99 protein-coding genes and 1 tRNA gene (2 of these 100 cut by a window edge) are annotated in these 115,343 nt (G+C 56.2%); 39 read left to right on the top strand and 61 right to left on the bottom strand.

Annotation, left to right across the window (positions count from 1 at the left end):
* The 10 genes from GFN93_RS10395 to GFN93_RS17475 form a co-directional block, all read right to left on the bottom strand.
* On the bottom strand, positions 1-668 hold the 5' portion of the coding sequence (locus GFN93_RS10395) for a BaiN/RdsA family NAD(P)/FAD-dependent oxidoreductase (protein ID WP_153501028.1). It extends 523 nt beyond the left edge of the window; only the first 668 of its 1,191 coding nucleotides appear in the window; its start codon is at positions 666-668; its stop codon lies off the left edge, out of view.
* Between the two features lie 425 nt (positions 669-1,093).
* Positions 1,094-2,062, bottom strand: a complete 969-nt coding sequence (gene cysK, locus GFN93_RS10390; protein WP_153501027.1) for a cysteine synthase A — start codon at positions 2,060-2,062, stop codon at positions 1,094-1,096.
* 30 nt (positions 2,063-2,092) lie between these two features.
* Positions 2,093-3,127, bottom strand: a complete 1,035-nt coding sequence (locus GFN93_RS10385) for a CNNM domain-containing protein (protein ID WP_153501026.1) — start codon at positions 3,125-3,127, stop codon at positions 2,093-2,095.
* Positions 3,128-3,181: 54 nt separating this feature from the next.
* Positions 3,182-3,922 carry an S-methyl-5'-thioinosine phosphorylase gene (locus GFN93_RS10380; protein WP_153501025.1) on the bottom strand — a complete coding sequence of 247 codons (741 nt, stop codon included), beginning with the start codon at positions 3,920-3,922 and terminating at the stop codon, positions 3,182-3,184.
* A 1-nt stretch (position 3,923) separates the two neighbouring features.
* A complete protein-coding gene (locus GFN93_RS10375; RefSeq protein WP_153501024.1) occupies positions 3,924-4,496 on the bottom strand; it encodes a hypoxanthine-guanine phosphoribosyltransferase in 573 nt (190 codons plus the stop codon).
* A complete protein-coding gene (locus GFN93_RS10370; RefSeq protein WP_153501023.1) occupies positions 4,483-5,640 on the bottom strand; it encodes a mechanosensitive ion channel family protein in 1,158 nt (385 codons plus the stop codon). Before GFN93_RS10370 ends, GFN93_RS10375 begins: the two co-directional genes overlap by 14 nt.
* Positions 5,637-6,656 carry a beta-N-acetylhexosaminidase gene (gene nagZ / locus GFN93_RS10365; RefSeq protein ID WP_153501022.1) on the bottom strand — a complete coding sequence of 340 codons (1,020 nt, stop codon included), beginning with the start codon at positions 6,654-6,656 and terminating at the stop codon, positions 5,637-5,639. Before nagZ ends, GFN93_RS10370 begins: the two co-directional genes overlap by 4 nt.
* A gap of 20 nt (positions 6,657-6,676) precedes the next feature.
* Positions 6,677-7,147 carry a L,D-transpeptidase gene (locus GFN93_RS10360; protein ID WP_153501021.1) on the bottom strand — a complete coding sequence of 157 codons (471 nt, stop codon included), beginning with the start codon at positions 7,145-7,147 and terminating at the stop codon, positions 6,677-6,679.
* A gap of 107 nt (positions 7,148-7,254) precedes the next feature.
* Positions 7,255-7,328: transfer RNA gene (locus GFN93_RS10355), tRNA-Gly, on the bottom strand.
* Positions 7,308-7,442, bottom strand: a complete 135-nt coding sequence (locus GFN93_RS17475) for a hypothetical protein (RefSeq protein ID WP_268885544.1) — start codon at positions 7,440-7,442, stop codon at positions 7,308-7,310. Before GFN93_RS17475 ends, GFN93_RS10355 begins: the two co-directional genes overlap by 21 nt.
* A gap of 13 nt (positions 7,443-7,455) precedes the next feature.
* Here GFN93_RS17475 and GFN93_RS10350 point away from each other — a divergent pair, with 13 nt between their 5' ends.
* Positions 7,456-8,436, top strand: coding sequence for an NAD-dependent epimerase/dehydratase family protein (locus GFN93_RS10350; RefSeq protein ID WP_153501020.1), 981 nt, complete (start codon positions 7,456-7,458; stop codon positions 8,434-8,436).
* A gap of 70 nt (positions 8,437-8,506) precedes the next feature.
* On the opposite strand, the gene GFN93_RS10345 is transcribed toward GFN93_RS10350, so the two are convergent.
* Positions 8,507-9,481, bottom strand: coding sequence for a class I SAM-dependent methyltransferase (locus GFN93_RS10345; RefSeq protein WP_153501019.1), 975 nt, complete (start codon positions 9,479-9,481; stop codon positions 8,507-8,509).
* Positions 9,482-9,687: 206 nt separating this feature from the next.
* On the opposite strand from GFN93_RS10345, the gene GFN93_RS10340 reads away from it, so the two are divergent.
* Complete coding sequence (locus GFN93_RS10340) at positions 9,688-11,607, top strand: transglycosylase SLT domain-containing protein (RefSeq protein ID WP_153501018.1); 1,920 nt, start codon at positions 9,688-9,690, stop codon at positions 11,605-11,607.
* Between the two features lie 94 nt (positions 11,608-11,701).
* On the opposite strand, the gene GFN93_RS10335 is transcribed toward GFN93_RS10340, so the two are convergent.
* Complete coding sequence (locus GFN93_RS10335) at positions 11,702-12,448, bottom strand: spermine/spermidine synthase domain-containing protein (RefSeq protein WP_153501017.1); 747 nt, start codon at positions 12,446-12,448, stop codon at positions 11,702-11,704.
* Positions 12,449-12,703: 255 nt separating this feature from the next.
* Positions 12,704-15,634 carry a DUF748 domain-containing protein gene (locus GFN93_RS10330; RefSeq protein WP_328594511.1) on the bottom strand — a complete coding sequence of 977 codons (2,931 nt, stop codon included), beginning with the start codon at positions 15,632-15,634 and terminating at the stop codon, positions 12,704-12,706.
* Positions 15,635-15,776: 142 nt separating this feature from the next.
* On the opposite strand from GFN93_RS10330, the gene GFN93_RS10325 reads away from it, so the two are divergent.
* Together GFN93_RS10325 and GFN93_RS10320 are read left to right on the top strand one after the other, a co-directional pair.
* Positions 15,777-16,244, top strand: coding sequence for a hotdog fold domain-containing protein (locus GFN93_RS10325; RefSeq protein ID WP_153501015.1), 468 nt, complete (start codon positions 15,777-15,779; stop codon positions 16,242-16,244).
* A 343-nt stretch (positions 16,245-16,587) separates the two neighbouring features.
* Positions 16,588-17,745: a rhomboid family intramembrane serine protease gene (locus GFN93_RS10320; protein ID WP_194285789.1), complete on the top strand. Its 1,158-nt coding sequence runs from the start codon at positions 16,588-16,590 to the stop codon at positions 17,743-17,745.
* A gap of 5 nt (positions 17,746-17,750) precedes the next feature.
* On the opposite strand, the gene GFN93_RS10315 is transcribed toward GFN93_RS10320, so the two are convergent.
* The 8 genes from GFN93_RS10315 to GFN93_RS10280 all read right to left on the bottom strand — a co-directional run bounded on the left by GFN93_RS10315 (position 17,751) and on the right by GFN93_RS10280 (position 29,715).
* Positions 17,751-18,947, bottom strand: coding sequence for a tetratricopeptide repeat protein (locus GFN93_RS10315; RefSeq protein ID WP_153501013.1), 1,197 nt, complete (start codon positions 18,945-18,947; stop codon positions 17,751-17,753).
* Between the two features lie 231 nt (positions 18,948-19,178).
* On the bottom strand, positions 19,179-19,769 hold the full coding sequence (locus GFN93_RS10310) for an alpha/beta family hydrolase (protein WP_328594731.1): 591 nt from the start codon (positions 19,767-19,769) through the stop codon (positions 19,179-19,181).
* Positions 19,770-19,828: 59 nt separating this feature from the next.
* Entirely contained in the window at positions 19,829-20,446 is a 618-nt protein-coding gene (locus GFN93_RS10305; protein WP_153501012.1) for a TetR family transcriptional regulator, read from the bottom strand.
* Positions 20,443-21,219 carry an SDR family NAD(P)-dependent oxidoreductase gene (locus GFN93_RS10300; RefSeq protein ID WP_235901786.1) on the bottom strand — a complete coding sequence of 259 codons (777 nt, stop codon included), beginning with the start codon at positions 21,217-21,219 and terminating at the stop codon, positions 20,443-20,445. Before GFN93_RS10300 ends, GFN93_RS10305 begins: the two co-directional genes overlap by 4 nt.
* A gap of 190 nt (positions 21,220-21,409) precedes the next feature.
* Positions 21,410-22,450, bottom strand: a complete 1,041-nt coding sequence (locus tag GFN93_RS10295; protein ID WP_153501011.1) for a PA0069 family radical SAM protein — start codon at positions 22,448-22,450, stop codon at positions 21,410-21,412.
* Positions 22,451-22,599: 149 nt separating this feature from the next.
* A complete protein-coding gene (locus GFN93_RS10290) occupies positions 22,600-27,399 on the bottom strand; it encodes an NAD-glutamate dehydrogenase (RefSeq protein WP_153501010.1) in 4,800 nt (1,599 codons plus the stop codon).
* Between the two features lie 291 nt (positions 27,400-27,690).
* On the bottom strand, positions 27,691-28,005 hold the full coding sequence (locus GFN93_RS10285; protein ID WP_153501009.1) for a DUF2288 domain-containing protein: 315 nt from the start codon (positions 28,003-28,005) through the stop codon (positions 27,691-27,693).
* A 300-nt stretch (positions 28,006-28,305) separates the two neighbouring features.
* Positions 28,306-29,715 (bottom strand): alkaline phosphatase D family protein, encoded by a 1,410-nt coding sequence (locus tag GFN93_RS10280; protein WP_153501008.1) that lies wholly within the window; start codon positions 29,713-29,715, stop codon positions 28,306-28,308.
* Between the two features lie 108 nt (positions 29,716-29,823).
* Here GFN93_RS10280 and GFN93_RS10275 point away from each other — a divergent pair, with 108 nt between their 5' ends.
* Positions 29,824-32,622, top strand: a complete 2,799-nt coding sequence (locus GFN93_RS10275) for a hybrid sensor histidine kinase/response regulator (RefSeq protein ID WP_328594510.1) — start codon at positions 29,824-29,826, stop codon at positions 32,620-32,622.
* On the opposite strand, the gene GFN93_RS10270 is transcribed toward GFN93_RS10275, so the two are convergent.
* Positions 32,589-34,673: an ATP-binding protein gene (locus tag GFN93_RS10270; RefSeq protein WP_153501007.1), complete on the bottom strand. Its 2,085-nt coding sequence runs from the start codon at positions 34,671-34,673 to the stop codon at positions 32,589-32,591. The two genes, GFN93_RS10275 and GFN93_RS10270, sit on opposite strands and share 34 nt — an antisense overlap.
* Positions 34,674-34,893: 220 nt before the next feature.
* Here GFN93_RS10270 and metG point away from each other — a divergent pair, with 220 nt between their 5' ends.
* Complete coding sequence (gene metG, locus GFN93_RS10265) at positions 34,894-36,936, top strand: methionine--tRNA ligase (protein WP_153501006.1); 2,043 nt, start codon at positions 34,894-34,896, stop codon at positions 36,934-36,936.
* Positions 36,937-37,075: 139 nt separating this feature from the next.
* Here the strand turns inward: metG and GFN93_RS10260 are convergent, their stop codons facing one another.
* Together GFN93_RS10260 and GFN93_RS10255 are read right to left on the bottom strand one after the other, a co-directional pair.
* Entirely contained in the window at positions 37,076-37,954 is an 879-nt protein-coding gene (locus GFN93_RS10260) for a polysaccharide lyase family 7 protein (RefSeq protein ID WP_153501005.1), read from the bottom strand.
* Between the two features lie 494 nt (positions 37,955-38,448).
* Entirely contained in the window at positions 38,449-39,147 is a 699-nt protein-coding gene (locus tag GFN93_RS10255; RefSeq protein ID WP_153501004.1) for a Crp/Fnr family transcriptional regulator, read from the bottom strand.
* A gap of 86 nt (positions 39,148-39,233) precedes the next feature.
* Here GFN93_RS10255 and GFN93_RS10250 point away from each other — a divergent pair, with 86 nt between their 5' ends.
* From GFN93_RS10250 to GFN93_RS10240, 3 genes are all read left to right on the top strand, one after another.
* On the top strand, positions 39,234-40,019 hold the full coding sequence (locus tag GFN93_RS10250; protein ID WP_153501003.1) for a class II aldolase/adducin family protein: 786 nt from the start codon (positions 39,234-39,236) through the stop codon (positions 40,017-40,019).
* A gap of 32 nt (positions 40,020-40,051) precedes the next feature.
* Positions 40,052-40,657: an HD domain-containing protein gene (locus GFN93_RS10245; protein ID WP_153501002.1), complete on the top strand. Its 606-nt coding sequence runs from the start codon at positions 40,052-40,054 to the stop codon at positions 40,655-40,657.
* 450 nt (positions 40,658-41,107) lie between these two features.
* Entirely contained in the window at positions 41,108-42,466 is a 1,359-nt protein-coding gene (locus GFN93_RS10240; protein WP_153501001.1) for an oxygenase MpaB family protein, read from the top strand.
* 379 nt (positions 42,467-42,845) lie between these two features.
* On the opposite strand, the gene GFN93_RS10235 is transcribed toward GFN93_RS10240, so the two are convergent.
* Positions 42,846-43,598: an enhanced serine sensitivity protein SseB C-terminal domain-containing protein gene (locus tag GFN93_RS10235; protein WP_153501000.1), complete on the bottom strand. Its 753-nt coding sequence runs from the start codon at positions 43,596-43,598 to the stop codon at positions 42,846-42,848.
* Positions 43,599-43,847: 249 nt separating this feature from the next.
* Between GFN93_RS10235 and GFN93_RS10230 the strand changes: the two genes are divergently transcribed.
* On the top strand, positions 43,848-44,606 hold the full coding sequence (locus tag GFN93_RS10230; protein WP_153500999.1) for a glucose 1-dehydrogenase: 759 nt from the start codon (positions 43,848-43,850) through the stop codon (positions 44,604-44,606).
* A 152-nt stretch (positions 44,607-44,758) separates the two neighbouring features.
* Here the strand turns inward: GFN93_RS10230 and GFN93_RS10225 are convergent, their stop codons facing one another.
* From GFN93_RS10225 to GFN93_RS10205, 6 genes are all read right to left on the bottom strand, one after another.
* Positions 44,759-45,130 carry a hypothetical protein gene (locus tag GFN93_RS10225; protein ID WP_153500998.1) on the bottom strand — a complete coding sequence of 124 codons (372 nt, stop codon included), beginning with the start codon at positions 45,128-45,130 and terminating at the stop codon, positions 44,759-44,761.
* A gap of 246 nt (positions 45,131-45,376) precedes the next feature.
* Positions 45,377-47,035 carry a metallophosphoesterase gene (locus tag GFN93_RS10220; RefSeq protein WP_153500997.1) on the bottom strand — a complete coding sequence of 553 codons (1,659 nt, stop codon included), beginning with the start codon at positions 47,033-47,035 and terminating at the stop codon, positions 45,377-45,379.
* A 775-nt stretch (positions 47,036-47,810) separates the two neighbouring features.
* The gene (locus GFN93_RS17470) at positions 47,811-47,942 is read right to left on the bottom strand and encodes a hypothetical protein (RefSeq protein WP_268885543.1); all 132 of its coding nucleotides are present in this window, start codon (positions 47,940-47,942) and stop codon (positions 47,811-47,813) included.
* Positions 47,943-47,954: 12 nt separating this feature from the next.
* Complete coding sequence (locus GFN93_RS10215; RefSeq protein WP_153500996.1) at positions 47,955-49,832, bottom strand: hypothetical protein; 1,878 nt, start codon at positions 49,830-49,832, stop codon at positions 47,955-47,957.
* A gap of 139 nt (positions 49,833-49,971) precedes the next feature.
* Entirely contained in the window at positions 49,972-50,637 is a 666-nt protein-coding gene (locus GFN93_RS10210) for an esterase/lipase family protein (RefSeq protein ID WP_235901784.1), read from the bottom strand.
* A 26-nt stretch (positions 50,638-50,663) separates the two neighbouring features.
* Positions 50,664-51,788, bottom strand: a complete 1,125-nt coding sequence (locus GFN93_RS10205; RefSeq protein WP_328594507.1) for an aminotransferase class V-fold PLP-dependent enzyme — start codon at positions 51,786-51,788, stop codon at positions 50,664-50,666.
* Positions 51,789-52,129: 341 nt separating this feature from the next.
* On the opposite strand from GFN93_RS10205, the gene rsxA reads away from it, so the two are divergent.
* From rsxA to GFN93_RS10175, 6 genes are all read left to right on the top strand, one after another.
* A complete protein-coding gene (gene rsxA, locus GFN93_RS10200) occupies positions 52,130-52,714 on the top strand; it encodes an electron transport complex subunit RsxA (protein WP_153500994.1) in 585 nt (194 codons plus the stop codon).
* A gap of 139 nt (positions 52,715-52,853) precedes the next feature.
* On the top strand, positions 52,854-53,438 hold the full coding sequence (gene rsxB, locus GFN93_RS10195; RefSeq protein ID WP_153500993.1) for an electron transport complex subunit RsxB: 585 nt from the start codon (positions 52,854-52,856) through the stop codon (positions 53,436-53,438).
* Positions 53,439-53,520: 82 nt separating this feature from the next.
* On the top strand, positions 53,521-56,475 hold the full coding sequence (gene rsxC / locus GFN93_RS10190) for an electron transport complex subunit RsxC (protein WP_153500992.1): 2,955 nt from the start codon (positions 53,521-53,523) through the stop codon (positions 56,473-56,475).
* A 97-nt stretch (positions 56,476-56,572) separates the two neighbouring features.
* The gene (rsxD, locus tag GFN93_RS10185; protein ID WP_153500991.1) at positions 56,573-57,595 is read left to right on the top strand and encodes an electron transport complex subunit RsxD; all 1,023 of its coding nucleotides are present in this window, start codon (positions 56,573-56,575) and stop codon (positions 57,593-57,595) included.
* A gap of 2 nt (positions 57,596-57,597) precedes the next feature.
* A complete protein-coding gene (rsxG, locus tag GFN93_RS10180; protein WP_153500990.1) occupies positions 57,598-58,245 on the top strand; it encodes an electron transport complex subunit RsxG in 648 nt (215 codons plus the stop codon).
* Positions 58,238-58,951, top strand: a complete 714-nt coding sequence (locus tag GFN93_RS10175; protein ID WP_153500989.1) for an electron transport complex subunit E — start codon at positions 58,238-58,240, stop codon at positions 58,949-58,951. The genes rsxG and GFN93_RS10175 overlap by 8 nt, the downstream gene beginning before the upstream one ends.
* A gap of 129 nt (positions 58,952-59,080) precedes the next feature.
* Here GFN93_RS10175 and GFN93_RS10170 read toward each other — a convergent pair whose 3' ends face one another.
* Entirely contained in the window at positions 59,081-59,512 is a 432-nt protein-coding gene (locus GFN93_RS10170; RefSeq protein ID WP_153500988.1) for a hypothetical protein, read from the bottom strand.
* 127 nt (positions 59,513-59,639) lie between these two features.
* On the opposite strand from GFN93_RS10170, the gene GFN93_RS10165 reads away from it, so the two are divergent.
* From GFN93_RS10165 to GFN93_RS10150, 4 genes are all read left to right on the top strand, one after another.
* On the top strand, positions 59,640-60,200 hold the full coding sequence (locus GFN93_RS10165) for a hemerythrin domain-containing protein (RefSeq protein WP_194285788.1): 561 nt from the start codon (positions 59,640-59,642) through the stop codon (positions 60,198-60,200).
* A 127-nt stretch (positions 60,201-60,327) separates the two neighbouring features.
* Positions 60,328-60,864, top strand: coding sequence for a glycine zipper 2TM domain-containing protein (locus GFN93_RS10160; RefSeq protein ID WP_153500986.1), 537 nt, complete (start codon positions 60,328-60,330; stop codon positions 60,862-60,864).
* A gap of 201 nt (positions 60,865-61,065) precedes the next feature.
* Positions 61,066-61,704 (top strand): endonuclease III, encoded by a 639-nt coding sequence (gene nth / locus GFN93_RS10155; protein ID WP_153500985.1) that lies wholly within the window; start codon positions 61,066-61,068, stop codon positions 61,702-61,704.
* Between the two features lie 32 nt (positions 61,705-61,736).
* Positions 61,737-62,162, top strand: coding sequence for a DUF3617 domain-containing protein (locus GFN93_RS10150; RefSeq protein ID WP_153500984.1), 426 nt, complete (start codon positions 61,737-61,739; stop codon positions 62,160-62,162).
* 102 nt (positions 62,163-62,264) lie between these two features.
* Here the strand turns inward: GFN93_RS10150 and GFN93_RS10145 are convergent, their stop codons facing one another.
* The 3 genes from GFN93_RS10145 to GFN93_RS10135 all read right to left on the bottom strand — a co-directional run bounded on the left by GFN93_RS10145 (position 62,265) and on the right by GFN93_RS10135 (position 64,252).
* Entirely contained in the window at positions 62,265-63,008 is a 744-nt protein-coding gene (locus GFN93_RS10145) for a dienelactone hydrolase family protein (RefSeq protein WP_153500983.1), read from the bottom strand.
* A 141-nt stretch (positions 63,009-63,149) separates the two neighbouring features.
* On the bottom strand, positions 63,150-63,557 hold the full coding sequence (locus GFN93_RS10140) for a DUF1330 domain-containing protein (protein ID WP_153500982.1): 408 nt from the start codon (positions 63,555-63,557) through the stop codon (positions 63,150-63,152).
* A gap of 98 nt (positions 63,558-63,655) precedes the next feature.
* On the bottom strand, positions 63,656-64,252 hold the full coding sequence (locus tag GFN93_RS10135; protein ID WP_328594730.1) for a YigZ family protein: 597 nt from the start codon (positions 64,250-64,252) through the stop codon (positions 63,656-63,658).
* 73 nt (positions 64,253-64,325) lie between these two features.
* Between GFN93_RS10135 and GFN93_RS10130 the strand changes: the two genes are divergently transcribed.
* The gene (locus GFN93_RS10130; RefSeq protein WP_153500981.1) at positions 64,326-64,580 is read left to right on the top strand and encodes a hypothetical protein; all 255 of its coding nucleotides are present in this window, start codon (positions 64,326-64,328) and stop codon (positions 64,578-64,580) included.
* Here GFN93_RS10130 and GFN93_RS10125 read toward each other — a convergent pair.
* From GFN93_RS10125 to GFN93_RS10105, 5 genes are all read right to left on the bottom strand, one after another.
* Positions 64,574-65,701, bottom strand: coding sequence for an HlyD family secretion protein (locus GFN93_RS10125; RefSeq protein ID WP_153500980.1), 1,128 nt, complete (start codon positions 65,699-65,701; stop codon positions 64,574-64,576). The genes GFN93_RS10130 and GFN93_RS10125 overlap by 7 nt on opposite strands.
* Positions 65,701-66,048 carry a DUF3302 domain-containing protein gene (locus GFN93_RS10120; RefSeq protein WP_153500979.1) on the bottom strand — a complete coding sequence of 116 codons (348 nt, stop codon included), beginning with the start codon at positions 66,046-66,048 and terminating at the stop codon, positions 65,701-65,703. Before GFN93_RS10120 ends, GFN93_RS10125 begins: the two co-directional genes overlap by 1 nt.
* Before the next feature lie 87 nt (positions 66,049-66,135).
* The gene (locus tag GFN93_RS10115) at positions 66,136-66,963 is read right to left on the bottom strand and encodes a YbaY family lipoprotein (RefSeq protein ID WP_153500978.1); all 828 of its coding nucleotides are present in this window, start codon (positions 66,961-66,963) and stop codon (positions 66,136-66,138) included.
* A gap of 75 nt (positions 66,964-67,038) precedes the next feature.
* On the bottom strand, positions 67,039-68,205 hold the full coding sequence (locus GFN93_RS10110) for an acyl-CoA dehydrogenase (protein ID WP_153500977.1): 1,167 nt from the start codon (positions 68,203-68,205) through the stop codon (positions 67,039-67,041).
* Positions 68,206-68,401: 196 nt separating this feature from the next.
* Complete coding sequence (locus GFN93_RS10105) at positions 68,402-69,421, bottom strand: MBL fold metallo-hydrolase (RefSeq protein ID WP_153500976.1); 1,020 nt, start codon at positions 69,419-69,421, stop codon at positions 68,402-68,404.
* A 110-nt stretch (positions 69,422-69,531) separates the two neighbouring features.
* Between GFN93_RS10105 and GFN93_RS10100 the strand changes: the two genes are divergently transcribed.
* Positions 69,532-70,503, top strand: a complete 972-nt coding sequence (locus tag GFN93_RS10100; protein ID WP_235901782.1) for an NAD(P)H-quinone oxidoreductase — start codon at positions 69,532-69,534, stop codon at positions 70,501-70,503.
* A gap of 124 nt (positions 70,504-70,627) precedes the next feature.
* Here GFN93_RS10100 and GFN93_RS10095 read toward each other — a convergent pair whose 3' ends face one another.
* From GFN93_RS10095 to GFN93_RS10080, 4 genes are all read right to left on the bottom strand, one after another.
* The gene (locus GFN93_RS10095; protein ID WP_153500975.1) at positions 70,628-71,491 is read right to left on the bottom strand and encodes an OmpW/AlkL family protein; all 864 of its coding nucleotides are present in this window, start codon (positions 71,489-71,491) and stop codon (positions 70,628-70,630) included.
* A complete protein-coding gene (locus tag GFN93_RS10090) occupies positions 71,491-74,790 on the bottom strand; it encodes an Ig-like domain-containing protein (RefSeq protein WP_153500974.1) in 3,300 nt (1,099 codons plus the stop codon). The genes GFN93_RS10095 and GFN93_RS10090 overlap by 1 nt, the downstream gene beginning before the upstream one ends.
* 355 nt (positions 74,791-75,145) lie before the next feature.
* The gene (locus GFN93_RS10085; RefSeq protein WP_153500973.1) at positions 75,146-76,072 is read right to left on the bottom strand and encodes a ketopantoate reductase family protein; all 927 of its coding nucleotides are present in this window, start codon (positions 76,070-76,072) and stop codon (positions 75,146-75,148) included.
* A 95-nt stretch (positions 76,073-76,167) separates the two neighbouring features.
* Complete coding sequence (locus GFN93_RS10080) at positions 76,168-76,815, bottom strand: TetR family transcriptional regulator (RefSeq protein ID WP_153500972.1); 648 nt, start codon at positions 76,813-76,815, stop codon at positions 76,168-76,170.
* Positions 76,816-77,255: 440 nt separating this feature from the next.
* Here GFN93_RS10080 and GFN93_RS10075 point away from each other — a divergent pair, with 440 nt between their 5' ends.
* The 10 genes from GFN93_RS10075 to GFN93_RS10030 all read left to right on the top strand — a co-directional run bounded on the left by GFN93_RS10075 (position 77,256) and on the right by GFN93_RS10030 (position 90,029).
* Positions 77,256-78,434 carry an efflux RND transporter periplasmic adaptor subunit gene (locus tag GFN93_RS10075; RefSeq protein ID WP_153500971.1) on the top strand — a complete coding sequence of 393 codons (1,179 nt, stop codon included), beginning with the start codon at positions 77,256-77,258 and terminating at the stop codon, positions 78,432-78,434.
* Between the two features lie 27 nt (positions 78,435-78,461).
* Positions 78,462-81,578: an efflux RND transporter permease subunit gene (locus GFN93_RS10070; protein WP_153500970.1), complete on the top strand. Its 3,117-nt coding sequence runs from the start codon at positions 78,462-78,464 to the stop codon at positions 81,576-81,578.
* A gap of 426 nt (positions 81,579-82,004) precedes the next feature.
* The gene (locus tag GFN93_RS10065; RefSeq protein ID WP_153500969.1) at positions 82,005-82,430 is read left to right on the top strand and encodes a response regulator; all 426 of its coding nucleotides are present in this window, start codon (positions 82,005-82,007) and stop codon (positions 82,428-82,430) included.
* Between the two features lie 36 nt (positions 82,431-82,466).
* Positions 82,467-84,704, top strand: a complete 2,238-nt coding sequence (locus GFN93_RS10060; protein WP_153500968.1) for a chemotaxis protein CheA — start codon at positions 82,467-82,469, stop codon at positions 84,702-84,704.
* Positions 84,694-85,185, top strand: a complete 492-nt coding sequence (locus GFN93_RS10055; protein WP_153500967.1) for a chemotaxis protein CheW — start codon at positions 84,694-84,696, stop codon at positions 85,183-85,185. Before GFN93_RS10060 ends, GFN93_RS10055 begins: the two co-directional genes overlap by 11 nt.
* 23 nt (positions 85,186-85,208) lie before the next feature.
* The gene (locus GFN93_RS10050) at positions 85,209-87,224 is read left to right on the top strand and encodes a methyl-accepting chemotaxis protein (protein WP_194285787.1); all 2,016 of its coding nucleotides are present in this window, start codon (positions 85,209-85,211) and stop codon (positions 87,222-87,224) included.
* 12 nt (positions 87,225-87,236) lie between these two features.
* On the top strand, positions 87,237-87,620 hold the full coding sequence (locus tag GFN93_RS10045) for a response regulator (RefSeq protein WP_153500966.1): 384 nt from the start codon (positions 87,237-87,239) through the stop codon (positions 87,618-87,620).
* On the top strand, positions 87,617-88,738 hold the full coding sequence (locus GFN93_RS10040; protein ID WP_153500965.1) for a protein-glutamate methylesterase/protein-glutamine glutaminase: 1,122 nt from the start codon (positions 87,617-87,619) through the stop codon (positions 88,736-88,738). The genes GFN93_RS10045 and GFN93_RS10040 overlap by 4 nt, the downstream gene beginning before the upstream one ends.
* Entirely contained in the window at positions 88,735-89,559 is an 825-nt protein-coding gene (locus tag GFN93_RS10035) for a CheR family methyltransferase (protein WP_153500964.1), read from the top strand. Before GFN93_RS10040 ends, GFN93_RS10035 begins: the two co-directional genes overlap by 4 nt.
* A gap of 29 nt (positions 89,560-89,588) precedes the next feature.
* Positions 89,589-90,029, top strand: coding sequence for a chemotaxis protein CheX (locus tag GFN93_RS10030; protein ID WP_153500963.1), 441 nt, complete (start codon positions 89,589-89,591; stop codon positions 90,027-90,029).
* Between the two features lie 408 nt (positions 90,030-90,437).
* On the opposite strand, the gene GFN93_RS10025 is transcribed toward GFN93_RS10030, so the two are convergent.
* From GFN93_RS10025 to GFN93_RS10000, 6 genes are all read right to left on the bottom strand, one after another.
* The gene (locus GFN93_RS10025) at positions 90,438-91,148 is read right to left on the bottom strand and encodes a phosphoadenylyl-sulfate reductase (protein ID WP_153500962.1); all 711 of its coding nucleotides are present in this window, start codon (positions 91,146-91,148) and stop codon (positions 90,438-90,440) included.
* A 432-nt stretch (positions 91,149-91,580) separates the two neighbouring features.
* Positions 91,581-92,264: a uracil-DNA glycosylase gene (gene ung, locus GFN93_RS10020; RefSeq protein ID WP_153500961.1), complete on the bottom strand. Its 684-nt coding sequence runs from the start codon at positions 92,262-92,264 to the stop codon at positions 91,581-91,583.
* Positions 92,257-92,925 carry a TetR/AcrR family transcriptional regulator gene (locus tag GFN93_RS10015; protein WP_153500960.1) on the bottom strand — a complete coding sequence of 223 codons (669 nt, stop codon included), beginning with the start codon at positions 92,923-92,925 and terminating at the stop codon, positions 92,257-92,259. The genes ung and GFN93_RS10015 overlap by 8 nt, the downstream gene beginning before the upstream one ends.
* An 88-nt stretch (positions 92,926-93,013) precedes the next feature.
* The gene (lysS, locus tag GFN93_RS10010; RefSeq protein WP_153500959.1) at positions 93,014-94,516 is read right to left on the bottom strand and encodes a lysine--tRNA ligase; all 1,503 of its coding nucleotides are present in this window, start codon (positions 94,514-94,516) and stop codon (positions 93,014-93,016) included.
* A 94-nt stretch (positions 94,517-94,610) separates the two neighbouring features.
* A protein-coding gene (prfB, locus tag GFN93_RS10005) for a peptide chain release factor 2 (RefSeq protein WP_194285786.1) occupies positions 94,611-95,727 on the bottom strand; the annotation gives its coding sequence in 2 pieces (ribosomal slippage) (positions 94,611-95,654 and positions 95,656-95,727; 1,116 coding nt in all).
* Positions 95,728-95,836: 109 nt separating this feature from the next.
* Positions 95,837-96,121: a DUF7352 domain-containing protein gene (locus GFN93_RS10000; protein ID WP_153500957.1), complete on the bottom strand. Its 285-nt coding sequence runs from the start codon at positions 96,119-96,121 to the stop codon at positions 95,837-95,839.
* Between the two features lie 460 nt (positions 96,122-96,581).
* Between GFN93_RS10000 and GFN93_RS09995 the strand changes: the two genes are divergently transcribed.
* Positions 96,582-97,037 carry an REP-associated tyrosine transposase gene (locus tag GFN93_RS09995; RefSeq protein WP_235901780.1) on the top strand — a complete coding sequence of 152 codons (456 nt, stop codon included), beginning with the start codon at positions 96,582-96,584 and terminating at the stop codon, positions 97,035-97,037.
* Positions 97,038-97,443: 406 nt separating this feature from the next.
* Positions 97,444-97,776: a hypothetical protein gene (locus GFN93_RS09990; RefSeq protein WP_153500956.1), complete on the top strand. Its 333-nt coding sequence runs from the start codon at positions 97,444-97,446 to the stop codon at positions 97,774-97,776.
* 294 nt (positions 97,777-98,070) lie between these two features.
* Here the strand turns inward: GFN93_RS09990 and recJ are convergent, their stop codons facing one another.
* Positions 98,071-99,795, bottom strand: a complete 1,725-nt coding sequence (recJ, locus tag GFN93_RS09985; protein ID WP_153500955.1) for a single-stranded-DNA-specific exonuclease RecJ — start codon at positions 99,793-99,795, stop codon at positions 98,071-98,073.
* Positions 99,796-100,885: 1,090 nt separating this feature from the next.
* Here recJ and fadB point away from each other — a divergent pair.
* Together fadB and fadA are read left to right on the top strand one after the other, a co-directional pair.
* Positions 100,886-103,033, top strand: a complete 2,148-nt coding sequence (gene fadB / locus GFN93_RS09980) for a fatty acid oxidation complex subunit alpha FadB (RefSeq protein WP_153500954.1) — start codon at positions 100,886-100,888, stop codon at positions 103,031-103,033.
* Between the two features lie 26 nt (positions 103,034-103,059).
* Positions 103,060-104,235 carry an acetyl-CoA C-acyltransferase FadA gene (gene fadA / locus GFN93_RS09975; protein WP_153500953.1) on the top strand — a complete coding sequence of 392 codons (1,176 nt, stop codon included), beginning with the start codon at positions 103,060-103,062 and terminating at the stop codon, positions 104,233-104,235.
* A 290-nt stretch (positions 104,236-104,525) separates the two neighbouring features.
* Here fadA and GFN93_RS09970 read toward each other — a convergent pair whose 3' ends face one another.
* The gene (locus tag GFN93_RS09970) at positions 104,526-104,954 is read right to left on the bottom strand and encodes an AgmX/PglI C-terminal domain-containing protein (RefSeq protein ID WP_194285785.1); all 429 of its coding nucleotides are present in this window, start codon (positions 104,952-104,954) and stop codon (positions 104,526-104,528) included.
* A 143-nt stretch (positions 104,955-105,097) separates the two neighbouring features.
* On the opposite strand from GFN93_RS09970, the gene GFN93_RS17225 reads away from it, so the two are divergent.
* The gene (locus tag GFN93_RS17225) at positions 105,098-105,418 is read left to right on the top strand and encodes a hypothetical protein (RefSeq protein ID WP_194285784.1); all 321 of its coding nucleotides are present in this window, start codon (positions 105,098-105,100) and stop codon (positions 105,416-105,418) included.
* 102 nt (positions 105,419-105,520) lie between these two features.
* Here GFN93_RS17225 and GFN93_RS09965 read toward each other — a convergent pair whose 3' ends face one another.
* The 9 genes from GFN93_RS09965 to GFN93_RS09925 all read right to left on the bottom strand — a co-directional run bounded on the left by GFN93_RS09965 (position 105,521) and on the right by GFN93_RS09925 (position 113,608).
* Complete coding sequence (locus GFN93_RS09965; protein WP_153500951.1) at positions 105,521-106,774, bottom strand: His-Xaa-Ser system-associated MauG-like protein; 1,254 nt, start codon at positions 106,772-106,774, stop codon at positions 105,521-105,523.
* Entirely contained in the window at positions 106,771-107,133 is a 363-nt protein-coding gene (locus tag GFN93_RS09960; RefSeq protein WP_153500950.1) for a TIGR03982 family His-Xaa-Ser system protein, read from the bottom strand. The genes GFN93_RS09965 and GFN93_RS09960 overlap by 4 nt, the downstream gene beginning before the upstream one ends.
* On the bottom strand, positions 107,130-107,711 hold the full coding sequence (locus tag GFN93_RS17575; protein ID WP_208993734.1) for a peptidoglycan-binding protein: 582 nt from the start codon (positions 107,709-107,711) through the stop codon (positions 107,130-107,132). Before GFN93_RS17575 ends, GFN93_RS09960 begins: the two co-directional genes overlap by 4 nt.
* Entirely contained in the window at positions 107,708-108,874 is a 1,167-nt protein-coding gene (gene hxsC, locus GFN93_RS09950) for a His-Xaa-Ser system radical SAM maturase HxsC (protein ID WP_208993733.1), read from the bottom strand. The genes GFN93_RS17575 and hxsC overlap by 4 nt, the downstream gene beginning before the upstream one ends.
* Positions 108,816-110,213 carry a His-Xaa-Ser system radical SAM maturase HxsB gene (gene hxsB, locus GFN93_RS09945; protein ID WP_153500949.1) on the bottom strand — a complete coding sequence of 466 codons (1,398 nt, stop codon included), beginning with the start codon at positions 110,211-110,213 and terminating at the stop codon, positions 108,816-108,818. Before hxsB ends, hxsC begins: the two co-directional genes overlap by 59 nt.
* Complete coding sequence (gene hxsD, locus GFN93_RS09940) at positions 110,210-110,485, bottom strand: His-Xaa-Ser system protein HxsD (protein ID WP_153500948.1); 276 nt, start codon at positions 110,483-110,485, stop codon at positions 110,210-110,212. The genes hxsB and hxsD overlap by 4 nt, the downstream gene beginning before the upstream one ends.
* 44 nt (positions 110,486-110,529) lie before the next feature.
* A complete protein-coding gene (locus GFN93_RS09935) occupies positions 110,530-111,531 on the bottom strand; it encodes an IS110 family RNA-guided transposase (RefSeq protein ID WP_153500947.1) in 1,002 nt (333 codons plus the stop codon).
* Between the two features lie 331 nt (positions 111,532-111,862).
* The gene (locus GFN93_RS09930) at positions 111,863-112,885 is read right to left on the bottom strand and encodes a lipase secretion chaperone (RefSeq protein WP_153500946.1); all 1,023 of its coding nucleotides are present in this window, start codon (positions 112,883-112,885) and stop codon (positions 111,863-111,865) included.
* A 48-nt stretch (positions 112,886-112,933) separates the two neighbouring features.
* Positions 112,934-113,608 carry a TetR/AcrR family transcriptional regulator gene (locus tag GFN93_RS09925; protein WP_153500945.1) on the bottom strand — a complete coding sequence of 225 codons (675 nt, stop codon included), beginning with the start codon at positions 113,606-113,608 and terminating at the stop codon, positions 112,934-112,936.
* Between the two features lie 272 nt (positions 113,609-113,880).
* Between GFN93_RS09925 and GFN93_RS09920 the strand changes: the two genes are divergently transcribed.
* A complete protein-coding gene (locus GFN93_RS09920) occupies positions 113,881-114,849 on the top strand; it encodes an esterase/lipase family protein (RefSeq protein ID WP_153500944.1) in 969 nt (322 codons plus the stop codon).
* Positions 114,850-115,187: 338 nt separating this feature from the next.
* Positions 115,188-115,343: the 5' end (the start) of a TolB family protein gene (locus GFN93_RS09915; protein ID WP_153500943.1), read on the top strand. Its footprint extends 1,110 nt past the window's final position; 156 of the gene's 1,266 nt are visible here — the first part of the coding sequence; its start codon is at positions 115,188-115,190; the stop codon falls past the right edge of the window.

The raw sequence follows: 115,343 nt of genomic DNA, 5'->3' as shown, positions 1-115,343 counted from the left end.
TGGGCCGTGCTGGCCACCACGTCGGTGCTGATACCGGAAAGCTCAGCCAGCCAGGCCTTGTCATCCGGCTGTAGCGTAAACGGCACCAGACCGGCACGGGTGGGCAGCACCGTCAGGCCAAACTGTTCGGCCAGCTGATAGCCAAAGCCGGTCGCGCCCATCGTGGGGATGGAAAGCCCCCCGCAGGCCACCACCAGTTTCTGGCAGGTTATCGTCCCCGCACTGGTGGCCAGACTGAAACCGTTGTCGGTTTTGCTGACCCGTTTGATCGCGGTATTCAGGACGATTTCAGCACCTGCCCATTCGCACTCGGTAAGCAAGACGCCGAGGATTTCCTTGGAGGACTCCGCGCAGAACAGCTGCCCGGGTGCTTTCTCCACATGCTCGATGCCATGGCGCTCTACCAGCTCGACGAAATGCCAGGGGCTGTAGCGCTTTAGGGCAGATTTGCAGAAATGCGGGTTGGCGGAAACGAAGTGTTCCGGAGTGGTATTCAGGTTGGTGAAATTACAACGCCCTCCACCGGACATGAGGATCTTCTTGCCCGCCTTGTTGGCATGATCCAGCACCAACACCCGATGGCCCTGATACGCTGCGGTGGCGGCACACATCAACCCGGCAGCACCAGCGCCGATCACAACAATGTCTGTTTCTGTGCTGGCTGCCATGGCCCCTCCTGATAGGGGTGCAAGGATACCACTGCGGCAGGAGCAAGTGACAAGTTGCAAGTTTCAAGGGCGCGGGATGGGCAGAGGTGCACTGGATTACAGTGCCCACGATTAGAGGCGGTATTCGTTCAGCAAGCTGAATCTCCCACAAATACCTCACGCTACCCCGCTGCAGAAGAGCCAACTTGTTGGCCGAATCAGGCCTCAGAAGCGAGAGGCGGGTTTCAAGTTGCGAAAACCTGCTCTCTGGCTTCGGCAGGCTTTGGTTTGCGTCACTCGCATCTCATCACTCGAAACTCTGGAATTCGGCCAACAAGTTGGCTCTCCTACAAGAAAACCACGCCAACCCAACGCAAGGAGGGCCTTACCAACCGGCAAGGCCCTCCCCGCGTGTTGCATGATGCGTGAAGCGTGTAGCGTCTCTCTTACTGGCTCAACTCCTGCTCACTGAACATGTCAGCAAACAGCGGCGAACTGAGGTAACGCTCGCCAGAATCCGGCAACACCACCACGATGGTCTTGCCAGCGAATTCCGGCTGTTGGCTGATGCGGTCTGCCACACACATGGCGGCTCCACAGGAAATACCCGCCAGGATGCCCTCTTCCTGCATCAGCTTGTGGGCCCAGGCCATGGCGTCTTCATTGCTGACCTGCTCGGCACGGTCCACCATGGCAAGATCAAGGTTCTTTGGCACAAAGCCAGCACCAATACCCTGAATCTTGTGCGGACCATGAGTGGGCTCATCGCCGCTGAGGCCCGCGGTGATCATGGTGGAAGAATCCGGCTCCACCGCCACGGTGGTGATCGCCTTGCCCTTGGTATTCTTGATGTAGCGGGACACGCCGGTGATGGTCCCGCCAGTGCCGACACCCGCTACCAGCACATCAATCTCGCCGTCGGTGGCCTCCCAGATTTCCGGGCCAGTGGTTTTTTCATGAATCGCCGGATTGGCCGGGTTTTCGAACTGCTGCAGCATCAGGTGTGTGGCAGGGTTTTCAGCTACGAGTGCTTCAGCCTGGGCAATGGCGCCAGGCATGCCTTTGGCACCGGGGGTCAGGACCAGTTTTGCTCCCAGCGCCTTGAGAATCTTGCGTCGCTCCAGACTCATGGAATCGGGCATGGTCAGCACAAGATCATAGCCACGGGCCGCCGCCACATAGGCCAGTGCGATCCCGGTGTTGCCGCTGGTGGGTTCCACCAGGGTCATGCCAGGCTTGAGTTTGCCGCTCTGCTCCGCATCCCAGATCATGGATGAGCCAATGCGGCACTTGACGCTGCCCGCCGGGTTGCGGGATTCCAGCTTGGCGAGGATGTTGCCCTGGCTGATGCGGTTGATTTTCACCAGCGGCGTATGACCAATCGTCTCGCTATTGTCCTTGTAAATCTGTGCCATGATGTGCCTCCTTGTTGTCAGGAAAAGCGCTCAGGAGTCCTGGTCAGGTCCCGCGTGCTTCTTGAGTTTTCGACTCCAGCGCTGACGTGCGTAGAGTCGTAAATCGGCCACGTTGTCGGTTTCATCCATGATTTCGCGGCCCAGAATGGTTTCCAAAATATCTTCCAGAGTGATCAGGCCCACCCAGGTTCCATGCTCGTCATAGACCACCGCCATGTGCTGACGCTGGTTAAGCATGGCGTGGAACAGGTCCTCGATGCTCATGCGAGTGCTGATCATGGACACTTCCAGCGCCAGCGCCTTCATGGTCTGCTGCGGAGGAACATCCAGCAAGTCCGACTTGTGGATATATCCAGTGCACTCACCGCGTTCGTTCATGATCGGAAAGCGGGAAAACGGTTGTCCCTTCTCCTGCTCCAGGAACTCCGCCACTGTCATCTCCGCTCTCACCGTTCGGCAAACGGTGCGAGGCGTCATGATCGCCCCGACTTTTACATCATGCAGGCGCAGGATGTTCTGGATAACCTTGTGCTCATCGTCTTCCAGCGCCAGCTGATCCTTGCCCATGTCGGCCAGGGCTGCAATTTCCGCACGCACATCCACGTCATGATCGTTGCCGCCAATCTGACTGGTGATCAGTTTGGACAGCCACACAAAGGGGGCCAGTGACACCATGATCACCTTTAATATTGGCGGCAGCATGGGGGCCAGGGAACGCCAGTACTTGGCGCCAATGGTCTTGGGAATAATCTCGGACAGGATCAGGATCGCCAGTGTCATGACACCGGAGGCAGCAGCGAGCCAGGTTTCGCCAAAGACCACGGCTACCTGGGCACCGACCCCGGTGGCACCTACCGTATGGGCAACCGTGTTCAAGGTGAGAATGGCTGAAAGCGGCTTATCGATGTCGTCCTTGTACGCTCGCAGGGCTTTGTACAACCCCGGGCGAGATTCGCGCAGGCCGGCAATGAAGCTGGGGGTGATGGAGAGCAGCGCCGCTTCCAGTACGGAACAGAGGAAGGAAAAACCGATGGAAATGGCAGCAAAAATGATCAACAGGGTCAAGGCAGCAGGCTCCTTCTGCAGGCAGCCGCAGTCACTGCGGCTGCCATGTCAGCATCAGGCAGAATAATCCCGCGCGAAATCCGCCAACAGCAGGCACACACTGGCCATACCATCGTGGATCACCGCTTCGATTTCCGCCATGGTAATTTCATGGGTGGATTTACCTGCCGCCGGATTCACCACCAGGGAGAGCATGGCATAGGGCAGCGCCAGCTCACGGGCCAGCACGGCCTCCGGCATGCCGGTCATGCCGACGATATCGCAACCATCACGCTCAAGTCGCAGAATCTCGGCGGCGGTTTCCAGACGAGGGCCCTGGGTGGCGGCGTAGCACCCGCCATCGGTCCAGGACAGCTCGGTCTCGGCCAGCTTTTCTTTCAGTGCATTTCGCAACGCACCATCAAAGGGCCAGCTGAAGTCCACATGTACCAGTGGTTCGGCTGGATCATCGAACAGGGTCATGTCGCGACCGTAGGTGTAATCAATAATCTGGTCCGGTAGCACCAGCGCGCCCGTCGGCGCATCAGCAGTGATGCCGCCCACCGCATTGGCCGCCACAATGGCCGTGGCTCCTGCCTCTTTCAAGGCAACCAGATTAGCCCGGTAATTCACCTGATGGGGAAGTAACACATGAGGATCACCATGACGGGCAAGGAACAACACCCGTTGACCATCCAGCTCCCCTTCCAGCACCGGCGCCGAAGGCTTGCCGAAGCGGGTGGTAATGTCGTGACGCTGGAGGATTTTCAGGTTCTCCATGCGGGTCAGACCAGTACCGCCAATGAACGCCAACATGTTATTCGTTGCCCTCTTTCACAGCATAGATCCCCGGCGCATTACGCCAGAACCCCTTGTAGTCCATGCCCATGCCAAACAGGTAGTGGTCTGCAGCCTCCAGTGCCGTGAAGTCCGCTTTCAGGCCCGGCTCGGCCTTGCGATCATGTTGCTTGTCCACGAGCACACAAGTCTTTACTGACGCGGCACCCTGGGCTTCACAGGCACGAATGATAGACAGCAAGGTGGTACCCACATCGAGAATGTCGTCAACAATCAACACGTGACGCCCCGCCAGACTGGCGTTGGGAGTCACTAGCCATTCCACGTCACCGCCGGTGGTTTCACCGAGATAGCGGCTGGCATGCAGGTAGTCCATCTCCAGCGGGAAATCCAGGCGCTTGACCAACTCGGCGGCGAAAATCATACCGCCGTTCATGATGGTCACGAACACCGGTACCTTACCGCTGTAAGCCTCGGTCACTGCAAACGCCAGCTTGGCGATAGCTTCCTGTACCTGATCGGAAGAATGCAGTTCGATGGCCTCACGGCGTACCTGCATTAATTCCTTCTGCACGTCATCAGCGATGGACATGTTGCTGTTCCTCTACGTTGTCATCCTCAAGCCCGGTTGAAGGATTATCATTGTTGTTACTGACCAAATGCAGTGTGCGCGTGGGGAAGGCAAACTCGGCGCCATGTTCGTCCACGATCTTCATGATCTTCATGAGAACATCCTGCTTGATCTCATGGTAACGCACCCACTCGGTGGTTTTGGTAAAGGTATAGATGAAAAATTCCAGGTGCGACGCGCCGTAGCTGTCGAAATTCACGATCAGTGTTTTTTCTTCCGTCTCCAGCTCTTCGTGGGCCTTCAGCATAGCCTTCACCGCCTCGACGATAGCCGGCATTCTTTGCCAGTCATCGTAGCGAATGCCAATCTTTTCATTGATGCGGCGGTTGAACATGCGTGACGGATTTTCCAGCACGATAGAGGTGAACATGGCATTGGGGATATACAGCGGACGCTGATCAAACGTACGGATACGGGTGAGGCGCCAGCCAATGTTTTCCACCGTACCTTCGATGGAGCGATCCGGAGAACGCACCCAGTCACCCACCCGGAACGGCTTGTCCAGATAGATCATCATGCCACCGAAGAAGTTGGCGAGCAGGTCCTTGGCCGCAAAGGCCACCGCCATGCCACCAATACCGCCAAAGGCCAGCACCCCGGAGATGCTGTACCCCAGTGTCTGCAGGATGATCAGCATGGCGGTAATAATCACCGACACCCGCAACAGTTTTGCAATGGCTGCTGCAGTGGAGTGGTCCATGGGCTTGCGCATGCGGGACGGGTCGATCAGGTTCTTCTCCGTGTAGGAAATGAACCGATTCAGGAACATGGCAATGATCACGATAAACGCAATGCGACGCGCCTGGGGGACCAGATCGAACAACACATTTTCTTCATCGCTGACTGCCTGCATCAGTTCGACACAGATCGACAGGCCAACGACCCAGAACACCAGCCGCAGAGGGATGCGCGCGGCCTCCAGAAGAGCGTCATCCCAAAGCGTGTCGGTCTTAACGATCAGGCGGTCGAGCACATCGATCACCCGCATCATGGTGAAATTCACCGCCACAGTGCACAGCACCAGCAGAAACAGCTGGGTCAGCCAGATATCCGAAGGGGTTTCCAGCGTCGGCCAAACCAGCAACTGGCTCCAGTCCCAATTCATGCGTCATCCTCAATCAAGGTTTTTGCCAGGGTCTCTGCCTCAATGCGACGCCCCGCTTCCATGGCACAGCGCGGGCGGGCACGGAGTCCTGCCGCAGGTACCTGGCCACTGAAGCGCTGACCTTCCAGCCAGCTGAGCATCTGCTCCGCGCCCTGGCGGTTATTACAGGCCAGTACCATGTCGCAGCCTGCTTTGAGGGCTGCTTCCGCCCGTTCAGGGTAGCCCCCGGCACACTGGGCACCGGCCATGGACATGTCATCAGAGAAGATAACCCCACGGAAACCCAACTTCTGCCGAAGCTGGGTCTGAAGCCAATAGCGGGAAAAACCTGCCGTCTGGTTTTCTACCGCGCTATAGATCACATGGGCTGGCATGATGCCATCGAGCCGCGGGGCCAAAGCAGCAAAGGGGCGCATGTCTGCCGCCTCAATGTCGGCCAGAGGCCGAGGGTCCACAGGAAGTTCCAGATGGGAATCCGCCACCACATGACCATGTCCCGGGAAATGCTTGCCGGTAGCGGCCATGCCAGCAGCATGCATTCCGTCAATGAAGCTGCCCGCCAGCAGAGTCATGGCGTCCGCATCACCGTGAAAGCTGCGATCGCCGATGACGGTACTGTTTCCGTAATCCAGATCCAGTACCGGCGCAAAGCTGATATCGATATCCAGCTCAGTCAACTCCGATGCCATCAGCTCACCCAGCAGGCGAGCCTCACGCACGCCAGCGGCCGGGTCCTGGTCATAACGACGGCCCAGCGCAGCCATGGGGGGCAGACGGACAAATTCTTCACGGAAGCGCTGCACTCGCCCACCTTCCTGATCTACCGCGATCAGCAATTCCGGTCGCACTGCCCGGATTTGCCTGATCAGCTCTCGCAGCTGTTCACGGCTTTCATAGTTGCGGGCGAAAAGGATCAGACCTCCCGCTCCGGGATGGCTCAAGAGTTCCTTCTCGGAATCGGCCACAGTGAGCCCTTCCAGATCCAGCATTAATAGCGGGGAAATTGTGTCAGACATGACTACCCTGAAGGAGACAGTTATTCGGTTATGGTCACCAGCGTACCCACTGGTACCAGGTCAAAAAGGCGAATCAAATCCGCGTTTCGCATGCGGATACAGCCATGGGAAGCCGGCGTGCCCATGGGTTCGCTGTCCGGCGTGCCGTGAATATAGATAAAGCGCCGGAAACTATCCACGTTGCCCCCCTGATTGCGACCGGCCTCCAGGCCACCCAGCCACAGGATACGGGTAAGCACCCAGTCCCTGTCAGGGTACTGCTTGGCCAGCTCCGCCGAATAGACCTCACCGGAAAACTTGCGCCCGGTGAGCACCGCCCCTTCCGGCAAGCCCGCACCGAAGCGGGCGCGCACCATATGACGGCCACGGGGCGTTGCTTCCGAGCCCATGGCTTCCCCCGCGCCGTTACGGGCGGAAGAAATAGCAAACCGCTCGCGGTTCTCGCCACGGATCTCGAGACTCTGGTCAGACAGCGTAATGATCAATTCCATGAAGGAAGTGTCCGGGGGTTGGGAAAAAGATGCAACGGGCGCCACCACAGTTTTGGCAACGCTCCCCAGAAAGCACAAAGCCGCCCTGAGGCGGCCTTGTCATTATCTGGAGCGGGTGAAGAGAATCGAACTCTCGTATGCAGCTTGGGAAGCTGCCGTTCTACCATTGAACTACACCCGCTTTGGAAACGGCAATATAGACAAAACCCCGCATCTTGGCCAGCCCCCGGTGCACCGGATCATCTTCTTCATTTACCTGCGCGATGTTCGGGTTACACTGCCATGATTGATTCATTGAGGAGAACGCCATGCCGGTGGCATTTATTAGTGGAGCCCGGGGGTTTCTGGGTGGCCATATCGTGGACCAGTTGCTGGAAAAAGGCTGGGATGTCACCGCCGTGATTCGGCCTCGCAGCGATGCCTCAACGCTACAGGCCAAGGGGGTGTCGGTGGTGCAGGCACCACTGGATAACGCTACCGAACTGGCCTTGGTCATGCCTCCCGCTCCAGACGCGGTGTTCCATGTGGCCGGCAACACCAGCATGTGGCGCCGGGGCAATGCCCAGCAATACAAAGACAATGTGCTCGGCACCCGCGCCATGGTCAGCGCCGCACAAAAGAATGTGGCGGGACGTTTTATTCACACCTCATCGATTTCTGCCTGGGGCATCCAGGATGAGCCGATCAACGAACTCACCCCCTCCAATGCCGCCAACGACTGGATCAACTACAACCGCACCAAGTATCTGGCCGAGCAGGAAGTAGAGAATGGTATTCGCCAGGGGCTGGATGCCGTCATCCTCAATCCCTGTGGCATTATCGGCGCCGGAGACACGCACAACTGGTCACAGATGATCAAGCTGATCAACGACGGCAAGCTGCCAGGGGTACCACCAGGCGGAGGCAATTTCTGCGCGGTGGAAGAAGTGGCCAAGGCTCACATCACGGCCTATGAGAAAGGGATAAGCGGCGAGCGTTATATTCTTGCCGGCATTGAAGCCAGTTTTCTGGAACTGGTACAGACCATTGCCCGTCAGCTGGGGCGCAAGGTACCCACCAGAACCGTGCCCCCCTTTGTACTCCGGCTGGCCGGGCAGATCTCCCCCATTGGCAGCCTGTTCTCCGGCAATGAGCCTCGGCTGACGCCGGAAAAAGTTGCCCTGATTACCCATCGGGTACACGCGGACAGCAGCAAGGCGGTGGAACAGCTCGGTTTCAATAATCAGATCCCACTCGCGACCATGATCGAGAACTGCATCACCTGGATGGCCGAAGAGAATCTGCTCTAAGCTGACGGGAGTTAACTGACAGGATGGGAACACCCTCCATCCTGTCACAACAGACAACGGAGTGACGTGCTTACAGCACAGCCCGGTACACCCGAAAACGATTGGTTTCCGCTGCTACCTGCACATGTCGGAATGCCTGATCCAGCCACTGAACATAGGGCAGCTCCCGGTTCGCCACCAGCCACATTTCACCACCCTCTTTAAGGTGCCTTGGGGCCTCCTGGATCAGACGCCGGGTAATGTCGGTGGTGCGCAGGCGTCGATCATGAAAGGGAGGATTGGTGACAATCATATCCACTCGTCCCGATACCGGTGAGAACAGATCACCGCCACTCACCTGGCCTTGCAGACCATTACGCTCCAGACTGATCTTGCAGGAGGCAACCGCCGTGGCACTGACATCCATGGCCTGCACCTGCCAGCCCTGCCGTGCCAGAGTGATGCTCAAGACACCTGCACCGCAACCGACGTCAACCACCTTGCCCGGCTTGGGCAGGGTATTCTGCTGCAGCGCATCCAGCAGAAGGCGAGACCCTTCATCCAGACGACCATGGCTGAACACCCCCGGATAACTCACCGCCGTCAGCTCATCCACCGCTATCACTTCCCCCCAACTTTTAAGGGTCTGCTTTTCACCCGGCTGCAACATACCCCTGTAGAGTTTGCAGTGTCGTGCACTGTCCACCAGCTCACTGATGTCCACATGGATAGCAAAGTGTTTCAGCGCCCCCTTGATGCCTCCCTTCGCCGGCCCCACCAGCCAGATTTCCACCGGCGCTTGAATTTCGCCCGCCAGCCAGTTGAGCAGGAAACGCAAACGGTCACCGGACTTGGGTAAAGGCAGGATCAACAGATCAATATTGTCAGGGATAGACGGAGCAGGTGCCCACTGTTGTGCCCCGATCGTGAAATCATCCGCGTGGACGTGAATATCGGCACCCACATCCAGTGACATCAGCGCACTGTCATTTGCTTCTACCACCAAAACCTGTCGACCGGCTAGCGCCTCACTCTGGCGCAGTATGAGTTGTGTAGAATTTTCCATGTTGTCCCGTGCAAATATGAGCGGATTGGCAGCAAACCGGCAGGAAGTATAACGCAGTCAGGCCCTTGCCAGCGCCTTCCATCGGCTCGTCACCCCATTCTCATCACAATCCTGAAAGTTTTACATAATCAGCACTCCCCGAAAGCCGCCCGGTCGGTAGAATCAAAAGATATCTGCCGATAAATGCGACTTACATGGAGGCTCAGATGGTTCGCGCCGCAGTACTGATTGCCTGTAGTCTGATGACCACAATGGCCCTGGCTGAAACCCGCTCTGACACGTTCCGTCAGGCGCTGGATGCCGCTCGCAATGATGACTGGGACACCCTTTCCCGTATGGAAGCCGAGCTGGAGGATAACCACCCACTGGAGTCCTACCTGGAATTCCACCGTATCAGGGCTGGCCTCCCGGAGTTGTCTGCGGAGAAAGTCATTGCCTATGCAGAAAAATACAATGACTCCCCTCTTCCCGATGATATTCGTGACATCGCGATTACCGCTTATGGCAAAGCCAAGCGCTGGGACGCACTCCTGGCGGTCAGCAACCAGGTGCCCGGCCCGGTAACGTTGCAGTGCTATTACTACCAGGCACGGCTGGCCAGTGGCGATGATTCCGCCCTGCAGGAAGCCGCTCGTCTGTGGAACTACGGCAGCTCCCGACCGGATGCCTGTGACCCTCTTTTCAGTGCCGCCCGAAACGCTGGCGTCATTGATGAGAAGGCAATCTGGGAGCGCCAGAGACTGGCCTTTGAAGCTGGCAACTACAGTCTGATGCGCTACCTGAATCGCTCCCTGGAAGGCAGCGAATATGAAACGGCCGGCAACTGGTTGAAGAAGCTCTACCGCTCTCCTGACGAACTGGAAAACCTCCCCAAAGGTCTTAGCAAGGAGCAGAAAGCAGCACTTCGTGAAGACGGCTTTTATCGCTGGATCTACACCGATACCGTCACCGCCAGAAAGTGGTACGAGAAACATGCAAAGCGCATCAAGAATGAAGAAGCTCGCCAGACACTGGCGCGTCGGCTGGCATGGTATTCCACCATTCGAGGCATTGAGGAAAACCGCGAATGGCTGGATAACTGGCTGGAGGATCACAGTGATGTGGAGCTGCTGAGCCAACGCACTCGCCGCGCCATAATCGAACAGAACTGGGATGCGGTGGCTCACTGGATTGCCAAGTTGCCAGAGCAGGAACAGGCCGATTCACGCTGGCAGTACTGGCAGGCGCGGGCTCTGGAAGCCACTGGCCAGGAAGATACAGCCCGGGAACTGCTGCAGAAAGCTGCCCAGGGCCGAAACTTCTTCGCCTTCCTGGCGGCGGACCGGCTAGGCGAACCCTACCGTTTTTCAGATGCCCCTTACGCTGCCAGTACTCCCTTTGAGCCACCGGCCGCCGTCAATCGGGTCCAGTTGCTACAGGAACTGGAAGAAGATACCGCCGCTCATCGAGAATGGCTGTGGCTGCTCTGGAACAGTGACCGGGAGCAGCAGCAGGCACTGGCCGACTACGCACTCAAGCAACAGTGGTACAGCCTCGCGGTAGAAGCCTCTATCCAGTCCAAATCCTGGGACACCCTGGCGTGGCGATTCCCACCGGCTTACCGCGCCCAGTTTGAAAAGGAGGCCCTGGAGAACAATCTTGACCCCTGGCTGGCCATGGCCGTGTCACGACGGGAAAGCGCTTTTAATCCCCGCGCCCGCTCCGGCGTTGGCGCCAGCGGCCTGATGCAATTGATGCCCGCCACTGCACGCAATGTGGCCCGAGATGTGGGTCAGGACAGACCGACTCAGGCCATGCTGTTTGACCAAAACGTCAATATTGGCCTGGGTACGCGCTACCTTGCCGAGTTGCTGGAACAATTCAATGGTAATCGCTTGCTGGCACTGGCCGCCTATAATGCCGGCCCGCACCGGGTGGATAACTGGCTGGAAGCAGAAGACGACAAGGCGGTGCCCGCGGATGTGTGGGTCGAATCCATTCCCTTCCGGGAAACCCGCGATTATGTGCAGGCGGTCCTGACTTACCGGGTGTTGTTCATCGGCTTGCATGACGACCAGCCCCGTACCGCACAGCTGATCAGCGACAAGGAAAACGAAAGCCGCTATTCACTGTCCATGTTGGAATAAAAATCAGCTGTGAGCGGTCAGCTATGAGCTGCGAGGAAGTTCAAACGCGAAACGCTTTTAGGCTTTTTCTGCTAGCTCGTAGTTCGAAGCTGTCTTAATCCAACTGGCGAATATGATAGTCCAGCCTGCCTCGCGCCTCTTTGCTGCTCAGCTCCGGAATTGTTGCCAGCTGGCGACGCAGCTTCACACTGCGAGCAGGCAAGCGACTGAAGGCGATCACCGCGTTGTGGCAGTCGCTGCACGACAAGCGAAAGCGGCTGGCAAACCCCCTCAATGCCTTGTTACCGGAGAGTGCGCTGTCCCGATACTCTGGCCAGTCACCGAAGTTCATTACCAGCATTCCTTGCTCTGACAGGCAAGATTCCAGCTTGCGCTGCCATTGCATCGACGCAGGCACAGCCCGGGTTACCTGCTCGTTGCTCGGGGCGAACAGGTCCTCAATGATCAGGTCAAACGGGGGCCCCTGATAATCCTCCAGCCACTGGCATGCATCGGCCAGATGCGTTTCCACCCCCATATCGGCGACACCAAACACATCCCTGGCCACTTCCAGATGCGGCGCATCCAACTCCACGGCCACTAGCGTTTCCGGATTGAGAAGCTTACGAATGGGCGGTATCAGCGACCCTCCTCCCAACCCGAGCACCAGCACTCGCTGGTATCGATCGGGCGCTTGCAGCAAGGCAGGCAACCACAACAAATCCCAGACACTACCGGTCAGCAGGCGGTCCGGATGGAACTCGGAATGTTGTACGCCATTGGCATACAGCTCCAGTTTCTTTCCCTTGCTGTGGACTTCGTAGCGCACACCTTCCCTTTCGGCGCTCCACACTATGGCCATATTGTTGTGTTCATCATGTTTTTTTTGGGGGGGGTATCCTCGACGAAAGATAGTACGTCTTTCCTAACAGCAAGTAAGCCGCCACGTGCCAAAAACCTGAGGCAAAAAGAGCAGAAACCTCTGAGGACCCTGCCCTTTGATTTTGGCAACGGGATGTACTTCCGTGAGGCATCAGGCATCCAACAAAAGCAACCGATGATCGCCCTTGCCAGATACTCACCAGGCCGCAGACTTCTCCAGTCCCCGGCCCAGCGTTTACTTGCCCAGTGTCAGGGTCAAGCCTGTGACCTCACCATCCACCCTGGATTCATTCAGGTAAACTCGGGACTGTTCCGCGCCAAGCTGTTGCACCAGGGTCGCCTTGGCATTCTCGGAACGCAGACGGGCCAGCTCGACCAGCTGCTGGGAGGTAACGGCTTTGGCACCGGATTTGACCATGGCATCCCAAGCCGCCCGCGCAAGCATCTTGTCTGCTTCATCGCCCTCTTCCGGCAAGGGATCGCTGACTAGCGTCTCCACATCCTGATCCGTTGCGGATTCATAGCGCCGCTTCAACTTGCGACGCAGGGAGGATTCTTCAAGCGCCAGATCAATACCCGCCCAGTCCTCGCCGGCCACATCCATACCAATCTGCTGTTCGGCCAGGGCCACACGATCTTCCTGGCTGGTGGTGCCAATCAAACCAAACGACAAGTCCGGTTTCTCAGTCAGCACCTTGGCCACTGCTGCCAACGAGTTTGACGTGTCCGGTCCCACTTCGGCACTGCCCGGTGCAAACTGGATCTGTTCCAGATTCTGGCCTCCGGCCAGCCCCGCCAGGATGGAGAAAGGCGCAGTCGCCGCTTTCACCACAACATTGGTCAGCACCTTGAGAATCATACCGGTGACACTGAAGCTTGGATCATCAAGATCGCCAGACATGGTGACCGGTAAATTGATCTCGCCATTGCGGGTCCTCAGTACGGAAAGACCGAGTTTGATCGGTACCTTCACGGCTTCCTCGCTCTCCACTTTTTCTCCCAGATAGAACTGGTCTGCGAGAATTTCGGATTTGCTCTCCAGGCGGTTATTCTCGATATCCACCCCGGTATCCACACCCAACTGACCTTTCTCCACCTGATAGCCAAGGTAAAGACCAGTAAAGGGGGTGAGGCTGGTCATCTCGTAGTTCTTTAATGACACATTCAGGTTGGAATACAACGGCTCGGGTGAAACCACGCCTTTCGCTGTGAACGGAGCGTAGCGATCAATCTGTGCCTGTAGATTGAGGTTTGCACGGCTGCCGGGACGGGTATTCAAATTAGTCACCGTACCGGATAACTGATAGAGACCGATGCGGAAGTTCGGTGTCACGGTCTGGTCTTCATGGCGCACCTGACTGCCAATGACCCGCACTTTCTTGAGCGCGACTTGCCAGGGCTTTTCGTTATCCCCACTCGCAGAAGCACTTCCGCCTTCAGAGGGTCGAGTACCCGCTGCGATGCGCATACTCAAGTCACGTCCCTGGCTGTCTACCTTGTGCAGAACATCCATGCCGCTCAGCGCCACATCCTGAATGTTGACTTGCTGGGTTGCAGTAGAAAGGGTCAGTCCCTGAAGAGCCACATTATTGGCCTTGAAGAAGGCCTGGCCGTTTTCCAGCACATTCAGGCCCTGCACCGTGCCACTGGCAGAGGCGGTAATGTCAGGCGCATCGCCTTCAACCTTGGCATCCAGGTCCAGCGCGAGCACTCCCGCGCGCAAGGACAGAGGCACTTCACGCTCCATCCAGGGAGAAAAGGTAGCCAGTGGCAAGCCACTCAGGCTGGCCTTGCTGGCAATGTTCAGCGGCGCGAGCATACCCTCGCCGGAATGAGTCAACTGCCCCTCTCCAGCGATTTTCGCGCTACCTTGCCACTGGAAAGGGGCTTCCTCACCCACCACCAGATTGGTGAGTTCGAAATCCCCCTCGGTCATTTCCACGGTCTGGGCGGGTGCCAGCGTCTGGTCACGGAAACGCAGAGTGCTTCCCTTAACGCCCAACCTGTCCAGTGTGACCTTCCAGAAGGTTTCGGCCTCTACAATCCGCTCAGCCGCCGCCTGGGCCTTCTCTTTGACCTGCTCCTTAACCTGTTCTGCCTTGTCGTCATCCGGTGGCAGAAACAATGTCGCCAGGTCCAGTCCCGCCTCTTCCAGCACCGCATTGACCTCGGGCCTGGATACTTCTACCTCTGGAATCGATACGGTCTGAGCCTGTGTATCAACGGCAATCCCCGACACAGTGATCGCCGGGAACTGAATACTGGGCGATTCCTCTCCCGGTTTCTGCAAGGACAGATTACGCAAGGTCACCCGGCCCTGAGAAATCAATAACTTGATGTCCTCCCCTTGTGAAAACTGGTAATTCGCTTCCAGGTCCAGCTCACCGGAAGGCACGGTAAAGCGAACCTGTTCCGCACCCAGCTTGGCAAGGGAAACAAGGTCTACCCGCTCTACTTGCAACCGCCCGTTGGCGGTAAAGGGAGCAAATTCAAAATTCCCCGCCCACTCGAAGCCGCCGCCATCCGGCCCTTCCAGGCGGATAGCATAGTCATTGGATTCCTTGTCTTTGGCTACGGTGGAGAAATTGGTGATATCAAAGGCAATAGGCAGGATCAGCTCGTGGGGTTCTTTGCCCGCGGCTTCGGTATAACGCAGGTCCCCATTGGTCAGCAGCAGCTGGCCTATGGCGATACTCGGTAGTGATGCGTTCTCGTCTTCCGGCGGAGCCTCTTCTACTGGCTCTGCCTCAGCTTGCGCCTCAAGATGTGCCAGCACATCGTCGAAATTGAACGCGGAACCCGGGTTACGGCGAGCTCTCACGGTCAAGCCGTCAAGCGCCACCTGATCAAAGTACCAGCTCCAGCGAAACAGGGAAGACAGCTGAAAATTGACATACAGGTGATCGAAACCGGCCAATACCTCGGTCTGCTCATCCTTGATGGCAAAACCATTGATGGTGGCGCTCAACGCCAGCGGGTTGATCTTGACCTCGTTGATCTGCACGTCCCTGCCGGTGAGCTCCGCCAGAATCTCGCTGGCGTTATCCCGAACCAGCCCTGGCGCAACCAGAAAGCCCAGCAGGGCATAGAGGACATAAATTATCCCCAGGATCACCAGCGTTTTGATCTTCCAGCTGGCCTGCTTCCATGTCTCCAACACCTTCACAACCAATCCCTCATACCTTTTTCAATCCTGACGCAATGGTAGCAGTTGCGCGGCGAGCACGCGCCCAAAACCCATTGCACACTGATGACCACCGTGGAAAATGGCCTCATTCTCACCAAGAGAGCCACCTGGAGCCACGCCCATGAGCGACAACTACTTGCTTAACCTTTACGAAAAAGCGCTGAAGCTGCCTGCTGGCAGAAAGCTGTTCTCAATGATGTTCAGCCGCAAAGCCCCCTACTTCGCCACTATCACCCCAGTGATTACTGAACTGCGACCGAATTTCTGTGAAGTTAAGTTCAAGAAACGTAAAGGCGTTGAGAATCACATCCAGACCGTCCATGTGATTGCCATCTGTAACGCACTCGAATGCGCCATGGGCGCCATGGCCGAGTCTTCTATCCCGAAGCATCTGCGCTGGATTCCCAAGGGAATGAGCGTGAACTACACCGCCAAGGCCACCACGGACATCACCGCCATTGCCGAAGTCAACCCGGAGGACTGGAAGCCCGGCGATCTGCCGGTAACAGTGAAGGCCATGCGCAACGATGGCACGGTGGTCGTTGAAGGCACCATCAACCTGTGGATTAGCGAGAAGCCTGCGAAATAAAGCAGAGTGCCCCTGCGCCTGCCATTTGCAGGCGCACCTACCCCGCCCTACTCAGCATCTACCCTCCCGCTTTGCCCTCTGGCAGGCTACACTTCCCCAAAAAATGGAATCAGACGCTTAACGCAGCCAGGAAGGCTTGCGACTGTCTTGGGAAGGAATCATCACAATGCTGATATTGCCCGTCGGAGAAAATACCGGCCAACGCTCAACCCCTTGGTTGTGTATTTTTCTGATTATCATCAACACCATTATCTATGCGGCCACCACTCACCGCGACAACCAGATCGAAACGCCGCTTAGTGATCAGCAGCTGGAGGCCCTGGCAGCCTATGAGGCTCCGCTTTTGCTGAAGTGGCTGTCATATCAGGACAGTTCAACCTACGCCGATGCGGTTGCCATGGAAAACCGTGGACCGGAGTTCATGCTTACCTATGGCTGGTTTAATCAGGCCTTCAGTCGTCATGTCAGCGAGCATTGGCAAACCAACCCACCTACGGAACAATGGCGGCAATTGCGCGGAGAGCTTGAGGATTGGATCACCAGCTACTCCCCATTCCTCTGGGGGCTCATTCCTGACAAACCAACTGCGACCACCTTTATATCATCCATGTTTATGCATGGTGACTGGTTTCACCTTCTCGGAAATATGGTTTGGCTGATTATCTTTGGCGCCGCCATGGAGCGGTACTGGGGAGCCTTCAGGTTTAGCGCAGCCTATCTGATCGCCGGCATTGGTGCCGGTGCATTGTTTATCCTCGTGGACCCTGAAAGCGGTGTTCCTCTGGTCGGCGCCTCAGGTGCCATCTCGGGGATAATGGGGCTCTACGCTGGTACCTATCGTCTTCGCAAGGTGGAGTTCTTTTATACACTGGGGTTCGTTTTTGGGAGCTTTCGCGCCCCCGCGCTAATTCTTTTTCCTGTGTGGCTGGGGTGGGAATTGGTTCAATCAGCAACCGTAGAGAGCAACGTTGCCTACATGGCTCATGCCGGGGGCCTGATTACCGGTTTGTTGCTTGCCTTCATTTTGCCACACAGCGGTCACCAGACTTCCAACCAGACAGATCAAGCAAAGAGAGAACAACACCAGCAAGTACCTGAGGCATGCCTTCGACTGGCCGAAGAACTGCGTTTTGGTGATGCCCAGGCTCGCAGCCGACAGTGGCTGGAAAAATATCCAGCCAGTCGCCCACTGTGGGCATTTTACCTGGAGATGGGTAAACGCCAGAAACAGCTCGACAAGGCCATGCAAGATGGAATGAAAACCCTTAACAGCCAGCCGGGCAAAGCCGCTCTGCTTACTTGGCTATGGCAGGAGTATGAGGAGCTTGGGGGAGACACAACGCGTCTGCCTCCGCCCTTCCAGCTCCTGTTGGCCGAATTGGCATGGCTCCAAAAGCGGCCTCTTGTTGCCAAGGCCATTGTGTCAGAATTACAGGATAAACAATGGCAGCATCCGCGAATGGAAAAACTCAGCCAACAGCTTGAACTGAAAAGCTCCTAACCGCGTCATCCGCTCTGGCTTTGCAGCCGTTCCAGCAAGTTCGCAGTGACCATTCCCTGCTGGCTGTCATGGTCTTGTGGAAAGTGTTTTTTCACAAATCCAACCAGCCTCTTTGCGGTATCTGCACTGCCCAACTCAAGGTAAAGCCGCGCAAGTAACATATACGCTTCACCTAGCCCCTTGAACTGTGGTGCACGCTGGTGAAGATTCACCAATAGTTGCTGGGCCTCACGGATACGGCCGCGCTCATAGAGGGCTTTTGCAAGCGACAGACATAATGCAGGGTCATCCTCAAAACGAAGCTCCGGCTGTTGTTGGACCGCCTCCAGCCAGATCTGCACCGCCGTCCCCGCATTTCCGCTGCCCAGCTGATGCCGTACGAACCGTGCTAATTGCTCCAACCATGGCGATTCTTTACCCAGCAACTTCAACAGTCGTAAGCGACGCCTGTTAAGCTCAGGATGAGTAGGCAATGTCGTCAGACCTCTATTCACGACTGCAAGTGCATCCTGAAGGCGGCCCTCCTGAGCATAGATATGTGCTCCACCCAGCACTTCCGCCACCTCGTATTCATCCTCCGGAAGAGAGCGACCACGGTCTTCATCTATTGCCAAACCCAGCTGGCGAGCCTTTTGGTTGAGCATAGCGCCCATCATCGCCGCAGCAACAAGGGTTGTGTAAGCAGAAAAAGTCGCCCCGACAAAGACCAGTGCTGGTAGCGCTTCGCCTGACTCAAGCAGTGCAGGTGCCGCAGTCACCCCCATCACCGCCAACCACAACAGCAGGTAGGATGCCCCCACCGTCAGGATCAATTGCAGCCAGCGCAGAGGGTTCAACGCCATGAGCAAGGAGCCACTAAGCGCCAGCAGCATGAGTGCCGCAGGCAGTATGAAGGTAGCCAGGGCGAGCAGGCCGAGGGCAAGCACCATGGAAACAGAGGCGAAAAGGAACGGGCCGGTAAAAAGAACAAGCAGTAGCCCAATCTGGCGAAACAGCAAACCACCTTCCGAGATCCCATCCATGGGGGACGGCGGAGTCCAGTTATCCCGTGCCACATCAGCAATAACCAGCATCGCATAAACAGATAGCAAGGTAGAGACAAACAGGAAGAACAGAAAGGTCATCATGTTGCTCAGCATGACATTGGCAAGGCCAAACAAGAGCAACAACCACAGTGCCGGTGGTCTTAGAGGATAACCCATGATCTCACTGGAACGCTTCCAGAACGGAAGCCGCGGTACACCGTCACCACGCCAATCAAGGCGCTGGCTACAAAGCGGACAGCGAGGCTGCCCTCGCTTGAAATTCGCTTCTCCCCCCGGTACACATTGAGTGCAATAGGGTTTATTGCATCCTTCACATACCCAGCTCGCTGACTTGCGAACATGGTAACCACATGCATCCATGCATATCCCCAAACGAACAATTGAGTTTTATGATGTAACGAAAATGCCAATCTGGCTTGCGGCTTTTGATATCAAGTCCGACTGGCTCAATCCGCTACGCTTGAGAGGTCTGAGATCATGATCTCCACTTTCCATCCAATGCACCTGGATGGATGGAGGCAAGTCATACCCTGACACTTCATCAACCTTGCCAAACGGATCCCGGTCGCCCTGACAGACAAGCATCGGAACCGTCAGCTCACCAAGATGTCCTGTTCGAACTTTCTCCGGCTTTCCTGGTGGGTGGAAAGGATACCCCAGAGCCACCACACCTTGCACCGGGCTGTCTTGTAAAGTCGAATCAGCCGCCAACATAGAGGCCATACGTCCACCCATGGACTTGCCACCAATCCAGACTGGCAACTCAATTGATCTGGCCTGCTCCACTACCCTGCTGAAATGCTCAATCAACTTCGGCGCACGGTCGGGCGGGAATTGTCGGCCCTCGATACGGCGGCGATGCATGTAGGGAAACTCAAATCTCGCCACGCTGATGCCCTGTGCCGCCACCGCATCGGCCATGGCATTCATGAAATCGCTGTCCATGGGGGCACCCGCGCCATGCGCAAGCAGCAACACTGCACGGGGATTTTTTGCCGAAGTGATTAATAGCTCGGGAAGGGGGGCATCCGACAACACTACAACGCCGACTCCAAGGCCTTCAGCTGCTGCCGGAGGGCCTCAGCGAACTCTACCCGAAAGATACTCAGGGGGGGCTCTGTCAGGAGGTGATCTATCACCGGGGCCGGATTGCTCACGATCCAGCAACCGATAATGCTTTGCTGAACCTGCATGAGATACTTGTTTACCTTGTCTGCGGGCAACGAATAATGCTGCTGCAACCGACCACTCAGAACGGCGAAGTGTTTCAACAGGGTCTGTTTGAAATCCCGTGCTTGCTGAACATCAAGGTTCTGCTCCAGCACCGAGTGGAGAATAGCCGTGAGGCGGCAGAATAACCGCTGCTGTATCAGCACATCCGCCATCTGCTCCCAAAGCGGCTTGCCACCCTGAAGCTCAATGTCAGCCAAGGCCTCCAGCTCGCTCAGGTAAAGCGCAAGAAAGAGGGCTTCTTTGGAGGGAAAATAGCGGTACAGGGCCGCCTTGGTGACACCTGCCTGTCTGGCGATATCGACCAGCGCTACCGCCTGAAAGCGGTCGCTTTCAAAAGCGTCCTCAGCAGCCTGGAGTATTTGCGCCCGTCGCTCTGCCTTTTGCTCAGGCGAACGGGCGCGTTGGAAACAACAAGAATTCATGCCTGCAGGATACCAGCCAAACGGCGTGTAATCATACGTGGTGACAATTTGCCCATCCAGACCAGCAGCAGGTTCTTCAAACCAGGAATGACGATCGCACGGCGGCGTGCTGCCAATGCTTTACGCACAACGTCTTCAGCGCTCATTGTCCCGGCCTTGAACAGCATGGTCTCTGTCATGTTCGCCTCGCTGGCAAATTCGGAATCTGTTGCCCCTGGACACAGCGCGCTGACCGCCACACCATCGCCTTTAAGCTCCTCATGCAGAGCCTCGGAAAAGGAAAGCACGAACGCCTTGCTGGCGTAATATACCGCCATGTTAGGACCGGCCTGGAAGGCCGCTGTCGAAGCCACGTTGATAATGAAGCTGTTGGCGACTTTTTTCAGTCCCGGCAACAAACGCCAGGTCAGGTCAACGAGTGACGTTACATTTACCTGAATCATGTCAAGCTGACGCTGCAAGGAAAGCGCTTCGACAAAACCACGATCACCGAAACCGGCATTATTGATCAGGCCGGTAACTTCAACCTGTTTCTCTGCCAGCGCAGCGACAAGCTCTTCTGCGGCAGAAGGCTTGGCAAGATCACAGGCAATGCAGACAACCTGAATGTTATGACGCTCCTGCAGCTCACTGCCCAGTGCCTCCAAACGATCAAGACGCCTCGCTACCAGAACCAGATGGTGACCAGCCACCGCCAGTTGCCGGGCAAACTGTTCACCAATACCGGCGCTGGCACCGGTCACTACAACTGCGCGCAATGCTGCTGATTCCATCTTCAATCTCCATTTAAGTAACCAAGGGTCACTAAAATAGCAAAGCCAAGGAAATCAGGCCAGAAAAACCTGCACGGAAGCCCGGATCCAAAATATCTGCAGTGAAAATTTCTTTTTTTAAATCAGCACGATATGCCCACATCCAAACGCCGACTCTCCTCCTCGCTAATGACGTCTAACGAACAGCGCATCATGCCTCCCACAGTGCCAACTGCCCTTCAGGGCCCGGGGGAACAAAACCAGAGCTATCCAGTGTCATGGATTCCCGCGCAGCCAAGCCAGCCCCACGGCATGCAGTTTCAAATCGCTGTCGCAGCAGATGGGACCAGGCTCCCTGACCGCTTTGTCTATGATGCCAGCGACTGTCATAAATAGCGCCGCCGTGCAGATCTCGCATGACCGACATGACCTTTTCTGCCCGGTCCGGGTAATGCTCCTCAAGCCACGCTTGCCAGAGTGGGCCAACCTCATGGGGTAAACGCAACACCACATATCCGGCGTGCTCCGCACCCGCCTGTGCCACCTGACCAACTATGTCTTCCAGCTCATGGTCATTGATAAAGGGAATCACTGGTGCCACCAGCACCGATACCGGCACACCAGCGCGACTCAACTCACGAATGGCACGCAGGCGTTCCTTGCCGCCACTGGCACGGGGCTCAAGCTGTGCCTTGAGGCGGTTATCCAGGGTAGTAACAGAGACGGTAACGCTCGCTCTCCCCGCTTTGGCCATCGGGGCGATCAGATCCAGGTCACGCAGCACCAGCGTACTCTTGGTTATCAGGCTGAAGGGGTGCTGGCAGTCCGCCAGCACCTGTAGCAACTCTCGGGTCAGACGTCGTTCGCGCTCTGCCGGTTGATAAGGGTCTGTGGCCGTGCCCAGTACCACTGGCTGGCAGCGGTAGCCGGGCTTTCGCAGGCTTTCGCGGAGCACTTCTGCTGCGTTTTCCTTGCAGAAGATCTCACTTTCAAAGTCCTGACCGGGGGAAAGATCCACGTAGGCATGGTTCGGCCGGGCATAGCAATAAATACAGCCATGCTCACAGCCTCGATAAGGATTGATGCTCTGGGCGAAGGGCAAGTCCGGACTGCGATTGGTTATGATAATGCTCTTGGCCAACTCGCGGTGATAACGGGTCGGACGATTAACTGGTCCCTCATCCATCTCGCTGTGCGAAACAGCAAAGCGGCCCGGCATCTGACTGAGCGTTCCCCGATTTACGGCAGGCATACCCACTCCTGTTGATATACTGTCTTTACGTACAGTATATCAACAGGAGCAGCGGCTCAATGTTTTTTCAGTGTCTGTGGCAGCACCCACCGCTCTTGCCGGCCAGATCATCCCGGCTCGCGAATGAGCGTTTGGCGCAACGCTAACGGCTACAAAAAGCGTAACTTGCGAAGCTCTCTCACGCCCACCGCCAGTGTCATGAAGTCATGGCGACTATCTGCCTGAAGCCCCTTAAGACGACGGATGCTGAACTCAATCTTGTTGGTAGATTTTCCCAACCAGGCCTCAAAACGCTGGTCAGCATTCTCGCCCTCCTGTTCCAGCACCCGGGCGGCCACCTGGCGATGGAGCCGATAGCAATCTTCTCGAAGATTGGCTCTGGCCAGCGCCTGCCACTTGCCATTCACGCTGAGATCCACAATGGCCGACAATAGCCAGAGTATGTTGAGCCGGTCACCTACAGTGAAATAGACCTCCGCCGCCAGCTTCAATGGCACCTGCGCCTGGGAGGCCAGCTCGGCAATATCCGGCGCACTGCCAAGCACCATGGTGTTGGCCAGGATGCGAGCTTCTTTCTCGGGCACCCCGTCCTCTCCCATGCCTGCCACCGCTTGCTGCCAGTCATCCTGATATCCTCCCGGCAAGATCTCCGGCAACCACTGTTCAAGCTCTACGATCGCCGATTGAAAGCGGCTCACGGCCTCCGCCACCGGGCGGCGCCCCCACTTGTAGAATAGTAACCAGGTGGTCATGTGTTTCAGCAGACCGGTCACACGCCCATACAAGCGCAGCTGTACCTGGCTATCCACGGTCCCATCCAGTCGGTCCACTGTCTTCCAGTACTCATCCGCATCGAACACGGCATGCGCCATGGCATAGGCCTTGACCAACCGATGCAGGGACAGGCCATGCTCATCAGCGAAGCGATGCACAAAGGCAAAGCCCATACGGTTCACCACCGCGTTGGCCAGCACGGTGGCAATCAACTCCCGGCGTAGCCCGTGACTAAGCAGCGCCTCCCTGTAGTTCTCCACCAGTGCTTTTGGAAAATAGCTCAAAACATCCCGGTCAAAGAACGGATCATCAGGTACATCTGAGGCCAGCAGTGCATCGAACAGGGCATTCTTGGTGTAGGAAAGCAGCACCGACAGCTCGGGACGGGTGAGCCCGTTCCCCCGGCTACGGCGCTCGGTCAGACTTTCATCATCCGGAAGAAATTCCACTGTTCGAGTGAGCGCCCCCTGACGCTCCAGCATTCGCAGATGGCTGGCATGCTCTTCCAGCCTGCTGGCCGCATCGTATTCCAGGAGACTGAGCGCCAGACTTTGCACGTAGTTATCCCGCAAAACGGCGTCGGCCACGTCTCCGGTCATGACTTCCAGTAAAGGGTCCCGCTCGCTATGGGTCAGCGTCCCGGCCTTGAGCATCTGATTAAGGGGAATCTTGATATTCACTTCCCGGTCAGAGCTGTGCACGCCTCCGGAGTTATCAATGGCATCGGTGTTGATATGCCCACCATGCAGCGCGTACTCCACCCGGCCAAGCTGGGTCAGCCCCAGATTGCCGCCCTCACCCACCACCTTGCAGCGCAACTCACGGCCATTAATGCGTATGGCATCGTTGGCTCTGTCGCCGACCTGGGCGTGACTTTCATGGCTTCCTTTCACATAGGTACCAATCCCGCCATTCCAGAGCAGTTCCACGGGCGCCTTGAGAATCGCCTGAATCAACTCCGCTGGCGTCAGGCTGCTCTGCTCAATGCCCAGCGCCTCGCAGGCCTGGGGGCTCAGACGAATATTCTTGGCGGAACGGGGATAAATCTCACCGCCCTCGGAAAGGCAAGTGCGATCAAAATCATCCCAGGTCGCCCCTTTGGTGGTAAACAATCGCTGCCGTTCCCGGTAGGTACGAGCGGGATCCGGATGGGGGTCGATGAAGATATGCAGGTGGTTAAAGGCAGCCACCAGCTGGATGTGTTCCGACAGCAACATGCCATTGCCAAACACATCCCCACCCATGTCACCAATGCCTGCCACCGTGAAGGGCTGCTGCTGGATATCCTTGCCCATCTCGCGGAAATGCCGCTTGACGCTCTCCCAGGCTCCACGGGCAGTGATACCCATTTTCTTGTGGTCGTAGCCCACACTCCCGCCGGAGGCAAAAGCATCACCTAGCCAGAAGTCATACTCATCCGCCAGACCGTTAGCGATATCAGAGAATGTGGCCGTGCCTTTGTCCGCCGCGACCACCAGATAAGGATCATCCACGTCGTGGCGAACCACCGACGAAGGCGAGACCACGGAGTCACCTTCACGGTTATCCGTAATATCCAGCAAGCCTCGTATCAGCTGCTTGTAACACTCGACCCCCTGCTGCTGCCAGGCCTCGCGGTTGGCGGGGCTGCCCTGCTTCACCACGAAGCCGCCCTTGGCACCTACCGGCACGATGATAGCGTTCTTGACCATCTGCGCCTTCACCAGACCCAGCACTTCGGTGCGGAAGTCCTCGCGCCGATCGGACCAGCGCAAGCCGCCCCTGGCCACCGGACCGCCGCGCAGGTGGATACCCTCCATCTGCGGGGAATACACAAAGGTTTCATACATGGGGAGTGGCGGAGGCAATTCCGCCACCAGAGTCGGATCCAGTTTCAGGCTGACGTAGGGCTTCACTTTGCCCTCGGCATCCGGCTGGTAGAAATTCGTCCTCAGACCCGCCCGCACCACACTCAGGAATGCACGCAGCACACGATCTGCATCCAGCGACGCAACCTGGTCCAGCTCATGATCCAGAGTCTGGGCCAGCACCACCCCTTCACGCTGTCGTCTGTCTTCATCCAGCGACGGGTCAAACCGGTTCTCGAATTGCTGAACCAGCAGCCGCGCAATGACGGCATTATCCGCCAGCAACTGCTCCATGTAGCCCTGCGAAAACGGCAGTTCGGTTTGCACCAGATAACGGGTCAACACCCGAAGACACACCACTTGCCGCGCATTAAGCCCGGCCAGCAGAACCAGACGGTGCAAGCCATCGTTCTCGGTGATGCCCTTCCAACAGGCGAGGAACGCCTCTTCAAAAAACCGTTTCTGCTGCACCGGCCCCAACGCACAGTCCCCATGTACTCTCACCGAGAAGGACTGTACCCATTGATCCGGACCATCACGAAGACAGAGTCGCGTGGGCTCCTGGCTCACCACTCGCAAACCAAAGTTTTCCAGCAACGGCAGAATGTCGGAAAGCCCGAGCGGCTTGCCGAGGCTGAACAGGCGAAGGAAAGTGGGGCATGCGGAAGAATCTTCGTTACTGACCGACAGGCTCGGCAGCACCGGCTGATGCTCGGAGAGCTGGGACAGGTAATGAATATCCGCAGCCGCTTCCAGCGCGCTGGTATTTTCCTGATAGCCCACCGGGAAGGCATCGCCGTAACGCATGGCCAGTGCGATACCCTCTTCGCCCTCTTCGCGGAGAATCGCCCGCAGTTGATCAGACCAGGACCGGGTTACCACCAGCAGACGTTCTTCCACCTGCCCTTCCGTCATCCCGAGCTGCGTCCCCTGAGGGATACGGATAATGCAATGAATCCGTGCCAGCCCTTCGCGGAGGAAATCCACCGTGCGCTCCACCGACAAACCATTGCATAGCCGCTTCAGCTCATCAGTGACCTTGTCCCTGAGTTCCCGAGAGAACTGCTCGCGGCTGAGATACACCATGCACGAATAAAAGCGGCCGTAACGGTCACGGCGCAGGAACAGGCGCAGATGATCACGGTCTCTCAGGGCGCGGATGCCCATGCACATATGGAACAGCTCATCCTCGCTACACTGGAACAGCTCATCGCGCGGCAGCTGATAGATGATATCGCGTAGATGTTTCCCGGAATGGGAGCGCTCAGGCAGCCGCGAACGCTCCAGCACGTGGTTCACCTTGCGGCGAATCAGGGGAATATCCCGGGGGCGATTGATATAGGCATCAAGCGAGAACAGCCCTATATAGCGATCGGTGCCCTCCACGCTGCCATCCGGAGCCAGGCGCTTGATGGAAATCACATCCATGTAGTGGGGATGATGGATGGAAGAGCGCATGTTCGCCTTGGTCACCACCACCAGGCGCCCATGGGTAATGTACTTGGCCATCTCCTCATGGGGCGCGATGAACTGATCTGCATCTGCGTGACGGCTACCCGCGCGGGCGAGACCCAGGCCAGCATCATTGTCCAGCTGGACCTGGGTAACTTCTCCCACATTATGTGCATGGGAACGGGCATACCCCAGGAAGGTAAAGTGCTCCTGCTGGAGCCATTCAATGAAAGCCCGCGCCTCCGCCAGTTCTTCCTGATCCCGACCCGGATACTCCTGCGACAGGTTTTGCTGGGTGGCCCGCAAGTGATCAAGCATGGCGTGAAAGTCCTGCACAACCCCCCTTAACTCGCCAAGCACCAGCTCCAGCTGTTCTCGAAGCGCCTGATACTCCTGCTCGCTGCCCAGCGGCTCAAATTCCATGTAGATCAGCGATTCCGCAGGATGCTCACCATCGCCTACCCCATCAATGTGGGAAATCTGCCCGTCATCGTTACGACGGATGCGCAGCACAGGATGAATGGTCCAGTCGATGGCGGTATCCGCATCGCGCACCGCCATGGCGACTGAATCCACCAGGAAGGGAATATCCGTACACACGGTGCGCAGGCATGCCAGCTCTCCGGTCCTCTCCGGAGGGCAAACTTCAATCAACAATTCCTGATCGCGCTGCTGTGCCATTTGCCAGTGATCGCAGGCAAGGCGGAAAAGATGTTCCGGGGTACGGGCATTCAGGGCAGCGTGACTGGCCATTTCGAAGTAGCCCGTCAGAAAACTGCGGAAAAGAGGTTGATCCTTGGGATCAATCTGGGCTGTCAGCATCCGTTCCAGCTGAGCCAGCATCAGGGTCTGACGTTGGGCGATATCGTCCTGCATCCTTTTCTCCGGCGTCGGTGCCCAACCCGCCGAGTGACCTGTCGGCAGGTCGTTTTCTTCACTCTATACCGGAGCCGGGCGCGAATACCACCCCGCACCTTTTGGGGGTGTCTCAAAGGGCAAACCAACCGGCTCTATATCTGGCAGCTGTTAACGCGGATTGATGGGCATGGCCCCCATACCCATCCCGGACCACATGATCTTTTCGGTTCATGATCTGCCTGGCGGCCTCCGTGGAGCGTAATGCATGCCAGGCCATTACAGGCGAAAATTTCAGTCACGCACCCGCACTTATTGCAGTTGCTCCGGCTGCACCAGCACCCAGGGCATTACCACCACAGACCATAGTGTCTGATCCGAGTCATACCAACGAGCGGCCTGTTCATCGGCCACCTTGTCCACCTGCCCTTTCTCGCGCCAGAGGCTGATCTGAGCAGCATTGTCTTCCGAAAAGGCCAGTGCCACCTCAATCAGATCCAGCTCCGGCGCCACATATATCGTCTGGCCACGGGCAAAAAATGGCTGCAGCTCTGCCCAACCCGCCTTGGCGGTTTCCTGATTCAGTTTGGCTCTGAGAATTTCGCGGTCTTCGGTGTGTTCAGACATGATGTGCTCCGGTTCGAATCCGGCGCATTATCGAGGCTCGCGGCCGATTAGGCAAAAGCAGCAGACAAAAGAAGAGTGGCCAATGAGGGAGGGAAAGAAACGAGGAAAAAGAAACGCCCGCCAGTTTGGGGTCTGGCGGGCGGGCTGTACCGGGCCGAAAATGAACATCCGTGTTCTATTGCGTCCTTGCGAGGTCTACTTTATGGATTTGTCCCCATCGCCATAAGAAGCCATTCGCCCCAATTTGTGTAAGCCATTCGCTATAGCCAGGCGACGCCATCGCCTACCGAGCGGACCCCGCTACCAGAGGATCTCCTGGCTGACGCTCTCCAGAAGGCGCCGGCGCCGGTCGTAGAGGGCAAAGCAGGCACCCTGATCGCTGAACGACACCATGGAAAAGGCATTGTCGCTGAATACCTCTCCCGGCACACTTACCTGCCCCAATGGCTTGCCCCAGCCACCGTAGAGCAGTCCTGGCACCCTCAGCATTGGCCGATACCAGCGAAACGCCATCAAGGCAGTGGGCCAGAACAGACCGGAGCAGGTCCAGCTATGAACCTGCTTGCCACCATTCAGGGTAAGTCTGGCGTATAACGAGGCATGTACATCGCCGCTGAGCACCACCAGCTTGCGACTGGGGCTGTCTGCCATGGCCTGCAGTAATCGCTGTCTCTGGTGGCGGAAGCCCTCCCAGGCATCCTTGCCTTTAAACGGTCGACGCTGCTCCGGGAACAGTACCACCGAGCTGACCAACACCTTGATTCGATCTGGCTCAACATCAAGCCACTTCCGGAACGCCATTTCCTGGGCATCGCTGATCATTTGCCGCTGCCACGGCCAGCGGCTGAGTACCCTCTCGGTGCGTACATCCATCACGAAGAAGTCTGCCGGCCCACGGGAAAAGGTGTACCAGAACCTGTCCGGGTCCCGGTCCAGGTAGGTGCCGGCACTGTTCAAGGGTGCAGCGGGAGAATGGGACGCCTGGTAGATCTGATAGGCCTTGATGGCCGCCGGATATTTATTCGTCCAACGCGCCGCGTCGGCCCTCGCGGGCCAATTGTTTTCGATCTCGTGGTCATCGAGAATCATGTAACTGCTGGTTTCGCGCAGTAGTCTGGCCAGGTGTGGCTGCGAGAAGCTTTCCCTGTACAGGCTGAAAAAATCCTCGCGACTTTCCGCTGCCCCCAGGCCATGCATGGAGTCGGCATACACCTGATCCCCACCAAAGAGCACAAAGTCCGGCTTTTCCTGTTCCGCCAGCGCACGCATTTCGGAAAAGATCTTGTCCGCACGATCATCCTGGATTTTTCCATCCAGTCCCACAAAACGATAACAACAGGAGCCGAATAGGAAACGGCTACTGTTCGCCACTGGCTGATTGGTGAAAAATTCACCGACTTCGATCTGCTCCCAGTTCAGCATCAGGTCATCTTCACTGTCGATCCAGCCCGCCTGAAACTGATAACGCTTGCCCGGCTGCAAGCCATTCAGGACAACCACCCCACTGCCATCAAAGTTGCCATTGAGCCTGAAACGGCGTGTCGCAGACCAATCAGGCTCCCCCATACAACGCCATCGAATCCGCCCCCACTGGTACTTCTGACCCGCGGCCAGTGTCTGTCTGGGCAAGGCACCAAACACTCTGGCATGTGTTTCAGCAGATTCACCCACAATCGGGCCAACCGCGAAGCGGTTCACCATCTGTGTCATCGTTCACCCATCTAATTGAGCCCCCGGCCCCACACTGCTAGCATTCAACGCAAGGGGATAATCCAATAACACCCGAAAAGGCGCCCCACCTTTATCAGGAAGCAAACTGTGTCCAAGGACGTGCGATTCGGTTTTTTGCTGGTTGTTGCTCTTTTTCTGCAAACGCTGGTGTCAGTGAGCCATGCTCACAGCACAGGTATGCAGATTATTGGCGAACAACAACAGATTCTCCATCCCCAGAAAGGGATTCAGTTTTTTTGTTCACCCGCAGATCAGGCCACTGACCTCGAAACGATTCGCAACAGGGACTCCGCAGACTGGCAAATAACTGACGACGGCATTCCCAATCTTGGGTTCACCCGGGATCAATGCTGGTTTCATGTGACCGTGCGCAACCAGAACCCCCAGTTCACAGAATGGTTCCTGCGGATCGACTACGCCATGCTCGGCGAAGTGGATGTGTACCAGCTGGATGGCGGTGGCACCATCATCAGCCATTATCAGGCCGGGATGGATCGGGACTTCAGTGTTCGCAGTGGCGAATACCCGATTCCTGCTTTCCCCGTTTCCCTGCCTGCCGGACTCGACAGCGATTTCTACATTCGGGTGAGCTCTGCCCACAGTATCCAGCTGCCGCTTTCAATCATGACCCGCGAAGAATTCGAATCTCATTTCCTCACCCGAACTCTGGTGCAGGGGATTTTTTTCGGCGGCATGCTGGTGATGATTCTCTACAACCTTTCCCTGTTTTTCACCATCAAGGAAAAGGTCTACCTGATGTATGTGTGCTGGTCTGTGGCCATTACACTTTACCTCGCCATACTTCAGGGCTACGCCCATCTCTACCTGTGGCCTCATTCACCGCTGGTGAGCAGCCATATCATTCATTTCCTTCTGCCCTTGCTGGTATTGCTGCCATCACTGTTTACCTTGCACTTCCTGTCGCTCAAGGAGAAAGCCCCCAGGCTTGCCGTCTGGATGAAAGGCTTGATCGTCACTGGCACCCTGCTCTTTCTGGCGGCTCCTTTTACCAGCCGGGAATTTCTGATCCCGATTTCCGTCATCGCTATTCTGGTGATGGATGTCAGCATTTTGCTGGTGGGCTTGCTTCGTTCCCGGACAGGCGATCCTGACGCGCGAATTTTCACCGTCGCCTGGGCCTGCTTCATTATTGGCGCTGCTTCCATGGCGCTGAACAAGTACGGTTTGGTGCCCCGCAACACACTTTCTGAGAACCTGCTTCAGGTCGGCGTATTCGTGGAAGTGGTGGTGCTGTCCCTGGCATTGGCGCGGCGTATCAACCGTCTCAAGGAGGCACATTCCGATTCCATTCGCGATCGTGCCATCGCGGAGATGGAGGCCTTCAAGGCCGGAGCCCGCAACCATGCCAAGAGCGAATTCCTGGCCACCATGAGCCATGAGATTCGCACCCCCATGAACGGCATCATGGGCATGACCGATCTGCTGCGTCGTACCGCCCTGACTCAACAACAGGCCCAGTACGTCAGCACCATTTACCAATCCACCCAGTCTCTGTTGACGGTCATCAACGATATTCTGGATTACTCACGGATCGAATCCGGCAAGCTGGAGCTGGACTTCCAGGACATTGCCCTGGAAAGCATCGTGGACGACTGCGTGCGCCTGTTCGCTCTGCGTTCCAGTGAAAAGCAGGTGCCGCTTTACATCCATATCGACAGTCGCGTGCCGGACATCATTCGCACCGATCCGATTCGCCTCAAGCAGATCCTTACCAACCTGCTCAGCAATGCCTTCAAGTTCACCGAGCGCGGGAGTGTTTCGTTGCATGTGACGCTCAAGCAGCCCGTCAACAGCAACAACCAGTGCATGCTGATGATTGAGGTGGTGGACACCGGCACCGGGCTGGACGAAGGTCAGCAGGCCACCCTGTTCGAAAGCGTCAGCGAAGTTCGTCACATGGGGGATCAGAAGGGTGCCGGACTGGGCCTGGTGATCTGCAAGCGGCTAAGTGACCTGCTGGGAGGCAACATCGGCGTCAGCAGCAGCGTCGGCAGAGGCGCCACCTTCTGGCTGTCGCTGCCGGTGAAAGTGGCACAGAGCAGCCCGAAACCGGTACTGAAGAATCGCACGGCCGTGGTCATCTCCAGCACACCAGCACAGCTGCTCAGTCTGTCGCAGCTGCTCAGTCGCTGGGGAGCCAAAACCAGCGAATACCGTGATGCCGAATCCGCGCTGGACCCTGCCATGGGCGACCAGCCGGTGGACTTTGTCATTGCCGAACATAACGTCATGGCCTCGGCAGACCTGGTCGCTCGTCTCAGAGAGCGTTTCCACAGCCCTACCCTGGTGCTGCTGCACCCCACCGGCACGCCGCTCAGCGATCAGCTGCCAGAAGACCTTCTGCTGATTGAAACTCCACTTTCCTGCCAGGCGCTGAAGCGAAGCCTGGTTACGGGCAAGGACGAATCGGCCTATGAGAATGCGCTGTCAGACCAGACCGTGATTCTGGACCGGGCTAACCGCTTGAATGTGATCGTGGCGGAAGACAATGCCGTGAACCAGCTGGTGATCGAGAGCATTCTCAAATCGATTGGCGTGCAGCCCACGCTGGTCACCAATGGCGAGGAAGCTTTCCAGCTGGTCAATGAGCAGCCCAACTACTGGGACATCTGCTTCATGGATTGCGAAATGCCGGTGATGGATGGCTATCAGGCCACGGTTGCCATCCGTGAGATGGAGGCTACCCAGTCCAGCCAGCCTCACTGCTGGATTATCGGCCTGTCAGCCCATGCCACCGGAGAGTATGTTCAGAAAGCCCGCGACGCGGGTATGGACGATTACCTGAGCAAGCCGGTATCGCAGCAGCAGGTCAGCGAATCCATCAAACGAGCTCAGCTTTCCAGATCCAGCGATGTTTCCGCCTGACTCAGCAGGCGTGAGCAGGTCTGGATCAACTCCTTGATCCGGACCGGCTTGCCTAGAAACTCATCACAACCCGCATCCAGACAACGCTGACGATCCATCTCCAGCACGTTGGCGGTAAGCGCCATTACAGGCCCGTTAAAGCCCCTGTCACGCAGTTCGACCACGGTCTGATAGCCATCCATTTCCGGCATCTGCATGTCCAGCACAATCAAGTCGAAATCCGGATTGTCGGAAAACTCTCGGCAAGCTTCCTTGCCATTCTCCGCTTCTACCACCGTGAGACCGGCATTCTCCAGCACCTTGCGCACGAATAGACGGTTAACCAGGTTGTCCTCAGCCAGCAGTACACGACCACTCAGGGGACCCTCGGTCACATGAGAAGTCCCTGGTACCTCGTTTCTCTCAGGCAGCGCACTGGCTGCCACCAGCGGCAATGTCAGTTCGAAACGGCTTCCCTTACCCTGCTGGCTGAAGACAGTGATGTCTCCCCCCTGGGCCCGAGCCAGCTCTCGGGCAATGCTCAGTCCCAGCCCCGTCCCGGCATAGCGACGAGAGTGCGAGGAATCAGCCTGCGAAAACGGCTGGAAGATACTGCGTAACTGGGATTCGCTGATGCCAATACCGGTATCCTGCACCCGGACCTTCAAGGTTTGTTCCATCTGATCCCAGCTCGCCTGCACGCTCACGTGACCATGCTCGGTAAATTTCACCGCATTGCCCGCCAGGTTCATCAGAATCTGACGCAGCCGGAAGACATCGCCGGAAACGGCCGAAGGCAGTGGCGAGGCCAGGTTGAGTTCCAGCGCCAACCCTTTCTCCCGCGCCCGCAGATGCAGGCTGTCCACCACTTCATCCAGCAGATCCTGGGGAGAGAACACCCGTAGCTCACAAGTCACCTGCCCCGCTTCAATTCGAGAAAGATCCAGAACATCGTTGATCAACGCCAGTAGCGCATCACCGTTGTGCTGAATAATGGTGAGGTAACGCTGTTGCTCCTGGTGGCTAAGCTCACCCCGACGTAACAACTCGGTGTAACCCAGAATAGCCGTCATCGGGGTGCGGATTTCATGACTCATGTTGGCCAGGAACTGACTCTTGGTTTTGCTGGCGCTTTCCGCCTGGGTACGTGCCTCGGCCAGCTGGTTCTGGGCATTCTCAATGCTGTCGACCATGCTGTTGAAATCCATGGCCAGCTCGCCGATTTCGTCATCGCTGAGCACGGGCAAACGCTGGTCCAGCGCCCCCCCTCTTGCGATGGAACGAACGGCGTTGTGCACCATCTTCAACCGCCCAAAAAGCATGGTCTGGATACGCAAATTAACCAGGAACACGGTGAGCCCAGTCAGGAAGACCATAATGGCGACCATGGCCAACACGGAGGTGTACATGGTGCCCATTCCATCCCTGGGCAACTCCACCACCACTTCAAGAGGCGCCCCACCAAGATAGTCTGGCAACGGAAAACGCCCCTGGAGGGCATCGCTACTCTCGCCGGCCAGCCCCCTGATCGGCGACGTGCCAGCGGGAACGTCTCTCACATACAGCGCATGACCCACCCGATCAGAGAGGTAATTCATCCAGGTACTATCCAGCCAGACGCCCAGCAGGTAGGCCTCACACTGGTTCTCAACGGCAGTGATAAACAGCAAGGCACGTCCATCCGCCCTGACGACACCCCAGATGGGGGAACAACTCTGGCCGAAACGGCTGGCCAGCTGCTGGGCAACGCCTGCCGACATGAGCGCTTCGGCGCCTTGCTGCCAGACCACCCGGTCATTGTTCAGTGCCATCAGCATGTCCAGGTGACCAACCCCATCGAGCTTGAGGGGGGGCTTGTCGGGCTGCTGGCTCCAGTCTGCCGCCCGGACTCGCAGCACAGACAGTTGATCCAGAAAGGCGGACTCCACCTTCTGTAGCTCCCGACCGGCTGACTGCTCGTTGAGACGGTCCAGAAATGACTGGTTGACCTGATACAGGGCGACAGAGATCAGCGCCACACAGCAGCTTGCAGCAATGATCAGCAGCCAGCGAATTCGTGATCTAAGTGTCATTCCCCGTGTTCCCCTACAGCTATAAGCGGATTATGTGGGTTTTTTATCCTGATTCAGTTGCACCGGAGCGCAGCAGGATTCATACCAGCCAGCCCGTCAAATGTAGCCCATGACTCTACCAGCGGCAGCCATAATCAGATGACTGCCGGGACAGGATGAAAAAGCCCCGCTGTCCCCGTATCATAGGCGGCCCTTTTGCCGGATAAATGACCCCGTTCTCATGAGTGACACGCCACGCAAGATTCTGGTGACCAGCGCCCTGCCCTACGCCAATGGTCCAATCCATCTGGGACACCTGCTCGAATACATCCAGACGGATATCTGGGTTCGCTTCCAGAAACTCCGCGGCCAGAACTGCACCTACGTCTGTGCCGATGATGCTCATGGCACCGCCATCATGCTCAAGGCAGAAGAAAATGGCGTGACACCGGAGGAACAGATCGCCCAGGTCAAAGCCGACCACGAACGGGACTTTGCCGACTTCCAGATCCGGTTCGACAATTATTACAGCACACACAGTCCGGAAAACCGTGCCCTGTCCGAAATGGTGTTCCAGCGTAACAAGGACGCTGGTTACATTATCGAGAAGCAGATCACGCAGCTGTATGATCCACAAAAAGGGATGTTTCTGGCAGACCGCTTCGTCAAGGGAACCTGTCCCAAATGCAAAGCAGAAGACCAGTACGGCGATAACTGTGAAGTCTGCGGCGCCACTTACTCGCCTGCAGACCTGATCGATCCCTATTCTGCCGTGAGCGGCGCGACTCCGGTAGAGAAAGAAACCACCCAGTTGTTCTTCGACTTGCCCAAGTTCGAAACACTGCTGCGCGAATGGACCCGTTCCGGTGCACTGCAGGAGCAAGTCGCCAACAAACTGCAGGAGTGGATTGAAGACCTCCAGCCCTGGGACATCTCGCGAGAAGCGCCCTACTTCGGCTTCGAGATTCCAGGCTACCCTGGCAAATACTTCTACGTGTGGCTGGATGCCCCAATTGGCTACATGGCCAGCTTCCAGAACTATTGCGAACGCGAAGGTCTTAACTTCGACGATTATTGGGGCAAGGATTCCAACGCCGAGCTATACCACTTTATCGGCAAGGACATCATCAACTTCCATGGCCTGTTCTGGCCCGCCATGCTGGATGGTGCCGGGCTGCGCAAACCCACCGCCATCTACAGCCACGGTTTTGTCACCGTTAACGGCGCCAAGATGTCCAAGTCCCGCGGCACCTTTATCAAGGCACGCACCTATCTGGATCACATGAGTCCGGAATACCTGCGTTACTACTTTGCCGCCAAACTCTCCAGCCGGGTGGACGACTTCGACCTGAACCTCGAAGACTTTGCCCAGCGGGTAAATTCAGACCTGGTCGGCAAACTGGTGAACATCGCCAGCCGCACCGGCAACTTCGTGAAGAAGTTTGGTGGTGTGCTCAGCACCGACCTCGACAACCAGATGCTGGTTCGCGAAGTACAGGAAGCCGCGCCGCGTATCGCTGAATTCTATGAGCAACGGGAATTCGGCAAGGCCATGCGCGAGATCATGGCGCTGGCCGATCACGCCAATGGTTACATCGCCGAAAAAGCCCCCTGGGCCCTGGCCAAGGAAGAAGGCAAAGAGCAGGAAGTGCTGGCCATCTGCAGCACGGCCATCAATGTATTCCGCCTGCTGGTGATCTATCTCAAGCCCGTCCTGCCGGCCCTTGCCGAACGCGCTGAGGCTTTTCTGCAAGTGGCGCCTCTCACTTGGCAGGATGCAGAATCCCTGTTGCTCGACCACGAAATTGCCAAGTTCCAGCCTTTGCTCGGCCGTATCGACATGAAACAGATTGAAGCCATGCTGGAGGACTCAAAATCCAAAGACGCACCCGCCAGCAGTAAAACAGCCGACAAGCCCGCCAAGGCCCCCGCGCAGCCTGCGGCGGAGAAAGACGACACCATCAGCATCGATGATTTCCTCAAGGTGCAGCTGCGTGTAGCCCGTGTCGCCAAGGCCGCTCATGTAGAAGGGGCAGACAAACTGCTTCAGTTGACACTGGACGTTGGCGAACTCGGTGAGCGCAATGTATTTGCCGGTATCAAGCCCAAATACAGGCCGGAAGACCTGGAAGGGAAGCTGGTCGTACTGGTCGCCAATCTGGCGCCGCGCAAAATGAAGTTTGGGGTCTCCGAGGGCATGGTGCTCGCCGCCGGGCCGGGAGGCGAAGACATTTACATCCTGTCTCCTGACAATGGCGCCCAACCCGGGATGGAAGTGCGCTAAATCCCACCGGGGAATATGATGACAAAAAAGGCCGCGCCTCGTTTCCGGGTGCGGCCTTTTTTGTTTTGTCACAGCGGAAGTGCAAGCACCTCCTGTCCATCCCGAAACGGCAAGGGTGGACTAATCACTCTCAGTCTCATTAACCCTCGATATCAAACGAAAGAGCGGACATCTTCACCTTGGCCTGGCCTTCAGCAGGCTCACTGCCAGAAAGATAGAGACCCGCCTTGAAGTAGCACTTGTAACCAGCCCAGTCCGCCACATTTTCCACGTGAAGCAGGTTGCCATTAATCGTAATGAACACCTGATGATTGTACGTGCGTAACTCTGTGACCATGTCTCCATCGGGACGCGGCATTAGCGGCACTTTCTTGTAGCCGCCATTCTCATGATAGAAAACAGCCACCAGATAGTCCTGATACACCCTACCGTCAATGGACTGCGCCTTGGCCCAGGTCAATCGAAGCGGGGGCCTGGTCGAATACGACTCCTTGCGATGCAACTGCATCCAGGTGTACTCATTAAGCGGTGAGGAAGAAAGCTGCAGGGTGCCTATCATGCTGTTTTTGTTGGCCACTCCCCACTCCGGGTACTGGCGCAACTCAGAGCGCTTTTTGGGCTCCCCTTCTCTCGTCAACTCATAAACCAGAGAGCTGTCTTGAAAATAGAAGTACTCGGTTTCCGGAAAGGTCAGTAGCTCATCGGTGTAGATAGTTTCTTTACCAATGACGCCATCTGTGACTTCGTACTGGTGAACACTGGTTGAGAATGGCGAAATGAAGGCATCTTTGTAGGACTTATCCTCCGCCGCGGCGGTATCCGTGCTGCCGGAGCCAGGTTGCGAAGAACTGTCGACCGGGATCTCACTGTCGTCTGACTGCTTGCCCTCTTCCGACGAGGTTTCAAGACTCGTGCTACCACTGTCGGGATCTGAAATAGCCGAAGGGGTATCTGATCCACCACAACCAATAGCATTGAGCGTAAAAATAAAAATCAGCGTTTTATATAAAGAACACATCTCTTATTCCTGATTATTCTCCTTATGCAAGTTGAGACAGCACCTCCCTGATGACCGCCCATGAGTATTAAGAATTTATTCTTAGCCTTAACGACTGGGGAAAATGCTAGCGGCCAAGAAACTCCCAATCCATGGGGCTTTCGTTAAAATGTGACGCAAACCGTCTAATGAATTCAACTTAAAACCTGTCAACGGTTTTCGATTACGTATTCGCTATATTAAAAAGGAGAACGGAGCGTTTCTTATATTAAAAATAGCCAAAGGTATTAATTGGTGGCGTATAAAAATGTTTTTACGGATTAATTTTGATAGCCGTACGAATTAGGCCAGAATGAAAGGAATGAATAAAATCCGGTATTTTAGTGTTGCGAAATAAAAGAAAACCAAGCCACGTGGCCAGGGCCTACCATAACCACCTGAATAATAGCCATTTTCATCATCCAGATGCGGGCAACAGTTTTAACATCAGCCCCCTGTGCCCCGAGAGTGCAGCTTCAGTCAAGCGAGGTATCGAGAAACGCAGAGAGGGCCTGCTCATCTGTCACGGTAATAAAGCCGTAACCAAGCTCGATTAACCCTTCGTCCTGGAACCGTTTCAGGGTTTGATGAACGCCCTGGCGGGTCATGCCCATCATGTTGGCGATATGCTCACGGGTTAGCGCGATGGTCACCGGGCCCGCCCCCGCCTTGCCTCCGCCACGCTGGATATCGCAGAGAAACAACAGACGCCGGCCAATGCGTGTCAGGGTTCCACGCAGAGCATCCTCCTCAATCAATGTCATGGCCGACCAAAGCCGACGGCTAATACAGTCCAGTACCACCGGATAACTCTGCGGATAACGCGCCATCAGGCCCCGGAAGAACTCCCCGGGTAGCTCCACAATCTCCGCATCCGTATGCGCGGTGGCACCGTAAACCCTGCCCGCACCCGGCGCAAACACGGCATCACCTACCCAGGCCCCCTGGTCCAGCACGATCAGCATGGCCTCGCGCCCCTGAGCATTCACCGAATGGATCCGTACCATTCCTGAGGCGATAACGCATAGCCAAACCTGAGGCTCGCCCTTTTCGTAGACGGCCTCATTCTTGCCAAACCGGCGCACGCGGGCATGGGGCGCGGCCTCGCTAATGGCCACATCCGGGAAGCCAGCAAACAGAGGGCAGGCCCGTAACACTTCGACGACATCAATCATCCGTCAATTGTAAACTTGTTGACAGTCTTGCCAAGCCTCCCGGGCCTACACTCAAGAAATACCAATAACGAAACCGGAGAGCGAACATGAACAGCAAGGTGCAACTGGACCCAGCCAGCATTCCCTCACGCCAAAGCCAGGTCAGCGCAGAAGAATGGCAACTGCGTGTTGATCTCGCCGCCGCCTATCGGCTGGTGGCCCTGTACGGCTGGGACGAACTGATCTTTACCCATCTGTCTGCGCGAATTCCCGGTGCTGAGCATCATTTCCTGATCAACCCCTTCGGCATGATGTTCGATGAAATCACCGCCTCCAGCCTGGTGCGCGTAGATCAGGACGGTAACAAGCTCGACCCCAATGATTTCGACATCAACCCGGCCGGCTTCACCATTCATAGCGCCGTACATGCGGTGCGTGAAGATGCCCACTGTGTGATGCATACCCACACCACCGAGGGCGTCGCCGTCTCTGCACAACAGGACGGCCTGCTGGCCCTGTCCCAGCAAAGCTTGTTCCCGTTGTCCAACCTGTCCTACCACGACTACGAAGGCGTAGCCCTGCGTGAGGACGAAAAGGCCCGTCTGCAGGCAGATCTGGGCACCACCAACTTCATGATCCTGCGCAACCATGGCCTGCTTACTGTTGGCAGCACGGTGGCAGATACCTTCCTGAACATGTTCATCCTGCAGCGTGCCTGTGAGATTCAGGTAGCCACGTTGGCAGGCAATCGTGCCCTAACGCCTATTCCTGCCGGCATTGTGGATACCATCAAGCAACAGGCGGATCAGGTAACCAAGGGTATGGGTGGCAAGCTGGCCTGGCCGGGGTTGCTGCGCAAACTGGATCGTGTCAATCCGGGCTACGCAGATTAATCCATCACATAACAACACTCGGGAGAGCAATCATGAATGACATGAGCCAGCCCCGTGCTGAATTCCAGCACATGAAAGACGGTACCGCCGAAGACTGGAAAATCATCGCTGACAGCTTCGGTGATTTCCGCCATGGGCTCGCCGACCGCATCATGGATCATCTGCGCCTGCTGCAGGGAGATTTTGGCGGTTTCCAGATCGACCGTTTTCAGCATTGCCTGCAAACGGCCACGCTTGCCCATCGTGACGGTAAAGACGACGAATACGTAGTCTGCGCCCTGCTGCATGACATCGGCGATACCCTCGGCACCTACAACCACGCCGACGTGGCCGCTGTTTTGCTGGAACCCTTTGTGAGTGAAGCCAACCACTGGATGGTGAAGCACCACGCCATCTTCCAGGGCTACTACTTTTTCCATTATCTCGGCATGGATCGCAACCTGCGCGACAATTACAAGGATCACCCACACTTCAAACAGACCGTGGAATTCGTCAGCAAGTACGATGCCCCGGCATTCCAGCCGGAAGGCGAAATCCTGCCGTTGGAGTACTTTGAGCCCATGCTGCGCAAAGTGTTCTCCGAACCCCGCAAGTCGCTCTACAAGGCAGCGATGGAAGAACAGGAGAAAAGCCAGTAGCGAGGTTCGAGGTTCGAGGTTCGAAGTTCAAAAGCAGCCTGGCCTTGATGGCCAGGCTTTTTTTTACTTGGGCGTTTGGATTTTGGGCACGACGCCGAGGCATGCTGCAGGAGAGCCAACTTGTTCGCTTTATTCGCTGCCCCTCGGGCCGCACTGCGTGCGTTACTCCGCTGCGCTACGTTCCTGCAGGGGTATCAGATTCTGCATGTCGCTGAACACGACGATTGGGGAGGCGTTTCCATTAGCCTAAAAACCCGGGAACGATTTGAGGTTTCCCTATCCAGCCGAGCGTAGCTCGTGGCTCAACACTTTCCCCTCCCCTGTTTCCTTTTTCCCGTCATTCCGGGCCAAAAACCCACCAGTTCCCATGTGACCACTTTCAGTCATTGCCAGCCCGGCACCGTAAACGCTATGTATGCCCTATAAACCCGGGTTAACGCTGAGGTCACAATGTCGAAATCTCTGGATGCACTCTGGGAAAAGGTGCGTGCACAGAAAACCCTGATCCCCTCCCTCTATGGCGACATCGATTTTGATGCCACCCCGGAGCGATTCACTGACGACATCAATGTTCGCAGTGCACTGCCGAGCAGATTTTCCGATAAATTCCGCCCGGACATTCTGGCAAACCGGGAAAAAGTGGAACGCGCCCGCGCCTACACCCTGCTCGGCGATGTGGTTGCCGATGCCTACGCGGCACTGATGCCGGAGTATGGATTTCGCAACCTGATCACCATGCTGAAAAAGGCCTGCGATGAAGGTCTTGATGCCGTTGAGAACCCGCCAAAGGAACTGGTGGATTTCATCCAGGCCATGGAGGACACCCCTGAGTGGGTAGACATGGCGCTGGTACGTGAGGGGGCGCGCCTGAGCCGTAACCAGATGGCCAACCTGGCCCCCTATGTGATCCGGGGCGCCTTTGTCGCCACCTTCATGAACAAGTACTCAGGCCTGCCAATGGCCATCACCGGCACCCTGGCCAACGAATCGGTGAACCAGCGCATTAATGAGACATCCAGTTTCTTTACCACCGCCACGCTGCCCGGTGCGTTGGAGCGTTTTGGCCCCGGGTTCAAGGCCGCAGCCATGGTGCGCCTGATGCACTCCATGGTGCGTTTCAATATTCTGAAACGCTGTACCCCTGATAAAGGCGGACCCTGGGACCCTGCCGTTTACGGTATACCGATCCCCCAAGTGGACCAGATGCCTGCCGGGACCATGCCCGCTTACCTGACCGCCTTCAAGGCCAGGCGTAAAGGCCGCACCGAGTTTACCCGCCAGGAACGTGCGATTGTCGAGTTGTCCCGCTACGAATGCTTTCTTCTGGGATTGCCGGAAGAGCTGCTGCCTGCCAGGGCGCAGGACATCATCGACACCATGCTTACCTACTCAGGGACCTTGCGCGAGGGCTATGACCACGAAACCTGTGGAGAACTGACCCGTGCCACGATGTCGGTGTATCGCCCCAAGACCAAATCGGTTTTCAACAAGCTTCACAATGCTGTGGAGCGCAGCTACTCCAAAGTCTTCTTCACAGAAGCCTTCCTCGGCCGCAAGGACAAATCCAAGGCGAAAGAGATGGGAGTGGAACCGCACCTGCTGGATTACGCCCTGTTCTCCGCAGGCAACCTGTTCATCCTGCCACGGCTGACCGCATTCCGGATCCTTCAGGATATCCCTGTCGTCAACAGGATGGCGGATAAAGTGCTGGTGAAACGCATCAAGGAGTTACTGGTGGAATACGGCCATGCCGAGTACACCTCCGATGCCAACCAGTACAACCCTACCACCAGGGAATCTGCTGCCTGAGAGGGGCGCAAAGCGCTTACCACCCACAGGAGAACGGGCAGCGGCCACCGTCACTGCCTTTTTTTACCCGAAAGAACCTGCGCCGCCGGATTACCGGAATAACATCAGCCTCTGCGACGGGAAGGTATGACGATTAGCGTACCGCAAATGGCACACTTGCAAGCTTGGGCAAGCGAGCCATTTTGCAATACCACTTCTTTCTTCGCGCCGGGGGATGATGCCTTGAAGTACAACGGTTTCAACCGCCCGGCGCCCATCAGCAACCGATGCAGCCATGAGGTTTTACTCTCCACTATCCCGGGAGTCATGGGTTCCTCACACTGAGGACACTGCATACCGGCCTCCTTGCCGCAGCCACCAGGGTTGGCCTAAGACACTATCAAGCCTGCATCTCACCAGCACACTGGTAAAACGCCCCGCTTTCTTTCATGTAACCACCAAGTCCGCTACCACTTTCATCCACAACGACAAAATCCACAGGCTGTCCTTCCGGAGCCGTATCCGCCACTACCGAGCCCGCTTCACGCATGGCCTGCTCGAGTCTCTCCCCTTCAAAACCCACTAACAGCGTCGGTTTTTCGTCTTCAGCCGGGTTATGCATCAAGCAAAGATACGCGGCCCTTACCGAAGGATGAGACGGCAGCAATTGATTCAGCGCATTCACCATGGCCTGCGGGTATTGAGAAGGTTGGCCAAGCAACACCTGCGTCTCCTTTTCTACCACCCGGGTCTGCGCCTGCTGGTTCATCCCCGTCTGCAGCAGCGCCTCAATTTCGTGGGGGACAAATTCTTTGCCATAGTCCGACTTGGGATTCAGGAAAAGCGTGGCGCCAAGGGTCATTTCAAACAGGCTGCGAGCGGGTAAGGCAAGATAGGTGGTCTCACTATCAATAGCCCGCTGCAACGCCTCAAGATGGGTAAAAAAGGGAATCACAGGCGTGCCGTCGGCTTTCTCCCAGTTCACCAGAGAGACCCCTGCCCCCTGCGGCAGTGTGTGATGTCCATCCTGCTCGCCCGGCTGATCGGTATGACCGATGACAAACACGTCGGCATTCATCAGTGCCTTGTAGAAGGCGGGGCGTTTTGCCGCTTCATGGGCGGCATCAATCAGGGCGGCATGGAGCGTATTCATGGATAACTCGTTGTATTGGTATTATTGGGCCGGGACCGCAAAGACACTGAACCCCGCAACTCGAATAAAATTCATTCTCTGTAAATGCGCGCCGCTTGTCTGTAAGACATGGCTTACATTGACCGAAAAACCCTCCATTTCCGCCACTTTTCTGCCACATCTGTTCACTCTCTTGCCTTACATCAAGGATTGGGCGCCCTGCAGGCGTAAAGTGATTGGAACCGTTCAATAAGGAACAAGGAGGTTGTCATGTTTAGTGAATCGGCTGTTGCTCTGGTAACCGGATCGGCCACCGGCATTGGCTATGCAACTGCAGAGGCGTTCGCCCGGGCAGGCTGCAACCTGGTACTCACGGACAAGGATGCCACGCGAGGACAAAACAGCGCGGATGCGCTTCGCGAATCCACAGGCAGGGACATCCTGTTCGTCAGTGCTGATGTGAGTGATCCACAGGACGTCAGCGAGCTTCACCGTCGGGCCTTTGCCCACTTCGGCAGACTGGATGCTGCCTGCAATAACGCAGGTATCGAAGGTATTCAGGCGCCCACTGCAGACTGCACCCTGGATAACTTCGACAGCACCATCGCAACCAACCTTCGTGGCGTCTTTCTGTGCATGAAGACCCAGCTCGGCATGATGGCTGAACAGGGGCATGGTGCTATCGTCAACATCGCCTCCGTTGCGGGCCTGGTTGGCTTCCCCGGCTTGCCCGCTTACTGTGCATCGAAGGGCGGCGTGGTACAGCTGACCAGGACAGCCGCGCTGGAATACGCAGAGCAGAATATCCGCGTCAATGTGGTCTGCCCCGGCGCCATCAAGACGGAGATGATCGATCGGATTACCGGCCAGGATCCGGAGGTGGAGACCCAGTTTGCCGGGCTGCATCCCATGAACCGGATGGGCACGCCCGAGGAAGTGGCCAATGCCGTGGTATGGCTCGCCTCACCACTGGCCAGTTTTGTTACCGGTCAGGCACTGGCGGTGGATGGCGGCTTGACTACGCGCTAGCGGGACGTTTCAGCCTGAAGGCAAGAACATTCTGTATCAGGACACCGAATCAGGACAGGAGGCAGCACGCGAGCTAAACAGGTAGTGACCGGCGTCATCTGGCGACACAAAGGGTGAGGCGGCAACGACTGCGCCGCCGTACCCGGGGGCCACTACAGCCCCAGGTAAGCAGCAATCAGGAACGCATCCCCCTGCCCTTCCTGCTTGCCGAAATAGCTCACAGGGTCACGCTGATCATCCTCAATGGAGCCCACCTCACAATCCACTGCGTACTTCTTGGCAAGGTCATTAAAAAAGGCCACCAGCGGTTTCAGCGCTGCCTTCTTCTTCACCGGCTGGCTGATGCCCAGCACCCAGTCTTCACACTCATCGCTCTGGCACTCATTCATCAGCGCAGCATTCGCCGCTTCATTCTCTTCCACATAGGCCTGCAGCGCTCCCTGGAGATCTGGCAGATTGCGCTTGAGCTTCTTTTCCTGCTTTTCATCAAGGCCGTCACAGGCCACAAGGAGGTAGACGAGCATGAAGGGATCCGGGGTTGGGGGTGTTGCGGGCCACTTTAGCACATCAGGAACTGCAGAGGGTTTCATCGCACGACAACTCTGCCCCCATGGCCCTGTCGATACCAGGTCAGCAACAAACGGGGGTTATACCGTGGGCGTTATCCTCGCCAGCGATGAGCTAATCAACATTCGCCGCCGAAATTTCCACATGACCCGATGCGTGTGACAGTAGCGTTATACCTGTTTTTGACTCGCTTACTGGATGCGCTATTCAAAAACTGGCGTTGGAGGTGTATCGGCCACCGCCGGCAGAGTGATTCCTTCTTCGATATCAAACCACAATAGTGCGCTGCGATCGCCCGGCTCACCAGCCGCCACTTCAGCGTTGTGCTGACTATCTGTCATCGCAATCTCACGCGCCAACTCGAAATTGTGAGTAATCGGATCTACGGCTATCACGCCCTTTCGCGCTTGCTCATCGATCCAGATTTCGATCGTCCTGTTTTCCTGGGGCAGATCCAGTAATCCCGCCGTTTCAATATTCCAAAAGCCGTCCGTGGAATCGCTGAGGAAAGGGGTAATCCTGTGCTGGTGCGTATGCCCACCAATCCAGGCCAACAGGTTAGGATACTGATCCAGTTGTGCGCGAACCTCATCTCGACCGACAAATCCGGCTGCAGACAGTACATCATTCACGCAGCCCGGCGGCCCGCACAAAGCATCAAACTGGCTGCTATAAAACGAATTGATGGTGTGATGGGAGTACAGGATAACCAGCTTGTCGCTATGCGCTTCAATCATGGACTTAAGCCAAGCCCATTGAGTGAGATCAAGGGCCCCCTCTGAAAGCCCGGTCACCAAATCATGCCCGGTTACACTCTCATCTGGCAGGAAAGCTGTGTATTCGTTGGTTTGAAAAATATCGTCATTCACGGTATTCAAAACAATATGCAGGATACCGCCGCTTAAAAACGCGTAATAGCCATCGTTTTCTACATCTGCATCACAGCGGCGGACCTCGTCGACGAAACCAAACCCGTGGCCGTAATCATCATCAGCGCTTCCCCCATTACAAGGCGTAAGATCCGCAAAGTGCATGCGTATCAGTTCATCTTCATGCAAGAAATGACGTCCGTACAATAAGGCCAGCTCTTGAAAGCTTGGCTCGATGGCAACATTGCCCTGAACCAACAGATCATGGTTTCCAATCGAAATAAATGAGGGCAAATCGGCACTAAAGCCCGTTACTGAATCGACCACCGTTTCCGGCAATGACGTGCAGTTGAAGGTCTGGTCGTTGAAGAAGTCCTCGGTACTTTGCGATTGACCATCCGGTTGACAGGAAAGTCCCGAAATAGGCCCCACCGTCGTATGGTGACCGTCGATAAGGTCGAGATAACGCATTGCCTCATTTTCCAATCCGTTATCAATGTTATCGCCAGTATGAATCGCAAATGCAAAGGGGTCATCCTGGTGCTCCAGGTTCACCACTTGCACCAATGAAGCCATGATTTCGTCTGCATATTCCTCTTGGGGTCGTTCTCCCCCAGTGGAGATGGTGGCTGCGAAGACTTCGTCGAGTAAACCCACGCGCATCGGGAAAGGGGCATCGTCATCTACAAGCTGCATATCGGTAATATGCATATAGCGCAGATTGCGCTTTACTCTTTCAAGAACGCCGGCTTGTGCCAGTTCCGTACGCTCCACAAAGTGGGCAAATCGCAGGGCGGGTTGCAACTCAGGAGGGATGGCCTCGGGTGGCATTACCGCAGGCGGCATTCCCACAGCCTCTCTAGCACCACCTTCCGGCAGTGATGCCGCGGGTGAGCTTGTATCGTCACCACCACATGCACCAAGAAATCCAGTCAGCAGCAAGCCGGTGGCTGTGCGAGATAGAACTTTCATAGGTAACTTTAGGCCTGCCATTTCATCCCCTCCTCATACCGCCGGGCGCAATTGCCCGGGAGCCTGGCGTCATTTGCAAACCATTTGCCAGAACCCCATTGCTGGCCCTTGTCATGAGGCATCACGAGAAAATTCAGCTATTGGGCAGGCAAGCACTGTCGCAATCTTTGTTTTTTGCACGACAGCACCAATATTATAATTTTTGACTAACTCGGCCGTATGCTTATCGTGGTAAATCTGTGGCGCATCCTTAACGCCTTGTAACCAACACTCCTCCCCCACATCGACCAATCTTGTCAGCGCTAACCTATTAACGTTACAGGGTTCCATTTCTCAGGCATGGCTGGAGACATATTTAAAGCGCCATGAATTCTGGACAGGCTTTATTTGAAACAGGCTTGAAAAAAAACAGCAATGACCGTTTAAAAACTCTGCTTTCTTCATTTTGATTTCTGAATCGGGTTATCAGATAACTCATGATGCCGTGACCAGTGGCAGCCCACAGATCAGGATAAGGTGTCCAGTAAAGCCGGGGAACTACAGTGCCCGGTGCCACTGCTTGCTAAATAAGCCACCCCGCTTCTTTCAGCTCTGGCACATCAATTAGCTAGTGTAAGCAGCGCAATTACGGATTGGTCTTTTTAATTTCATGGGCCTTAGCAGTAACCACCAATATTAACGACTGCAGGTTATCTTTTATTATATTGCAGAGCTCCACATAACTTCTCTTGATGGGTGTGACATAAAGAAAATACCCAAACGCCTAAATCAGGTGCGCCGTAGGCGTCACCTGGATTCAGTGGCTAGCTGCACATTCTAATTTTTCCTTATCAACAAGTTTTTCTGCTTTGCTGATATCAGAGCTTAAAATTTCTTTGAGTTGAGCAAGGTTTTTTAAAGCCTGGCTATCGACAACCTCAGCAGGCATTTTGATCCACCTTCAGGGTTGACGTAAACGTAGCCAACCGATCAGAACCAGGGCAAACAGAAAAATCCCTGGCAGGCCACCGCCACCACTACTTCCTCTGCTTGCAGGTGTCTCGCTGCCTGAAGACCCAGAGACAGAAGCTTTCAGCGAGAATCGCTCAAGTACCACCTCTTTATTCAGATTAAATGTCCAGCGGTAATGAACATCACCGACCTTTCCAAGGTAACGCCAGGAGGTGTCGGGCGTTTCCGGACTGGAGATGCTGGGCTCCATGCCACTTCCCCCCATGAAAGTTGCATGACCGCTTTCGAGATCCACTTTCACCATGGCGGAAAGAAACGGCACATCGCTAACGCCGTTCCACGCTGAGATGTTGACCAGAGCCTCTCGCCCGGTCAGGGCTTGAATGTCCACAGAGGTCAGAGACCAGCCAGCCGTCACCAGCACAGCCATGGAATCATTCAGTAATGGCTCCCACGACGCACCATCATCGATACTCACAAGCAAAGAGTCAGTGGTGGTCAGCAACAGGCCACCATCGAATGCGGCAAGGCTATAGGTCATTTCGAGCGGAAGGGAAGACACCCACTGCAACGCCCCTCCCCCTGACAGTGAGTACTGGTAAAAGCCATTGGCTTCAACGTCTCCCCCAATCGCCAGGTACAGGGTGTCACCCATGACAAGCGTCGGCATTGAGCTCGGCTCCACAGCCCCGTTCAGCAAGGGGGTAACACTCCAGTCAGCCTCTCCCACTTCAAGGAGCGACAGCACGTCATTATCGTGAAGTAGCACCAGGCTCGTACCATCAGCAGCCTTGATCTTGCCTCTTACGATGCCGCTGGCAGGGGTTTCCATTCCGGACTCGGAGCCGATCACCAAAAAGCGGCCCTCATCATCACTATTGGACAGGAAATAGGCATTGAGCAACTCCGCTTCACGGACAATCAATTCCCAACGATTCATTTCCTGATCAAAAGAAAGTGCAATGATCTCGGTGCTTTCCGACGCCTCGATGCCAGTCCCGACAGGTGACCAGACCTCACCATCGACAGTGGTCACCATGACAATTCCGCCTTCTGTGCTGATTGGAAAGACCAGCTCGCCATCAATCACAACCGGTTCGCTGAACGCATCGACCGGGAAAGGGAACTCGGTACCAGTAACAACCGCATCGCCATCAAATGAGAAGGTGGTCATCGGCAACCCGGTCAGGTTATTAACCAGCAACTTTCCGTTGAAACTGGTGCTGGTAATGTCCCAATTCTGAGGGCCTTCCAATCCGTCAAGCGAAGACACCAGGGGCGCTTCATCATCCAGCCTGACCGGTTCACCGGCAGGAATAGTGCCAGGGAACACATCATGCAAAGCGAGAGCACTCATGGTTTGATTCACCTGTAATCCCAGCGTGGAGAAGATCTGCACAGGGGCGCTGACATTATGTGGAGTGATGGTGAACGTGACCGTTCCCTGCGCAACATCGCCCATCGTCTCCGCTGTCGGAAATGCGGAGTAGCATGTCCAGTCAAAACCCTCTCGGGAAAAACTTTCCTCAAGGGCAAGGGCTGCGGAGGCTTGCAGGGTAAGCTCAAGCACAGGAGGTTCTGCAAGGTTGGAAGTAAATTCGGCATCAACCTCGTGTGTCCAATCAGCAGGCAGCGACACACAGCTAAGCGGATTGTACTCATCCCCCATTAGTTCCCCGCTAAATGAATCCGTCGATAGATGTCGTTCCAGCGTAAAGGAAGTCGCCTCCTCCACAGCATAATTGGTATCAACCAGCTCCCATTTGCAACCCGCGATGGCCAGCAACAGGCTGCTGGCCGCCAGAAAGCGCCCTGAAAATTGCATGTTTTCCCCCTTAGAATTGCTGCACTGCGTGACGAGGCGCAAGGCTCATCCCCCAAAGACAAACCTCTACGGTCACAGCTGGATTGCGAAAAAGATCAAATATATGCACTGCACACCTGTAAAGCAAAGACCCGAGACAGGCCCAAGTCCGCCCCTCACAACGATAACGGCAGTGATTTCTTTACAGGGAAGTGTTAAACCGGCCGGTTTCCAGAAAAAATCTGACCTGCTCAATCACCCGGACATTGCGCATCATGAACGGATGCGTCACCGGCAGGACAAGATGATCGTGCATACCTGCCACTTTGGTTCTCTCTACAGTGACCTTTCCGTCGTTAGGACCAGGCAGCATCGCGGAAAGCAGGAAGTTGATGGTCTGACTGCCGGCAATGACGCCGAGGGGAAAATCCACTGGGCCGAGCTGGATGGGCAGACTGTCGGGTGTGGTTCCCATCTGGGCACCGGCAGGACCATTGACCCAGCGAAACGGCGCCCACTGGCCCAGCCTGTCTACCACCTCGCTGCCCTGGTTTGGCGGTCCGAGCATGACAGTGCGCCCAAGACGCGGAAGTGAATGTGTACTGAGATACTGGCGCAGTAAAATGCCGCCCATGGAATGAGTGACGAAATGGACATCACCCTGCTTCGGGCAGCGCGCCAAAGCTGTCGGCAGAGCTTGAGCCGCCAGCTCTGGAATGGAGTGGCGAGTAGATGGGTAGCCCTGGTTAATGACCACATAACCGTCATCACTGAGGGCCTTCTCCATCTTTTTCATGGCCCGCGCAGTACGCGCCAGGCCATGAAGCAGGATGACCGCTCCCTTGTCCGGGTTGGGTTTCGCAGTCAACTGTCAGCTATCCACTGTCAACGGCATCACAGCTGATCCAGCGCATTTCTCAGACGCGCCACTGCGGCATCCACGTCGCCCAGCTTGTCCAGGCCAAACAGCCCCACCCGGAAGGTCTTGAAGTCTGCGGGCTCATCACACATGAGCGGCACACCTCCCGCGGTCTGCATGCCCAGTTTCACGAAGGCAGCGCCACTCTTGATGGCATCATCACTGGTGTAGGAAACCACGACACCCGGGGCTTCAAAGCCGGGAGCGGCGACACTGGCAAAGCCACGCTCCGCCAGCAGGTCACGAACTGCCATACCCAGCTTCCACTGCCGTTCCTTGACTGCCGTCAGGCCTTCACTAATGGTTTCCATCATGGTATCGCGGAAGCCGCGCAGGGCATCGGTGGGCATGGTGGCATGATAGGCATGGCCGCCATTCTCGTAAGCCACCATGATGTCGCGCCACTTGCGCAGGTCTGCCGCAAAACTGGTAGAGGTCGTTTCCTGCAGACGTTTGTCGGCCGCCTCACTCATCATGACCAGAGCGCTACAGGGGGAGGAACTCCAGCCTTTCTGGGGAGCGCTGATCAGCACATCCACACCGATGGCCTTCATATCCACCCAGATCGTGCCGGAGGCAATGCAGTCGAGTACGAACAAACCACCCACACTATGCACCGCCTCAGCCACCTGCTTGAGGTAAGCGTCAGGCAGAATGATGCCAGACGCCGTTTCCACATGAGGGGCAAACACGACAGCGGGCTTTTCGGACTTGATGGTAGCGACGACGTCCTCGATGGGCGCAGGGGCAAAGGGCGCGTTGGCGCGTTCATCCACCGGGCGCGCCTTGAGCACAGTTTCCGATGCCGGGATCTTGCCCATGTCAAAGATCTGGCTCCAGCGGAAGCTGAAGAAGCCATTACGTATCACCAGGCAGTGCTCGCCAGTAGCAAATTGACGGGCCACGGCTTCCATACCAAAGCTGCCTCCCCCCGGCACCACGGTCACGGTATCCGCGTTGTACACCTTTTTCAGGTTGTCTGAGATATCCCGCATGACCTGCTGGAATTGCTGGGACATATGGTTCAGGGAACGGTCCGTGAAGACCACGGAATATTCCAGCAATCCGTCTCGGTCAAAGTCGCGGGGCAAATCAGTCACGGGGAGTCTCTCCTGGCTTCTGCGCCGGCAAAGGGTCGGCGCTTTCATGTATTCGAATCACTGGATACTGGATTGCTCTGGCAAGCGCAAGTTTCAAGGGGCCAGGCGGTGGCAAAATGCACAGAAAACCGGTGTCTGGGGTCAATGATGCCTTGGGGGCATCACGCTAAGCTTATGCATTATCATTCTTGAGCCTGTGCAGGGGCTCACGCATACTATGCGCCCCTGAAAATACGGGGATCTCGGGGTAAACTCTTGTTTGCGTTCATTTTGCACAACGCCAACCGCAAGAGATTGTCAGAGCGTCCTCATCACCGCGATTATCCCGCGAGCAAGGTGACATGACCGAATACGTCCTGATACTGATCAGCGCAGTGCTGGTTAACAACTTTGTTCTGGTGCAATTCCTCGGACTCTGTCCGTTCATGGGCGTCTCCAACAAGATCGAGACTGCCATGGGCATGTCCCTGGCCACCACCTTCGTACTGACGCTTTCATCGGTGCTGGCCTACCTGACATGGGCCTACATTCTGGTTCCCTTCGAACTGGAGTATCTGCGCACCATCAGTTTTATTCTTGTGATTGCAGTGTCCGTGCAGTTCACCGAAATGTTCGTCAAAAAAGCCAGCCCATTGCTTTACCGCGTGCTGGGTGTGTTCCTGCCGCTGATCACTTCCAACTGTGCGGTGCTGGGTGTCGCCCTGCTGAACGTACGCCAGGAAGACGCCACTTTCATGTCTTCCCTGACCTACGGCTTTGGTGCCGCGCTGGGCTTTTCCCTGGTGCTGGTCCTGTTCGCTGCCATGCGTGAACGCATTGCCGTGGCGGATGTACCGGAAGCCTTTCGCGGACCCAGCATTGGTTTGATCACCGCAGGCTTGATGTCACTGGCCTTCATGGGATTCTCAGGGCTGATCAAGATATGAAATTACGCCAGACGCCTGATGCCCGACGCCTGACGCTGGCTCGGAGCCTTATGCCAATCCTCATGCCCCAGCTGCCACGCACTGTTTTTTCTCGTCCGGCTTCCCGCATCCAGCATCCGGCTGCAGACGGAGTCTGCCAATGACCGCTGTACTGATTGCTGTTGCTGCTCTGCTGGCGCTGGCCGCCGTGTTCGGCGCCATTCTTGGTTTCGCCTCCGAGAAGTTCAAGGTGGAAGGTGACCCCATTGTCGACCAGATCGACAGTCTGCTGCCGCAAACCCAGTGCGGTCAGTGTGGCCACCCCGGTTGTCGTCCCTATGCGGAAGCGATCGCCGCAGGAGAGGAGCACAACCGCTGCCCGCCCGGCGGGCAGGATACGGTAGATGCCCTGACCGATCTGCTCGGCCGTGATGAGCTGACCCTGGACGATGACGGCGCTGAAGATGCCGCCGTAGCCAAGGTGGCCTATATCCGCGAGGACGAGTGTATTGGCTGTACCAAGTGCATCCAGGCTTGCCCGGTGGACGCCATTGTCGGCGCCGCCAAACTGATGCACACCGTCATTGTGGATGAGTGCACCGGCTGTGACCTGTGTGTTGAGCCCTGCCCGGTGGATTGCATCGACATCGTTCCTGTGAAGCCCACCCTCCAGACCTGGGGCTGGAATCGCCCAGCCGGGATTGGCCAGCGCCCGGACAGCCGTATCGAGGTGGTAAACCTATGAGAGGCCTGACGCTGGACGCCGGACGCATGACGCAGCCCCCGTTCCACATCGTAATCCCCCTGCCAGCCTGGAGACAGCAGCCATGAGTCAGGCTCAGGAAACCAAAACTCGCAATCTGCGCTCTGTTTTTGCGCGTCTGGCGTTGGGCGTCAGGCGTCCAGCGTCTGTTCATGATTTCCATGGTGGCATTCATCCGCCGGAAATGAAGCACCTGTCCAACGGTACCGACATTGCCCCCGGTCCCCTCCCCGCGCAACTGATCTTGCCGCTGAACATGCACATTGGTGCGCCAGCCAAGCCGCTGGTGGAACCCGGTGACCGGGTTCTGAAAGGACAGATGATCGCTGAACCCACGGGTGCGGTAAGCGCGGCCATCCATGCGCCGACTTCAGGTACCGTGAGCGCCATTGGACCACGCCCCATTCAGCACCCATCGGGCATGGATGCCATCTGTATTGTGATCGATACCGATGGCAAGGATGAGTGGATTACCCACAGCGGCATGAGTGACTACACCGAGCAGAGCCCTGGCGAGTTAGTCGACATTATTCGCCATGCAGGCATTGCCGGAATGGGCGGCGCAGGCTTCCCCACCAGCATCAAGGTGAACCTGGGCGACCACCAGCGCGTGGAAGAACTGCTCATCAATGCGGTGGAGTGTGAGCCCTACATCACCGCCGATGATCGCCTGATGCGCGAGCGCGCCGACGAAATCATCACCGGTATTCATATTCTTCAGTATCTGCTGAATCCGCGTCGTACGCTCATCGGTATCGAAGACAACAAACCGGAGGCCATCAAGGCCATCAAGCAGGCCTGCAAGGGCTGTGACATCGAAATTCGGGTGGTACCGACCAAGTATCCCTCCGGCGGCGAAAAGCAGCTAATCCAACTCCTGACGGGCAAGGAAGTAAAAAGTGGACAGTTGCCCGCCCACGTAGGCGTGGTATGCCAGAATGTGGGGACGGCCCACGCCATCAAACGCGCCGTGATTGATGGCGAACCGCTGATACAACGCGTCACCACCCTCACCGGCGATGGCGTCGCACAACCCGGCAACTATGAGGTGCTGATTGGCACCCCGGTGAGCGACTTGCTGCACCACGGTGGTGTTGAGCCTGACAAACTCGGCCGCCTGGTCATGGGCGGCCCCATGATGGGTTTCACCTTGCACAACCCTTCAGTGCCCATGGTGAAAACCACCAACTGTATTATTGCTGCCAGCCCGGAAGAACTGCCCGAGCCGCCACCGGAGCAACCCTGTATCCGTTGTGGCTCCTGTGCCGAAGTCTGCCCGGCCAACCTGCTGCCCCAACAGCTCTACTGGCATGCCAAGAACGACGACCTGGAAAAGGCCCAACACCACAACCTGATGGATTGTATCGAGTGTGGCGCCTGCGCCTATGTCTGTCCCAGCCACATCCCCCTGGTACAGTACTACCGCTATGCCAAGGGCGCGGTCCGTCAACAAGCGGCCGACCAACTGAAAGCCGACAAGGCACGCCAGCGTTTCGAAGCTCGTCAGGCCCGTATCGATGCTGAAAAGGCCGAAAAAGAAGCCCGTCGTCAGGCACGGCTTGAGGCCAACCGCAAGAAGAAGGAAACCGCAGCCGCACCCGCGGTGGACACCGCGGCCCTGAAGCAAGCGTCACTGGAAGCGTCCAAGGCCTACAAGGCGGCGGTGAAAGCCGCCAAAGCAGCCGACGCCGAAGGCGCAGCCAATGCCTCCGAGCTGAAAGCCGAGGCTGACCGCCTCAAGGAAATCGCTGACAAGGCCAAGGCCGCTGTCCGTGATGCGGGCAATGCCGCACCGGCCGCTGCGCCCGCAGAAGACATGGTTGCCATCCTCAAGAAGAAGGTGGGCGATGCCTCCAGTGCCTACAAGGCTGCTGTCAAAGCGGCCAAGGAAGCCGAAGCCAATGGTGACGATAACGCCACCGCACTTCGCAATCAGGCCGATGAACTGAAGGCCAGCGCGGACAAACTCAAAGCCGAACTCCGTGATGCCAAGGCCAATGCACCGACTGGCGTCGCTGCCGTACCGCAAGTGGATCCGGTGGCCGAGCTGAAGAAGCAGGTTGGCGATGCCTCATCGGCCTACAAGGCCGCCGTCAAAGTCGCCAAGGAAGCCGAGGCTAACGGCGATGAAAACGCCAGCGAACTGCGCACCCGGGCTGACGAACTCAAAGCTGCCGCAGATCAGCTCAAGGCGGAATTGCGCGATGCCAAGGCCAATGCACCGGCAAGCCCCTCGCCTTCTGCTCCCTCCACCCCTTCCACCCCTTCCGCTCCGGCGCCTTCTGCCGACCCTGTGGCTGAGTTGAAGAAAAAGGTGGGCGACGTTGCCTCGGCCTACAAGGCTGCAGTGAAAACCGCCAAGGAAGCTGAAGAAAACGGTGCGGGCAATGCTGCCGAGCTGCGCGCTGAGGCCGACAGACTCAAGGGCGAAGCCGACCACTGGAAAGCGGAGCTGCGTGACGCCAAAGCGGCTGCCCCCGTCACCACCAAGGCACCTCCGGTCCCCACCGATCCGCCCAAGGTTCCCGAAGCCACCGCCCCGCAGTCACTGGCGGCCGTGGATCCGGAAGCTGCCGCCAAGCGGCAAAAGCGCCTCAAGGCTCTGAAGACAGCCTATAACATGGCTCACAAGCAATATAAGGAAGCCCATGCGGCTTTCGAGCGTGCTGAGCGCAAAGAGGAAGTCTCTGCAGACGAGCTCAATGACATGCAGCGCAAAGTCGACAAGCTCAAGCACAAGGCGGACATCGCCCGTGATGCCCTTGATGCCTTGATTGAAGAAGCCAAGGCAGACATTCGCGCACACACCGGCAAGGATCTCAAGACTCTCAAGCTGGAAGCGGCCCGGGCTGAAAGCGCACTGGCAGACAAACAGCTGGAACTCGAAAAACTGGGCAGTAGCAGCAGCGAAGAAGCGCTTGAAGCACTGCAATCCGAACTCAAGGCAATGGAAGCTGAAGCCCAGATTGCCCGCAAGGCGCTGAAGCAGGCCATGGAAGAACAGGGGCTGGTGGAATGAGAGATCGCCTGATGCTGACTGCCAAACGCCTGACAACAGGCACAGCCCCCTGCAGGAGCGTCGCTTGCGGCGCGATGATCGCGCCCGGAGTGAGCCAATGAGCCTGATTACCTCCACCTCGCCCCACGCCTCGGTAAAGAACAACACCGGTGCATTTATGCGCCAGGTGATCTACGCCACCCTGCCCGGCCTGGCGGTGCTGACTTGGCAGTTTGGCTGGGGCAGCGTGATCAATGTGCTGTGGGCCGTTCTCGTTGCCGTGCTCAGCGAAGCCCTGTTCCTGAAACTGCGCGGCCGCAACGTGGGCTTCTATCTGAAGGACTACAGTGCGGTGCTCACTGCAGTATTACTGGCCCTGGCCTTGCCACCCACAGCACCGTGGTGGCTGACCCTGATCGGGGTGAGCTTCGCCATCATTGTGGCCAAGCAGCTTTATGGCGGTCTGGGCATGAACCCGTTTAATCCGGCCATGGTCGGTTACGTGCTGCTGCTGATTTCATTCCCGGTGGCCATGACCCAGTGGATTGCGCCGGGGGAAGCCCCCGGTTTCATGCAAAGCCTTCAGTTGTTTACCGGCCAATTGCCCGTGGACGGACTCAGTGGCGCCACCCCCCTGGACACCTTTCGCACCTGGGCCGGCAATGAATCCGAGCTGGCCTCCCATGCCATTCTGCATGGCGACATCGCCGGGCAGGGTTGGGAGTGGGTCAACCTGGCTTTCCTGCTCGGTGGCCTTTACCTGATCAGCCGCAAGATAATCACCTGGCACATCCCTGCCGGCTTTCTGGCTGGCCTGGCCATACCGGCTTTCATCGCCTGGCAAATTGATCCGGTGCGCTTTGCAGACCCGTCATTCCATCTGCTCTCTGGCGGCGCCATGCTGGGGGCCTTCTTTATTGCCACCGATCCGGTCAGTGCCGCCACGAGCCGCATGGGTCGCCTGGTGTATGCCCTGTTGATTGGTGTGCTGATCTGGGTGATTCGCAGCTTCGGCGGCTACCCGGATGCTGTAGCCTTTTCGGTGTTGCTGCTGAACCTGAGCGCTCCGTTCATTGATTACTACACCCAGCCGCGCACCTACGGTCATGACAAGCCCAATCGTGGCACGGGAGGCGCCTGATCATGATGCGTTACGCCATTACTAAAAACGCTGTAATCCTGAGCCTGTTTGCCATTGGTACCGCGGCAACACTGGCCGTCACCAACGAGCTGACCATCACAAAGGTGGAGTGCAATCGTCAGCAGGCCCTGATGTCTTCACTGAATGAAGTGATGCCTCATGATCTGCACGATAATGATTTGTTGTCCGACCGCATCACCGTCAGCGATCCCTCGCTGGGCCGCGGCGAGCAGCATATCTACCGGGCCCGACTGGGTGATAACGCCAGTGGTGCGGTGCTGGAAGCCACCGCCCCCGATGGATACGGTGGCAATATCTCGCTGATCGTGGGCGTGAACGCAGATGGCAACATCAGTGGCGTACGTGTCGTACCGCCACACAATGAGACTCCGGGTCTGGGCGACAATATCGAAACCAAGAAATCCGACTGGATCTTCAGCTTCGATGGTCGCTCCCTGAGCAACCCCGATGAGGATGGCTGGGCAGTTAAAAAAGATGGCGGTGAGTTCGACAGCTTAACCGGAGCCACCATTACCCCCCGTGCGGTGGTCGGTGCTGTGCACCGTGCCCTGAAATACTTCGACGCCAACCGCGATAGCCTGTTTGCGGCAGAAGCCGAAACCGTTGCGGCGGAGGTCTGTGATGAGTGATGTGAATTATCGCAAGATAAGCATGGATGGGCTGTGGAACAACAACCCGGCCACCGTGCAGATTCTGGGACTATGCCCGCTGTTGGCAGTCACCGGTTCCGTGGTCAACGCCCTTGGCCTGGGTCTGGCCACGCTGGTGGTACTGGTAGGCTCTAATGTCTGTGTTTCAGTGATCCGGGGCTATGTCACCGATGCCGTGCGCCTGCCCGCTTTCGTGATGATCATTGCGGCCATGACCACCGTGATCGAAATGCTGATGCAGGCCTACACGTTCGAGCTGTATGAAATCCTTGGCATCTTCATTCCTCTCATCGTGACCAACTGTACCGTCCTTGGCCGCGCGGATGCCTTTGCCAGCAAGAATCCGATCCTGCCCTCCGCCGTGGATGGCTTCATGATGGGACTGGGTTTTCTGGTGATATTGCTGATTCTCGGCGGCATGCGTGAGCTCGTCGGCCAGGGCACCCTGTTCACCAACATGCAGTTGCTGTTTGGCCCCATGGCCGCCAACTGGCAACTGAACGTGATCGAGAACTACGGCGGCTTCCTGCTCGCCATCCTGCCCCCCGGCGCGTTCCTTGGCCTGGGCTTGATCATTGCAGGCAAGAACGTGATCGACAAACGACTGAAAGAAGCCCGGAAAGCCAAAGCCGCAGACGAACCCAAGGTCAGCCGCCGGGTTCGCACCACGGGCAAGGTCAGTTAAGAGTCAGTAACGAGTTTCGAGTCGCGAGTTTCGAAAAGCAAAACCGCCATGGCTGCCCGGTTTTCGCAACTCGAAACTCGCTCCTCAAAACTTTCTCTCATCGCCAGCAGGCTGGCTCCTGCAGCAGCACTAGAGCAACAAACCCGCTACCACCAACGCCACCGCCATCAACCCGTGCGGCAGAAACACATGGCGCAGGCCGAGGATTCGGATGAGTTCTCGGGTGCCGCCGGCACGACGACTTTTCTCCCAGCTGATGGCACTCTGGAACGGGGCGATCTCATCCACTTCACCCCGAAAGTGTGCCTCGATCTTTTCGATACGGGCATAGTGCGCCGCCTGGAACGCTTTCCAGTGGCCTTCCACCAGCCAGAACATCAGGCTGCCAAATACGCCAACCCAGAGCATGCCGGGCCGGTCAAAGAAGGCCCCGGAGCCTGCGAGAATACCCGCCAGCGTGACACTCCAGGCCTTGATGGTCAGCGACTTCTGGTCAAAGGAGTCAATCAGGTTGGTGAGATGGAAGTATTCAGCTTCCAGTTGTTGGTCTTGTTGTGACATCCCTGTGCGCCCCACTTCGAATCAATCTGCTTCAGGATCAGAAAGTCTGATCAAACGCCGCCATTTAACCCTATCCACATCATGGAAACAAAGTTGCACACTGGCCCCTGCACAACCGGAGATTGCCATGTCCATTATCGCTATTCCCTCAGTCCCCCTGCCTGCCACCGTGCGGCAATCCCTGCTACCGCTGGACAGGGAGCAATGGCGCGAGCATGAGCACTTTCTTACCAGCGATGCGCGCGCATTACTGCGTAACCATGGAGCCCTGAAACGGCAGGCAAGACAGTACCATGGCGCGCTGACGCATCTGCTCAACTTGAGGGATCAGGATCTGGGCACAGGGGAAACCCAAGAGCTGGCGCAGGTCATTAAGCAACACCTGCAGGGCCTTTTGCGTAACCTGCACAGCCATCATGGCTTTGAGGACAGCAGCGTCTTTCCCGCCTTCAAGCTACAGCACCCTCGCCTCGGCGCCGCCATTGAACTCATGGAACAGGACCACCATGCCCTTGATCAGCTGCTTGAGGTTTTGCGCCTGCGCAGCCAACAATCGGCGCAGGCACTACGGTTACGTTCCGAAGTGGAGAGTGCCCGGCTAGAGGCCGATCATCTGGAGCAGATGCTGCATGGCCACATGCAAAACGAAGAGGAAATCCTGGTGCCGGTCTATCTGACCTATGGCTGAAAGCCAGTGAATCAGGGGCATCCTGTTTATTGAACACCCCAATTAACATTCTTTTGCATCTTGCCGAGAACCAATTGCACCAGCGCTGACTCAAAATCAGCAAATAACGGATAACAGGAGATTCACCATGAAAAGCGTTGCTGTTGCTACTCTCAGCCTGGCCGGTGCAGTTGCGATTGCCGGTGCTGGATATGGTGCCTACCGCGTCATGACCCCGCCTACTTCCGGTTACGCCACCGTGACCAAAGTGGAACCCATAGTGAAACGCTGGGAGGAGCCCCGCGAGACCTGTCAGGACATCACTGTCACTCACCAAAAGCCGGTGAAGGATGAGCACCGGGTAACCGGTAGTGTGGTTGGCGCCGTCATCGGCGGGGTAATCGGCCACCAGTTCGGCGGCGGCAGCGGTAAGGATGCGGCCACAGCCGGTGGTGCCATTGTCGGCGGTATCGCTGGCAACAAGGTTCAAAAAGGCATGCAGGAGAAGAACACTTACACGACCACCGAACAGCGTTGTAATACTGTCATGGAAAGCCGCAGCCGCACCGAAGGCTACGATGTGACGTATGTGTTTAACGAGGTGGAAGAGACCATTCGCATGGACAAGAAACCCGGCGAACGACTGCGTATCGAAGAGGGCCAGGTAGTCACGGCCCAGCAGTAACCCCAAGCCATGCTGAAAGCCATTTGTTCAGCAAGCTGAATCTCCCACACACAGGCCCTCGCTGATGCGGGGTCACTGGTGGGAGATTCAACTTGTTGAACGAATACGGCACCTTATCCGTAAAGGCGTCAGTACCATTTCCCAACCCCTGCTCCCCCCAGCAAGATCCGCTATACTTCTTCGCGAACTCAGGACAAGACCATGAATCGCGAGAAACGTACCGAAATCTTTTCCCGCCTGCGGGACCAGAACCCCCACCCCACCACCGAACTGGAATACAGCTCAGACTTCGAGCTCCTGGTAGCCGTGGTACTGTCCGCCCAGGCAACGGACGTGGGCGTGAACAAGGCCACTGCCAAACTGTATCCCGTGGCCAATACCCCGGAAGCCATTTATGCACTTGGGCTTGATGGCCTCAAGCAGTACATCAAAACGATCGGCTTGTTCAATTCCAAGGCAGAAAACATCATCCAGCTGTGCAGGATGCTGATTGATCAGCACGACAGCCAGGTGCCCCGCACGCGCGAAGAGCTGGAAGCCCTGCCCGGTGTTGGCCGCAAGACCGCCAACGTGGTGCTCAACACCGCCTATGGCTACCCCACCATTGCCGTGGACACCCATATTTTCCGGGTCTCCAATCGCACCCGTATTGCCCCAGGCAAAAATGTGCTGGAAGTCGAAAAAAGGCTGGTCCGGCTGGTACCGGAAGAGTTTCTGCGCGATGCTCATCACTGGCTGATTCTGCACGGTCGCTACGTGTGCACGGCCCGCAAGCCCAAGTGCGGCGAGTGCCTCATTGCCGATCTGTGCGAATTTCCACCGAGCAAACGCACGCCCTGAACCCGAACAGGGCCATAACGAAAGGATTCGTCATGAAACGCTCCCTTACCGTTCCTGCCTGCCTGCTACTTCTCTCCCCGTTTATCCAGGCCACCGAACTCACTCCCGGCCGGTGGACGCTCTCCATGGAGATGGAAGCCCCCGGCATCCCGGAAAATATGCGCACACGAGTTCAGCAAGACTGCATGAGTGCAGATGATGCCAGCGATCTTGAGGCATCCATGAAGAACAAATGGAAGGAAGATAATTGCAGCAACACCAAGCTCAAACGTAACGGCGACACCCTGACCTGGAGCGCCGACTGCACCATGCCTGGCACCTCCGCCCAAACCCGGGTATCAGGAAAGATGGTGGTGCATGACCGCAAGCACTACACCAGCGAAATGACCATGAAGGGCAACAATCAGCAGATGAAAACCCGCATCGAAGGCGAATGGGCGGGAGAGTGCGAAAATTAACTGCCCGCAATGGCGAAAGCACCACCGCGCTGGCAGGGTTTTCTTTGCAGGAGCCCATGAATGCATGGGTTCCTGCAAAGCCCTGGACCATATCGACCGATATTAGCCTGCGGCCGTGATCTCTCCGGAGAACACCTTCTCGAAAAACACCAACACCCGCTGCCAGCTGTCCTCAGACGCATTGGCATCAAACCTGGAGCGAAGCGGCGGCAACGGGCCAAGCTTCTTGAAGATGAACCCCTGGTGGTTATTCATGTAGGAGTGGCCCACGTTATCGTAGGTCTTCACATCGTGGGGCACACCCAGTTTGTCCAGATGGCTGGCGAGTCGCTCGCCGTGATCGCCATACAACACATCATCACGCCCCCAGCCCCCTACTGCCGGACAAATGCCCTCTATGCTTTTTGCCTTTTTGGGAATACCGCCGTAGAAAGGCGCCACCACCTGCACCGGCGCCTGGCTGGCATACAGCACCGCAAAGCGCCCCCCCATACAAAAGCCCATGACCCCAATCTGCTCCACCGGCTCTTCATCCTGGTCCAGTAACCAGTGTCGGCAAGCTTCCAGTTGTTCAAACGCCGGGCCTTTGCCTGTTTCATGGGCCTTCAGGGTTTTTACCACACACAGGGCCTTGCTCCCCGGCAAGTCATACAGATCCGGGACCAGCACCGGGTAACCGTTATCAGCCAGACGTTGGGCAATACGCTCAATGTCATCCGTGTAGCCAAAGATGTCGTGGATAGCGATCACTGCCGCCTTGTTCGGGTTGGCCGTGGCCGGGCGGAGCCAGCGGGCCCGCATGGTATGGCCGCCGGGGATGGGAATGCCTACGGGTTGGTTGGACATAGCAAAACCAATTAAGAGTGAATGATGGGTAGTTGATAACCAAACATGAAGACTACTACCAGCGACAAATTCTGCCCCTGTCCAACCGGGCCACTCCCTGTCCCGACTTCTAACCCTCCGTTATTCACCCGCCATGATCCTTCAGTTTTCCTGCATGGCGATGAGACGCGCCTCTTCCAGAGCCGCAGTACGATGCTTCGTGGCCTCGCGATACTCTGGATCCGCCAGCATGGACATAAAGGCCTGCTTGCTCGGGTAGCGCACCAGCAACACGCTATCCCACTGCTCCTCTTGCGGTGCGATGACACCGGCAAGGGCCCGCCCCTTCCAGACCATTTCGCCCCCGACGCCCTGCACCTTGCCGAACGCCACCTCAGAGTACTTCTGATAAGCCTCTCGGCCGCTGTAACTCGCTTCACCCTCTTTATAGCGGGCGGTTTGCCGAAAGCGCAAAAGGTTGAGCATGACGATGGGGGTATCATCGGGCAGGGAGGCCATGATGTCTGGCAACGTGGCCGGGTTGGGATCGATGATCGACGAGCTGCTCATGGGCGTTCCTCTGCATTGTTGTTGTAGGCTTGACCAACCATCTCAGGAAAATGCCATAGCGGAAAGGGTAACGGGCGACACCGATAGCGCAGATGCTGTCAGTCTGCCGACATCGCTATCTGTTCTGCCGCGCAGAGTGCCTCCAGGTCCGCGAGATGCTCGAGTGGCGCAGACAGTTGCATGGCGACCTGCTGACCGTACTCCACATTCAATACTTGTCCCTGATGTTGATCCACCCAGTGTCGCAACCGCTGCTCCAGGGAAAAATCCATGCTCAGCCGGGCATGGAGTAACGGTACATGCTCAACCCGTTCCACCTCGGCCAATACCGCTTCTGCCGCCGCAGCATAGGCTCTCACCAGTCCACCGGCCCCCAGCTTCACACCACCAAAGTACCGAATCACCACGACCAGAACATCACTCAGCCCCTTGTGCTGAATCACATTGAAGATCGGTTTTCCCGCGGTACCGGAAGGTTCGCCGTCATCATTCATGGCCGCCTGTGCCGAGGACGGATTACCCAGAAGATAGGCATAGCAGTGATGAGTGGCATCCGGATACAACTGCCGTGCTTCTTCCACCACCGCCATGGCCGCATCACGGTCGGCGACCGGCCGTAGCCAGGAGATAAAGCGGCTCTTGTTGATAATGATCTCGCGGTCCACAGGACCAGCGGGAACAGCATAACCGTTGATGGGGGCTCTCCAGACGAGGGGTTGGGTTCCTATGGTAAAGTACCCATCCCATACTTAGCTAACGGAAGCAGGCATGAACACGCCCACAGAGCCGACAGAATATCGTCTGCGCCGCCGCCGGATTCTCGCCTTCACAACGGCCATGATCATGAGCGGTGCGGTGTTTGCGCCATGGCTGTGGTCCTTGTACCAGGGCGGCAGCGTGTTCTTTCTGTTGTTTGTCGCGCTCTTCTGGCTGGCGCTGGGCCGGTTCTGCTACCAGTGGCTCGCGCCCGCGCAGGCCAACCAAAACGGGCGGCCCGAGGCCGCCCGTGAAGAGGATCAGTGATCCAGGTAGAGATAGTGTCGCCAGCTGGTCATCCTTAACAGAATCTTTCGCATCACCGCGACATGATGCACATGGTCTGAATACACCGCGGCTTGAGCGTTCATGCCCAATGGCAGGGATTCCAGTTCAGCGTTCTTATCCATTTTCAGCACCACCAGCGCTTCGTTGCTCATGTTCTGGAATGCCGCCGCACCGACCAGTTGCTGGCCCGCCGAAAGCTGGGCTTCCGCAATGGTCGGCAACACTTCGTCCACTTCTGCCGTAAACACCTGCCCCGGCAATGAGGTAAACGTGAGTTCTGCCTCATAACCTGGCTTGAGACGGAGCAGGGATTGCTGCCGGAAGGCAGCCACATAACGGCGATCCTGATGACTGATAAAATTGGCTACCGGCTTGAGAGGTAACGGAACGGCCATCATTCCGGGCTTCACTGCCAACTGGGTAACAAAGCCGTCGGTGGGCGCGCGAATGACGGTGTTATCCAGATTGAAACGTGCCTCCTCCAGCTGCGCCTTGATGGCCGCTACCGCAGGGTCGTCGCCGTTCACCTCACCACTCAACTGGGTCTCGGCCTGCTCCAGCGCCGCCTTCGCCGCCTGCAAATCGGCATTGGTGGCAATTACCCGTTCACGTTGGGTGTCCAGCTGCTGTGCGCTGAACGCGGAGGGTGCGCCCTCATAACGCTCCAGGGTGTGCACCGCCTGATCACGTTTCGCCTTGGCCTGTGCCACCTTGGCACGAGCTTGAGACACTGCAGATACATTGCCCCTGGCCAACTGGCTGGTATCCGCCAACTGCGCTTCCAGCTTGGCGACGCGAGCCTTGAAGCGGGTATCATCGATAATGATCAGGGGATCACCTTGCTTTACGGGTGTGTTGGCTTTCACCGGCACCGACACCACCCGGCCACGCACTTCAGAAACTATCGGTGTCACGATATAAATCTGGCGTACCTTGCTGGTAAAGGGATGGTTGTAGTTCATCAGTAACACCAGAGAACCAATCAGGATGATGCCGCCCAGCACGGCTGTGGGCACCGTCCACTTGTTCAGTGGCACCTTGAACACCTTGAAGATAAAAATACAAATCGCTGTGTAGGTAAGGAGCAACAAGGTTTCCATCAGCCCTGTCCCTCCAACTTCTCTTCCAGAGCAGCAATTCGCTGTGCCTGGGCATCCAGTTTTTCCTGCAGCTCTATCAGCAAGGCTTCATCGACTTTTTGCTGCTCCTGAAGGGTCTGAAATCCCCAGCCACGCTCCGGGCGATACAGGGTTGCCCAGATCCACAGGAACGGCCACAACACATGCAGTGTAAACAGGCTCACCCAGCCCGCCACATGAATGGCATCCTGATGTGGATGGTTGCGTTCTTTGGATATTTCGTAGGGGATATCGTGAATGGCAATAACGCCATAAAAGAGCACCAGCGCGACAAACACCAGCAGCCCCAGAGCAACATAGCTGAGCATGGGAAGCGTCCTTGTTGTAATCCACCGGCAATTACCCGCCGCGATTCAGCGATATTAACAAAAAGCCGTTACGGTAAAAGGCAAAGCTTACAGATTGCGGCCACACCCCCGATACTCATGCTCGTTCAGTGTCACTCGCACGGTATATTCAAAAGGGGTGTCACTCATGGTGTCCTGACAACCCTGTTCGCTGATCGACAGAGTCATCTGATGTTCTTCATCACCAGTCTGATAGCGGCTTTCCGTGCCTTCGATGGCCGGATGTACGTACGGGAGGGTGACTTCGTTACTGCCGTAATCACCCACAAAATCGATTCGCTCGTCCGGATAAATCACCGCATGCCAACCAGGTTCATTACCCATGGCCCAGAAGGACGCCCCGGCGTCACGGGCATCCTCCATGGCTGATGACATCGCAGGCGTCCTCGCAGAAGCGACTCGTTGCAGCATCAACGTGATCTCATCGGGCGCCACTTCACTGCTCAGATCCACCGGATGACGCTCTGTGGTGGTCCACAACAAGATGCCATCCGCATCCCGGATTTCGCCCCTGATCGCATAGGCCAATGGATGGCTCTGAGTCACGGCGGCCGTTCGGTAACGCAGGCTGAACGGGATCGGGATCTGCCCCGGATTATCGATATGCTCCTCTGCCAGCACCTTCATGGGGGCATCCGCACGGGATACATCTGCCAGGATCACCGTCACGGTCACATTTTCCGGCAACGCTACCCGTTCCCGATACATCACCTTGCCGCTGATCACTCGCTGCTCATCCTTCTGTGTCGTCTGCGGGTGATTGCTTTTGTCAGAAGCTGTGTTGCTGTTATCACAGCCGGGCAGTATTAGCGCGAACGCCAGTGCGACAAGCACAGCGCAGCGTTCAAACAGTCTGGAGGCAAGTGTATCGTTCATGGCATCGTCCTATCCGGGGTGTGTATCTGTCATCAGACCATCACACAGGTGGATTCATTCCGCATCGGCCATCAATTAACTGAACGCCTGCAAGCCAGTCTGGGCTCGGCCCAGAATCAGGGCATGCACATCATGGGTCCCTTCATAGGTATTGACCGCTTCCAGATTCATCACATGACGAATCACATGGTACTCATCACTGACCCCATTTCCGCCATGCATGTCCCGCGCCTGACGAGCGATATCGATGGCCTTGCCACAATTGTTGCGTTTCATCAGTGACACCATCTCCGGTGCCCACTGCCCGCTATCCATCAACCGGCCAAGCTGCAAAGCGCCCTGCAGACCAAGCGTAATTTCCGTCTGCATGTCAGCCAGCTTTTTCTGGATCAGCTGGGTTTGCGCAAGCGGGCGACCGAACTGTTTGCGATCCAGGGTGTACTGGCGTGCGGCATGCCAGCAGAATTCTGCCGCCCCCATACTGCCCCAGCTGATGCCATAACGAGCCTTGTTCAGGCAGCTGAACGGACCTTTCAAGCCTTCCACATCCAGATGATTTTCTTCCGGAACGAAACAGTCCTCCAGGACGATCTGTCCCGTCACGGATGCCCGCAGGGAGAATTTGCCTTCAATCTTTGGTGTGGAAAAACCAGCATAACCGCGCTCCACCACGAAGCCATGGATCTTGCCTTCCAGATTGGCCCACACCACGGCCACATCGGCGATGGGGGAATTGGTGATCCAGGTCTTGGTTCCGTTGAGGCGATAACCGCCGTCCACCTTTTGCGCGCGAGTGCTCATGGAACCGGGATCCGAGCCATGATCCGGCTCAGTCAATCCGAAACACCCCACCCACTCTCCGCTGGCCAGCTTTGGCAGGTATTTCATGCGCACCAGTTCGCTACCAAACGCATGAATCGGATGCATCACAAGGGAAGATTGCACGCTCATGGCGGAGCGATAACCGGAATCCACCCGCTCCACTTCCCGCGCCACCAGACCATAGCTCACATGGTTCACACCGGCGCCGCCATACTGCTCGGGAATGGTGGGCCCGAGAAAACCCAACGCCCCCATTTCATGCATGATTTCACGATGGAAAATTTCGTGGCGGTTGGCTTCCAACACCCGAGGCATCAAGCTGTTCTGACAGTACTCACGAGCCGCATCACGAATCATGCGCTCATCTTCCGTCAGCTGTGTTTCCAGCAACAGCGGGTCACGCCAGTCAAAGGCCTGCATGGGGTGTCTCCTGGTCGAAAGGCCGCGAGGCGGCAAGGTGAAGGATCAGGTAGACAAAATGCCAGAAACAGGTATGAGTTGCGAGTGGCGAGCAGGATGCTGGTGTTACGGGTGAAACAGCATAAAGGCCGGTAAAGCATCTGGAGAGAAACGGGTTTTGACGTTCGTTACTCGTCACTCGTTCCTCGCAGCTGTTTCATGCACTGAACCGCCAAACCCCGTCCACTTCCCTGCGCGCCACCCTGCCCTGCAGCATCAGACAGTTCAGGTGCGCAATGCTTTCGCCCATGGCGAACATCAGTTGCTGGACATCCAGCTTGCGATTGAACAACACCGGCAACATGTCGAACGCCGATTGAGGGTGTTGCAGGCAAGCCGCCTGCACCCGATCCAGTTGCTCTTCATGGTGATGCACCAGCGCATCCACCCTCTCCCGCAAGCCACGGAAAGGCAAACCATGGGCAGGCAATACCAGAGTGTCGTCGGGCAGGTTATCCCGCAGCGCCTCAAGGCTGTTCACAAAGTCGGTGACCGGATCCATATCCGGATCCGAGGCTCGCACATTCAGATTGCTGGAGATGGTCGGCAGCACCTGATCGCCACTGATCAGCAGGTGATCCTCTTCTCGATACAGACACAGATGCTCCGGCGAATGACCACATCCAACATGCACAGCCCAGCGCTGGCCATTGATCGTCAACGCATCCCCTGCCGCCAGAAAACAGGGATTGGCAGGCAGTGGCTGCACCACACGGCGAAACCCGTTGCCCTTGCCCGCCACCTTGTCCAGATCATCACCGCCAAGGCCATGTCTACCCAGAAAGGTACGTATTCGCTCAATGGTGTCTCTCTCGGGAGAGTCACAGATGTCATTGGCCAGCACCCACTCCCCGCGACTGATCCATACCTGCGCCCCGGTTTCCTGCTCCAGCCAGCCGGCCAGCCCAAGATGATCCGGGTGGTAGTGAGTCACGATCACCCTTGTCAGCGGTTTGCCATCCAGCTGTTCCGCCAGCACCCCCTTCCAGATTGACTGGCTCGGCCTGATGCCAAGCCCTGTATCCACCACCGTCCAGCCGCCAGTGTCTTCCAGCAACCAGAGATTGATATGATCCAAAGCAAACGGCAGCGGGAACCGCAGCCAGTAAACCCCGTCGGCCACCTTGAAACGCTGGCCGGAAGACGGCAGATCAGCAAACGGATACTGTAGAGACATAAATTACCTTCAGGTTTTCACCGCAGAGGGTTGGCAGGGCACAGGAGCAACCCCATCCCGCCCAGTTATGTACCGAGCCTTGTGTAGCTGCAACGTTTCAAAGGAGCACCATGATGCGAGCCTGGTGTATTGAGGATCGTCAACTTCAACTTGCCACCTTGCCTGATCCTGAACCGGGTCCGGACGAAATCGTCGTCACGGTCCATGCGATTGGAGTGAATCGGGCTGACCTGTTGCAGGTGCAGGGCCTCTACCCTGCCCCGCCAGGGACCGATAACCGGATTCCCGGTCTCGAATACGCGGGTGTCGTCAGTGCTGTGGGTAATCGTGTTCAGACGCGTCAAGTGGGCGACCGGGTCATGGGGCTGGTGCCGGGCTGTGCCTATGCGGAACAGATCGTCACCTACGAGCGGGAAGCCCTGCCTGTGCCAGCAGGGCTGGATTTTGCCCAGGCAGCCACCCTGCCCGAAGCCTTTCTGACTGCCTACCGGGCCCTGTTTCTGGAGGGTGGTCTGCAATCTGGTCAGTGGTGCCTCATCCGCCCGGCCACCGCCGGCGTGGGACTGGCCGCCACCCAGCTGGCCAAGGCGCTTGGAGCCCGGCCCATCGGCAGCAGCCGAGACCTTTCGCGGCTGGGCACTGCCCGGAGCCTGGGGCTCATGGCGGAGGTCACCGATGACCTCAGCCTTGCTGACCAACTGGACACCCTCACCGGGGGCGAAGGCGTAGCCGTGGTACTGGACATGGTCGGACCGGACTGGAACACCGTCCTGAAAGGGCTGCGCCCGGAGGGAACCCTGGTCAACATTGGCCTTCTCGGTGGGGTGACAACGGAGCTGAACCTGGGCAACCTGCTGATGAAACGACAAACACTGAAAAGCATGACCATGCGCAGCCAGCCGCTGGAAAACCGCATTCGCATGAGTCAGATATTCAACGACCGGCTGGCACCGCTGTTCGCTGGCGACCAGCTGTCGCCACTGCCCCTTGAGACGTTCGACTTTGCTGACGCACCCGACGCCCATGCCCATATGCGGGACAGCGACTTTAGCGGAAAGCGGGTTATTACGATCAGAGCATGAGGGCATGGAAGTACGCTGAACCGGGATATAAACACTATCCCTGCTGGCCCTGACGGCCTCAATGACCAAAACACTCAGGAGTGACTGCAGGAATGCCGGGTAGACATTCCTGCAAGGACTGGAATCAGAAGGTAAAGCCCACTCCGAGAGTGAACGCATACACATTCATGTCGGCCACAAACTCAGCATCACCCACCGCCGCATACTGGTACTGCGGCAAACCTGGTGCACGGATAAAAGTCCGCTCCATCTTGGCCGAGACTTCCTTGACGCTGATGTACTTCACATCCGCCGCCAGCCACCAGTAATCACTTAGACGCCAGTCCGCGCCCAGCTGCCCCACCCAGCCGAACTTGTCTTCGATCTCCAGTTCGGGCTCCCCCACTTCGGTGAGAATTGGGTTGGTGACATGGCTGTCATAGGTGAACAGGTACACTGCCCCCAGACCGGCATAGGGACGAAAGTTGTGGCCATTGCGGAAACGTTTCACCAACGTCACCATGGGCGGCGCCACCTTGGTTTCTGCTACTTTCTCGCCCAGTGCCGGTACTCCAGTTGGAATGCCGTTGGCCTCGGTGACCAGCGGCTCATCCGCCAGCTTGCCCTTGGCCTTCAGATCCAGGGTGGGCGGCAGGGCTGCCATGGTTTCCACGGACCAGCCACCGCCCCACAGTTTCCAGCGAAGTTTGTAACCGACTATGGCCGCAGGAATGGTGAGCGGATCACTGAATGCCTCCCCCTCCTGCTCCCCAGGTTCCACGGCCACCTCTGCGATCTCGGAGAGATTGCTGAGGGTAATCGATCGCGTCTTGATGTCCGGGGACATGTGAATGGCGCCAGCACGGAAATACAGACGATCCTCCCCAAAAATGCTTTGTGTGAACTTCACCAGCGGGTAATCAGGGCCGTACATGTCCTGTTCGGCTATCGCGCCCGATGACATCAGCATCAACCCGGGGAGCAGGAGTTTGCGCATGATCATTTTCATTATTGTGCTCCCCCGTTCAGTTGTTCAGCCGTGGTCATCAGCGCCTTGGCATGGGAGTTCACCACCCGAATCCTGAACTCGTCCCTGTCGATCCCTAACTTGGCGGTTGCCAATGCAGGGGCCCCGCTCTGGATGGCATCAAGCAAACCCGCAAACAAATCACCAATCAGCGGAATATCAAGAAACTCGCTGTTGATCTTCAGAGCCAGGTCCGCCTCCATGGCCGTCACGTTGGCGGACTCCAGCGCAATCTGGCCGCTGGGCAGATATTTCACCGGCCCCTTCACGTAGGACTGCAACTGGACACTGCGCACATTGCCTTCGGCCAGACCTCCCAGAATGGCTATATCCGGCGCATCCATCAGCGCATCGAGCCGGGCCACAAACTGCATTTCATCCGAGCCTTCCTCATTCACCACAAAGCCAAGCAGCGGGCGTTCCGGATCATCGAAATAAGGGCTGAAGCGCAACACAAGTGGACCGGTATCCAGTTCCAGCGGTATCAGGAAAGCACCGGTGGCCGTCATGCCGAGCTGAGTACCCATCACAATCTCCGGGTTAATTTCTACCGGGATCATGAAATCGCCTTCCGTTCGAAAGCAGAAGGTCTCGCCATTGACGTCCGGCTCAGGCACACACCAGTCATTGTCGTCTCCACCTTGCGGGTGGACCATTCCGAAGTAACCCAGATCCATCGGACGCTTCTCGAGGAAGGCCATCGGTAATGCGCCGGAGGTATATGCCACCCCCTGATCCAGAGAAGCGTCGGTGATCAGACCACCAAACTCCTTGATTGTGGCCGTCGCATAGTTTCGCTCGGCAGCTACTTCATCCTCATCCTGATAGCCATTGCCATTCACATCGGTGTAGTCACGGGTCAGTACGGTCGCATAAATGGCACCGCTGTCCCCTTCCGCCGTGATATCCAGAACGATGTTGGGACCACCGCCACCATCGGCAATACCATTGAGTGGATCAGTGTTGAGTGCCTGCCCACCAATGCTGTCATCGCTCAGGAAGGTGGTGCCGGTACCATTGATCACAATGCGGTATTGCTCACCGACAATGACCCTGTTCGCTTCAGGATAGGCCCGCGCGCGCAGGGGATTTTTCTGCAATGAAAGAGGAATGCTTACCCAGTTGCCGTTCACCCTTTCGCCAAGGCAGATTGCACCGGTATCGCACTGGCTCCCGTCGGCGGCAATCTCGCCGGGTGCCAGGGACGCAAGATCCATCGGCTGGTTGAACGTCATTTCGATGGGCCGGCTGACGTCATACACAAAATCGTTGTAGAGCAAATCGGCAGTGAGGGTATCGTCCGCCGCGGCTTCCTCTGCACCAATTCCGCCTGCACAACGGCCCGCCTTGCCTTCCTGCAGATCGATATCCACCAGCGCACAACCAATCCCCGGATACATGCCGAGCAGAATCGGCGCAGGAATCGGCACCTCGGAAAAGGCATAGCTCGAGGTACTGAAATTCAGCATCCCATCACCACCGGTGGCGTCATTGGCACTCAGCTGCAAGGGGGAAGGTTCATACAGGCCCATGTCTGCGATGCCAGCCCCCAGACTCAGCTGGAAATCCGCGCCCCGCGCCATCGGGCTGAGCGGGGTGACCACCACCGCAGAGCCGGTGCTGCGGACCTGGATTGGCACATCGCTACCCGATGTCAGGTTGGTCAGCGTGACCCCTGCCAGGCCTGCAGGGTCCACCGGCTCGTTGAACGTGAGAATGAGGTTATCTGCCGGGTTGGCGGCCGGCTCACCGTCGACCGGCAAACTACCGGTAATCACCAGGGGTTCTGCATTGCTCTTGTCGTACGGGAAGTCCACATCGGCACGCACCCCCAGTGCAAAATCTGCACTGATGGTGGTGGCGCCACTAAACAGATCCAGCTCCATGGTCCGGAACACTTCGAAAGTCAGGGCACCGTCTTTCACGTCCACCACACCCACCGCACGGATATGCATCAGGTTCTGATTGATGGAGCCATTACCGTTCGGGTTCTGGGCATGCATGGCCAGATCGAAATCCATGTACACATGCAGCGGTGCAAAGTCATCGTCTGGATTGAATCCTTTTGGACGATAGGGGTTGGGTGTCAGGAAACCGGTCACGTCGGTGACAAAGGTGCCGATGATGTCACCCGTTACAATCTTGGTATCCACTTCCCCACCCAGTTTCACAGGGTTGAGCCCGGAAATGCGCAGCTGCTGACCTGCGCGTGCCACCACCGGAGTGGCGTAGGGGAATTTCGAGGGCTTGCCCAACCAACCTTCCAAAGTGACCGGCTGGGTATCCACCCTGGTAATACCCAGCGCTACAGTTTCCAGGTTGAATTGGTTGAGCGGTTCGCCATGCAATCGGGAACGTGACGGATAGCCGGCGTCTCCCAGAGTTGGATTGGCTTTCATCAGCTGACGAATCGGCGGATTGGCATCGCTCACATTATCCTTGGACAGGAACGGCACAAACTCGTAAACCACGTCAGCCACGGCGTCATTATCGAAATCTTTCAGACCTGACAGGAAGACCTGATAGGTTTCCCCGCCGATCAGATCTTCACGGGGATCCAGAGTGATGTACTGGCGCTCGGACAGCATATTGACGTCGACCAGCGCCACCTCTCCAGTCAACTCGCCCTGCTCATCGCGGAGCAGATGCTCCAAACGGATAGTGTCTCCGTACTGCACCGAACTCTGTACCAGGGGCTCCGAGAAGGTCATCCGCACCGGAGCGAAATCCATGAACGGGAAATGGCCTTTCACCCCGGAATTTGGCAGATACACGTCCGGACTTTCCATATTGATGGCCAGCACCTGCGCTGCCACCCCAGGTACCGTGGAATACTGACGGGTGCGGAAAGTGATCAAAGGCGCTTTCTGATTAAGGTTGACCACATCTCGGGCAATGCCGCTGGACAACCACAACCGGTACTCCTCACCTTCACGCAAATTTTTCATCGAGTACGTCAATGTTCGGCCATTGTTGCTCAGCACTGCTGTGGACAGATCAACCAGGGTTCCATCACTGTCAGCCAGACAAATTGCCCCCCTGAAATTGTCACCATCCTGTTCGCACTCTGCTGTAAGAGCCGATGGCCTTACCCGGGAAGAAAAAGTCAGCACCATCTTGCTGCCCGTAGGCAGGTCCACCATGCCATCTGCAGGATAGGCGTAGATCAGCGCTTCACCTGGATCCGGCGGGATAAAGACATCCGGCTCTTCTTCGCAGGCGTAAAGCAGCGGTAGCAGCAGGAGCATGCGGTAAGTGGTGAGGAAATTTTTTGTTCGCATTGTTTCACCCTGTTCTTATTTTCGGACTACATAGTCACGGAAGAGGGTCAATGCATTCGATGGTGCGCTGGTATCTGCGCGTTAGTGTTTGTAATTCAAAAGTTCTCAAAAATCAGTGGTTTATCTACTCCCGGGGTATACAGAAACGAAATTGATGTTTTGTCTCAGCCGGAAACCTCTACATTTACAGTGCCGCTGATGCCGACACTCTTCATAAGCGTATTTGCGCTGATCCAATAATTACCTAACAAAAAGGTGACAAAAAAAGCCGCAGCATGACGTTTTCATCCACGCTGTGGCTCTCTTGATACCTGCTCGCCATCCCTGCCACAGTTTTGCGGGCGTACAACCGGTCTTATGAAGAGGGCTGGCGCATTCTCAATGCCACCAGAATGGTTTCAAGATGCGGAACTGCTACCTGGTGCTGGCGAGCAATAGCGACCACGTTACCCAGAATGGCATCCAGCTCGATGGGGCGATCATTCAAATAATCCAGCGCCATGGAATTCTTGTAGGCGCCCATGGCCCGGGTACCCGGTATGTTCTTCTCGACAAGATCCTCGGGCAGCGGGTAACCGTCCGCCTTTGCCACCGCCATAACTTCTCGCATCAGGTTACGGATCAGCACTTCGCCGCCCTCGGCATCCAGCATAGTGAGGGTATCGGCGCCATTGCAAAGCACACTGAGAGGGTTAAAAGCCGCATTCCAGACGCACTTTCGCCAGCGCTCACCCACGATGGCCTGGCTCTGGTCTACCTTGATACCCGCCTCGCGAAACAGCCCCGTCAACCGCTCGCAATGGCTATCGAACCCTTTCGGGAAGTTTCCCATCACCAGTTGCCCATAGGCCTGATGACTCACCTGCCCGGGCGCAGTCCTGCTGACTGCGATAAACGCGAGGCAACTCACTAACGGATTGGCCGGATACGTGTCGGCCAGCTCCCGCTCAATATCCAGACCGTTCTCGATCAGGACCAGGGTGGTGTTTTTTCCCATCCACGGGCGCACCAGGGCTGCCCGATCCACTCCCGGTATCACCTTCACGCACAAAAGGAGGTAGTCCGGTGCCGCATCGGGTCTATCTCCATCGCGATAGACTCGATCCGGTTGCCAGGAAAGGTTGCCCATGGGGCTGCTGATCTCAAATCCGGACTGGCTGACCACCTCATAATCCGAACGCAGCACCACACTGACATGACAACCGGCCTTTTTCAGCAATGCGCCGTAAAAGCTGCCAATGGCGCCGGCACCAACCACCAGTACCGAGGGAGTCTGAGTCATGGATATTCCTCATAAAACGGAGATTGCTTTTCATTGATAAAGGCAGAGCGTGCTCATCATATGCGGCACACAACCGGCGATATGCCAGCATGGGCTCAGCCCGGCATCTGGCGCAAATGAAGTGCTGGGCAGTGAGCCAGGGAGTACAGGCAGGTGTCCACAAAACCGCAGGCCTGTTCACCAAGATCCACACTCTCCGGATCCAGCAGCCAGTACATGATCATGCCGGTAAGCTGACTATGCAGCCAGACCACAGACCGATCCACATCCAGGTTAGCCGGCAACTGCTCACGCTGGATCGCGTTTCGCAACACCCTGCCCAGCCGACTGGACGACTCCCGGCACTTGTCACGTTGCAGCCCCAGTAATGCGAGATTCTCACCACTGAACTCACACTTGTGGAACATGATCTCGAAGATGCGACGCTGGCCCGGGTCGTTAACGACCTGCTGGAGAAGAAACCTCAGAAATTCGGCAAGGCGACCCAGCGGATCCGGCTCATCCGGGGCTTCGGCTTTTTCAGAGAGAATGTCGAAAAGCAGGCGGCCCCGTTCGACCATGGCCATGAACAGATCGTGTTTGTTTTTGAAATGCCAATAGATGGCCCCTCGAGTTACCCCTGCTTCCGAGGCAATATCGTTGAGTGAAGCGGACAAGACACCCTTGTGCAGGAAAACCTGCTCTGCGGCATCGAGTATCCGGGTACGGGTTTCAAGGGCTTCTGATTTTGTACGCCGAACCATAGGGTGACCTGTGGGCAAGGGAGCCTCTGAATAACTCCTTGCATGCTCAGTCTTTCAGGCTGGTTCGCAATCTAGGCGCGCTTTTGAAGGCATGCTGGTTGCCTGTCGAAAAAGCGCAACAACGAGTGCGGGCCAGCCTGGAAGACCCGGAGGGCGCGGCCTGAAGCGCCCACCTGCTGCGCCCTGCCTCTTGGAAAGGGAACCACCCTGACCATCGAGACAAGACACAACAGCTGCACGCTTCAGGCCACGCTGAGCACGTAAGGACTTATTCAGAGGCTCCCATGGATCGAAAAAGTCGAACGAACTGCGTGGTCAGCTGTATACATTCAAGGATGTATGTATCTATAATGAACTTGATTCATTTTTATTACAACTCCGTCGCAACTGCCACGAAAGCCGTGGTCGTTGCGCCGTGATTTCAGGGAATAGAGGTAACTATGCGCAGCGGTCTCATTCTTTCCACCATGGCAGTGCTGGTTGGGCTCCAGTTGGCAGCCTGCAGCGACAGTGGCAACCAGGCAGGCCAGATGCAGCAGCAAGCTCCTGAGGTGGGCTTCATGACGGTCAACGCCGAAACCGTGACCCTCAACCGGGAACTGCCCGGCCGTACCACCGCACACCGTATCGCGGAAGTACGCCCGCAAGTCAGTGGCGTGATCAAGGAGCGTCTTTTCCAGGAAGGCCAGGAAGTAAAGGCCGGCCAACCGCTCTATCAAATTGATGACCGCACCTACCGCGCTACCGTAGCCACTGCCCGCGCCGAACTGGCACGGGCCCAGGCAACCCTGCACTCCAACGAACTGCGTGAGAAGCGCTTTCGCCAGCTGCTGGAAAAGCGCTCCGTCAGCCAGCAGGAATACGACGAAGCCCGGGCTCAACTGGATGAGAACAAGGCGGCAGTCGCCGCCGCCCGCGCCAGCCTGCTAAGTGCCCAGATCAATCTGGATTACGCCACCATCAGTGCTCCCATTGACGGTCGTATTGGTCGCTCCAGTGTCACTGCCGGTGCCCTGGTCACCGCCAATCAAGCCCAGGCACTGGCTACCATTCGCCAGCTTGATCCGATCTTTGTTGACCTCACCCAGTCCAGCAACGACCTGCGCCAGCTGCGCAAGGCCATGGCCGCAGGCGAGCTGGAACAAGTCAGCGAAGATCAGGCCCGCATCACCCTGTTACTGGAAGACGGCAGCGCCTATCCACAGCCCGGCATCTTGCAGTTTTCCGAATATGCCGTGGATGAAAGCACCGGCTCCGTAACCCTGCGTGCCCTGTTCCCCAATCCGGATGAGGATCTGTTGCCCGGCATGTTTGTCCGTGGCCGCCTGCCTGAGGGACAGCGCAGCAATACCATTCTGGTTCCCCAGAAAAGCATTTCCCGTGACCCCACCGGCCAGGCCTTCGCCATGCTGATCGACAGCGAGAACATGGTGAAAAAAGTGAATGTGACCACCGAGCGCGCCGTGAAAAGCCAGTGGTTGATCAGCCAGGGGCTGAAGGAAGGCGACCGTCTGATCGTGGATGGCCTCCAACGCATACAGCCAGGCATGCCGGTCACCCCGGTGGATACTGCCAGCAAAGCAGACTCCACCAACAACACCGCTAACGCAGCCCACTAACGCAGCTTTCAGAGAAGCGGGATTCTCATGGCCAGATTTTTTATTGACCGCCCCATCTTTGCCTGGGTAATCGCCATCATCATGATGATGGCCGGTGCCCTGGCCATCTATACCCTGCCCATCGAGCAGTACCCCTCCGTGGCTCCGCCGCAGGTGACCATTGCCGGTAACTACCCTGGCGCCTCGGCAAAAACGGTGGAGGATTCCGTCACCCAGGTGATCGAGCAGCAAATGAGCGGCATCGACAACCTGATGTACATGAACTCCAGCAGCGATTCCTTCGGTAATGCCCAGATCAGCCTGACCTTTGCGCCAGGCACTGATCCCGACATCGCCCAGGTACAGGTGCAGAACAAATTGCAGCTCGCCACGCCCCTGTTGCCCCAGGAAGTTCAGCAACAGGGTATGCAGGTCACCAAGTCGTCAGATTCGTTCCTGATGGTGGTGGGCTTCACCACCGAGGACGGCAGCATGACTCGCGCCGACCTGGCCGACTATGTCTCCTCTAACATCCAGGACCCGGTTAGCCGTGTGCCCGGCGTCGGACAAATTCAGTTGTTTGGCGCCCCTTATGCCATGCGTATCTGGCTGGACCCGAACAAGCTGAACAAGTTTGATCTCACACCGCAGGATGTGGTTCAGAACATTCAGGTGCAGAACAACCAGGTGGCCAGCGGCCAGCTGGGTGGCGCTCCTGCTGTGCCCGGTCAGCAACTCAATGCCACCATCATTGCCCAGACACGTCTGGAAACGACCGAAGAGTTCAGCAATATCCTGCTCAGGGTTAACCCGGATGGTTCCCAGGTGTTTCTGCATGATGTGGCGCGGGTGGAGTTGGCGGCACAGAACTACGATGTGGCCGGCCGTTACAACGGTCAGCCTGCTGCCGGTCTCGCCGTGAGCCTGGCCACCGGCGCCAACGCGCTGGAGACCGCCGATCTGCTGCGCCAACGTCTGAGCGAGCTGGAACCGTTTTTTCCGGAACAGATGAGGATGGTGTATCCCTACGACACCACCCCCTTCGTCAGTATCTCCATCGAGGAAGTGGTACACACGCTGTTTGAGGCCATCATTCTGGTATTCCTGGTGATGTACCTGTTCCTGCAGAATTTCCGGGCCACCCTGATCCCCACCCTGGCGGTACCGGTGGTCTTGCTGGGCACCTTCGCCGTACTGGCCGCCTTTGGTTTCTCCATCAACACCCTGACCATGTTCGGCCTGGTGCTGGCCATTGGCCTGCTGGTGGATGATGCCATTGTGGTGGTGGAGAACGTGGAACGGGTGATGCATGAGGAAGGGCTGCCGCCCAAGGAGGCCACGCGCAAATCCATGGGCCAGATTACCGGCGCCCTCGTGGGTATTGCCCTGGTGCTCTCCGCCGTATTCATCCCCATGGCGTTCTTCCCCGGCTCAACCGGTGCCATCTATCGTCAGTTCTCTATCACCATTGTGTCTGCCATGGTGCTGTCGGTACTGGTCGCCATGATCCTGACACCGGCCCTGTGTGCCACCATGCTCAAGGCCAAGGACAGCGAGCATCAAACCGATCACGGTTTCTTCGGCTGGTTCAACCGCAACTTCGAGCGTAGCAGCCGCAAGTATCAGGGCAGCGTGGAGAAAATCCTTGGCCGCCGTGGACGCTACCTGCTGATTTACGTGGTCATCGTCGGCGTGCTCGGTTTCAGTTTCCTTCGTCTGCCCTCCAGCTTCTTGCCCGACGAGGACCAGGGCATCCTGTTTACGCTGGTGACCTTGCCTGCCGGTTCCACCCAGGAACAGACAGTGAAGGTGCTGGAGAAAATGGAGGATTACTACCTGAATGAAGAAAGCTCCGCCGTGGACGGCTTGTTCACCGTGGCGGGCTTCAGCTTCACTGGTCGTGGGCAGAATGCCGGTATGGCCTTCGTGGATCTCAAGGACTGGTCCGAGCGCGACCTGTCCGTGGACGGAGCCAATCAGGTAGTCGGGCGTGCCATGGGTTACTTCTCCACCATCCGCGAAGCCATGATGTTTGCCCTCAGCCCCCCTTCTATTCCGGCATTAGGCAATGCCAGTGGCTTCGATTTCCAGCTGTTGGACCAAGCTGGCCAGGGCCATGAGGCGCTCATCAATGCCCGCAACATGATGCTTGGCATGGCCAGCCAGGATCCACGCCTCGTCGGTGTGCGCCCCAACGGTCTGGAAGACAGCCCGCAATACCAGATCGATGTGGACCAGCAAAAGGCCAAGGCACTGGGGCTGACCATTACCGACATCAACAGCACCCTGCAGATCGCCTGGGGCTCCAGTTACGTGAACAACTTTGTTGACCGTGGCCGTGTGAAGCGCGTTTATGTCCAAGCCGATGCGCCCTTCCGGATGCTGCCGGAAAATATCGATGACTGGTTTGTACGTAACAATCAGGGCGAGATGGTGCCGTTCTCCGCCTTCGCCACCGGTCACTGGAGCTACGGCTCACCCAAGCTGGAGCGTTACAACGGCGTGTCCTCTGTGAACATTCAGGGCAACGCAGCTCCGGGATACAGTACCGGTGACGCCATGGATGCCATGGAAGAACTGGCTGCCAAACTTCCGCCGGGCTTCGGCTTTGAGTGGACAGGCATGTCATATCAGGAACGCCAGTCCGGTGATCAGGCCCCGGCCCTCTATGCAATCTCCCTGCTGGTGGTATTCCTGTGCCTGGCGGCGCTCTATGAAAGCTGGTCTATCCCGTTCGCGGTGATGCTGGTGGTGCCACTGGGGATTCTGGGTGCCGTTCTGGCGGCGACATTCCGGGGTCTCAATAATGATGTGTTCTTCCAGGTGGGCCTGCTCACCACCATTGGGCTCTCGGCCAAGAACGCCATTCTGATCGCGGAGTTTGCCCTGGATCTGGAGAATAAAGGGGAGCACATGCTCAAGGCCACGCTTGAAGCGGTGCGCATGCGACTGCGCCCCATCCTGATGACCTCGCTGGCTTTCATGCTCGGGGTGACCCCGCTGATGATCAGCACCGGCGCTGGCGCGGGTGCACGTAATGCCATTGGTACCGGGGTATTTGGCGGCATGCTGGCGGCCACCGTACTGGCGATCTTCTTCATTCCCCTGTTCTATGTGGTAGTGAGAAAGCTGTCCGGCGTGCCCTTGCACGGCAAACACGACTAAAACCTCGTCAACGCCCCCTCCCTCAGCATTCAGCCCGCCCCCTGGCGGGCTGAATGGTCTTTGCGACCCTGCAAATACGACCTGTCTCTAATACCTGAGTCTATAAGAAATTCCATTCATCTCCATTCAGGATGCGCTCGTCTTTTGGGGGGAGCCGTGCCTGAACATTCGGGATTAACGTGAATATGTCGTCAAGGAATAAGACTGTAAACGGCTCTCCAAGGATTGGAATTTGAGACAAAGGTCGCTGCCTTATAGCGAAAAAAAATATAAAGCAGACGTCGCCCCCTATAGACCACTTGTCCTCAAATTGTTTCCCGACCTTCACAGATCCTTTACATCTAGAGACGTCGACCTACTCCTCAGTAGGTAAAGGGGAAGTGGACATTCCACTTCGACACCCCCAAGGGAATATTGAGGTCAAACATGGAAGCAGCAGCTATACCGCACAAGGTCAAGGACAGACTCTCCATTCTGGTGGTGGACGACAGCACCGCTGTCCGCAGCCTGATCATCGCCAAACTCTATGAACTTGCTGAAGACAATTTCGACATCGAAGTCTTTCAGGCCGCTGATGGCAACGAAGCCATCACGTGTGCAGAACGAGCCACCTTTGACCTGATCTTTCTCGATGTGGAAATGCCTGGCATGGGAGGGCTTGAGGCCTGCGCAAAACTTCGTGACATGGGCGTCACTGCCCGCATCGCCATGCTCTCCAGTATCACATCTGCTGAATCCCACATGGCTGGCCACAAGGCCGGCTGTAACAACTACCTGGTCAAACCGCCCCACGACAGCGACCTGCGATCAGTGATGCGACTCACCTCCCTGATGAAGCAGACCTCTGCCTGACCGGACAGAAGAACAACCACACAACCGGGATTGGTCATGCCACAAAATGATAAAGCGCTACAAAGTTTTCTGATCGAGAGTGATGAAAATCTTGCGCAACTGGAACAGGACATCGTCGCACTGGAACGCGCCCCGGATGACAGTGATTGTGTCGCCAGCGCATTCCGCGCCATTCATACCATCAAAGGCACCTGCGGCTTCTTTGGCTTTAGTCACCTTGAAGCCCTGACCCATCTTCTCGAAGACATCCTCGGCGCCATGCGCGACGGGCACCTGAAGATGGATCTGGATGCCGCCGCCGCATTACTGGACGGCATCGATGAAATTCGCGTCTTCCTGAAACATATCAATAACGAAGGTAACGACGGTAAAGCAGCGCCAGATGAATTGATGGCACGTCTTCATGCCCTTGTCCCTGAGAAAAGTGCCACTGAACCCGCTGTTGTAATTCCCGAGCCTGGCGTAGAGACCACCACTGCCGTTACCGTCAGTGAAGCCTCCGACGACGACCAGCCTCATCATGAGAATGAAGGCGAAAGCGGCGAACTCGACCACGAGGAGCATGAAGCCGGGGCAGAACTCTCTTCGACAGCGGCACCCACTCCAACCGAGAGTACCGTTCGTGTTGATGTTGTTCTGCTGGACAAACTGATGAATGTGGTCGGTGAGCTGGTGCTGACCCGCAACCAGCTACTGCAACATGCAGCAAGTCAAAATGACTCTCAGCTGGTCAACCTTTCACAGCGCCTTAATCTCGTCACCAGCGAATTGCAGGAAGGCCTGATGCAAACCCGCATGCAGCCTATCCGCAACGCCTGGGCGACCTACCCTCGCCTGCTCCGTGACCTGGAAAAGAAAACCGGCAAAAAGGTCAATCCGACACTCAAGGGTGGCGACACTGAACTGGATCGCAGTTTGCTTGAAGCCATTCGCGATCCGCTGATTCATCTGGTCCGTAATGCGGTTGACCATGGTATTGAGTCGCCGGAAGTCCGTCTGGCCGCAGGAAAACCGGAAGCGGGCAGCCTGACACTGAGTGCCTACCACGAAAGCGGTAACGTCACCGTTGAAATCAGCGACGACGGTAAAGGGCTGGACAGCAAGAAAATTGTTCGCCGCGCCATTGAGGCAGGACTGCTCCATCCGGATCAGGTGGACTCACTGACTGAACGTGAAAAGATCCGTTATATCTTCCAGCCTGGTTTCTCTACCGCCGAAACAGTGAATGATCTTTCTGGTCGAGGCGTTGGTCTGGATGTGGTCAGAAACAATGTGGAACGCATCGGTGGCTCCATTGATATCAAGAGCACTCCCGGTCAGGGCACCACGTTTAAACTGAAGATTCCGCTGACTCTGGCCATTGTTCCTGCCCTGATTGTGCGTTGTCTGCACCAGCGTTTTGCCATTCCTCAGGTCAACCTGCTGGAAGTGGTTTACGTTGAAGCGGACAAGCTGGATGAAGATATCCAGACCGTTCACGACGCGCTGGTTTACCGTCTGCGAGGTCGCCTACTGCCCCTGGTGGACATGCGCACCCTCATGCACATGGGCACACCGGACAAGCAACACGACCAGTTCATTCTCGTCCTTACTGCAGATCAACAGGAATTCGGTCTGCTGGTCGATGACGTGCGTGACACCGAAGAAATTGTCGTTAAACCACTCGGCCGACTGCTCAAGGATAACCCCTGTTTTGCTGGCGCCACCATCATGGGCGACGGCCGTGTCGCACTGATTCTGGATGTGAAGTCCACAGCGGATTTCGCCGGCGTGACACGTCAGGACCGCAAACTCAACCAGCAGGCCAACATGGACGACAGAACCCATCAGCCCATCAATGTGGCCGAAAACTACTTGCTGGTTCGTCCCAACGAACAGACCGGCCGCTCAGCCATTGCCCTGTCGAAGGTCTCCCGACTCGAAGAAATCCGCATCGATAGCATCGAGTATTCCGCCGGGCGTGAAGTCATTCAGTACCGCGGCAAGATTCTTCCGCTGATCCGTCTGGGGAACAACATCAGTACGGATGATGAAGACAATGAAATGATCCGCATCGTGGTACAGCCCACCGAGTTTGGAGAGGTTGGCCTGGTGGTGAATGACATCATCGACATTGTTTCCGACAACACGGCCAACATTGAACGAGTCGCCCAGAGTGATGGTGTGCTTGGTGCCGGCATCCTCCAGGGCCATGTTACCGACTTTATCGACAGCGATGCCCTGATCCGCCATTACCGCGACCAGAACAATAACGGGGGCCACGATGAACACTGATCAACTGCTCTGCACCTTTACAGTGGCTGACAAGAACTATGGCGTGATCGTTGATAACGTGCAGGAAGTGCTCGCCAACCACCAGATCACCGACATTCCTCTCGCGCCGCCTGGCGTGATGGGGCTGATGAATATTCGCGGCCGTATTGTCCCCGCCATCGCCCTGCGCAAGGTGCTGCGACTGGCCGAAAAAGTAAGAAGTGATGATGAGGATGATGAAGACACCATCTTCAACATCATCATCAATCACGATGGTGAGCAGGTCGGTCTGATGGTCGATCAGATCGGCGACATTATCACCATCAATCCTGAAGAAATTGAACCGCCCCCGGAGACTCTGAAAGGAGCTGCGCGACGGTTCATGTATGGGGTTTTTTCGGTGCAGGACACGCTGCACCTGCTTCTTGATCTCGACACCCTGCTTGATGACGAAATGTGCACGCGCTCGCTGAGCGAGAGCACACGTAGTGTATTGCAGTAAGCCAGCAACAAGGAAAGTGACTGATGAATAATGAACAGAACAACATCAATGACGATTCCATCTACAGCAAGGTTGGCGGCGAGCCGGCAATCACCGCGGTAGTGTCGGAATTTTATGACCGAGTGCTGGCCGACCCATCGCTCGCCCCCTACTTCCGCCTCAAGCAGCGTAAGGGCCTGGAGAAATTACAGGTCAAGTTCTTCAGCCAGGCCCTCGGCGGGCCACAGAAATACAACGGTCGCGACATGGTTGCGGCACATAAATCCCTGAACATCACCGCCAAATCTTTCGACAAGGTCGCCGGGCATCTGCACGACACCTTGCTGGCCGTTGGCGTCGATGAAGACCTTGCCGAACAAATCATGCAGGCAGTAGCACCCCTCAAGGAGCAGATCGTGAACGAGCCAAATACATCTCAGACAAATGGTAACCAGCCAGCCAGCGATGTCGCCCTGCGTGACGTGGACCTGGAAACGTCTGTTACAGACAGCCTCGAAGGGGTAAAAGCCACCCTGGAAAGTCTTCAGGCCAACGTCTTTGTGGCGGACACCAACCTGAACATTGTCTATATCAACCCCCGTGCCACCGAAACACTGGCCACCATTGCCCAGCCCATCTACAACACCTTTGGGGTGCGCATTGAAGAAATTCTCAATGGCCATATTCACCGCTTCCACCGCGACCCCAAACGGGTAGAAAGCATCCTGCGCAACCCTAACGCCATGCCGCACTCAGCGGACTTCAACTTTGGCGGCGTTACCCTGCGAACCCGTATCAATGCGGTGCTCACCGGTCAAAACCAGATCGCTGGCTACACCGTATGCTGGGAAGATGTGACCACCGAACTGCGTCAGGAGAATGAATTCCGCCGGGTAATGAACATGGTGGACCAGATGCCTACCAACGTGTTCCTGTGTGATCGCGACCTGAAAATCATTTACCTGAACCCTTCCGCCACTGTCACCATGAAGAAGCTGGAAGCGCATCTACCGATCAAGGCCCATGAACTGCTGGGCGCCAACATTGATATTTTCCACAAGCGTCCGGAGCATCAACGTCGCATCCTTTCCGACCCGACCAACCTGCCCTACCGCGCCCGCATCAACATTGGCGATGAGAAGGCTGATCTTCTGGTGAACGCCATCTACGATGCCGAAGGCAGCTATGTCGGGCCGATGCTGACCTGGGAAATCGTGACCGAGAAAGTCCTGCTGGAAGAGCGTATCCGTGGCACGGTTGAGGTCCTGGCAACTTCCTCCGAGGAAATGATTGCCACCAGCGACCAGATGGGTTCCAACGCCGCTATCACCAGCCGTGAAGCGAACTCGGCAGTGAACACGGCTGATGATATCAACGAAAACGTGCAGGCGGTCTCCACCAGCATCGAGGAGATGGGTGCCAGCATCAAGGAAATTGCCAAGAACGCCACCGACGCAGCGCGCGTCGCTGACGAGGCGGTAAGCATTGCCGAAGGCACCAACACCACTATCAGCAGCCTGGGCACCAGCAGTGCTGAAATTGGCAAGGTCATCAAGGTGATTACCGGTATTGCCCAACAAACCAACCTGCTTGCCCTGAACGCTACCATCGAAGCCGCCCGTGCCGGAGACGCTGGCCGAGGTTTCGCGGTGGTGGCCAACGAAGTGAAAGAGCTGGCCAAGGAAACCGGCCGGGCCACCGAGGACATCGGTCAGAAGATCGAAGCCATCCAGGTGGACGTGAAAGGCGCTATCGAAGGCATTGCCCGTATCAGCGAAGTAATCCATCACATCAGCCAGGTACAGGGTTCCATCGCCTCTGCGGTTGAAGAGCAGACCATTACCACCAATGAAATGGGACGTCGTGTCGGTGATGCCGCCAAAGGCACCAACGAAGTAGCCTCCAACATCAGTGGTGTGGCAGAAGCCGCCAAGAGCACCAACGCCGGCGTGGAAAGCATGCGCCAGGCTGCGGCGGAGCTGGCCAAGCTGTCTGCGGATCTGCAAACCCTGGTCGTGGATGCCGAGCGCAACTCACGAGCAGACAACCAGAGCAAGTAAGGAGAAACAGCCATGGCGACTCCGCAAGCACTTGTCATTGATGACTCACGGGCCATGCGCCTCATTCTCGGTGACTTGCTGAACCAGCTTGGCTACGAAACCCACGAGGCAGGAGATGGCCAACAGGCCATCTCCCTGCTCGAGGGAGACGCCAACATCCCCACCCTGGCACTGGTGGACTGGAACATGCCGGTCATGAACGGGCTCGATTTCATCAAGGCTGTTCGGGAAAAAAACTGCTACACCAACATGAAACTCCTAGTGGTCACCAGTGAGGCTGAAGTCGGCCACATGGTGGAAGCGCTCACCGCCGGCGCGGATGAATATTTGATGAAACCGTTTTCGTCCGAAGCCCTGGCCAGCAAACTCGAAATGCTGGGGTTGCGCCACGCATGAATCGCATCCGTGTTTTTCTGGTGGATGATACCGCCGCCGTGCGGCACATCCTCACCCAGATCCTGGAAGAAGATCCGGAGATTGTCGTTGTCGGCACCGCCTCCGATGGTCAGCAGGGCCTGGAGCGACTGACACGTGTCGAAGCGGATCTGTTGATCCTGGATGTGGAAATGCCTGGCATGGGCGGACTTGAAATGCTCAAGGCATTGAAAGCACGGCAATCCACGTTACCCGTCCTGGTATTCAGCTCCATCACCGAACGCGGCGCCATGGTCACCATCGAGGCGCTGTCACTGGGTGCCAATGACTATGTACCTAAACCCGCCATGGTGGGTACAGCAGCAGAAGCACGTGACTATATCCGCAACAGCTTACTCAGCAAGATCAAATCCCTGTTCAAGCTTGAGCCGGTTAATACACCCACCCGCATACCCACAGCCACCTTTGTTCCCAACCCTGCCTACCGGCGTATCCCGTCCCGGGTCGATCTGGTGGTCATCGGTTCTTCCATGGGTGGGCCCAAGGCGTTGGGTGAAATCCTGCCGGCTCTTGCAGAGGACTTCCCCGTGCCGATTCTGCTGGTGCAGCACATGCCTGCAGTCTTTACCAAGGCGTTGGCTGAACGACTCAACCAGAACAGCAAACTATCCATTAAAGAATGTAACGAGCCCACAGTCATCGAACCCGGCCAGGCATTGCTCGCCGCCGGCGACTATCACATGACCGTTTCCCGTCATGGCGATCAAATAGTGGCTGCCCCGCTCCGCTCCGAACCGGTGAACTTTTGCCGCCCGGCGGTGGATATTCTCTTTAACACCGCCGCAGAGCATTTCGGCGCCAACACCCTCGCGGTGGTACTCACCGGCATGGGCCAGGATGGCCTGGATGGCTGCCGCAAGCTGTCAGAAGCGGGAGCTCAAATATTGATCCAGGATCGCGCCAGTAGTGCCGTCTGGGGCATGCCCGGCTCGGTTTCCCGTGCTGGCCTGGCCACCGCCGAGTTTCCGTTGATCAGGATGGCCGATGAAATTACTCGAAGGGTAAACCGTGGCCGCCCGACTTTTCGCTCCCGACTGGAAAGAAAGGAAGGAAAGCAAAACCAAGAGGTTCAGGGATGAGCGAAATCCACCCCGAAAATTACAGCCACCTGCGTAATTTGCTGTTCGAACGTATTGCCGTGAACCTGCCCGATGACAAGGCCTACCTGGCCGAAGCTCGTCTGCACAGTCTGGCCCGGGAATACACTCGTGGCGACATCAATGCGCTGATCGAAAAGGCCTGCAACGATCCTGAAGATGAACTGCGCTGTCAGCTCGTCGAAGCCATGGCCATCAATGAAACCTATTTTTTCCGTGACCCTATTTTCAACGAGAGTTTCGTTGATCACATGCTCCCCAACCTGATGGAGCGCCGTCGCAGGGAAAGATCACTAAAGATATGGAGCGCCGCCTGCAGTACCGGACAGGAGGCCTACAGCATTGCCATGTTGCTGGAAGAACGCTTTCCCGAACTGAAGGATTGGGATGTGCAGATCATTGCCAGCGATTTTTCCCGCAAGTCCCTGAACAAGGCACGCAGTGGCCGCTACAGCCTTACCGAAATGAACCGGGGGCTGCCCGCAAGAATGATGGCACTGAACTTCGAGCAGGATGGTCTTGAGTGGCAGGTAAAAAAGCCGCTACGCGACAAGGTGGACTTCCAGTCCATCAACCTGATCCATCAGTGGCCTGAAGAGCTACCCTCCTTCGACATTGTGCTGCTACGCAACGTGTTGCTGTATTTCACCATCGCGGATCGCAACCTGGTACTCAGCAAGATGCGCCGGCAAATGCAACATGACGGCTACCTGTTGCTCGGTGCCGCCGAAAACCTGGAAAAGTGCAGTGGTTTCAAGCCGGTTCAGGCCAGTAAATACGGCTCGTTCTTCCAACCTGCCTAAGCCCGATCAGTTTAAAAGAGGTGCACAACATGGACTCTCAATCAGCGCAACTGTCAATGAAGATCGCCCGTATTGGCAGCACAGTCATGAATGATTTTCTGAAAATTCCGGTGCATACAGAACAGGCGCCGGCGACGACCCTGCCCCGGGGGGCGGCGATCACTATCTCGGGTGGCTGGAAAGGCAGCATCACCATCAGCAGCAGTGACGAGCTCAGCCGTCGCATTGCTGCCGCCATGTTCCGCAAGGAGGATGACAGTGTTGACGCACGGGATATCACCGACGCACTCACCGAGTTGACCAACATCATTGCCGGCAATATCAAGGCCATCCTCCCCGGCCCCAGCCAACTCTCCCTGCCTGTGAGCCTGGAAACTGTCCCGGAAGCCAGCCAGGGCTCACTACTGGTTCAGCTCAGCGACAACAAGGCTGGCCATCTGTTGATCTGTGTGCAGCCTGGATTGCATTGACGCATCACGCTACACGCGATCCGTAGCCGGATCCAAACGCGTGTAGCGCTTCCGGCGGCTTACGAACCTTCATCACGATGGGGCTGAGCTTTACCACGACACCCGGCTTCCCGTAGGAGCCCATGCTTGCATGGCGATCCCAAGCCGCCTCGCCGAACATCCTGGATTCCAGAATCCTGACCAAACAGACCACCACAAAAAAGTGGTTCATCGCGAGTTTGCGGGAATGTGCTACTCCAGCGCTTTACTCCGCCCTCAGTGAACTCTGTGGTAAACCCACTTTTGATCTTTGCGTGCCGCATGTTGCGTGTTGCCGGTGGCGGCCGCAAAGCGGCACAAAAAAGGCCGCCCCCTTTCGGGAGCGGCCTTTCGCGTATTGCATGAAGCGTGATGAGTGCAGCGTCTCAGTTACAAATGAATACCACACTCAGTCTTGCTCTTGCCCTTCCAGCGACCATCACGCCCTTCACCCTTGAAGGTACAGTGGCTGCAGCCGATGGAGTCATAGCCTTCCGCCACCAGCGGGTGGAACGGCAGGTCATGCTCGGCAATGTAGGTGTCACGCTGCTCTTTGGTCACATCGATCATCGGGTTGAACTTGATCATGCCGCGACGCTCTTCAAACACTTCCAGGCCCGCACGATGCTCGGTCTGCCAACCCATCAGGCTGGAAATCCACAGGTCGTAGTTTTCCTTGGCTTCTTCCAGCGGGTTGACCTTGTTCACCTGACAGCAAAGATCAGGGTCGGTTTGCCACATCTGGTTGTCCAGAGACACCTGGTGATGGTCCGGATCCGGCTTCACATCGATCACGGTCAGACCGAAACGCTCGATCAGGTAATCCTTGTACTCCAGGGTCTTCTCGAAATGATAGCCGGTATCGATAAAGTGCACGGGCTGTTCGGGACGAATGGAGGAAATGATGTGCAGGAAATAGGCTGAGGTGGCCGCAAAGGACGACGTCACCATGATCTTTTCCGGAGCAAAATCCTGGTACACACGACTGATGCGCTCTTCAAAGCTCAGGGGACGATACACACGGTTCAGCTCGGCCAGGGCCTCTTTCGACAGGCCTGCCGTATTGTCTCCGAAACGTGTAATCATTTGAGCACTACCCATGATTTTCAGCCCTCAATTTCAGGATTGCGAGAGGACATGATAGGAGCTTAGGGAAGATTATAAAGGAATATATAGTGATACTTTTATACCTATTAGAAATATTAAGGAATACATGATCTCCGGGTAAATGCCCGCCATATCGGCGAAATTCCATTGCAGATGACGACTACGCTACCCTTACCGCGTTCCGCATTCGCTCGATTCGCCTGCAAACCCTTTAGGAGCTCTCTTCCAGGGGACGAATCGAGCGCAGCGAGGAAATGTTTTCCAGGAGAGCCAACGCCTCGAATAGCGTCTTTGGAATCCTTACCTCGCTTGGGCTCGGATCGCGAGCAGGCTCGCTCCTGCGGCTGCTTCGTAGAAATCCAGGAACGCTGGGAAGGGGCCTTTCTTAATCCAATCGAGCGTAGCTCATAGCTCGCAGCTTGAAGATCACTCCGGCACCGACCAGTCGATGGGCTCTTTCCCCTGCTGCAGCAGGCATTGATTTGCCCGGGAGAAATGCCCGCAGCCGAGGAAACCACGGTGGGCGGACAAGGGTGAAGGATGCGGAGCCGCCAGCACACAATGGCGCTCCCGGTCGATCAGGCGCCCCTTCTTCTGGGCATGGCTGCCCCACAGCAGGAACACCAGACCGTCCCGGTCGCGGTTGAGTTGGTCTATCGCCTCATCGGTAAAGGTTTCCCAACCCTGCTTTTGATGTGAGGCGGCCTCCCCTGCCTCTACCGTCAGTACCGCATTGAGCAGCAATACGCCCTGCTCGGCCCAGTGCGTCAGGTTACCGTGAGAGGGAATTTCGATCCCCAGGTCCCGGTGGATTTCCTTGTAGATATTCACCAGTGACGGCGGCGTCTTTACGCCACGTTGGACAGAAAAACACAGGCCATGGGCCTGATTGGGGCCGTGATAAGGATCCTGTCCCAGAATCACCACCTTGACCTTTTCAAAGGGGGTGAAGTTGAAGGCATTGAAGATATCAGCCCCAGCCGGGTAGACCGTCTTGCCCGCCTGCTTTTGGGCGCCAAGAAAGGCGCGCAGGCGGGTCATGTAGTCTTTCTGGAACTCACCACCAAGGTGCTGTTGCCAACCGGCTTCCAGAGGCTGTGTATCAGCCATGGGGCAACAACTTGTCGATCAGGTTGCACATGCGGGCGTCAACAAACTCGGCCGTGGCATTCTCCGGATGCACCAGCAGCCGCTGCTCCAGGGTCATCATGGTGGAGAGAATCAGCTCGGCATCCAGGCGGGGATTACTGCTGCCGAATAGCTCGGTGGCAATCTTCAGGCTTTCCAGCTGCTGGCGCAGATAAAGATCCGCCAGGTCTCTCAGACGCTCATCCAGTACCGCTTCCTGCAAAAAAGCCTGCTCCGCAATGAGATGCCCCCGGCGCTGATGAAACTCATCAAGGATGAAGCCCGACAGCATCTGACCTATCAGCTTGACCATGCGCTCGCGCTGCACAGGGTCCGCCAGCGACGAACGGGAGAATTGCGACAGCAGCGTGAAGGCTTTCTGCTTGAAGGGCTCAATGACCTCGGTGAGGGCACGCTCGGCAAACAGCGTGAAGGTATCTGCGATCAGGTCGGAGATATCCTTGAAATAGTAAGTCGTGGCAGATAACGGAACATCCGCTTCACGGGCAACCGCCCGGTGACGCACAGAACGAATACCGTCCTTGACGATAATCGCCAATGCCGCCTCGAGGATCGCCTGTCGGCGTTGTTCACTGCCCGCACGGCGGGCTTTTCGACCTTGGTACTGAATTACGTTTGTCATGGACACAGCAAGCCTTTGTTATTGACAGGGTTGTGTCACTCTCCCAATACCCGCACGGGCAGGGGCACAAAAGGTGCCCCAAAAAAGGTTACCCGCGCCCCTGGGGACGCATGTGCGGAAACAAAATCACATCGCGGATCGACGGGGAATCGGTAAACAGCATCACCAGACGGTCAATGCCGATCCCTTCGCCCGCCGTCGGCGGCAGCCCGTGTTCCAGCGCCACCACGTAATCTTCATCGAAGAACATGGCCTCATCATCCCCGGCGTCCTTTTCGGCAACCTGGGCCTGAAAACGTTCCGCCTGATCTTCGGCATCGTTCAATTCCGAGAAACCGTTACCGATCTCACGGCCACCGATGAAGAACTCAAACCGCTCAGTCACGAACGGGTTATCGTCCATTCTGCGCGCCAGCGGTGACACCTCGGTCGGGTATTCGGTGATGAAGGTCGGATCCTTGAGTCGGTGCTCCACCGTTTTCTCGAAAATCTCGATCTGCACCTTGCCCAGACCGTAGTTGTCCTTGAGCGGAATACCCAGCCCTTCCGCAATCTTGCGCGCACCGGCCTCATCCGCCAGCGCCGCCGCATCCATATCAGGATTAAAGTGAAGGATAGACTCAACCACGGTCATGCGCGCGAAGGGCTTACCAAAATCATACACTTCGCCTTGATAATGCACATCTGTCTTGCCGAGTACATCCTGCGCCAGCGTGCGCAACATATCTTCAGTCAGATCCATCAGGTCCAGGTAATTCCCGTAGGCCTGATAGAACTCCAACATGGTGAATTCCGGGTTATGACGGGTGGAAAGCCCCTCATTACGGAAGTTGCGGTTGATCTCGAATACCTTCTCGAAACCACCGACCACCAGCCGCTTCAGATACAGCTCCGGCGCAATCCGCAGGAACATCTCCATATCCAGGCTGTTGTGGTGAGTCACGAATGGCCGCGCCGTGGCCCCGCCCGGAATAACCTGCAGCATGGGGGTTTCCGCTTCCACAAACCCTTTCTTCACCAGGTAATTGCGGATACCGGCCACTACTTGAGCACGGATCTGGAAAGCGCGACGGCTTTCCTCGTTCACGATCAGATCCACATAACGCTGGCGATAGCGCGCTTCGGTGTCGGTCAGCCCCTTGTGCTTTTCGGGCAGCGGACGTAGCGACTTGGTGAGCAGCAGGTACTCATCCATCATCACATACAGGTCACCCTTGCCGGATTTGCACAGCGTGCCCTTCACACCAATGATGTCGCCCAGATCCCAGTGCTTGGTGTCCTGCTGGACATCCTTGCTGGCATAGATCTGAATACGGCCGGACATATCCTGAAGTACCTTGAAGGACTTGCGGTCCAGCATCAGACGACCTGCAACAGCTACCTGAATGCCCTTCTCCTCCAGCTCTTCCTTGCTCAGCTCGCCATACTGCGCCTGCAGCTCGGCCGCCAGGGAGTCGCGACGGAAGTGGTTGGGAAACGCATTACCCGCTGCACGCAGGTCTGCCAACTTGGCACGACGCTCAGCAATCAGGCGATTCTCTGCGGCCTGCTGGTCGGCTTCAGTATTCGGTGTGGTTTGCTCTTGGCTCATAGCTCAGTGCTTCCAGTAAAGCGCCCATGCCTGACACCTGGGGCCTGACGCTTTGGGGTAGCGTCCGGCGTTCGGCATCAAGCGTCTGGCTTTGTCACAACCCTGCTTTCAGGGACGCCTCAATAAAGGGATCCAGTGCGCCGTCGAGCACCGCCTGGGTATTGCGGTTTTCAACACCGGTGCGCAGATCCTTGATACGGGCATCATCCAGTACATAAGAACGGATCTGGCTGCCCCAGCCGATGTCCGCCTTGCTGTTTTCCAGTGCCTGCTTTTCGGCATTGCGGCGCTGCATTTCCAGCTCATAGACCTTGGCCTGCATCATCTTCATGGCCTTGTCCTTGTTCTGGTGCTGGCTGCGCTCGCTCTGGCACTGGGTCACCACGGTATGCTCGGTACCGCCTTCATCCTTGAACACATAGGTCAGACGCACCGCGGAATCGGTCCGGTTAACGTGCTGACCACCGGCGCCGGAAGCCCGGTAGGTATCCACCCGCATGTTGCTCAAATCGATCTCGATGTCGATATCGTCATCCACTTCCGGAGACACGAACACGGAGCTGAAAGAGGTGTGGCGGCGACCGCCAGAATCGAAGGGGCTCTTTCGCACCAGACGGTGCACGCCGGTTTCGGTCCGCAGCCAGCCGTAGGCGTAATCGCCTTCGAAACGAATCGTTGCGGATTTGATGCCCGCCACGTCTCCTGCGGAGGCTTCTACCAGCTCGGTCTTGAAGCCGTGGGCTTCGCCCCAGCGCAAGTACATGCGCAGCAGCATCTCGCCCCAGTCCTGGGCTTCGGTTCCACCGGAGCCAGCCTGGATATCGAGATAGGCATTACAGGGATCCATCTGGCCGGAGAACATGCGGCGGAACTCCAGATCGCCCACCAGTTTTTCCAGCCGCTCCAGCTCGCTTTCCACTTCCGGCAGGCTGTCTTCATCGCCTTCTTCAACCACCAGCTCAAGCAGATCCTGAGTGTCGGCAATGCCCTGGGAAGATTCGTCGATGGTTTTTACCACCCCTTCCAGCTGGGCGCGTTCCTTGCCGAGGCCCTGGGCATATTCCGGATTGTTCCAGACGTCCGGGCTTTCCAGTTCGCGCGTAACCTCTGTCAGGCGCTCATGCTTGGTAGCATAGTCAAAGATACCCCCTAAGCGCGTCCACACGCTCAGCGAGTTCAGAAAGATGGGTGCGCAGCGGATTGACTTCCATTACGTCTCTCTTCAGATCGTCAAATGATCGGGCCATGCGGGCCTGACAGTGCAGGCCCGGGGAAACGGCGCAGTTTAGCGGGTTGCGCCGCTGCTGACGAGAGGTGAAGTCAGTTCTTGAGTTCGTAAACGTGGTAGGCCTGGGCTTGCATGTGATCCAGGGTCGTGCCCAGGTAGCTGGCATTGTCGGGAATGCCGGAGCCAGTGGTGAACACCTTGAAAGTACGCACTTCCTTGGGGGTGTCGATCACGGTGTCCGCGTCCACTTCCACCCACATGTAGATAGCCGCATCCTGAAGGATGTAATCAACTCTCAGCACCTTTCCCGATTCCTGCAGGCGGATTTCCTGCACATCACTGGACGTATTAAGACGGTGCTTGTGTATGGTTTTCATCGGGTCCCCTCCGTTAAGGACACAAGGACAGCGGGCGATAGCCCACCGCCAGAGTCAATGCTGGTGAGGCCTTGTGGGCCACACATAAAAGAAACAGCAACCCTCTCAACCCTTTGTGAAGGGCGGAGGCAGAGCGCAATCCTAGCAAAAACCCCGCCCCCTAACAGCAATTGTCGACAATTTTGATGTCAGGTTTTCCCGATACCGTCACCCCCTCCTGTGGGAGAGCCAACTTGTTGGCCGAATTGCCAGAGGATTGCGTCTTGCGCCAACAGAGCTACCCGCCTCCTTCGGCCAACAAGTTGGCTCTCCCACAGACCAAAAGGGGGAACGAGCCTCCACCTCAGGATTCGCCCAGACAAGCTGGGCTCCTACAATATGATGTGGTCAGTTGCTCACGGAACGGACAGACAACACCTACAAAGGATGTCCATACTGTAGGACAGCTATCGACCTCTCCATGGCCCATTCTTTCGCAATGACGATATTCCAAGGCCACCGGCTCAGAAAAGGCAGATTCTCCGAAACGGGACGCCCCTACCTTGTTACCTTTGTGACCAAGAACCGGGAGAGGCATTTCGCAGATCATAGCTTGGCGAGGCTCACCTGCCAGCGGTTGCACGAGGCTGAACAGCAAAGCTGTCTCAAGAACTGGTGCTATGTGGTGATGCCCGACCACGTTCACTGGTTATTTTCACCGTTGGAAGGTGATATCAGCAGGATCGTCAAGATGGTCAAGGGCAGCATTAGTCATAAGGCCGGCGGCCCCCTCTGGCAAAAAGGCTTTCATGACCGGGCCATTCGCAACGAATCAGATCTACTGCCTGCCGCTCGCTATGTTATTGCCAATCCGGTTCGTGCAGGGCTGGTGAGCAGTGTCTGTGATTATCCATACTGGAACGCCAAATGGCTCTAAGGAGTTGTAGGAGCCCAGCTTGCCTGGGCGAACAGGCCCTTTCCTGTAACCCGGTGCAAGAGAAACTCAAGCCTTTGCTCCTGACATTCAGAGCACTTGCAGGGAAATGCCTGCCCAATGCTCCAACATCTGCCAGGCAGGTTACGTTGACGCGAAATGCGGCCCCGTGATTTTCCTAGTACCCGCCCCGCCCAAATCAGACGAAATGACTACCTGACAAGGGCACGAAACGTTGATATTGCAGTGCCATTATTTGTGAGAAGCTCGGTTTTCGGAAGGAACGCAATAAAAGACTACACAGGCGTTACAGCTTTACTGCTATTCGACAACAGGACAGGTTCAGGTTGCGCAGTAAGGTGAATACAGGACGACTGTTTAGTACAAAATAAGAAAGGGAAGGAAAATCATGTCAGCAATCACCAAGCATCTCTGTGGTGCCGCTATGGCTGGCGCCCTGCTCCTCACCGGCCAAGCCAATGCCGCGGATCAGCAAGCCACTGTGATTCTCAGCCAAAGCTGCGATTACCTGCTGCTCAATTCCAGTGCCGGCATGGTACTGGTCAAGCAACTGAACGGCATCAGCCCGCAAGCCGGCGACACGCTGAAAGGCAACTTTACCCCCGGCGATTTCAGCAACCTGCAAAACACCCGGAATCAGGACTCCATGCAAGTGTGGGTCGATCTGGTCGATCCGCATAGCAGCAAGGCCCTCAGCCAGTACGGCCGCTACTGCGCCTGATATCTATCAGCTGTAACCCTGTTCTCTCCACCCGCTCCCGGTGTTCGCGCCGGGGTGCGGGTGTTTTAATATGGCGCGGCACGCAACAGGCGTTCCGCCGAAGCCCCCCTGTTTTGTAGGAGCCCAGCTTGCCTGGGCGAACACCGTCAAAAACGTGAGCCACCCGTTTCCAGAAACAAAAACCTGACCTGCTACGGTTTACGATTTTGCCTTTCGAAACTCGTTACTCGTACCTCGCAGCGGCAATCTTCGCCCAGCAAGTGGGCTCCTGCAGGAATGTCGGGCTGGAGAGGGTTACACCGGAATCAGATGCTCAAACAGCAGCTGCGGATTTCGCTGGCCACGGAATTCATTCACCTCAAGCCGGTACACCCCACGCACGCGGACGATACGGCTGGGCAACGATTCCACCGGCACATTGAAATGAATGGCATCGATCACGCCACTGACACCGGGTAGCCCCAGTGTCAGTTTGAGATGCCGCTCACCGACAATCTTGTGCTGCAACACCTCGAACTCACCATCAAAGCAAGGTGCCGGGAAGCCCTGCCCCCAGGGGAAGCGGTGGCTGAGCAACTCCGCATTGCTCAACGTCAGATCCTGATCCGACAACTCGCCATCGGTCTCCACGCGGCGCTCCAGTGCCTTGGGCGACAGCATCTCCGCCACCACCGCCTCAAACGCCACCTTGAAGCGATCCAGCTGATCCAGATCCAGCGACAAGCCCGCCGCCATGGCATGACCACCGAACTTGCTCAGCAGCCCCGGGTTACGGGTGGCCACCGCATCCAGCGCATCACGCAGATGCAGGCCAGGTATCGAACGGCCAGAGCCTTTCAGGGTGCCAGGCTGCTGGGCCGGTGCGAAGGCAATCACCGGGCGGTGAATCGCTTCCTTCACCCGCGAGGCGAGAATGCCCACCACCCCTTCGTGCCATTTGTCGCCATACAGGCACAGGCCCGCGGGCAGGTTGTCCGCATTGAGCCGGTTCACCTCCTCCATGGCGGCATCACGCATGCCCTGCTCAATGGAGCGGCGCTCACGGTTGATGGTGTCGAGCTCCTGGGCCATCTCCATGGCTTCTGCCTCGCTGTCAGAGAGCAGGCAGGCAATGCCATGGGTCATGTCGGAAAGGCGGCCAGCGGCGTTCAGACGCGGTCCTGCAGCAAAGCCCATGTCCGCCGCCAGTACCCGGCCCGGATCACGGCCCGCCACTCTTAGTAGCGCGCGGATGCCCGGGCAGCCCTTGCCGGCGCGTATCCGCCGCAAGCCCTGCTCCACCAACACCCGGTTGGCATCGTCCAGCACCACCACATCAGCCACCGTGCCCAGCGCCACCAGATCCAGCAGATCGGTGATCGGCTGAACCGGCTGGAAGCCCTGCTCGCGCAGCGCCCGCTGCAGATCCATGAGCAGATAGAAGGCCACCCCCACCCCGGCCAGATTGGCCGCCGGAAAATCCTCGCAGCCCGGCAAGCGCGGGTTCACCAGCGCATCCGCCTCCGGCAACGTCGCGCCGGGGAGATGGTGATCGGTAATCAGCACCCGCATACCACGGGCACGGGCCGCCGCCACGCCATCCACGCTGGCGATGCCGTTATCCACGGTGATGATCAGATCCGGCTGAAACTGCTGCTGGGCCAACCCGACAATGGCTGGCGAAAGGCCATAACCGTATTCAAAGCGATCCGGCACCAGAAACTCCGGCCGGGCAAAACCGAGCAGTTCCAGCCCCCGCACCATCAGCGTGGTCGCGGTGGCCCCGTCTGCGTCGTAGTCGCCCACGATGCAGATGCGCCAGTGCTCGGCGCGGGCCTGCAGCAACAGCTGCACCGCCCCGGCCAGGCCGGTAAAGCCCTGCGGGTGCGGCAATCGTTTGAGAGCCAGCTCCAGCTGCGCCGGATCGTCCACCCCCCGCCCCGCCAGAATCCGCGCCAACAGCGGCGGCACATCCGGCCAGTCTGGCGTGTGCTGGGGGCGGCGGGTAATGGTGGGCAAGCGCAGCGTATCGATGGGCATCAAACGACCTGAAGCAAAAGCCGTGCAGGGGCCCGTCTCGCCTGAGCGAATGAAACAGTGCCGAGTTACGAGAAGCGAGTTTCGAAAGGCAAAACCGGAAACCCGGCAGGGCCTGGTGTTCGCAACTCGAAACCCGTGGCTCGCTGCTCGATATCATTCGCCCAGACAAACAGGCCCCTGCAAGGCAGGAATGAGATTGCCGGGCAGTTTACCTTAAAACCCCCGCCCCTCGCTGCAGGCATCCGACAGCGCCGCCAAACCACCCTCAACGGAGGCCTCCTCTTACTTGGAACCATAGGCGCCATCATCCAGGCGGAATTCGCTCAGGCGAGCTGAGCTCCTGCAGGGACCGGGTATGGCAACAGCCTTCCCGCTTTTTGTAGGAGCCCAGCTTGCCTGGGCGAACCATGTACGAGCCTTGGCTGCGCAATAACAAAAGACTGAGCCTCGCAGCAAAGGCGCAGCCATTCGAAACGCATCGCTCCCCCGCGCAACGCCTGATCGCCATGCGAGCATAGCTCCTACAAGGGCAACGCCCGACGGTTTGCCACACCAAGCCTGGCCACCGTTGCAGGAGAGCCAACGGGTTGGCCGCAGGGGTCGGCGTTTGCTCCCGCGCATCAGACGCCGGGTAGCGCGTTCGGCCAACAAGTTGGCTCTCCTACAACAATCCGGGGCATTGTGCCTGGGTGGCCGGGAGGTATTCGGGCAACCAGGCCCCGGCCTGCGCGGGTTTTCGCTTTTGTCTCTCGAAACTCGCTACTCGTCTTTCGCGACTGAAAAACTCGCCCAGGCAAGCCGGGCTCCCACAGAAACAATGGCGCTTCCCCACGGCCACAAACGACACCACCCACCCTAATTACGCCATCTGACGCCATCCGACCAATTAGTCACAAATTAGGGCTAAAAAAACCCTTCACGTTCCCTATACTTGCGGGCCTACGAGTTCGTTGATTTATGTAAGCAAACACTCACATGAATCGCGTCGCCTCCCTCTTTTGCGAGGACCTTTCCGACAAAGAGAGGGGTAAAGAGGCACTACCAAAGCGGCCACGTTAGCCGCGTACTTTGGGACTGGAGAGCAAACGCTATGATCTATCAAGGCAACGCCGTAAGCGTACAACTGCTTGACGACGGCATCGCCGAACTGAAGTTCGATCTTCAGGGCGAGTCCGTCAACAAGTTCAACCAGGAAACCGTGGAAGATCTCGGTAAGGCCGTCGAAGCCATTCAGGGCAACAGCGACATCAAGGGCCTGATCGTGACCTCCGGTAAAGGGGTTTTCATCGTTGGCGCTGACATCACCGAATTCACCGACATGTTCAAACTGCCGGAAGACGAAATCGCCGGCTGGTGTCTGAAATCCAACAAGGTCTTCAACGCATTCGAAGATCTGGACATTCCCAAAGTGGCTGCCGTGAACGGTATCGCCCTGGGTGGTGGTCTGGAAATGTGTCTGGCTGCCGACTTCCGCATTCTCAGCGAGAAGGCTCAGGTAGGTCTGCCGGAAGTGAAGCTGGGCCTGTTCCCGGGCTTCGGTGGCACCGTGCGTATGCCCCGCCTGATCGGTGTGGACAACGCTGTTGAGTGGATCGCCGCTGGCGGCCAGCACCGCGCCGACAAGGCCTTGAAGGTAGGCGTTGCTGATGCTGTTGTCGCTCACGACAAACTGCAAGATGCCGCCATCGCGCTGGTGAAGCAGTGCCTGGAAGGCAAGATCGACTTCCGCGCCAAGCGTCAGGAAAAGCTCGAGCCCCTGAAGCTGCCGCCCATGGAAAACATGATGGCGTTCCAGACCTGCATGGCCATGGTCATGGGTCAGGCTGGCAAGAACTACCCCGCTCCGGTTGCCGCCGTGAAAGCCATGCAGACTGCTGCTGGCATGAACCGCGACCAGGCACTGGAAGTGGAAGCCAAGGGCTTCGCCAAAGTGGCCAAGACCCCGCAAGCCACCGCGCTGGTCGGTCTGTTCCTGGCTGATCAGGCCGTGAAGAAAGTGAACGGCAAGACCGCCAAAGGCACCAAGGCGATCGATCAGGCCGCCGTACTTGGCGCTGGCATCATGGGTGGCGGTATCGCCTTCCAGTCCGCCCTGAAAGGCACCCCGATCATCATGAAGGACATCGCCGACAAGGCGCTGGACCTGGGCATGTCTGAAGCCTCCAAGCTGCTGTCCAAGCGTGTGAGCAAAGGCAAGCTGGACGCTGCCGGCATGGGCAAAGTCCTGTCTGCTATCCGTCCGACCTTGAACTACGGCGATTTCGACAACGTCAACGTGATCGTTGAAGCCGTTGTGGAAAACCAGAAGATCAAGCAGTCCGTTCTGGCCGAAACCGAAGGTAAAGTGAAGGAAGGCACCGTTCTGGCGTCCAACACCTCCACCATCTCCATCACCAAGCTGGCCGAAGCCCTTGAGCGTCCGCAGGACTTCGCCGGTATGCACTTCTTCAACCCGGTACACATGATGCCGCTGGTGGAAGTGATCCGTGGTGAGAAGACCTCCGACGAAACCGTGGCGACCCTGGTGGCCTACGCCCAGAAAATGGGCAAGAACCCCATCGTCGTTAACGACTGCCCCGGGTTCCTGGTAAACCGCGTTCTGTTCCCGTACTTCGGCGGCTTCGGCATGCTGATGCGTGACGGCGCAGACTTCCAGGCCGTGGACAAAGTCATGCAGAAGTTCGGCTGGCCCATGGGCCCGGCTTACCTGATGGACGTCGTTGGCATCGACACCGGTGTTCACGCTGCCCAGGTGATGGCGGAAGGCTTCCCCGAGCGTATGCAGTACGACTTCAAAGACGTCTCCACCGTGATGTTCGAAAACAACCGTTACGGTCAGAAGAACGGCGTTGGCTTCTATAAGTACGAGCTGGACAAGAAGGGCAAGACCCAGAAGGTTGTCGACGAAACCACCTACGAGCTGATCAAGCCGCACGTGGCCGACACCAAGGAATTCGATGCTGAAGAAATCATCGCTCGCATGATGATTCCGATGTGCACCGAAACCGTTCGCTGTCTGGAAGACAACATCGTAGGTTCCGCTGCCGAGGCCGACATGGCCATGATCTACGGCATCGGCTTCCCTCCCTTCCGTGGTGGCCCGCTGCGCTACATCGACAGCATCGGCGTACAAGCCTTTGTTGAGCTGTGCGACAAGTACGCGCACCTGGGTGGCATCTACGAAGCACCGCAGATGCTCAAAGACATGGCCGCCAAGGGCGAGTCTTTCTTCGCCTAAGCCACGGACTGACAGGAGATATAGATATGAGCTTGAATCCGAATGACGTAGTAATCGTCGATGCGGTCCGTACTCCCATGGGCAAGAGCCGTAATGGCCAGTTCCGTAACGTGCGTGCCGAGAAACTGTCTGCACAGCTGATCCAGGCGCTCATGGCGCGTAACCCCAACTGGGACATCCAGCTCACCGAAGACGTGATCTGGGGCTGTGTAAACCAGACCAAAGAACAGGGCATGAACATCGCCCGTAACATCTCCATGCTGGCTGGCCTGCCGCGCACCAGCGCTGCCCAGACCGTGAACCGTCTGTGTGGCTCTTCCATGCAGGCCCTGCACTCCGCTGCCCAGGCCATCATGACCGGCAACGGCGACACCTTCGTCATCGGTGGTGTTGAGCACATGGGTCACGTCGCCATGGATCACGGCATCGACCTGAACCCGGAAATGTCCAAGGTGGCAGCCAAGGCCTCCAACATGATGGGCCTGACTGCCGAAATGCTGGGCAAGATGCACGGCATCACCCGTGAGCAGCAGGACGAGTTCGGTGTGCGTTCCCACCGCCTGGCCTGGGAAGCTACCCAGGAAGGTCGCTGGAAGAACGAAATCGTGCCGATCGAAGGCCACGATGCCGAAGGCAACAAGGTCCTGTGCGAGATCGACGAAGTGATTCGTCCGGGCGCCACCCTGGCCGACATGCAGAAGCTGCGTCCGGTATTCGATCCGGCCAACGGTACGGTGACGGCCGGTACTTCCTCTGCCCTGTCTGACGGTGCTTCCGCCATGCTGGTCATGAGCGCCGAGCGTGCCCAGGCCCTCGGCCTGAAGCCCCGCGCCAAGATCCGCTCCATGGCTGTTGCGGGTTGCGACGCTGCCATCATGGGTTACGGTCCGGTACCGGCCACCCAGAAGGCCCTGGCTCGCGCAGGCCTGACCATCGACGACATCGACTACGTGGAGCTGAACGAAGCGTTCGCTGCCCAGTCTTTGCCGGTGGCGAAGGACCTGAAGCTGCTGGACAAGATGGAAGAGAAAGTGAACCTGAACGGTGGCGCCATCGCCCTCGGTCACCCGCTGGGTTGCTCCGGTGCGCGTATCACCGGCACCCTGCTGAACGTCATGGAATGGAAAGATGGCCAACTGGGCCTCGCCACCATGTGTATCGGCCTGGGTCAGGGTATCGCTACCGTCATCGAACGTGTATAAAACCTGATAACCGTCGCCTGACGCCGGACTCGCTCCGGCACTCAGGCCCGGATGCCCATTTCCGGCCCCGCCTCACAAGGGCGGTACTGGGAACAAAAAACCCCGGCTTATCCGCCGGGGTTTTTCTTTTTGGCCGCTTCGCGGCTGCACACGCAACACGCAAAACCATCAAGACTCCATCGTAGGAGCCCATGCTCGCATGGCGATCCCGCAAAGCGGGATTTGGAAAGCTCAATCAAGTGCCAATCAGGCAAGTGCTGCCACCGGCTCAGAAACCCAGCACCACAAAATCAGCTAGAAAACCGCAGAATATACTCTCCTTCCCAGCCGTCTGGGCCGATACCGGGAAACTGCATTGCAGAAGCGATCATGAGAAAGCGTCGTTCAAGCTCAGAATGGCTCAGGTCAGATTGGATAATTTCTACTGAAGCCACCTTCCCATCACCTTTTACCTCAAGCCTGAACGTAACATTGCCTTGCAGAAAGGGTTCATCTCTCAACGCTCTTCGGTAATGGCTATCAAATTTGGGTTTGTAGCGGCAGAACGTATGGTTGATTAGCGATAAAGCCGAGCTCTCTATACTCCCCCGTTCACAAGACTCATCGCTCGCATTGCGATTAGAGGCTTTGCCAACCAAGGCCTTACCCTCTTGCCCTGATAAACCCCGATTACCCTCAGAAGCAACAGCATTTCCCAAAAGCAATGTCAGACTCAGCATCAAAAAAGGAAGTCTCATAAATTTCTAACCCAATATTCATCACCCACAAAAAGCAGATGAAGACATGCTATTGTTGCTGGCGATATTGGCATCCCGGGCTGTTTGGAACAACACCGATCCAGGGGTCGAAACGGAGCAGCGAAGTGCTTGTCAAAAAAATTCATTCACTGGTAACCGCCCTCCACCAAAGGAAGCGACTTGTCATTTTCATCTATGTGTTGGCGATATTGCCCGGAATTTGGCATTTCCAGGACATCAAAAGCTTCTTCAACATCATCTTCGCGCTAGTCTTTATTGAGTTTTTCACGCGTTTATACATCATCCGAGATCTACCCTTCGTAAGCATTGCCTCAAATCATGTTCCGGAAGACGCGGTAGATATCATCGATTATGGGTTTGGGCTTTTAACCTACATTTTTGGGATATGGATGGCGGCCTACATATATCTCGAAGGTATCCAGTGAGAGCTTTCTCTAGAAGATGCCTATTTCTCGAACAACAATAAACAAACCGATGAAGTCACGAAGCGCACGGGCCATGACCTGACCCTCGAGTTCAAAAGCAAGTCATAGGGCCTTTAAAAATTCAACCAGCGCAGACATTTCATCTTCTCTAGTTATATCAATAAAACCAAGCACCTCAGACCTAGAAGACAAAATTTTCCCATAACTCAATAGCTCACGATCAGAGCTCCAACCCTTTTCTGAAAAGAATGGTATTGGATTAAGGTGAAACATAACAACTTCTTCTAGTGTTTTAAAAACTCCGTTATGACCATATGGAGGTGTCCGAGATACATAAATCAGCGAAGGGGTTCTAAATTTATATCTATCCCCAAGCTCATGAGTGACACTTGCCCGCCCAACATCCTGCCCATGAATATATGGCCCAAACTCTCCCTGAGGGACGCCAAGAGAGTGAAAATCAAAATCCGAAAACAAACTTCCTCCATGGCAACTTGCACACCTCCCTTTCCCGAAAAATGTGACAGCTCCCTCTTTTTGTTTATCCGTCAATGCCTTTAGATCACCATTAATATATTCCTCCCAAGGAGTTGGGGAACAATCCCTCACCTTCTCGGCTATAAAACTAGCCAAAGCATTACCGACAACCTGGATACTCGGTTCTACAACATCTGCAGCGGCAAAAGCATCAGACAATCTTAATTCACCTTCATCACTTGGCTCACGCACAACCTTATGAATCAAGATATTGGCAGCTTCAATTTTTTTCTCATAATAAACATCATTGATTAGCTCGAGATTTTCACTAGATCCATACGGTCTCTGCAATCCTAAGAACTCATCGCGTGCCAAGATTGGCAATACCGCAGCAACAGCAAGCGGCGAATTAAACCCTATCTTATAACCATCTCCAATCGGGGAATAAACAATCCCGTCATTTTCCTGAACCCGACCATCCCAAAAAAAATTTATATAATCAGAAGATGCGCGCCCAAATAAAGTAAAGGCATTACGAGGAACAATGACCCCGGAGCTCTTAATTCTATCAACTCCTTCCCCCTCCCCGCCCACTCCTATCGCGATAGGAAGGCCGTCAGTAAGCGCCATCTCGTCAATGTGGCAAACTGAGCAGGACATGTCTTTATCGCCACTAAGTACGGGCGTATTAAAAACAAGTTCACCTATTGGGGAGAGGGCATCATCAATCAAATCTTCATCAACTTCGCAGAGGCGCGACTCAAGGCCATAGACCTCTTTTATGAGATGCAATTTATCGTCTAAGGACAAGGAGTAACAGTTAACTGAAAACAAAAAAGAAACCAACAGAAAAAAGACATTCTTAATGGCAATCTTCATCGCTCTCTAAACCTATGCTGCTCGACTAGTTTTTCGGCTGAATGCTGATTAATCTCTAGCGCTTCAAGCCCCAAATAGGAAAGCACATTCTCATCAAGCCCAGAAAACAACATTATCTTTCTTGTCTTGTCATATTCATGACAAACCAGCAAATGAACCTTAGAACTACTTTCCAACATTCCATCTTTATATTGATCAGAAAACCATGATTCATCCATCGCATTAGCACACGCCGAGCTAAGTAAAATGTATTTCTCTGAATAAACCAGGTACACCGAAACAGGGAATACTACATTTTTCAATATCCACATAACGCAAAACAACGACACCAAAGACTTGAAAATTAAATTCAGTATCATGGCGCAAGAATCCCTAAGGAGTTAAGCAACTCCGCATCAATCAGCCCCCATTCTTTCAATCCTTTATCGATACGATAATTCTGAATAGCGGCTCGCGTCTGAGGCCCCATCAAGCCATCAATACTTCCATGATAGTAACCATGAAGATTTAGCGCTAACTGAACCCGTCTAATTAGAGTAATTCTATCTAACTTCAACTTATCAGATGGCTGACGTTGATACTCTTTAGGATATGTTGGCGCAGGAGGCTGCCCAAGAGGGTCCGAGTTGTAGCGAGGTGCCGTGGACCTTGATGGCGCAGCCCCCCCTCCCCCTGAAGAACGGTGAGAACTATGAGAACTATGAGAACTGTGCCCGCTCGATCCGGAAGAAGAACGATGAGAGCTGTGGCTGCTATGGCTACGGTGACCAGCCAAATAAAGAGGCTCACCCTGATTAAGTGGCACGATCACCACATCTCGAAGAGCGTCCTCAACATCACTAGGTCTGGCACCATCATTATATGCCCCATTTGCAGATTGACTATTCAAAGCTAAAAATCCTGGAAGCAAAGTTGCCAAACGCTTAATCACTCTCACAATATTTTCCTCGGCTTATGGTGTGTCCTCCCTTTGGATGAAGAAAAGAAACCACCACATTGTTTTTTTAATGAACAATCACCGCATTCTTCAGGGTAATAATTCTTCCAGTCAGAGATAGACTTTACTGCTCGACCGCGCAATCCTTCATCCAAATGACATAATGGATAATTGTACAAGACAATCGGGACCCCACCCTTATCTCCGTTAACTATGCACTTCCTGAGCTCAGATGAGTAACTTTCCGGTGAAACATATAGAGTGCCCCAATTAAGTTTAGCCCACCCTGTTGGCTCAAGATTCATAATCGATATCTGTGACACCGAAGAAAATACGCGACAAGCGAACTCCACAACAGAGCTCAATTCGGAAAAATTTTTTTTCGTGGGTATTATTCTTAGCTCAACAGGAACGCCTAAATTTCCAGCATTAATCAATCCTTTAACCGTCTCATGAAATGCCCCCTCAGACCCAACCAAATGGTCGTGAATATCACTATTAAGTGAATAGAGAGGAATACCAAAACATATCTTCCCATCAGCACACCGCTTAGCTACCTCACTTGCATAATCTTTATCAGAAAATGCCCGCCCATTCGTAAGAACATGTAACGATGTAGCAGGAGACAATTCAGAAACACTATCTATAAATTTCACAAAGCGCTGACCATAAAGAAGCGGCTCCCCACCACTTATACCAATCAACATTGGGGCCTGAAAGGCTGCAATTGCCAAAGCAGATTGGACCAACAACCAATCATCTTCTTCTTTTTTGGGGGGCTGTGAACAAAACAAGCATAAATTATCGCATCTTTCCGTAACTAGGAGAGTATTGTGATTAGCCTTTCTTGAAAGAAGGACCCTAAGCGCGCCATTTCGGGTATAGAACCCAACATCACCATCTTCGATGGCATCAAAAACTTGTTTATCAACTATTCGCCAAGAGCAGTAATCATCCCACCCCCGCATATCATCAACACCTGAAAAAACTCTTACCTGCTCTAAATAGTCATTCCTTTCATCGGGTGCACACTTTCTCAAAAGCACATACCCTACCGGATGCCCGCCATCAGAAGCCCCTTTAAATATATCTTTTCTGACAACATCAACCATGACACCACTCATCAAGTATTTTTCGACTAGCTGGGTCAGAGTAGTATTCATTTATAATGTAGCCAAACATTTCTTTGTGATAATTACAGAACAAAGAAATTGATTTATCTCCAACAGGCTCCCCCTGCTGACTTATATTTTGACATGCATCCACACCACAAAAAGGTTGATAAGCACAATTATCACAACCAGGATGAATAAAATTGAATGAATTAGATATTATGTGTTCGTAAATCGGATTATTCTTAGTCAAGCCTTCATCTACTTTTCCAAATGAAAAGTCAACATTTGGCAAGACACGCTGAAGCATCCTTGCCTCATCACTTCCATACATTTTTCCGTCAAAATCAAATAGAATTGAGTTAAAGACAAATCCTCCCGGTGACTTAAGATCAGCATATTGCGAAAACCCAGGATTCATTACACGCCTCACGTGAACTGAAGCGGAATATTCAAACATGGGCAAACCACTCAAGCATTCAACTTTAATCCTTTCAAAAAGCCTCCTATAAAAATCCATGTACTCTTTTATTGTATACGACTCTCCTTCCCTCCCATCAGCAAACCCATAGGGACTTATTGGCCTAACAAAGATGCCGCGAATGCCGAGCTCCTTATGAGCATCAACAAGTGAATCTGGATTCTTAAGAAGCTCCTTGGTAACAGTTGTCACAGTCGAAATCTTGTCAGCGCCCAGCTCTTCTATTATCCATTTTATTCCGTTTCTGGCTTTCTCAAATGACCCACCATCGGAAAGAATTCGGCTTTTATTATGAATCACTTTTGATCCGTCTAACGACACAGAAAAGAACACATCTCTTCCCTTGGACCAATTAACTATACACCGATCCAACAAGGATAGGCTTGTAGCAATAACCATTTCAAAGGCACCACTCCCTATCACCCTCAAAGCCTCATCATATATTTTTTTTATTAAATCAAACCTTACGAGTGGCTCCCCCCCTTGAATTTCAATCTTATATGGAGGGTCAGATAGCTTCACTATTTTTTTAATTATATTTTCAATGTATCTTTCAGGCATGTCATATTTCTTTGCGCCTATTGAGGCTCTACTCACCTGACAATAAGTACACGCATGATCACATCGAAGGGTTGGAACTATCATGTATGTTGGATTGAACAGCATGTCATTGACGATCTTCTTTGCTGTGCCTGAGGCTAAAGAATAAGTCGCCACCTCAACATCCCGATCAGATGCAATAAAAAGTTTACTCTTCAATTTGTTGTCATTGAACTTGCAACCTGTTGTAGAGGAATGAACTAAATCAAGTAGATAATTCTTGGTAACAACATCATGAAACCCAGCAGAGTTACTTATAAAATAATCGCCACACTCTAACTCTTCAAAATTAAATGGCATTATATTCATGTTGACAATTGATCCTGAATTCCATCAATTACCGCTTTTGCAATTGCCACTCTCGCCCCTTCCGTTTTCAACATGATTCTCTCACGGAGAATATAGTCATTAATCAATCTAGAAAGCTGGCATTCAGTAGAATGGCTATCATCCATCAAAACCACAATCCATTCTTCATCGCTCTCATCCAATGACCACTCACTTACACTAGAAAGCCAATATAGTGCATTTCTAATTACCCATTCCGACAGTTTCAGCTTACTAAAATTTAGTACTTTCATGATTTCCTCACTTAGCAAACATTGGGAACACCGAAACATCGGGGTCAGATACCCTCTTGAAGGTCAAGCCTATTCATTGCAATTTCCGCATTAAATGGTATCCCGGATTTAATGACGCCATATATCAGGTGCACCAATTTCCGCATGCTGGCACCGAAAATTGCCTTGGGGGATAACCCTCTGGTTTGCAGCCGTACAGCCATCGCCACAACGACAGGGCTGTGATGTTTGGCAACCAGCCCTGGCATATAAAGGGACTTCCTCGCCGCCACATGACCGGTCCTGGACATGGCGCTTCGCTTGTTTATCGAGCTTCCCGACTGCCTCTGCCTGGGTGTAACACCAATGAATGCGGCTAGTGCTTTGGCGTTTTTAAAGCGTCTGACGTCACCGATGTAGGCCAACATTTGGGAACTGGCGCGACGCCCTATACCAGGGATGCTTTGCATCAGATCGGCATCGTTCTTTAGCTCCGGGCTGCCATCAATATGGTCATCAATGTCAGACTGAATCTTCTTGATTTGATCATTGAGCCAGTCGACATGCTCCTTCATCATCTTTTCTACGGATGAAGTTGATGTTTGGCTCAGGGCTTCAAGGCGATTTAGCTCTTGCTGGCGCATATCAATCAATGCTTGAAGGCGGTCTACCAAGGCCCTTAATTCCCGCACAGCAAGGCTTGGAGGAGACCAGCTTTCAAGTCTTGCTCGTTGAGCAAAGCAAGCAATCAGCCGGGCATCCGCTTTGTCTGTTTTGTTCCGGCTTAACTCACTTTGGGCATAGCCTGAAATTCGGGAGGGATTCACCACACTGATTGACCAACCTAAATCAGCCAGGAAGATAGCTACTGCTTCGCTGTAAGGGCCAGTCGCCTCCAGAACAACGGGCGTATCAACGGGGATGTCTCGCTGCTGCAGCCACGTATTTAATGCCTCATGACCGCCAGGGGAGTTTGCAAAAACTTTACTCTTGAACTTGTTGCCGATGGCAACACAGATATCCAGCTTCTTCTTCGATACATCAATGCCCACGGCCTGCTCGTTCATCTTATCCTTCCTCGTATTCAGGCTCTTGGTTAATAACCAGGCCTAAGTTACCCTTCGAATTGTATGAACGAAACTACAGGTCGGCGGACTTATCTGACCCACAGGCTATTACGCCTTATGTCTCATCAGCCTCAGCCGACCTGGCCGCTTCATCAGAACTAGCATCCTGATTTGAAGAGGCTGATTCAAGATACGAGGTCTCCCATTTCCCACCACGCCCTCACTCAGTCGCATACCCATCCTCTTCTTCCCTCGCCTCAACAACCGCCCCGCCACAGCAGGACTGCGCAGGTGCAGTGCCCGGCTTACCAGCGAACCCAGACGGGCAGCTTCAGCTCGATCCATCCTGCGCGATGCGATCCAGCGCCTGCACTCTGTGGAGTTCCTGCTCGCTGAAATAGGCTTGTTGCAGGCGTAACACTGCGGCCTGTTGATCCTCTGCCGCCAGCCCACTGTTCAGGATGGATTGCCGTTGCTGCTGATATTCCGCATAGCGGGCATCCCATTGCGCCCGCGCCTCGTCCAGGGCTTCCAGCCGGTCGGCGGCGGCGGCGCCGAAGTGTTGCTCTCGCAATGCCCGGATCTCCGCTTCGCTGGCGCCCTGCTCCCGCAGGGCTTCGGTTTTTTCTGCCAGCAATACGGGCGCCCGGGTTTCCTCCAGCATGCTTTGCATCTGGCTTGGCAAGGTCTGCTGGAGTGCCATCAGGCGCTGCTGTTGCTCCGCCTCATTCAGTGATGAGTCATCCAGAATCGACTGACGATCAGCCATGTAGCGGTCGTAGGCCATGTCCAGGCCATAGAAAGCCTCCGCCGCTTCCGGGCCCAGGTAGGCCTGCTGCATGGCATTACGCTGGCGCACGGCCTCGCGAATGCCTGCCGGGGAACCATCATGGGGTGGCAGCGCCATCATGGCGTCGCCCAGTGCCAGATACTGCTGAAAGAGTCGCCAGGCTTCGGCGGCGGCGTCAGGGGGCAGGTTCTCATTGAGATAACGGGCAAGGCGCGCCTGGCAGTCGGCCAGTGTCTCTTCACCCTGGGTAGAGAGAAAGTAATCGAATACCCAACGCAGGTCCGGCGTGATCACCAACTCGCCCTGCTCCGTGACCTGTAGCTGACCATCCACCTGGGTGCCGGTTAACGATTCGGGGGCCTCGCCCAAGGTCTGCGCATGGGCCAGCGCCGCCTCAAAATGCGTGACGGGTATATCGGTGTGGGGGCGTATCGCAGGTGCATCTGGTTGCGTTCCATCCGGCAACGCTACAGCGGCTCTGGTATCGGGTTGGAAAAGCCACCAACCCAGCCCCGCCAAACCCACCACAACGAGCAGGCTTAAAACCTGTAGTTTCCGCGACATGATGTTCTCCTTTTTATGTCATGTCCTGGCATCAAGATGCTGTGTTCGTTATTCCTCCAACGCCATCAGGCGGCTGAAGAACGGCGATGCCAGCATGGCCTGCCAGTCATCGCGATTGCCGATCATGCTCACGCACAAACGCGCCATGATCGCGATATAGCGCGGCATGTCTGTGTGCTCTGCCTCGGTACAGAACTGGTAACCCAGATGCTCAATCCCCTGCACCAGGGTGGTCAGTGCCAGCACATCAGCCGGAGTGCGGCCATGCTTCACCATGGCCTCGTGAAGGATGGTGACGATGCGCTCATTGTGTACATCCCGATGCCGGGATACCGGTGACGACAGATCGTGGAGCTCACGAAAGCGGGTGGTCATCAACGGGCCCTGCGACCGCCCCCAGTTGAGGTAGCCGCTCAGCGCGATGAGCAAATAATCGTAAAACGTCTTTTGCGGCTGGGCGAACACCTTCAGGAAAAGGCCTTCTACTTCGGCATTGCAGGCCTGCACGATTTCATCAATCACTTCCGGCACCGAGGCAAAGTATTTGTAGAAGGTGGGCCGTGATACCCCGGCTGCCTTCAGAATCCGCTGTACGGTTGTGCCGTTGGTCCCCTGCTCGCCATACACCGTGCGCGCGGCTAATAAAATACGCGCACGCGTTTCTTCCCCTTTTCCGGTCTTGCCCGGAGGGCGCCCCCGGCGTGGTGCCGTTACTTCACTCATTACTACCCACCAAGATTAACAGCAGTGTTAGTTTACCGTGTTTTTCTCGCAGAACGACAGGCTCCAACCGCCTTGCCCGGCGTAGATGCCAGTACTTTTTTCTGAGGCTACCAGTTAACACGTATCACCAGAGTCGTTATAACTAATTAATATTAACACTAATGTTAATTTTTAATGGCAAGTACCGTAAGGTGTCTCCACCCCCTGACCAGGGAGGCTCGACGTAGAAACGGCAGTACCGTCGATAACAATAACGAGCCAGGTACAACGCTATGACAACGCCAACACGGGGACCCATTCGGGCTCTCAGTCTTACCCTGTTCCTGTTCAGCCTTTCCGTTAGTCTGCCGGCCCAGGCCGGCTGGTTCGATTGGCTGTACAAGGATACCTACACGCAAACCCGTTACCCCATTGTGCTCAGCCATGGGCTGTTCGGCTTCGATGATATCGCCGGCTACAACTACTGGTATCGCATACCCGAAGAGCTGCGACGCAGTGGGGCCGATGTCTATGTCACCCAGGTGGCCGCCGCCAACAGCACCGAGGTGCGTGGCGAGCAGCTGGCCCGTCAGGTGGAGGAGATTCTGGCCGCCACCGGCGCCGAGAAAGTGAACCTGATTGGCCACAGTCACGGCGGCCCCACCGTGCGCTATGTGGCGTCGGTGTATCCCCAGTACGTGGCCTCTGCCACCGCCGTGGCCGGACCGCACACCGGCGCGCGCATGGCGGATGTGCTGCTCGGCATGCAGCAGGCCCTGCCGCTTACTGGCGAAGTGATCGGTGAAATTGTGAATGCAGCCGTCAGCTTTCTGGATCTGATTTCCAGCGGCGGTTACGAGCAGGATTCACTGGCGGCCATGTACTCCCTGTCGACCGAAGGCAGCGCGGAGTTCAACAGCCATCATCCGGAAGGGCTGCCCCAGGACGCCTGCGGAGAAGCCCCGGAGCAGGCCAGCAATGGCGTGCGCTATTACTCCTGGTCGGGCGCCAAACCGCTGACCAATGCCCTGGACATCAGCGATGCGGGCATGGGCCTGCTGGCCCTGCTCTATCTCGGCGAAAAGAATGATGGCCTGGTTTCCAGCTGTTCCAGCCATCTTGGCCTGGTGATCCGCGATGATTACTGGATGAACCACCTTGATGAGGTCAACCAGATTGCCGGCCTCACCAGTCCCTTCGAAACCAATCCGGCCACCGTATTCCGCCAGCACGCAAACCGGCTGAAGAACCGGGGCCTGTAAACATACCTTTTCACAAGGGAGAGTGCTGAGGGCACCACGCGTGCCCTCTTTTTTGCGCCACACGCGCTTCGGGACCGAAGCGCGAAACGGCTGATTATCCTGTTGTCTGATCAGCCCTGTGTGGGTGCACAGGGGCCGCCACCGTACCACACTACTCAAACCCCGGAAGCGGATGTACCTCTGTCACGGCCATCAAAGACCATCCCTCATCGATAAAAGACACCCTTGTGATATCGCTGAATGGGCCACGATTCAGGGCCGTCGTCAGCCTATTCATTTTAAGGCATAGTTAACGCCTTCCCCTGCTATTCGAACAATGACAACAGAAAGGACGCACCATGCATTTGTTAATTGGGATCATCCTCGTCGCGGCGGTGGTCACTCTCTTCCTGATGCAATCTCCCTCTTCCACACGCCCGTCTTCGACGGCACGTTTTGTTCAGCGACCGCTGAACCGTTCCTTTGCCTACCTTTCCAACGGCCTGATGTTCCGC

The organism is Alcanivorax sediminis, from assembly GCF_009601165.1.
Lineage (GTDB): Bacteria > Pseudomonadota > Gammaproteobacteria > Pseudomonadales > Alcanivoracaceae > Alcanivorax > Alcanivorax sediminis.
The sequence above is the reverse complement of the archived record's forward strand: the minus strand, read 5'-3'. Positions and strand labels throughout refer to the sequence as shown.

Excerpts from the sequence above, each read along its gene's own strand:
- cysK (WP_153501027.1), bottom strand. The coding sequence starts at position 2,062 with ATGGCACAGATTTACAAGGACAATAGCGAGACGATTGGTCATACGCCG.
- GFN93_RS10380 (WP_153501025.1), bottom strand. The coding sequence starts at position 3,922 with ATGTTGGCGTTCATTGGCGGTACTGGTCTGACCCGCATGGAGAACCTG.
- GFN93_RS10375 (WP_153501024.1), bottom strand. The coding sequence starts at position 4,496 with ATGTCCATCGCTGATGACGTGCAGAAGGAATTAATGCAGGTACGCCGT.
- GFN93_RS10370 (WP_153501023.1), bottom strand. The coding sequence starts at position 5,640 with ATGAATTGGGACTGGAGCCAGTTGCTGGTTTGGCCGACGCTGGAAACC.
- nagZ (WP_153501022.1), bottom strand. The coding sequence starts at position 6,656 with ATGTCTGACACAATTTCCCCGCTATTAATGCTGGATCTGGAAGGGCTC.
- GFN93_RS10360 (WP_153501021.1), bottom strand. The coding sequence starts at position 7,147 with ATGGAATTGATCATTACGCTGTCTGACCAGAGTCTCGAGATCCGTGGC.
- GFN93_RS17475 (WP_268885544.1), bottom strand. The coding sequence starts at position 7,442 with ATGAATCAATCATGGCAGTGTAACCCGAACATCGCGCAGGTAAATGAA.
- GFN93_RS10350 (WP_153501020.1), top strand. The coding sequence starts at position 7,456 with ATGCCGGTGGCATTTATTAGTGGAGCCCGGGGGTTTCTGGGTGGCCAT.
- GFN93_RS10345 (WP_153501019.1), bottom strand. The coding sequence starts at position 9,481 with ATGGAAAATTCTACACAACTCATACTGCGCCAGAGTGAGGCGCTAGCC.
- GFN93_RS10340 (WP_153501018.1), top strand. The coding sequence starts at position 9,688 with ATGGTTCGCGCCGCAGTACTGATTGCCTGTAGTCTGATGACCACAATG.
- GFN93_RS10335 (WP_153501017.1), bottom strand. The coding sequence starts at position 12,448 with ATGGCCATAGTGTGGAGCGCCGAAAGGGAAGGTGTGCGCTACGAAGTC.
- GFN93_RS10325 (WP_153501015.1), top strand. The coding sequence starts at position 15,777 with ATGAGCGACAACTACTTGCTTAACCTTTACGAAAAAGCGCTGAAGCTG.
- GFN93_RS10315 (WP_153501013.1), bottom strand. The coding sequence starts at position 18,947 with ATGGGTTATCCTCTAAGACCACCGGCACTGTGGTTGTTGCTCTTGTTT.
- GFN93_RS10305 (WP_153501012.1), bottom strand. The coding sequence starts at position 20,446 with ATGAATTCTTGTTGTTTCCAACGCGCCCGTTCGCCTGAGCAAAAGGCA.
- GFN93_RS10300 (WP_235901786.1), bottom strand. The coding sequence starts at position 21,219 with ATGGAATCAGCAGCATTGCGCGCAGTTGTAGTGACCGGTGCCAGCGCC.
- GFN93_RS10295 (WP_153501011.1), bottom strand. The coding sequence starts at position 22,450 with ATGCCTGCCGTAAATCGGGGAACGCTCAGTCAGATGCCGGGCCGCTTT.
- GFN93_RS10290 (WP_153501010.1), bottom strand. The coding sequence starts at position 27,399 with ATGCAGGACGATATCGCCCAACGTCAGACCCTGATGCTGGCTCAGCTG.
- GFN93_RS10285 (WP_153501009.1), bottom strand. The coding sequence starts at position 28,005 with ATGTCTGAACACACCGAAGACCGCGAAATTCTCAGAGCCAAACTGAAT.
- GFN93_RS10280 (WP_153501008.1), bottom strand. The coding sequence starts at position 29,715 with ATGACACAGATGGTGAACCGCTTCGCGGTTGGCCCGATTGTGGGTGAA.
- GFN93_RS10270 (WP_153501007.1), bottom strand. The coding sequence starts at position 34,673 with ATGACACTTAGATCACGAATTCGCTGGCTGCTGATCATTGCTGCAAGC.
- metG (WP_153501006.1), top strand. The coding sequence starts at position 34,894 with ATGAGTGACACGCCACGCAAGATTCTGGTGACCAGCGCCCTGCCCTAC.
- GFN93_RS10260 (WP_153501005.1), bottom strand. The coding sequence starts at position 37,954 with ATGTGTTCTTTATATAAAACGCTGATTTTTATTTTTACGCTCAATGCT.
- GFN93_RS10255 (WP_153501004.1), bottom strand. The coding sequence starts at position 39,147 with ATGATTGATGTCGTCGAAGTGTTACGGGCCTGCCCTCTGTTTGCTGGC.
- GFN93_RS10250 (WP_153501003.1), top strand. The coding sequence starts at position 39,234 with ATGAACAGCAAGGTGCAACTGGACCCAGCCAGCATTCCCTCACGCCAA.
- GFN93_RS10245 (WP_153501002.1), top strand. The coding sequence starts at position 40,052 with ATGAATGACATGAGCCAGCCCCGTGCTGAATTCCAGCACATGAAAGAC.
- GFN93_RS10240 (WP_153501001.1), top strand. The coding sequence starts at position 41,108 with ATGTCGAAATCTCTGGATGCACTCTGGGAAAAGGTGCGTGCACAGAAA.
- GFN93_RS10235 (WP_153501000.1), bottom strand. The coding sequence starts at position 43,598 with ATGAATACGCTCCATGCCGCCCTGATTGATGCCGCCCATGAAGCGGCA.
- GFN93_RS10230 (WP_153500999.1), top strand. The coding sequence starts at position 43,848 with ATGTTTAGTGAATCGGCTGTTGCTCTGGTAACCGGATCGGCCACCGGC.
- GFN93_RS10225 (WP_153500998.1), bottom strand. The coding sequence starts at position 45,130 with ATGCTCGTCTACCTCCTTGTGGCCTGTGACGGCCTTGATGAAAAGCAG.
- GFN93_RS10220 (WP_153500997.1), bottom strand. The coding sequence starts at position 47,035 with ATGGCAGGCCTAAAGTTACCTATGAAAGTTCTATCTCGCACAGCCACC.
- GFN93_RS17470 (WP_268885543.1), bottom strand. The coding sequence starts at position 47,942 with ATGCCTGCTGAGGTTGTCGATAGCCAGGCTTTAAAAAACCTTGCTCAA.
- rsxA (WP_153500994.1), top strand. The coding sequence starts at position 52,130 with ATGACCGAATACGTCCTGATACTGATCAGCGCAGTGCTGGTTAACAAC.
- rsxB (WP_153500993.1), top strand. The coding sequence starts at position 52,854 with ATGACCGCTGTACTGATTGCTGTTGCTGCTCTGCTGGCGCTGGCCGCC.
- rsxC (WP_153500992.1), top strand. The coding sequence starts at position 53,521 with ATGAGTCAGGCTCAGGAAACCAAAACTCGCAATCTGCGCTCTGTTTTT.
- rsxD (WP_153500991.1), top strand. The coding sequence starts at position 56,573 with ATGAGCCTGATTACCTCCACCTCGCCCCACGCCTCGGTAAAGAACAAC.
- rsxG (WP_153500990.1), top strand. The coding sequence starts at position 57,598 with ATGATGCGTTACGCCATTACTAAAAACGCTGTAATCCTGAGCCTGTTT.
- GFN93_RS10175 (WP_153500989.1), top strand. The coding sequence starts at position 58,238 with ATGAGTGATGTGAATTATCGCAAGATAAGCATGGATGGGCTGTGGAAC.
- GFN93_RS10170 (WP_153500988.1), bottom strand. The coding sequence starts at position 59,512 with ATGTCACAACAAGACCAACAACTGGAAGCTGAATACTTCCATCTCACC.
- GFN93_RS10165 (WP_194285788.1), top strand. The coding sequence starts at position 59,640 with ATGTCCATTATCGCTATTCCCTCAGTCCCCCTGCCTGCCACCGTGCGG.
- GFN93_RS10160 (WP_153500986.1), top strand. The coding sequence starts at position 60,328 with ATGAAAAGCGTTGCTGTTGCTACTCTCAGCCTGGCCGGTGCAGTTGCG.
- nth (WP_153500985.1), top strand. The coding sequence starts at position 61,066 with ATGAATCGCGAGAAACGTACCGAAATCTTTTCCCGCCTGCGGGACCAG.
- GFN93_RS10150 (WP_153500984.1), top strand. The coding sequence starts at position 61,737 with ATGAAACGCTCCCTTACCGTTCCTGCCTGCCTGCTACTTCTCTCCCCG.
- GFN93_RS10145 (WP_153500983.1), bottom strand. The coding sequence starts at position 63,008 with ATGTCCAACCAACCCGTAGGCATTCCCATCCCCGGCGGCCATACCATG.
- GFN93_RS10140 (WP_153500982.1), bottom strand. The coding sequence starts at position 63,557 with ATGAGCAGCTCGTCGATCATCGATCCCAACCCGGCCACGTTGCCAGAC.
- GFN93_RS10130 (WP_153500981.1), top strand. The coding sequence starts at position 64,326 with ATGAACACGCCCACAGAGCCGACAGAATATCGTCTGCGCCGCCGCCGG.
- GFN93_RS10125 (WP_153500980.1), bottom strand. The coding sequence starts at position 65,701 with ATGGAAACCTTGTTGCTCCTTACCTACACAGCGATTTGTATTTTTATC.
- GFN93_RS10120 (WP_153500979.1), bottom strand. The coding sequence starts at position 66,048 with ATGCTCAGCTATGTTGCTCTGGGGCTGCTGGTGTTTGTCGCGCTGGTG.
- GFN93_RS10115 (WP_153500978.1), bottom strand. The coding sequence starts at position 66,963 with ATGAACGATACACTTGCCTCCAGACTGTTTGAACGCTGCGCTGTGCTT.
- GFN93_RS10110 (WP_153500977.1), bottom strand. The coding sequence starts at position 68,205 with ATGCAGGCCTTTGACTGGCGTGACCCGCTGTTGCTGGAAACACAGCTG.
- GFN93_RS10105 (WP_153500976.1), bottom strand. The coding sequence starts at position 69,421 with ATGTCTCTACAGTATCCGTTTGCTGATCTGCCGTCTTCCGGCCAGCGT.
- GFN93_RS10100 (WP_235901782.1), top strand. The coding sequence starts at position 69,532 with ATGATGCGAGCCTGGTGTATTGAGGATCGTCAACTTCAACTTGCCACC.
- GFN93_RS10095 (WP_153500975.1), bottom strand. The coding sequence starts at position 71,491 with ATGAAAATGATCATGCGCAAACTCCTGCTCCCCGGGTTGATGCTGATG.
- GFN93_RS10090 (WP_153500974.1), bottom strand. The coding sequence starts at position 74,790 with ATGCGAACAAAAAATTTCCTCACCACTTACCGCATGCTCCTGCTGCTA.
- GFN93_RS10085 (WP_153500973.1), bottom strand. The coding sequence starts at position 76,072 with ATGACTCAGACTCCCTCGGTACTGGTGGTTGGTGCCGGCGCCATTGGC.
- GFN93_RS10080 (WP_153500972.1), bottom strand. The coding sequence starts at position 76,815 with ATGGTTCGGCGTACAAAATCAGAAGCCCTTGAAACCCGTACCCGGATA.
- GFN93_RS10075 (WP_153500971.1), top strand. The coding sequence starts at position 77,256 with ATGCGCAGCGGTCTCATTCTTTCCACCATGGCAGTGCTGGTTGGGCTC.
- GFN93_RS10070 (WP_153500970.1), top strand. The coding sequence starts at position 78,462 with ATGGCCAGATTTTTTATTGACCGCCCCATCTTTGCCTGGGTAATCGCC.
- GFN93_RS10065 (WP_153500969.1), top strand. The coding sequence starts at position 82,005 with ATGGAAGCAGCAGCTATACCGCACAAGGTCAAGGACAGACTCTCCATT.
- GFN93_RS10060 (WP_153500968.1), top strand. The coding sequence starts at position 82,467 with ATGCCACAAAATGATAAAGCGCTACAAAGTTTTCTGATCGAGAGTGAT.
- GFN93_RS10055 (WP_153500967.1), top strand. The coding sequence starts at position 84,694 with ATGAACACTGATCAACTGCTCTGCACCTTTACAGTGGCTGACAAGAAC.
- GFN93_RS10050 (WP_194285787.1), top strand. The coding sequence starts at position 85,209 with ATGAATAATGAACAGAACAACATCAATGACGATTCCATCTACAGCAAG.
- GFN93_RS10045 (WP_153500966.1), top strand. The coding sequence starts at position 87,237 with ATGGCGACTCCGCAAGCACTTGTCATTGATGACTCACGGGCCATGCGC.
- GFN93_RS10040 (WP_153500965.1), top strand. The coding sequence starts at position 87,617 with ATGAATCGCATCCGTGTTTTTCTGGTGGATGATACCGCCGCCGTGCGG.
- GFN93_RS10035 (WP_153500964.1), top strand. The coding sequence starts at position 88,735 with ATGAGCGAAATCCACCCCGAAAATTACAGCCACCTGCGTAATTTGCTG.
- GFN93_RS10030 (WP_153500963.1), top strand. The coding sequence starts at position 89,589 with ATGGACTCTCAATCAGCGCAACTGTCAATGAAGATCGCCCGTATTGGC.
- GFN93_RS10025 (WP_153500962.1), bottom strand. The coding sequence starts at position 91,148 with ATGGGTAGTGCTCAAATGATTACACGTTTCGGAGACAATACGGCAGGC.
- ung (WP_153500961.1), bottom strand. The coding sequence starts at position 92,264 with ATGGCTGATACACAGCCTCTGGAAGCCGGTTGGCAACAGCACCTTGGT.
- GFN93_RS10015 (WP_153500960.1), bottom strand. The coding sequence starts at position 92,925 with ATGACAAACGTAATTCAGTACCAAGGTCGAAAAGCCCGCCGTGCGGGC.
- lysS (WP_153500959.1), bottom strand. The coding sequence starts at position 94,516 with ATGAGCCAAGAGCAAACCACACCGAATACTGAAGCCGACCAGCAGGCC.
- GFN93_RS10000 (WP_153500957.1), bottom strand. The coding sequence starts at position 96,121 with ATGAAAACCATACACAAGCACCGTCTTAATACGTCCAGTGATGTGCAG.
- GFN93_RS09995 (WP_235901780.1), top strand. The coding sequence starts at position 96,582 with ATGGCCCATTCTTTCGCAATGACGATATTCCAAGGCCACCGGCTCAGA.
- GFN93_RS09990 (WP_153500956.1), top strand. The coding sequence starts at position 97,444 with ATGTCAGCAATCACCAAGCATCTCTGTGGTGCCGCTATGGCTGGCGCC.
- recJ (WP_153500955.1), bottom strand. The coding sequence starts at position 99,795 with ATGCCCATCGATACGCTGCGCTTGCCCACCATTACCCGCCGCCCCCAG.
- fadB (WP_153500954.1), top strand. The coding sequence starts at position 100,886 with ATGATCTATCAAGGCAACGCCGTAAGCGTACAACTGCTTGACGACGGC.
- fadA (WP_153500953.1), top strand. The coding sequence starts at position 103,060 with ATGAGCTTGAATCCGAATGACGTAGTAATCGTCGATGCGGTCCGTACT.
- GFN93_RS09970 (WP_194285785.1), bottom strand. The coding sequence starts at position 104,954 with ATGCTGAGTCTGACATTGCTTTTGGGAAATGCTGTTGCTTCTGAGGGT.
- GFN93_RS09965 (WP_153500951.1), bottom strand. The coding sequence starts at position 106,774 with ATGAAGATTGCCATTAAGAATGTCTTTTTTCTGTTGGTTTCTTTTTTG.
- GFN93_RS09960 (WP_153500950.1), bottom strand. The coding sequence starts at position 107,133 with ATGATACTGAATTTAATTTTCAAGTCTTTGGTGTCGTTGTTTTGCGTT.
- hxsC (WP_208993733.1), bottom strand. The coding sequence starts at position 108,874 with ATGAATACTACTCTGACCCAGCTAGTCGAAAAATACTTGATGAGTGGT.
- hxsB (WP_153500949.1), bottom strand. The coding sequence starts at position 110,213 with ATGAATATAATGCCATTTAATTTTGAAGAGTTAGAGTGTGGCGATTAT.
- hxsD (WP_153500948.1), bottom strand. The coding sequence starts at position 110,485 with ATGAAAGTACTAAATTTTAGTAAGCTGAAACTGTCGGAATGGGTAATT.
- GFN93_RS09935 (WP_153500947.1), bottom strand. The coding sequence starts at position 111,531 with ATGAACGAGCAGGCCGTGGGCATTGATGTATCGAAGAAGAAGCTGGAT.
- GFN93_RS09930 (WP_153500946.1), bottom strand. The coding sequence starts at position 112,885 with ATGTCGCGGAAACTACAGGTTTTAAGCCTGCTCGTTGTGGTGGGTTTG.
- GFN93_RS09925 (WP_153500945.1), bottom strand. The coding sequence starts at position 113,608 with ATGAGTGAAGTAACGGCACCACGCCGGGGGCGCCCTCCGGGCAAGACC.
- GFN93_RS09920 (WP_153500944.1), top strand. The coding sequence starts at position 113,881 with ATGACAACGCCAACACGGGGACCCATTCGGGCTCTCAGTCTTACCCTG.